We start from the raw sequence: 115,343 nt of genomic DNA on the forward strand, positions 1-115,343 counted from the left end.
GGGACTAAAAAAGATGACCCCGGTACAATACCGAGGTCATCTGTTAGTAGCATAGGCTCTTTTATTTAACTGTCCATATTATGGGTCATAGTTCATTATTGGACTTGACGCTTTTCTTATTTACCTTTGATTTCTAAGAGTTTTAGCCTTAAATCATTTTCCATATTCGCAAGTTCCTGTTCAGCCAAACGACGTTTGTGGCGCCCTTCTTCTTGAATGCGCATCGTCTCTTCAAGCGTGGTAATTAAGTTTTCCTGAGTCTTCTTAAGAGTCTCGATATCAACGAGTCCACGCTCATTTTCCTTAGCCGTCTCGATCGTATTGGTTTTTAGCATTTCTGCATTTTTTAATAACAGCTCATTTGTGGTTTGTGATACCTTTTTCTGCGCTTCTACAGCATGACGCTGACGAATGAGGGTGAGTGCAATCGCTACTTGATTTTTCCAAAGCGGAATCGCCGTCATGATGGATGATTGTATTTTTTCGACAAGCGCTTGGTTTGTATTTTGGATCAGTCGGATTTGCGGAGCGCTCTGAATCGTAATCTCACGGCTTAATTTCAAGTCATATAAACGTTTGTCCAATCGGTCTGCAAATTGAATCATATCGTTCACTTCTTGAACCTTCATTTGATCATTCGTTTCCGCTGCAACTCTCTTCATTTCTGGGATTGTTTTTTGATGTAGCTCTTCTAGCTTAATCTCTCCTGCAGCAATATAAACATTTAACGCATGGAAATATTCTTTATTTGTTTCATAAAGCTGTTCCAATAGTTTTATATCCGATAACAGCACGTTCTTGCTGCGGTCAAGTTTGACACTAATTCGGTCAATTTGTGCACCTGTCTTTTGATATTTGGATAGTACTTCTTGAAGCGAGTTCGATATTTTTCCAAACATACGTCCGAAAAAGGATGGCTTCCCATCCTTCAGTTCATCCGGATTAACCTCATCAAGTCGCTTCATTAAATCACTAATGATTTCTCCGACCTCTCCGATGTCCTTTTTCTGGACATGCTCAAGCATGGTATGGGAAAAGCTTAGGAGCTTCCCTTGCGCTTGGGTACCGTACGTAATCATCGCCTGGTGATTTCTCGGGTCAATTTGTTCAGCAAGCTGATAGGCTTTCGCCCGGTTCTCTTCAGGAATGACATCGATCAGCTTTGTAGGCTTGGCTTCCTGAAGCTGTGGTGCCGGCTCCGCTTGAGGTGTTAGCTCTTGATTTTCACCAAACGGATTGGCTAGGATATCATCTAATAAATTTCCAGTTTTCTTCAACTGTGGTGAGTTATTTTCGCTCATTTTAGCCTCCTGCTTTCGTCTATGGTTTTAGTATCATTTAGTTTTTTGATGGAATGTTTAGCAACATCAATTTCAAAATTCAAGGAATCTAAATCGTCTGAAACAACATGATAGAGATCCTCTTCCAAGGCCTTCGTTAAGTCTGTTAGTGTTTGTCGAGTCTCGTATAAAGAAACATCAATCTCATGACTTTTCTTAGGCTGCTGTGATAAAAAGCGATATTTCTCTGTTAACTCAACAACAGAATCTAAGTGAGAAAAATAAAATTTCTCAGCTTTATAAAAGCGCCTCGGTTCCGTTTGGGTCATGCTTTGAATTTTCCTAGTAATCCGAAGTACATCAAGTCTTTGCTTTATCGTAGGAAGATCCCGAATGGAAAATAATGATTTGTTTAGTTTGTTAATTTTTTGTTTCGCTTCATCTAGATTCTTCTTTATATAACGATATTCTTTTCTTGTCAGCTGATGTTTTTTCAAAAAGCGGGATGTCATGACCGCGGATGTAATCTTGTAAACGATGACCCCGCCTGCTAAAGAAATGGCGGACGATAGTAAAAACGTTAGGTCGAAAGCAAAGTAGCTTAAAAACCATACCGTGACAGCAGATGGAACAGTTACAACACTCTGAACTAGAAATGATAAAAATCGGTTCATCATAATCGACTCCTGACTAAAAATCCTTTATATTCATACGAATCAAACAACAAAAATGTTTCACAAATACAAAATACAAAAAAAGGAAAGATCCTTTCATTACTTCAACAATACACCATAAAACTCCTGCTTTCCATAGACCACAAACGTAAACAAGACTAAGACCTAAGACGTATTTTTGTGTGACAGGCACCACCCGTGGACAGTGTCCACCTCGAGAGGACAGTTATCCTTCCCATTCCTGTTGTATAGTGTTTTCTAGGCTTTAGTCCAAGAGGATTACCCAGATAGACATAGGATATGAAGGTATCACTTTAAAATATTTCAAATATATAGATGAGGAGCGCGATGAGAAGAATGTATCAACCATTTGGAATGCCCGTTGATTATCGATTTGGACATCAAGGAGGACAACATGGCGGCGGCCATCATGGCGGCGGTCATCACGGCGGTGGTCACCATGGCGGTGGTCATCATGGCGGTGGTCATCATGGCGGTGGTCATCATGGCGGTGGTCACCACGGCGGCGGTCACCACGGCGGCGGTCACCACGGCGGCGGTCACCACGGCGGCGGTCACCACGGCGGCGGTCACCACGGCGGCGGTCACCACGGCGGCGGATTTAATTTAGGGAATGTTGGAGCTGGACTGCTTGGACTTGGATTAGGATATTTAGGATCGAGTCTTGGTGGTGGATATGGCCCTGATTACGGCTACGGTGGTTATGGTCCAGGATATGGAGCTGGATATGAATATCCTGGTGGTTACTCTGGATATGGACCAGGTTATGGCATGTACGGATCTGGTTATGGCCCGGGAATGGGTGGTTACGGCGCTGGTTATGGCGGCGGATTCAGTCCAGGGTATTAATCTTTTATAATAATTAAAGCGTGAAGTTCTTGAGGAAAATTCAAGGACCTCACGCTTTTTTCTATTTTTTGAATTATTTTTACTGTTTTTTTTGTTTCAGACGGTGTAAAATGTTTCTCAAAGGAAACATTTCTGTATTCGCGCATATATAATATTATTCAAAACATTCAAACATAAAATAAAACATTAATAACTAAAGGGAGAAGAGACTATGACGGAGAATCTGCTATTAGCGTTTGGGCTGACATTATTTGCAGGCCTTGCAACAGGCATAGGAAGTGTGCTCGCATTTTTTACATCACATACCAATACAAAATTTCTATCTGTTACCCTCGGATTTTCGGCCGGCGTGATGATTTATGTTTCGATGGTAGAGATTTTTGTAAAAGCTAAAGTAGCACTTGTAGATTCCTTAGGTGTTGTCCCAGGGAACTGGTTAACGGTTGGAGGTTTTTTCGGAGGCATGCTACTCATAGCCGCAATCGACAAATTTATTCCAAAGCAATCAAACCCGCACGAAGTGAAAACAGTCGAGGATATGAATCAACCTAGTGTAATTGATGGTAAGAAGCCTGACCTTTTAAAAATGGGAACATTTACGGCACTTGCAATCGGTATTCACAATTTTCCAGAAGGAATCGCTACCTTCACTTCTGCTTTACAGGACCCTGCACTCGGTATCGCAATCGCTGTCGCGATAGCGATTCATAACATTCCAGAAGGAATTGCAGTTTCAGTACCCGTTTACTTTGCGACCGGTGATAAGAAAAAGGCGTTTAAACTATCATTCTTGTCTGGATTATCAGAACCAATTGGTGCACTAGTTGCCTACTTATTCTTAATGCCTTTTTTAAATGATATTATGTTCGGAATTATCTTTGCAGCGGTTGCAGGGATCATGGTGTTTATCTCCCTTGATGAATTATTACCTGCCGCAAAACGATATGACGAAACCCACCTATCAATCTACGGTCTTATCGCCGGTATGGCCGTCATGGCACTCAGCCTTTTACTTTTCATCTAATCACACATTTAAATGCAAGAATCGGGAGCCAGCAGAGATGCTGGCTTTTTGCTTTTTGGAATCCTCTAACTGTCCGCCTGAGGGGTGGATGTGTCCACCCTGGGTGGAAAGTGTCCACGAGTGGTGACAGGCACCATACATAATTTATTTTTAGGTACAAAGTTTCAACATTTGAGTAAGGGCATATATTAGATGGAAATTTCCAAAATTCATGGAAGCGGGTGAATTTATTGATGAAAAGGGCCCTATTTACGATACCGCTTTGTTTGATACTTATTGGGGTGATTGTTACTTCTTTTGTTCTAATGGGTATTAAACCGAGCTCTTCGAATATTTCACAAGCTCAAAAGCTTGCGGAATACACGAAGCCAGCGGTTGTTCGGATTCTTGGCTACTCTGTTGTTGGATGGCAGTTTAACAATCCAAATGACCCTGAAGTGGACGCAATTCTAAGTCAGTTAAACTACCAATCTGTTGTGGGTGGCTCTGGATCTGGGGCGATTATTAGTTCAGATGGTTACATTGTAACCAATGCCCATGTTGTAGAAGCGGCCCAGATGGAAGACGAGGATATTGCCAATGCTGCATTTGATCAGCTTGTTACAATTATCGCAGATTATTTTCAGGTAGATTATGATACAGCGTACGAATATATGCTGACTTATACTCAATACACCGGGATTCAAAAAGTAATCAAAGTTATCTTACCAGGCGGAGATATACTTGACGGGGAAGTGAAAAGTTATGGTGCACCTGTCAATGAAGGAAAAGATGTAGCGGTACTTAAGATTGAAGGGAAAAACCTTCCTACATTAAAGCTTGGAAATTCTGACAACATCCAAAACCAGGATAATATTTGGGTAAGCGGCTACCCAGCAGCTGCTGATTCTGATTTGTTATCACCTGATTCCTCTCTTGTATCTTCTATGAACGCCGGTCAAATTTCTGCTACGGATAAGAAAACGGAGCAAGGAAGCCCAGTTATACAAATTAATGCCGCAGCCACACATGGTAATAGCGGCGGACCTGTAATTAATGAAAAAGGAGAAATCATTGGATTACTGACCTTTAGAGGCGATACCGTAAATGGCCAGGAAGTTCAAGGTTTTAACTTCTCAGTTCCTGTGAATACCGTTAAGGAATTCACAAACCAAGCGGGAGCAAAGAATACTTCTAGCAGCACAGATAAACTTTACAAGGAAGGGCTTAAGCTTTATTGGGGCGGTTATTACAATAATGCTCTTGAAAAATTTGAAGCAGTTCAGAGGCTGTACCCAAATCATTCCGAAATCAAAAAGTTTATTACGAATTCCGAGCAAAGAGCTGGAGACAGTAAAACATTGTGGTCCGACTATAAAACCATATTCTACATTGTGGATGGAGTTGCAGCATTACTAATCATACTCCTTTTAATATTCACCTTTGTCAGAAAACGGAATCGGCCAGCACCTGTACCTGCAACCGTACCACAGGTGCCGCCAGTACCGCCAACTTTACCAGAAAACACAATCCCAGACTTAAACGGCGATGGAAAAATTGACGTCCAGGACATCATACTCGCACTCCAAGAACAGCAAAAGAAACAACAGAAAAAAGACGACGAATAAGTAGCGGCTACAGATTATGCAAAAATAGATGTATAAATGAAGGAAAATGAATAAATAGTGACAGGCACCCCCTCAAATTAGAACGTATAAAAAGCTATAGGAGATAATATCTATTTATAAATGTGATTTTTTGAGGGGGAATGTCTTCTGAGAGGAATATTACGGCTGGTTGGTTTCCTCATTTTCATTTTTGGGGTTTATCTGATTTTTGCTGAACAAGTATTTTTTGGGGTACTTTCTATTATATTAGCCTTTTTGATTTTCCCTAATCGAAGTAATAGCAGACGCCGCCACTATAGCTACGACAACGATTATAGCAACGATCATTCCTACAGCTCAGACAGTGATTCTGGTGGCGGAGACTCCGGCGGCGGCGGCGGAGATTAATAAAGAAACATCCTCATTCACGAGGATGTTTCTTTATTAACGTAATTAGATTTCACAAAGTATATGTGAATAATGAAGGAATCATATTATAATGGTAATAAATTCATTTTTCTGATTAAGTGCCAAGAACCCACAAAGGTTGTGTTACAAATGCTATGGTTGTATTTTATTATTTCCTATTTAATTGGAAGTATTATGTTTGGCTTTCTTATCACGAAGATACTCTATCGTAAAGATATTCGGATTCAAGGAAGCGGTAATGTCGGTGCAAGAAATGCAGGCCGCCTTCATGGCAAAACAGCCTTTGTACTCATTTTTCTCGGGGATGCACTAAAAGGTGTCCTAGTTATCTTAGTAGCACGCTACCTGCAATTCTCGGAATCTATTCAACTACTAGGGTTAGCATTAGCCATTTTCGGTCACATCAAACCCATCACTCTGAAATTTAAGGGCGGAAAAGGGATTTCAACCTTCATAGGCGGGATCATCACCTTTGAACCAATCCTTGTTCCTGTAATGATCCTAGGATTCGGGTTTCTCTACCCTTTTATAAAAAGCTTTACATTAGCAGGATTAGGGGCATTTCTTTTTATCCCAGTGGTACTCTTTTTAAAAAATAATGATTGGCTAAGTTGCATTATAGCATTAGGTATCATCGCAATGCTTTACGCAGCACATGCAGAAAATCTCAAGGAAAGGCTGAAACCTAATGAGTAAGCACGAGTTCTTTTTCAAAATTGCCACCACAGCTGATGAATTCGAACAAATTCATCGCTTAAACTATCAAACCTTTTCAGAGGAAATCCCGCAGCACGAAAAGAATGAGGAACAAAAATTAGTGGATCCTTTCCATGCTGAAAATACATATATCATTTGTGTAAAAGAAAATGAAGTGATTGGGATGACAGCAATTCGTGATAAAAGGCCATTTTCGCTTGATCGAAAAATCGGACCCGTTGAACTATCACTCTCTTTTCCAGTCAACTCACCATGTGAAGTTAGACTATTATCAGTCAAAAAAGAATATCGAAATGGCCGTGTCTTTTTAGGTCTCGCACAGTTTCTCATAAAATACTGCTTAAAAAAAGGTTACGATATTGCTTTCATTTCTGGAACCGTCCGCCAATTAAAGCTCTATGGTCAGTTAGGATTCCAGCCTTTTGCTCAATTAACCGGCACAGACGAAGCACTCTTTCAACCCATGTACTTGACGAAAAAGACCTTTGACGAGTCGATAGCTGGCAGAATCCTTCCACCAACGATTCCCTTTTTACCAGGACCTGTTCAAATATCTGAAAAAGTTATGAATGCCTTAAGCAAGACACCGATTTCTCACCGTTCCGATCAATATAAAGAAAAAATAGCTAAAGCAAAGGATATTCTCGCTAAATTAGTTAACAGCAAATATGTTCATATTTTACTAGGGTCTGGCACTCTTGCCAATGATGTGGTTGCCGGACAGCTTTCTTTAGAAACTGGCCGTGGGCTCATTTTAGCCAATGGAGAATTTGGCAGTCGTCTGGTGGAACAAGCGAATCGATTCGGGCTCCAATTTGATGTACTTGAAAAAGACTGGGGACAGGCATTCACCCGTGATGAAATTATTTCTAATATCTCAGAAACAACCGGTTGGATTTGGGCCGTTCACAGTGAAACTTCCTCTGGTATGCTCAATGATCTTGGTTTGTTGAAGGAAATATCGGAACAGTATCAACTTAAGCTTTGCCTTGACTGCATCAGCTCTTTAGGGGCAATCGAAGTAGATTTAGAAGGTGTGTTTTTAGCAGCGGGTGTAAGTGGAAAAGCCATTCGCGCTCTAACAGGGCTTTCTTTCGTTTTCCACCACCATGAGGTACAGCCGTCATTAACACTTCCGAAATATCTCGACCTAGGAACATACATGGCTAAGGACAGCATTCCTTTTTCCCAGTCTTCAAATCTTTTAGAGGCTCTTCTAACAGCATTAGAGGATATTAATAATGAAACCTTTGAAAAAGTAGTAGAAACACATTCTTTTTTAAAAAATCAGCTTAAACAATTTGGCTTTACTATCATCAGTGAACAGAACAGCTCACCAATCATACTCACAATTGAAATACCGAGTTCCATTTCTTCCGCTGTGATTGGAGATATCCTCTACAATCATGGCTACCAGATGCACTACGAAAGTGACTATCTACAGCGAAGAAATTGGATTCAAATTGCCTGCATCGACCACTACAAAAAAGCCGACCTTGAAAAAATGGCTAATCTCTTAAATAGAGTAATAACTTATGAACTATCTGCAATACAACAAGCATTAGTCAACGGTAAATAGGATAAAATTAAGTCACTGCCAGAAGAGCCTGAGCAGTGACTTTTTTGTTTGCCCACTGTCCGCCTGAGGTGGAAAGTGTCCACGGGTGGTGCCTGTCACCATCAAATGTGTCACCATCAAATGTCACCATCATACTGTCACCGCTACCGTATTTCACTGTTTTATCATCGAAGATTTACTGCCTCCCATATGCTTTGGTTCGTAATGGCGTTAACTCCCTCTAGGTCTGAGATGGTTCGAGCTAGTCGGATGATTTTTATTTGGGTACGGTTGCTCCAGTTTCTCTTAGCCGCAAGCTGATGGATTAATTTCTGCTGTTCTTGAGTTAATGGGCTTGTTTTTTGCAGAACATCATAGCTGACTCTACTATTGCATAGTTCTTCTCCATAACGCTCATATTGACGGTTCCTCGCATCTTCCACCCTCCTTTGAACTACTTTTGAAGATACCTCCCCTTTTGAGGTATCTCTATCAAAGTCAACAGGTTTTATCGTGAGACGAATATCAAATCGATCACGAAGCGGTCCAGAAATCTTATTTCGATAGTTTTGAACCTGCCTCGGCGTACAGGTGCAATAACGTGTATTCGAACCTGCATAGCCACACGGACATGGATTCATGGCAGCGAGTAAGATAAATGTTGCAGGGTAGGTAAGAATTGCGTGTGTACGGCTAATGGTAATTTTGCCACTCTCAAATGGCTGGCGAAGCATATCAAGAGTTTTTTTGGGAAATTCTGCAATTTCATCAAGGAATAATACACCTCGATGAGCTAATGAAATCTCTCCTGGCTTTGGATATGTCCCGCCGCCAATAATGGAGATTCCAGAAGCAGAATGATGAGGATTTCGAAATGGAGGGATATTGGCGTTAGGATAGTTCGTTCCACTTAATTGGTGCAGGGCAATTATTTCGAGTCGTGCTTCCTTTGATAATGGAGGCAGTATGGATGGAAAGCTCTCAGCAAGCATACTTTTTCCACAGCCAGGCGGCCCTGTCATCAGGACGTGATGTTCCCCAGCAGCAGCCACTTCTAATGCCCTTTTCGTGTCCTTATGACCAATGATTTGTTGAAAATCTATATAGGTACTAATATGTAAATCAATTTCTTCTGTTTTCGGGGTAAAAAGAGATCCCCCTCTACCCTCTAAATTATCAATCAAGTCTCTTAAACTAGAAATATTAATAATTTCAAGTCCATCGATATCGAGGACTGGCTGTTTTTCGTCATAAGGCATATAAAGCCTTTTTAAGCCCAGCCTTTTAGCAGATAAAACCGCTGGCAGCATACCTTCTACTGGCACTATTGCTCCATCCAGCGACAGTGCCCCAATAAATCCAGAGTTCTCAGGAATCGAGATGACCAGTTCATCCAGACTCAATAGCACACCAATAGCCATCGGCAGATCAAACATTGGACCACTTTTCTTCTGTTCGGAGGGTGAAAGGTTAATGATGATTTTTTGGCCATTTATGGTATACCCCAATGATCGCAGAGCAGCGCTAATCCGTTCCTTCGACTCCTTGACAGCAGCGTCAGGGAGACCCACAATTCGAATTGAATCATTCCCCACAAACGTTCTTACTTCCACGTTCAGACGATATCCTTCCATACCTTTCAAACCAATACTTGTTACTTTCGCACACATGGATTTTCCTCTTTTCTTGGAATCATTACAATTTTACTATTGTCGAGTAAGTATAAATCCACTTGTGGTGTTTTTATGTATTCTTCATAATGCTTGGAAGCGGGAGCAGAAAAATAGGAAAGCAGATGTTTGGAGTCCACGAGCTGGGTTACTTCACCATTAACATAAGCGTTGTAACTGCTCCAAGGGTAGTCCTCTAACTCATCAACAAGCGAAGCCTTCAATGGATTCAGGTGGATATACTTGGAGACATCAAATTCGTAATCAAGCGAATCTAGTAATTCGGCACCATAGCGTTTTTCAAATACATGACCGGTGAAATCATATTTTTTGTTAAAATACTTGGCGAATTTAGTGTTGAGATGACTCATGATAATAGTTGGTGAAGTGTCTGAAGTTTGAATTTGGAGATGAGTGTGATTGGTCATTAAACAGTAAGTGTGGAGCGTAAAAGGGAATCGAACCTTGGTTTCTCTTAAAAAGCTTAGATACTTCATGCGATCCTCATCATCATAAAAAAGAGTGGATTTGCGATTACCTCGACTAGTAATGTGATATTTAGCACCTGGAAACCAAGCACGGCGTTTTCGACCCATAGCGGTCACTCCTATTCAATTGGAATTTTTCAAATTAATAGATTGGATGAGAGGTTAAAGCTGAGGAAAAAGGACAGCAGAGATTCAAATAATAACATTCGACACCATTCCCCAAATTCCTTCCTCAAATCCAAACAAAAAAATAATACCAACTGTCCACCTCAGGTGGAAAGTGTCCACGAGTGGTGACAGGCACCAAGTACCCTGGCATGATTGCGGCATTTATGATATCCTTAAAGGACTCTAAATGCTCCCTAACAGACATATACCATTCTTTTTATAGTCCCTTCAACTTTCCCTGCACCCAAGACCTTAATACAATTTGCCAAAACAAAAACGGAGGTTTTAATTTGAAAAAATTATTAATTGTTTTATCTACCTGCATGTTGTTGCTGCTAGGCGGTTGTTCGTTTCTCAATGACGCACAGGACACGATAACTTATGTTAATGAAGCGACAGATTATTTAGCGGCTGCTACTGATTTTGCCAGTGACGCCCCAGCTCTTGCGCAGCAAGCGATTAGTGACCTCCAAGCAGCTGAGGATCTGCAAACCATGCTTCAACAAATGCAGGAAACCGCAGAGGCCTTTAATGAACTTCAAGCACCTGATATTGCAGCTGAGCTTCACCAGCAAATTATCGAACAAAACAGCGTGATTGTTAGTGAAATTGACACCTTCATGAATAATTTCCAAGATGGCCTGCTTGATCCGGCTATTCTTGAAAACACTGAGCTGTTTCAGACCGTTCAAGATATCACCAGCATTATTGACCAGATTCAACAGCTTGGTGGTCAATAGGTCTTCTCAAAACCTAGGAGGTAGAGCAATATGAAAAAATTGCTAATCTTTACCTTCATTCTATATTTCAGCGTCCTAACAGGCTGCAATGTTACTGGTGATACAGAAATTAATGGAACTGTTACTGTAAATGGTGAACCTGATATTAAAGGAACGGTTAACGAAATTCAAAGCAGCAGTATTTTAGTAGAGGATGGGAAAATAGGTTTAATCTGGCTCTCATTACCTGATGGAACCGATAGCCAAGAATTTGAAAAAGGTCAAACGGTAGCGGTTTGGACAGATGGAAAAATTCGAGAATCCTATCCAGCACAAGGAACTGCATTAAAAATTGAAGTCATCAAATAGAAAAACAGGCTGACGCATTCAGCCTGTTTTTTCTATTGATAGCGTAACGCCTCGTGCGGGCTCACGCTTTGTTGACAGGGAAAATTCCGATAAGTGTTGGTCTTATTTTTTAAGAGATTATTCTATTACGTTCATAGCTTCTTCCCATTCCATTCATAATTTGTTCATATTTATCACTTACCCTAGATTTTATAAGTGCTTCTACCCCCTTATCAACGAAATAAAGGAGGTATTTTGATGATAAAAATAATGAGCCTTAGCTTTGTGGGTATTATGTTGATAACAGGTGTTGTCTATTTTTCAAATGATAGAGTAACGATATCTCCGGAAAAAGGGGCTAATACAGCAGTAGTAGAAGAAAGGATTCTATCAGAACAAACCCAAGAGGATAATAAAATCGTAGAGGAAGTACTGCTGGACGTACCCTTGCTTAATCAAATGGACGCTCCTCAATTGTACAATGGCTGTGAAGTTACCAGTCTCGCGATGATCTTAAATTATAAAGGAATACCCGTGACAAAAAATCAACTAGCTCACGAGATTGTAAGAGTTCCATTGAATTATAATAGTGGAGAACGTGGAAATCCAAATACTGGTTTTGTTGGCAATATGGAAGTGGGACCAGGTTTAGGGGTATACCATCAACCAATTTTTGAATTAGCTCAAAAATACTTGAATGCTGCCGACCTAACGAACTCATCTTTCGATCAACTATTAAAAGAAGTAGCGAACGGAAACCCTGTTTGGGTTATCACAACCTCCTCCTTCGCACCTGTTTCTGAATTTGAAACATGGCAGACTCCAGAAGGAACCATGGACATCACGTATAAAATGCACAGCGTCGTGATTACCGGCTATGATTCTACGAATATTTACATTAACAATCCATATGGAACGAAAAATCAGAAAGTAGAACGGGAAACCTTTATCGAAGCATGGGAACAAATGGGGCAACAAGCGGTTGTTCTATATTAATAAAAATGGGTGCCTATTGTGGCACCCTATTTTTGTATTAAAGCTCTCCATTGTAAAATTGTAAGTACCGAGTTTCCAAGAGATAAAGGCGCTGAGCATGACGGCACCCATCATGAGAACGAAAAAAAGCCAATCAATACGCGACACCGTAATCTCACGGTAAAATATTCGATTTTTTTCTCCGGTGAAGCCTTTTGATTCCATCGCGAGTGCGGTTCGCTCTGCTTTACGAATCGCTCCGGCAAGGAGTGGAATGACGAATCGTTTCAACTGCTGTACTTTTTCCGGTATGGTTCGTGCCCGTGCTACACCCCTTACCCGGTGCGCATTTTGCAGGGTTTGAAACTCCGCCTTGATTAACGGCAGGAGACACCCTTAGCCTTAATGATGGTCTTTATGTGAATGATCCAGCTACCAATTATGTGAACTTAATTTCCTTTGAGTTTGCTGGTACGACTGGCCAGGCTATTTTGCAAGGAAAAGAGCGAACTTGGACGATTCTTTTGGCGGAAGCCCAGGAGGAGCAGCCACAAGATGGACAAACTGCTCAACCTAAGGAAAATCAAGAACAGCAAGATCAATCTGAAGCCAATCCGCAAGTAGAGAAATCTAATTCATCCTGGTTCTCCTTTTTCAAACTAGGAATGCTCCATATTTTGACGGGCTATGATCATCTATTATTTTTACTAGCCTTACTGCTTAGAAAACAGACGTTCAAGCAATACGCGGCTATCATTACGTCCTTTACGATTGCCCATAGCATTACAATCAGTCTTGCTGTTTTAGGTGTTATCACATTGCCTTCACGCTTCGTTGAGTCAGTTATTGCCTTTAGTATTGTGTATGTGGCGCTCGAAAATATTTTTAGAAAAGAAATCCGACACCGCTGGGGTCTTACCTTCTTATTTGGTTTAATCCATGGTCTTGGATTCGCAAATATCTTAAAGGAAATGAATATCCCAAGAGGCGATTTAGCAGTAGCGATTGTGAATTTTAACATCGGTATTGAAGTGGTTCAGTTAGCACTCGTGTTATTGGTACTTCCATTACTAACCTACATGTTCAAGCTCCAATCATCTAAGATAATTATTAGAATTGGATCCATCATAGTAGCAGCATTAGGAGCATTCTGGCTCATAGAAAGACTCTTCTTATAATCCAAGGACTAACGGCATTTCCCTTAATCAAGGAAAAGCCGTTAGTCCTTTTTTCTTAATATTTTTATACACTTGCTTCATCAAAGCTGTCATATCATAAAAAAAATTATACAATGATGTATAAATGGTGACAGGCACCAAAGGGTGCCGCCTAGGGGAAGGAGACTCAATATGGAGAAACAAGGGGTTTTTAAATCGGTCTGCCCGTTGGACTGTCCAGACCAATGTGGTTTGCTTTTGCATAAGGTGGATGGAAGAGTTGTGAAGGTGGAAGGTGATCCGGATCATCCGGTGACGAAGGGGAATATTTGTAATAAGGTCCGAAATATGACCGAAAGGATTTATGATGAAAACCGCTTGAAATATCCGATGAAGCGGATTGGGGCTAAAGGTGAAGGTAAATTTGAACGGATCAGTTGGGATGAAGCCATTGCTGCAATAACTTCCGAGTGGAAAATGCTTATCGAAACAGAGGGTCCAGAAAGTATTCTCCCTTATAGTTTTTATGGAAACATGGGACTGCTGAATGCGGAGGGTATGGACCGCCGTTTCTTTCACCGCTTGGGAGCGTCACAACTGGACCGGAGTATCTGCTCTTCTGCAGGCTCTGTTGGCTACCGATATACGATGGGTGGCAGCTATGGAATTGATCCAGAAGATACCATTCATTCCGAGCTCATTATTTTTTGGGGGATTAACGCGGCTAGTACCAATATGCACCAAGTTGCGCTCGCTCAGAAAGCCCGCAAACATAACGGGGCTAAAATTGTGGTTATTGATGTGCATAAAAATCAAACTGGCAGATTAGCAGATTGGTTCATTCCCATTTTACCAGGGACTGATACAGCTCTTGCACTTGGAATCATGCATATTTTATTTGCAGAAAATATGGTAGATTGCTCCTTCTTAGACCAATATACAGTTGGCCATGAGGAACTGCGCGAACACGTTGTGCAATATAATCCAGCTGCGGTTTCCGATATAACAGGGGTTCCTGTTGAAGATATTTATAAGCTTGCTAGAATGTATGGAAAAACCTCGCCTTCTTTTATTCGAATTGGCAACGGACCCCAGCACCATGACAATGGCGGAATGTTTGTCCGCACGGTTTCTTGTCTTCCGGCTCTAACGGGTCAATGGCTCCTTAAAGGCGGCGGTGCGATTAAAGGGAATTCAGGATATCTCTCGCTGAATACAACAAAATTGCAGCTTCCGAGGTTATTGAAGAATAAACAGACGAGGGTAATTAATATGAACTTGCTTGGAGAAGCCCTGCTATCTGTAGACCCTCCTGTAAAATCATTGTACGTATACAGCAGTAACCCTGCGGTAGTAGCTCCAGAGGGCAATAAAGTTAGAAAGGGTCTTGAACGTGAGGATTTATTCGTCGTCGTTCACGATTTATTTTTAACCGAGACCGCCAAATACGCTGACATTGTATTGCCTGCCACATCGTCTTTTGAGAATACAGATATTTACACGTCGTACTGGCACCATTTCATGCAAATTCAGCAGCCAGTACTAGAGGCTTATGAGGAGTCAAAATCAAATGTCGACGTTTTCCGTCTTCTGGCAAAAGGAATGGGATTTGAAGAAGCAGCATTTGAGGATACAGACGCAGAAATGATCAAGCAAGCACTTAATCAACCGGCCAATCCCTATTTGGATGGAATTGATTATGAAACTTTAATAGAAAAGCAGTATGTTAAAGCAAAGGTAAAACCATTGTTCCCAGGCAAGCTGCGAACACCAAGCAGGAAAATTGAGTTGTACTCCAAGCGGATGAAAGCAAATGGCTATCCTCCACTGCCAACCTATGTTCCTTTGATTAATGATGGAGAACATCCATTTCAATTTATTCCAGCACCCAATCATAATTTCTTGAACTCTACCTTTTCAAATAATCAAAAGCACATCAGCCTTGAAAAGGAACCTCGCTTGCATATGAATCGCAAGGATGCTGAGGCTTCCAGGATTGAGGATGGTGACCATGTCCGAGTCTGGAACAAGCGCGGAGAATGTCTGTTAAAAGCGAGTGTAGGTGAAAATGTCCTTCCAGGAGTAGTCGTTACCCAAGGTCTTTGGGCAGATCTAGAAGGCACAAAACAACTCGTCAACACCCTAACACCAGACCGAATCGCCGACATGGGCGGCGGTGCAACCTTCTTCTCTGGGAGAGTCAGCGTAGAAAAAGTATACAGTGATGTATAAATGGTGACAGGCACCGCCCTTTAGGCGGTGCCTGAACCTTATTTTCTCTGGACGGGTTAACATAGAGAAATATACAGTGATGCATAAATGGTGACAGGCACCTAAAGTGAGAGTTCGCCGATGTTTTGTAGTGTGGCTCCTGTTTTTTCTTTACCCTTTTCTACTTCTATTGTTCCTGTATTTAGTCGAATGATATTTTGAAGGACACCTTTTAGTTTCGCCTCACATACCACTACTTCACCTAAGATGTCTAATGTAGATACTTTGGAGCGTAGTACCTCTTCACTTACATCTCTATCAAGGACTAACTGGCCGTTGACAATGAAATTGGCTGGCTGGTCTAAGGCTTGGAATTGGTCGTTGGACCATACTTCTTCCCCTTCAATTAAGATAAAGTTATTTTCGTAGGACAATACTTCTGTTTCTATCAAGCTTAATCGTTCATAAACGAGATCTTCGACTTCCTCGTGGCAAATGATGACAGAAGTAGAATGGATTTTTTCAATTGCTTTCGTTAGCATTTCTCTTGAAACATCGCTCTCAATAATAACAGGTTTATTGGTATACCATTTTTTCTGTTGGAATCTGCGAACCGAACGGGCATTTAGGCGCAGCGGTTTACCCAAAACTTCAAAGCCTGTAGGAATTACTTCCACTTTACAGGTTGTTAAAGAAGCTGCTTTTTTATATAAATACGATTCTTGATTCTCATATAGCGAGATTTTCCCATTCACTTCCAACTTACTAATTTTTTGATTCAATTGGTCAAGATCAAGGTCCTCCGCAAATGCAAGAAGCCCATTCACCACTAAATATAAAGACTCTTCTATCGACTGTAAGAAGGAATTCGTTAGCGTAAATTTACCATTTTCAAACCGAGGTGGTGCGCCATGATAGGTTTCGACTTCTCCGGAGCCTTTGGATAGTATTTTGCCGGCAATTCCAGAGAGATGAGAAGGACTATACACCTTACCGTTTACCACCACATTTAATTTGCCCGCTTGTACTTGGTCTTCCTGAATATTTTTATCAATAATAACAATACCGTTTACAAGGAGAAAAACTGGCTCCACAATCGAAGAAAGATAGTTTTGATCCAGATGAAAAACTCCATTAAAAAGGCGGTAACCGGCTGGAATCTCCAAGCTCGACCCGATGTTGCCAATATTTAATTTTGTTAATAGGTGTGCATTTTCTTTTCCGTAGAGAACTAACCCGACATTTTCAATCCGTTCTACTCCTTTGATACTCTCTTCCGTAGCATTCACCAAATTTAATAATCCCACATTTGCAATTCGTTGACTCATTATTTTTCCTCCTCCACCATTTTTCTTAACTTTTTAATAGCGAGATGTAACTTGTAGCGCACGGTTGACGCAGGAATGCTTAGCTGGTCACCAATCTCCTGACTTGACAGCCCTATCCAATATCTTTTAAAAATTAAATCACTTAAATCCGGTGGCAAATGTCTAAGTAACTCTGTCATTTCTAAGCGGCTGACACCCGCCTGCTGTACAGGAAAATCAAAGTCATCTTCCCACTGTGTCAATCGGTGTTCTTTCCGTCGGTCATCAATCAACCTGTTTTTCATGACCCGAAAAAACCATGCTCGCTGCTTATATTCCGGCAGGCTACGCAGCTCTGGTTCACTTAGCGACTTGATCATTGCGTCCTGAACAAGGTCATTTGCCTCCTGCTCATGCCTTGCAATGGAACGGGCAAAACGGTAAAGATCATCTTTTAACTTTTCATATAAATCACTCACTTCGACTTCCACGTTGACCACTCTCTTTTATTCATTTTTTAGTGAAAATCTTGGTAAACCTTCAAGAATCCGCTTGTTTATGCCGCTTTCATGTAGATAACGATTGAGGAAAGAAAAGTGTTGGAGAATTTTTAAAAAAATTTAAAAAGTGGATTTTTCTATAGATTAATATAGAAGGAAGATTGTGCCAAGAAAAAAGACAGGTTCCATATTTATATATGGTTCCTGTCTTAATGAATCAGTTATCAGCTAAATCTAATGGTCTTAGCTTCGCTTCAATATCTGCCCTGCGGGGTTCCAGAAATGGCGGAAGGGCAAGCTTTTCCCCCAATGTTTCAATAGGTTCATCCACGTCGAACCCTGGGGTGTCGGTTGATAATTCAAAAAGGATATGATTCGGTTCTCTAAAATAAAGGGCTTTAAAGTAATACCGTTCAACTTTACCCGAATTCATTAAACCTGACTCGGTGATTCTCTGTGCCCAATAGTCATATTCTTCCTCATTGGGAATGCGAAAGGCAACATGATGAACACTTCCCCGGCCAGGTCGCACCCTCGGTAAATCTGGTCTAGTTTCAACGTGTACTTCAGCCCCTGACCCGCCTTCACCTGTTGAAAAAACGAGAATATCTGGGAAGTCCCCTTCGAGCGATGGATAAGTGCCAGCCTGTGTAAAGCCCATTACATCGGTTAAAACTTTAACCGTTTTCTCGGGAACACCAACGGTTAAGGTCACAGGACCCAAACCAATAATGGCATGCTCTACTGGGACATCACTTTTGTCCCAAGGAACACCAGCACGAACTCCTTCTTCCCCGTTATCTGCCACTAAAACTGAACGCGTGCCCTCGAAATCCTGAAATGCAAGGGTATCACGATTATTTCGCCTCTCAATCTGCCCGTGTTGAATCCCAAACTGATTAAAACGTTCTATCCAGTAGTGGAGCGCATTCGTGTCCTTCACACGGAGTGAGGTAGATGAAATACTGCCCACACCAGGGTAGGTATGTCCCAATCCTGGAATATCAAAGAACGTAATCTCTGTCCCTGGACTTCCCTTCGCATCACCATAAAATAAATGATAAGATTCAGTATTATCTTGGTTCACTGTTTTCTTGACCAATCTCAAGCCTAAAATCTTTGTATAAAATTGAAAGTTCCTCTCCGCCTTACCCGTTAAGATCGAAACATGATGTAAACCTAACAGCTTCATTTACTGGCCTCCTAAACGAACTTCATAATAGTATAATTATCTCGAATTCGAGATAATTATAACCAAAAAAGCACCCTCCGTCAACATCAGTCAATTAAACAGATAGCACGTTCAACGGAGGGAGCTAGTCACATTGTTTACTGGTTATAATCCCAAACGATTCTCCACTCGTCTTTTTCTTGAACCGCAAATACCTCTTGTGCAAGGTCAAAGTTGCCATATTTTCCTTTGTAGGTTTGGGTGACGAGGATTTTATAGACGTTTTTCATCCCTGGCCCTGTTTTGGACATTTTCCATTGGTCGATTTTTTCCGGTTCACTCATCGCAAAGTCAAACGTTTCGACCCCAAAGTGGTTCATGAACACGTGGGCCCTGTCTTGGATATAAAGCCCTTTGCCGAATCTTTCCTTCATCGTTGAATGAAAAAGCTCCCAGGACGAAGCAAACTCTCCCTCCTGTTCATACAAATAAAACTCCTCCACAACAGCCATAGCCTCTTTATCGGGTGAAAACCAAGAAACCCTAATTAACATAAAAACAGTAACGATACAGACCAGCAGCACCATTCCCATTACAAAACCTTTAATCGACGCGGATTTTCTAGACATGTACCTCTCCTTTAATACAGACTCCTATACTAAAGACTATGTCCAGCCTCGTCCAAATATTAATAAATAAAGTTCGGCCTGCTAAACTGTCCGCCTCAGGTGGAAAGTGTCCACGAGCGGTGCCTGTCACCATAGCACTGTCACTATAGCACTGTCACTATAGCATTTAACGAAATTTATCCTCGATGTATTCTAGTTCTTCCTGGGGAGTGAGGAGACGGGTGGCTTTGCCGATGTTTCCGTTTTGGTAGGACCAAATGCGGTTGTGAGCGCTTACGGCATTAGTGAAGTCTTTTCCGAGCCATGGTTCTAGGATTTCTAGGAGCATATCTTTCGTACTGCCATTTTTGAAGTCCTTATTTTTTATTACATTATATAATGTCTGGACTTTATCAGCGGTGATTTCGGAGGATCCCCATTTTTTGTCTGCCTCCACCTTTTGATGAGTCATATTGTGAACTTCTTGGATTAGTTCCCCATCGCTCATCGTTTCATATTCTTCCGTTACCTTGCTAGATATAGGGGTCTCAAAACTTTTATCGATTTTGGTTTGTGCCTCCTTTGCAGCAACGGGATCATTTTTCTTTACGTTCAAGTTCAACCCGCTATCTTCACTTAAATAAAAATACACTCCCACGATACAAGCTAGAATCCCAACGATAGGACCCCAAACTTTAAATTTCTTCATTGTGCTCTCCCCCTTAACTCTAATCTATCAATCTCGTTTTGGCAAAAGCCCAATTTCTATTAATTATACAAAATTATCCCAGATACTTGTACATTATTATTTAAACAAGGAGTTCACCAAAGAATGTATCCCACTCTAACATAGGGGGCAGCTTTTATTTTAACAAAAAATAAAAAACGCAAATTGACTGATAATTAGCCAAAAATGCAAAATCACCTTACTAATTTCTATTAATCGCACAAAACGTGATTGTTCTGACAATTTCCAAACAGTTAACTTATTAAGGCGATTCGATGCGCTTTACGTTTCCCTATATGGTAGAGGTACCCGGGAATAAAAGGTAAAGCGCGCTTTCTGAAAGGGACAATCCTTGGAAAGCTTTGAACAGTTAGCCATTCAATATGAACCAGTAATTCAGCGGATTATGTACTCACTTCACATTTATAAAAATAGGGAGGAATTTCGCCAGGACGGTCTTATTGCCTTGTGGGAGGCAAGCAAGCGATTCGACCCCTCAAAAGGGAACTTTCCCACCTACGCCTATCACTATATAAAAGGCTTTATGCTCATGGAATTAACGAAGGAAACCATAGAATCGGAGAAAAACGTTTATCCGAAGGATGAATTCTGGGAAAATGTAGTGGCCTCTTATACGGAGGAACCATTAGTGGAGGACATTCTCGTGCAGCATTGTCATACTCTAACGCCCAATCAAAGAAAATGGTTCTTACTGACAATACTGAAAGGCTTGAGTGTCAGTGAAATTGCCGAAAAGGAAAAGGTATCAGTATCTGCAGTGAAAAGTTGGCGGAAAGGAGCTCGCGACAAATTAAAATTATCTATGGGACGTAATCAGATCCCAATAGCCTAAGTAAAAAGGTGCCTGTTATTATAATGGATAGGCACCTTTAAATGAGGATAACGAGCCAGTAGCAATGGAGGAAGAATACCAAGGTATAGAAGCTTGTGGCAAAGACAGTGAGTCCCTTTGTAAGGGAGGATGTTGGTACTTTTTTAAAAAGAATAAACAAGTAAAGACACAGCGAAAATCCCATCTTGGTAATAAGAAATAAAGCCGGGTCTGCTTCATATATTCTCCTCATCAGCGGGTTCGATTCCTGTATCAATGAGTTTTCCAATCCAAAGTATGTAATGAAAGCATCAAATATATTTAAGAGAGATAAATAATGAAAAAGCAAGACCACAGTACCCTCACCTCCGAAGTTGTTCCTAATAACGAATTTCCTTTTTACTAGCAGGATATCCTTCTTAATAGAAAAATAATCGTTAGACAATTTTCCCTGTAATCTCCTTAATATCAACGTAACTCCCGTAAATAGCACTTTCTGGAGTACTGGAAATTGACGTTATGGGTCGAGTTCGAAAAAGAAAACTCGAAAGAAAGCGCCTGACGCCTTATCATGTTAAAATTAAGAAAGACAGAGGGTGAAGGAAACAGGTATCATGATTTTTATTTTTCAAGAAGGTAAAGTCAAAGAGCTTTGGTGTGAAAATAGTGATGCAGCTATTCTTTATGAATGAGGTGCCTTAACAAAGAACGCCCATACAATTTATTAAAAAGAATGGCTCAGAGTCTAAAACTCTGAGCCTTTTTTACGAGATTACGTATGAGAAACAATAAATTCAGCATTTCCATCAAGTTCAAACTCACCGAATCCGACTGGAAGGATAAAATGCGTTCCTTTTTTCAATGGATATCGTTCTCCTGCATGAAGCAGTGTCCCGTCTCCTTTAATGACACTTACGAGCAAGTAGTGTTTATGCGATGAGAATGTTGCTTTTCCATCAACTGCCCACTTATAGACAGAGAAAAATTCGGATTCCACAAAGGTCGTAATGGTAGCATGATCTCGCTCTTCGGCTTTTGGTGTGACTCCTGTTTCATGATGAGGAACGGTGGTGACATCAATCGCTTTTTCTAAATGAAGTTCACGTAAATTCCCTTCCGCATCCCTGCGGTCATAGTCATACACCCTGTAGGTTGTGTCAGAGCTTTGCTGAGTTTCTAATACCAGCGTTCCTTCGCACAAAGCATGAATGGTTCCACTCGGAACATAGAAAAAATCGCCTGGCTTAATTTTCACCCTGCGCAGCAGTTCATTCCATTTGCCTTCATTGATTTGTTGGATTAGTTCCTCTTTCGTTTTAGCGTTATGACCGAAAATCATATCCGCACCTTCTTTACAGTCAAGGATATACCAACATTCGGTTTTGCCTAACTCTCCATTTTCATGAACCTTTGCATATTCATCCTCGGGATGTACTTGAACAGATAAATCTGCATTTGCGTCAAGAATCTTTGTTAACAGCGGGAAAACCTCATCTTCCGGATTACCGAATAATTCAGGCTGCTTTTTCCAAAGCTCGTCCAAAGACATTCCTGCAAATAGGCCATTTTCGATGACCGATGGACCATTTGGATGAGCAGAAATAGCCCAGCATTCCCCTGTTTGGTCAGTTGGAATATCATAGCCAAATTGAGTTGCTAATGCAGTTCCACCCCAAATTCGTTCTTTAAAAACTGGTTTTAAAAATAATGGCTGTTGCAATTTTTTAACCTCCACTGAATTAGTGATTCTCTTGAAGTGCTTGTTTGGCTAGCATAAGTGATCCTGTAATCCCGGCATAGTCTCCTAAACCTGGGCTTACAATATAATCGGATAACTCCGGTAAATGAACATAGTCTGCTACAAATACTTTCAAATACTTATAAATAGTCGGAAATAATTGCTTTTGATTCATGACTCCGCCGCCAAGGATAATTTTTTTCGGAGAAAGAATCAACACATATTGCATGAGGGCTTGAGCAATATAGTAGCCTTGCAGCTCCCATACCTCCTGCCTGTCTATCAGGTCAATCCCTTTAGCACCCCAGCGTTCCTCAATTGCCGGACCTGCGGCTAGACCCTCAAGGCAATCTCCATGGTATGGACATTTCCCTTGATACTCATCCTTCGGGTGCCGTCTAACAAGAATGTGCCCCATTTCCGGATGAGTTAAACCTTGAAGGAGTTTGCCCTGGATAATAGCTCCTGCTCCTATTCCTGTTCCAATCGTTATGTATATGCAGCTGTCCAACCCCTTGGCTGCCCCAAGAGTAACCTCACCTAAAGCCGCCGCATTCACATCGGTATTGAAGCCAATTGGCAGACCGAATTCTTTTTCCAGCGTCTTTACAATCGGGTAATCACGCCATCCCAGTTTTGGTGTCGAGGTGATTGATCCATAACTAAGGCTTTCCCGGTTCACATCAATCGGTCCAAAAGATCCAACTCCAATGGCCTCAAGCGTGTAGCCCTTAAAAAATTCAATTACCTTGGTCATCGTTTCCTGAGGGACTGTCGTTGGTATCTGAATTCTCTCTATAATTTTGCCTGTTTCATCTCCAACAGCACAAACAAACTTCGTACCACCCGCTTCAATAGCTCCTAACATCTTTTATCCTCCAATCATTCTAAAATCTACATTTATCATCAAAACGCTTTAATCATTATACTATACGCGTGATTGATAAAATGTATATAAACTCGAAAAAAGGAAAACAATCAAATCGTTTCCCTTTTATATCTTTAAAATTACTAACAATAGAACTGTCCGCCTCAGGTGGACAGTGTCCACGAGCGGTGACAGGCACCGAATTTGGCACCGAATTTATATCGCTAGTAAGCTAGCGATGTTTCTAGTGGTGCTGACGATGTTTTGGTATGCATTTTCGAGTGCATTTTCGAGTGTGGTTATTCCAGGGACTATGCTGAATACGGTATTAATTCCATGTTGATAGACGGCTTCGTAGCCTGGTCCGAGTGTTCCGGTTAGTGCGATGACAGGTATGTTATGTTTACGTGCTACTGCAGCGACGCCGATAGGAGTTTTTCCGTAAATGGTTTGGCTATCGATTTTACCTTCTCCGGTTATGACGAGTGCAGCACCTTTAATATGATCTTCTAAGCCCGTTGCCTCCACTACGATTTGAATTCCCTTTCGCAGCTGACAAGGGAGAAAAGCGATTAGTCCTGCACCCAAACCTCCTGCTGCACCTGCACCGGGAATATCACTTACTGACTTACCTAACTCTTTTTCCATCACACTTGCAAAATGGCGTAGATTCTGATCAAGCACACTAACCATTTGGGCTGTTGCTCCCTTTTGTGGACCAAATACGGCAGATGCGCCTTCTTTCCCTAGTAACGGGTTCTCAACATCACAAGCCACTTCAAAACCTACATCCTTCAGCCTTACATCAAAACCTTCTAAATTGATAGAATGTAAATTTGCTAAAGCCCCTCCGCCAAAGCCAATTTCACACCCGCTTACGTCGAGTAATTTTCCACCTAATGCTTGGACCATCCCTGCCCCGCCATCATTTGTCGCACTTCCTCCAAGACCGAGAATAATTCTTTCAACCTTGTAATCAAGGGCGGCTAAAATTAATTCGCCAACACCGAATGTTGTAGTCTTTAAGGGATTCCGTTCTTCTGGTGATACTAATTCCAAACCTGCTGCTGCCGCCATTTCAATGACAGCAGTTTTTCCCTTATGAATTAACCCAAAGAACCCTTCTACTTTTTCACCGAGTGGTCCTGTTATTCTATGTGGAATGACATGTCCATCCAATGCATTGACTAAGGAATTTACAAGACCTTCCCCTCCATCAGCCATCGGTACCTTTACAAATTCAGCTTCTGGAAAAACTTCACGAAATCCTTGCTCAACAGCAACCGCGACCTCATAGGCAGATAAGCTCTCTTTAAATGAATCTGGCGCAATAACAACTTTCATAGCATTCATTCCTTTTTACTTTATTGAGTAAAATAGACCCATAAAATCTTCGAAATTTTCCTTCGTACAAAGCTCATCAACCATTTTTTTATTTTGAACGAGCTTCCATATATGATTAAATAGATGGCCAAACTCTTCCTTGTCCTTTTCATTCAGAGCCAATAAAAGTATCAGTTGGACAGTATGTTCTCCCCATTTAACTGGTTTCTTTAGTATTCCTATTGCGATACAGGAACCAAGAGCGTTCGGCTTTAATGGATGAGGAATGGCCACAAGGTTTCCGATTGAAGTAGGAGATATTTCCTCCCGTTCCAAAACCGAACGTTGAAAAGAATCGTCGACATACCCCTTAATATTAAGGACTGTACTTAATGATTTAATAATTTCATTTGGTTTTTTTTTATCAACGTCGGTAAAAAACAACTCATCACTAAATAAATTTTGAAGTTTCTTTAATGATTTACTATTATCTTCATTGAGAAACTTACTAGTTATATGCTCTCTTACCTTTTCAATGTCCTTTTCCGTTAATATTGCATTTATATGAAGGGATGGGATTGGGCTTTCCTGTCGAATTGGAATCGTACTTAAAATTAAATCAACCTCTTCCTTTTTGATATCCGCGATTGAGTAGGAAGGATATGTGCCGACTATGTCAATTCCCGAAAAAACACTTTCCACACTAGCAGCAAGAAGCTTAGCCGTACCTAAACCGGATGCGCAAACGATGGCTACCCGCTTCATCTGACGGCGCTTCTTATTCTTCATTCGCTCAACGGCTGCTTCTAAATGAATCGCAATATAGCCAATTTCATCCTCGTTTACGACAAGCTCACTGTTATTTTGAATGATTTCCGCTGCCACAATGCCAAGCTCAAATGAGAAGGGGTAATTCCTTTTAATTTCGGTTAACATCGGATTCCTCAGATTCATTCGATATTTTAAGCGGTTAATCGCCGAACGTAGATGCAGTCCCAATCCATATATAAGCTCACGATCCTCTCGCAAATCAATCCGGTATACCCGATTAATTTCTGAGAGGATATTAGCCACTAATTGGTAGTGACTTTCCCAAACCAACTCAACAAAGTCCGATTGGTGAAAATCCTTATCTTCAAAGTGTTTCGCACCAAGTAAATGAATCGTAATATATGCGACTTCCCCTAAAGGAATTTTTATTGCATATTTATCTTCAATTGACTTTACAATTTTAGCCGCAACCTCGTATTCTACCTGATTTTCCAATTGGTCGAGTTCAATGGAACCGGCTTCAACATTTTTCCCTTTTTTAATTCTCTGTATGGCAATAGCGATATGCATTACTAAGTTATTGAGTGGCAGTTCAGCCATACTAAAAGACAACTCTTCAATATATTCCTTTGTAATAGCCTTTATTTCATCAATATTCACATCTGCGATAATCTCATTTTCAAGCTCAGCTTGTTCATTTTTCCTATTCGCTAGACTTTCAGATAAACAAAAACGAATATTCATTTCGTTTCCTAACAGCTTGATTCCGTAATTTTGCTTTTTAAAAAGTTTCAAGTCATATTTTTCAAGAAGCTTTTCTACCTGCTTCAAATCGTTATCCACAGTAGATTTACTGACAAATAGTTCATTTGCCAGCTGTTCAGCAGCAATGAAATCATCCGCCATGATAATTCTTTTTAAAATATATAGTATTCTTTCCTCTGGCAGGACAGGTGTATTTCCATGTTCCTCCTCCTGCAGCATAAAGAGTTCTTCGATTAACTCTGTAACTTGCTGACCAAGAGCACTATCAATAAAATAGCCAACACCTCGACTAGCCTCAATCTGAACACCTATTTTTTTCAACTCGAGATTTAACGTTTTCACATCATTTCTTATCGTGCGGGAAGTGACACCGAGTACTTTAGCCAAGTATTCACTTGTCACAGGTTCCTTATGCGATAGCAATTCTATAATCAATTTCTTAAGACGGCTGTTTAAAACAAACATACCTACCTTCCCCCTAAAACGAATAAGAAATTAATATGATAACACTGAATTTATCTGCTTTCGGACTTCCTCAATTGCCTCAACAGCTTCTTTTAAACATTCATTTGAAAAAGAAGTAACAAGACTGATTGCTTCTCTTCGTCTACCCGCTTTATGAAGAATGGCTGCTTCTTCCTCTATGTCACGAATTAAAGTTAACCATTTTTGTTCTAAAGGACCAAATACTTTTCTAGCAATTTCCTTATTCTTATTATATAAAGTTCCATTTTCATTCCCTTTTAATTCATCTAGCAGATCACGGAATTTCCACCAATAGGAATCCTCCGTTGATTGATCTTGCGCTGATATTGTAGGATTGACACTCTTGACACGGACTGTTCCTGCATTTGAGAGCAATTCCGGAAAACTTTGTTCACACATAAAGATTGGCAGATAAATACCCGTACATGGAGTAGCTGGCGACCACCAAATTAACGGTAAATACCACTCATCCTTTGGGATCTCAAAGATCGTTGAAGAAGCCGTGATTCCCCACGTAAAATTAGCCGGTGATGAATGCATACAAATGGTTTGAAAATCTGGAAGTGCCGCATTGAAAAATGGACCTTCTAGGAAGGTATCTTCATAATGATCACGTAAAATCCGCTTAACCCAATTCACATCAACTTGTCCGCTTTTCTCTGTAAGCAATTGCTTTGTACGCTGAACACGAATATGGGAAACTTGCAGTGCATTCGTGAAATCAGTATACGCATAGGCAGCATCGAAATTCTCACCAAGTCCAATCCATCCAGCCTCTACTGCGTTTTCAATGAATCTCTCACTCGTTAAATCCCAATTCTGACGAATACTCATTTCGTTTGAAATCGAATGGAACTTTTCTTTAATTTTCATAGCTGCCCATTGGTGGTCAACTGTTTCTAAAACCCATGCTTCCTTGGAATCTGCGATAAGAAAAGAATTATTGTAAGGCTTCTCTTCTCCAACTACAGCCGTTCCCCATTGACCATATTCCTCGACTAACTGAGTGATCACCTCTAAAGCACCCTTCGCCGTTTTCCCTCTTTCAAGACCTAGGCGGACAAGCTCCATACCTAGAATCCCTTTTTGTTTCCCTGGGTCAGAAGCACTTTCTTTTAAATCCTTTGTAAAAATCGCTTCATTCCCAATTGCGACACCGTATTGATTCATGCCTTGCTCATAGCCCCAACACCAATAAGGGGAAGAACCGATCGTTAAAAAGGTTTCCTCGACTTGTGCAATTTCAACATATGCCAATGGTAACACGGCATTACTTTTATAGGATTTACGCTGATTATAGACAAGCGGCTGACTTTCATATGCAGGTCGATCACTGTTTTTTGCAACCAACATGCTAGCTGAACGTGTATAATCTGGCAGCACAACTAAGTTATCACACATTTTTATCCCTCCGGATTTAAAAAGAAAGAGATTCCCCCAAGAACTCTAGGGGGACCTCCTCACATTTCAAGATAATTGAAAACTAAAGATTTCGTTTGGCTTAATGTCTTTCAAGTTAATTTCATTGTTCTCAATTTGTATTCTCTTGTCAGTTTCAGGTAGCAGAGTTTCATTCAAATTAACAAGAATAATATTCTTGAAAAATGCTTGATTGACTTCGATTTTTGCTGAGGCAATAGGTTGATTGGTTGTATTGTAAAATCGAACTAATAAACTATCATTATTCTCAGACTTTTTAACAGCACTTAGTGCCAAACCAGTGTTATCAAGCAGTATGAACGTTGATTGGTCCCCTAATGATGCAGATTCTGACTTCTCATTAACCGGAACTGTCACAAATGGAGTAGTGAATTCATTGGCTTTACTTGCTACATTAGACTCGATTTCATTACCTGCATGGGCCACAATTGAATAGTTCATTTCATGTTTACCAAGTAATAGACTATCCGGTGTTTCCACATGTAATCCTGAACGTCTTCCAGGACGGTCCACTAAATCCTGCTTACCCATGTAATCGGTTCCCGCAAGAAGGGTTACTGCAATGGTTGGCTTTTCACCATGTAAAATCTCGTATTGAGGCAACCCTTTATTTAGAATTGCGATTCCTTTTTGATCATCCGAAACATCAACAAATTTCTGCTGTGGGTAAATCGGATAATATTTTTCTTCCCAGTTTTCCCGCTCCCAGTATTCAACCTGTTCTAAGTAGTTATCACGAAGAATGGTCCCAAATTGCTGATCAGCAATATGTGTCTTCGTTTTGAGACCTGTATCGAATAGAGCTCGGATACGATGGTTTTTCACGGTATTGTCAATGATGGTTTGAATATCAACACGATCTTCATAACGATTAACACTTACATACGTTTCAATGGTAGAAGCTTGCCTTTCTTCTGAACGTCCATTGACATCTGTATCAATCGGGAATTCTAAATGATACGTAATCTTAACAGTCGCATAAATAGGTCCGTTATGAATTACCTTTATTTCAGGTGCGGCTTCTTTGGTGGTAATCAGAACATCTTTACGTGGTGGTGAGAAATCATATTCATCACCTGCATTTCCTCCCTCTTCAAAAACATTTAACCCTTGAAAAATTGCACCCGATTTTTCTTTAATCGTGAGTGACCCATTTTTTTCAATGCTCACTTCCATAAACTCGTTGAAAAATGTGCCATTCTGGAATACATCCGCATACGTATTGGCAATTGGTGCCTTTTCTTTCACGTAGTAGGTACTAAAACCAAAGCCGTCTACTTCTGCAGCAAATTTAATTTTTGTCGTAAACACAAATTGATCTTCATTTTTTACACCAATTTCGATTTGTTTATCATTTAAATTCTCTTCTTTTGTTTCTAGAATCTGATAAGGAACTCCATTGCCTTTTGTGTCAACCAGAGTAAATTCTTTTGACGTTAAATGAAGGGTTGCCTCAGCAAGATTCTTTCTCTTTTTCCCAAGCGTATTGAAGACCACGAGCGGAATCCCTTCATCTCGGAAGTTAATTTTCCCCAATAAGTCTTCTGTAGCTGTTTTCTGAACCGCCTCACCAATCTGCTTGGCAAATTCATACCTCATATCCATTTCTTGATGGGTGGCATCGGTACAGACATTACAAATGGAATCATGGGCATGATTTTGCATCATGTACTTCCAGCCCTTGTTAATAATGTCATTATCATAATGGTCTCCAAGTAGAAATGATACAGAGTTTAACGGCTCAACATATTTTTCATATAAATTTTGAACCTCAAAATTTTTCTTTTTCAAGTCTAAACGTGTCGAGGCAATGCTGACATGGACGCGCATATTTTTACCCTTTCTAAATTCACCAGAAAGGCTGTCGAGATTTTCCGCTGCCCGTTCAACTTCTTCAAGATAATCCTGCAATTTGCTTAGTCTTACCTCGAAATCACTTCCATGTTCAGCATAATGACGATTTAGCTCAGCGATAATCTCAGGAAGATCTTTGTTAGCACTCCTTTGGTCGAATCCGCACATTAATAACATGTTTGAAGAAGTGACCATCTCTTTTAATTTGTCATGGTTCTCATCAATGATTTCTAAATTTTGTTTAAAATCGGTTGAAAGCATACGCCCATTTCCATAACCTAATGGCAGATGGGTTGCCAGTACCTTCGATCCGTCTGGTCCCACCCACCAGAAATCGATCTTTTCGGTTTCCTCATTGGTAATCCCACGCCAAAATAAAGCATAATTCATACCAAAACCGCTTAACACCTGTGGAATTTGTGCCGCTTGGCCAAAGGAATCAGGCAAATATCCAATTTGCATCGAAGGACCAAACTCATCACCAATTTGTTGACCAATTAACAAATTCCGTACAAGTGACTCTCCACTTGGGGTAAATTCATCAGGCTGGATGTACCAAGGTCCAATGACTAGACGTCCTTCTTTTACAAGCCTGCTAATTCGATCGCGATTTTTTGGTTTGATTTCCAAATAATCTTCTAAGACAATCGTTTGTCCATCTAATAAAAAGGAAGTATAGGCTGGGGTCGTTTCTAAAAGTTCAAGTAATTCGTCAATAAAGCGGATTAATTTCACACGGTATTGCTGATAGGTTTGGTGCCACTCTCGATCCCAATGTGTATGAGAGATAACATGAAATTTCATAGTAAAATCCTCCAGAACCAGTTTTTTGTTATTTATAAAGAGAATGAGGGTCCTGTAACAGTACCCTCATGGAAAATTAGTTTATAAGTTTATACAGCTTCTTGAGTGTAAGCTACTTCTTCTTCTTCGATATTCTTTTTTAAGAGTACTGTCATTAATGCCGTTACAACAATGCCCACTGCAAAGGCAATTAAGAACATTACTGGCTTAATGAAGAAAGGAATAATGAATACTCCACCACTAGGTACAGGAGCTTCGGCACCAAGTACAAGTGCTAATGCACCGCCTACTGCTGACCCAACAACAATAGATGGAATAACTTGTAGTGGAGCACCTACTGCAAAAGGAATCGCACCTTCGGTAATGCCTGTTGCGCCCATAATGGTTGTAGGAAGTGCACTCATTCTTTCTCCAACTGTAAATTTCTTAGGAGCAAGTCTTGTTGCAAGAGCTAGTCCGATTGGCGGTGTCATAATACCAATCCAACATGCCGCCATTGGAGCATAAATACCTTCATTTAACATCCCAACACAGAAAGCAAACGCAACCTTATTAATAGGACCGCCCATATCAACCGCCATCATAGCACCAATAATTAAGCCAAGGATTAATAAATTTCCACCGCTCATTGATGTTAACCATCCTTCTAAACCTTTAGAAGCAAGGGCAATTGGCTGACCTATGATATAAATCAATAAGGAAACAATACCAACACCTAATAGTGGAATGACAATAATTGGTTTTAGAGCTGCTAAATATGAGTGCATTGGAATTTTCTTCAATAAGTTAACAATATAACCAGCAAGGAAACCGGCCACAATCCCGCCTAAAAATCCGGCACCGATTTCATTTGCAATTAATCCGCCGACCATACCTGGAGCAATACCTGGTCGATCTGCGATTGAATAAGACATATACCCCGCCATTACCGGAACCATTAAGGAGAAAACTAGAACTCCTGTTTCAACCGCTTTTTTAGCAAAACCTGTTTCCTGTTCGCCGCCACCTAGTAAAAGACCAAGTGTTAAGAGTAATCCCCCGGCAACAACAAACGGTAACATATAGGAAACACCCGTCATTAAATGTGTTTTAGCTTCTTCAAGGATTTTTTTCATCGTTGATATCTCCTCTTTGATTATTTTACAAGCTCAAGTGCTTTATTGATTAAAGCTTGTGGATTCTTCACTGCTTCTGCAACAGGAACTTTAAGAGTTGGGATTTCACTAAAACGATCTGATTTTGCAATTGCTGTATCAACGGCTAAAATAAGAACCTGTGCACCTGCAACATCTTTGGCTGAAATAGAATTTTCAATTCCCATCGCGCCTTGTTTTTCTACTTTAATTTTGTGACCCATTTTTTTTGCTGTCATTTCTAAAGCCGCTGCGGCCATATTTGTATGTGCTACTCCTGCTGGGCATGCTGTAATTGCAATAATATTCATGATAAAGTCCACCTTTTTTTAGTTTGTTTTTTGAGTAATAACTCCATCTAATAAGTTCAAAATTTGTTCAGGTTGAGCAGCGTTCATGAGCTGATTGCGAAACTCATCGTCCATTAATTTTCCTGATAGAGCAGCTAGAATTTGCAAATGTGTGGTTCCACCTTCAGCCGCCGGAATGGCAAGCATGATGATGAAAGTAACAGGCTTATCATCTAATGAATTCCATTCTACGCCATTTGATGTTTTCCCAATAATGATACTCGCTGTTTCGACGGTATCGCTTTTACAGTGGGGAATCGCAAAGCCATTGCCAAAACCAGTTGAAAATTCTGATTCTCTTTCTAATACACCCTCAATAAACGCAGGCACAGATTTAATTCTTCCTTGTTGTCCGAGTAAAGAAGCTAATTGAGAAATCACTTCTAATTGGGTAGACGCTACCAAATTTAACTCAATCAAGTCTTCATTAATCAATGATTTGATTTCCAACACTTCACCTTCCATCTTGTTGTTTTATTAGTAATGGGATTCTTCCACTGGAAACCCTTACAGAAGATAACGTTATCCTTTACAACTTGAATTCTATATTCATTCTAGTGAAAATAAAAATTAATTCTTTTCCTTTTCCTTTAGGAAACGATTACAACTCCTATAGGGGATAGTCTTTACAAGCCTTCATGAGTTCCTTCTTTTATAGCAAAAAAGGAATTCCGATTTGGAATTCCCACGTTCTTATAATCTTTTTTACTCCCTATTACATTTTTTAGGATGGCTTCTTCGTGATCGTTAACTATTCTGGGGACAAACCACCCTGCATTTTGGAGAAATTCGCGCGTAATACATTCCGCCTCAGGTGGACTGTGTCCACGAGCGGTGACAGGCACCACTTAGAACAATTGTAATACTCTGCCGATTTGTTCTCCCGTTCTTTTTAGGTTTGTCCGGGTTGTCTCCGGATTCATAGCTTTTTCTAGGCTGATGGGTCCACCTACGATTGTGAAATAGGCGGTGATGCCCGATTCATGCAGGCTCGGATTTCCTTCTGTGATGTCACCAGCTAGGGCAATGACAGGGATTCTGTGCTGTTTAGCTAAGAGTGCGATTCCTGCTGGTGCTTTTCCCATCGAGGTTTGCCCATCCAGTTTTCCTTCCCCTGTGATCACGAGGTCCACGCCTTGAAGCTGCTCCTCGAAACGTGCAAGCTCAAGTATCAACTCAACACCTGATTCTAACTCTGCCTCCAAGAACCCAGCAAAAGCGCTCCCCAATCCACCGGCTGCTCCTGCCCCTGAAATCGACTGCAAGTCTGTACCTTGCTGTTCCAATACGACATTAGCAAAATTTCTGAGACCTTCATCTAGCTCTGTAACCATTTCAGGAGTAGCCCCTTTTTGTGGTCCATAAATATAGGCAGCCCCATTCAATCCATATAGCGGGTTATTAACATCACACGCAACACGGAATTTAGCAGCTTTTACCTTTTCCAGAACATGCGCGGGATCGATTCTTGAAATCTCCTTAAGAGCGGCTCCCCCATGTCCTACAAGCTCCCCTGCTTTCGTAAAAAACTGATATCCAAGGGCTTGAAGCATACCGACCCCAGCATCATTGGTCGCACTTCCCCCGAGTCCAATGATAAAATCACGGCAGCCCTTTTCAATTGCATCCAAAATTAACTGACCTACACCATAGGTGGTAGTGAGAAGTGGATTGCGCTCTTCTTTCGGTAATAATGGCAATCCGCAGGCTTCCGCAACCTCAATCACCGCGGTCATCTTATCCCCTAAAATACCGTACCTCGCCCTTACCGGCTGACCTAATGGACCGGTTACAACACTGTCCACAAACTGACCACCCGTTGCATAAACTAGCGCCTCCACTGTTCCTTCGCCCCCATCCGCGACAGGCAATGACTGAACAGAAAAATCTGGATTGGCCTTCAAAAGTCCTTCGGCAATTGCTTTATTTGCTTCTATTGATGATAGGCTTCCCTTTAAGGAATCCACCGCTACTAAAATTTTCATTGTTAATCCCTCCCGCACCCCTTAGTGAAATCACTTGATTGTTTGTTATAATAGTACGAAGGTAAATATCGGGGTGAAAAATATATGCAATTTGAAGAACGTGTACATAAGTTTGAATATAAATTAAATGATACGGATGACCAAATTATTGACTATATTCTCGAAAACAAGCATGAATTCGTGAATAAATCGATTCAAAGTATTGCCGCTGATCTGTATACTGTTCCCAACACAATAACAAGATTATCAAAAAAGCTGGGGTATGATGGTTTCTCACACCTCAAAAACAGTATTAAAGAAGAACTCGATTCAACTAAAGCTCCTAACGAAGATAGTTCCTATTATTTTATCCAAAAAACCTTTGAACTTATTGATATGGAAAGAATTGAAATGACTGCAAAAATGCTGCATGATTCAAAGCATGTCCTCTTCTTTGGTGTTGGCGACACCGCAGATTTCTGCGAAATGATGGTTCGAAATTTACGAGTTGCCGGGAAACACTCAGAACATCACATCCATCGCCATGAAATGCTCTATATGCTCGATCAAATGAATCAACATGACGTTTTGTTTTTAATCAGCTTATCAGGTGAAACTCCTCAGGTGCTTGAAATGGCTGAAAAAGCAAAACAAAGCGAAATTCCAATCATATCCTTAACGCATTTTACAAAGAATTCACTCCAAGAAGCTGCAGCTGTCAATCTATACTGCTTTGCACCCAAAAAAATTAAAAATGGATACAATATAACTGATCGAACACCAGTTATGATTGTCTTACAGACATTATCGCAAGTTTACTGGGACCACTTTTAAAAATGTGTACTTATACACATGAAACCGGTTAATTTTATAACTATTGTGTAAAAATAAGAAGAATCGTTCTTCTTGTTTTTTTTTTGTTACGATAAATCCGTGAAATGAAAACACTTTCAAATAGATGGAGGTAAACAAAATGCAACTACAAACACTTACCTCACCAAGCTTAGTCAGTACTGGAAATGTCTTTGAATCTAAACATGAGGCAATTCAGTATTTGATCAAACAGCTGGGTGAAGCTGGTAAAATACATTCTCAAGAAGAATTTTTAAAAGCTGTTTTAGATAGAGAAAAACTTTCTCCAACAGGTTTTGAAGGCGGTCTTGCCATCCCACATGGAAAATCCACAACGGTCAAGGAAGCATCATTTGCAATCGCAACCCTGAAAAAACCGTTAACGGACTGGGAAAGCATTGATCCAAATAATCAGGTACAATTGATTATCTTATTGGCGATTCCAGAAACGGAAGCAGGCTCTACCCATCTTCAATTACTTTCGGAATTTGTTACAAGATTATCAAACGAAGCGTATAAAAATAGACTTTTAAATGCAAAAACCAATACCGAATTATATGAATCATTAGATAAGGTAGAAGTAGAAAAAGAAACAAAAGCAGGGAACAAATTGAATAAAACCGTTATCGGTATTACCGCATGTCCTGCTGGCATCGCGCATACTTATATGGCGGCAGAGGCACTCGTAAAAGCAGGTAAAGAACTGGGAGTCGACGTATATGTTGAAAAGCAAGGGGCAAACGGCATCGAGGATCGCCATACAACGGACCTATTGAAAAAAGCCGACGCGGTTATTTTTGCCGTTGATGTTGCAGTCAAAAATGAAGAGCGTTTCGCACACCTGCCAAAGATAAAAACATCGGTGGCAGCTCCACTGCGTAATGCAACAAGTTTAATCCGTGAAGCATTAGATAAAGCGGAAAAGACACCGAAGAAAGAATATAATCCAGAGCAAGCTACTGCATCCGGAGCAGATGAAACAGGAGAAAAATCATTTAAAGCGGAAGTTAAAGACTCGATTTTAACAGGTATTTCTTATATTATCCCGGTCATCGTGGCCGGTGGTATGACCTTAGCAGCTGCCGTGCTAATTTCACAGGCGTTCGGCCTTCAAGAAGTATATGCAGAAGAAGGTTCATGGTTATGGTTATTAAGACAACTTGGCGGCGGACTTCTCGGCCAGCTGTTGGTCCCAATATTAGCAGCTTACATGGCATACTCCATCGCGGATAAACCGGCACTCGGACCTGGTTTCGCAGCCGGTGTGGCAGCAAACTTGATTGGCTCAGGTTTCCTTGGCGGTATGCTCGGCGGTTTCTTAGCCGGTTTCTTCTTAAAGTTTTTAAAGAAAAAGATCCAGCCAAAAGGAACATTTGCAGGATTCATTAGTTTCTGGGTATACCCAGTTGTTGGTACACTTGTCGTTGGTTCGATCATGTTATTCGTGGTTGGTGAACCACTTGCCTGGTTAAACCAAAGCTTAGTGGAATTTCTAGGCGGCTTATCAGGTAGAAATGCCATTCTTTTAGGAGCCATTATTGGTGCGATGGTTTCATTCGACTTGGGCGGTCCAGTTAACAAGGCCGCTTACACCTTCTGTATTGCGGCAATGGCAAGCGGAAACTTTATTCCTTACGCAACATTCGCTTCCGTTAAAATGGTTTCTGCTTTCGGTGTAACAGGTGCGACTATTATCGGTAAAAAGTACTTTACAAAACAAGAACAAGAAATCGGAAAACAAACATGGCTACTTGGTTTAGCAGGTATCACCGAGGGTGCTATTCCATTTATGATTAACGACCCATTACGGGTAATCCCTTCATTAATTGCAGGTTCTGCCGTAACAGGTGCAATTGTAGCTTATTTTAACCTCGGATTAAATGTTCCAGGTGCAGGGATTTTCTCCTTAGCACTATTACAAGGTCAGCCAATCCTGTTAGCAGCAAGCATCTGGCTAGGAGCCGCATTAATCGGGGCAGCCATTTCAATGTTTCTGTTAATCGCAACGAGAAAAAGTAAACTGAAAAAAGAAAAACAAGAAGGTACTATTACTAAAAAAGCAGCGTAATGTTTGGAAAATTTATGGTACCTAAGGTTGGACCTTAGGTACCTATCATATTTGGAGGACATCATGAAAAAAGTTCATATCGTACCCCATATGCATTGGGACAGAGAGTGGTATTTTTCAACCGAAGAATCTCGAATCTTGCTGGTTAATAATATGGAAGAAATCCTTGAAATGCTCGAGAACAACCCAGATTATCCTTATTATGTTTTAGACGGTCAAACGTCGATTCTTGAAGACTATTTCGCAGTAAAGCCGGAAAACAAAGAGCGAGTTCGTAAGCTCGTCCAAGCCGGAAAACTGATCATTGGTCCATGGTATACTCAAACCGATGAAATGGTCGTTGGCGGAGAATCCATCGTTCGTAATCTTCTTTATGGGTTAAAAGATACAGAAGAGTTCGGAGAGCCAATGATGATAGGGTACTTACCGGACTCCTTCGGTCAATCATCACAAATGCCGCAAATCCTGAATGGCTTCGACATTAAGTATTCGATTTTCTGGCGTGGTACTTCTGAACGTCACGGCACAAATAAAACTGAATTTTACTGGACAAGCGATGATGGCTCAAAGGTCCTCGTCCAATTGTTTCCACTTGGCTATGCGATTGGTAAGTATCTTCCTGAAGATGAAGAAAAACTCCAGGAACGCATCAACAAATACTTTACCGTTCTCGACCGTGGGGCTACCACAGAGAACATCATCCTGCCAAACGGTCACGATCAAATGCCAATTCAAAAGAACATTTTTACGATCATGGAAAAACTCCAAAAGCTATATCCAGACCGCGAATTTTTTCTGAGCAAATATGAGAATGTCTTTGCTGAACTGGAAAAGAATCAAGCCTTGCCTACCCTTCAAGGCGAATTTTTAGACGGAAAATACATGCGTGTTCACAGAAGTATCTACTCAACAAGAATGGATATTAAAGCAGCGAACACACGAATTGAAAATAAAATCACCAATGTATTGGAGCCATTAGCGGCAATTGCATATTCCTTAGGATTTGAATATCATCATGGTTTGATTGAGTTGATTTGGAAGGAAATCATGAAAAACCATGCCCATGACAGTATTGGCTGCTGCTGCTCCGATAAAGTTCATCGTGAAATCATGAACCGCTTCTTTCTTGCAGAAGAAAAAACTGATCAGCTTATTGAACACTATAAGCGTAAAATCACGGATTCAATTGACACTGAACGTACTGAGGATCGGTTAACTGCATTTAACCTCCTGCCATATGAACGTAAAGATGTGGTTACCACTACGGTAATTACAAAGTTGAATTCATTCACATTAGAGGATGCAGAAGGTAATCGTATTCCGTTTGAGGTACTGAACAAAGAAATCATGGATCCAGGCTTAATCGACCGTCAAATTGTTCACTACGGTAACTATGATCCATTTTTCCAATATACTGTTCAATTACAGGATTCAATACCAGCGATGGGGTATAAGACATACTTTGTTGTGGATGCAAAGAGCAATATGGGGAATACCCTTATTGAAAAGAATACAGTTGACACAGAATTTTATTCGGTTTCCGTCAATCCAAATGGAACGTTGAAAATTTGGGACAAGCAATTGAATAGGGAATTTGACCAAGTGCTGCGCTTAGAAAATGGCGGCGACGATGGTGACGAATATGACTTCTCACCATTAGCAGATGAAACACTTTTTTATAGTGATAATGTTGAAGCAGAAGTGAAGGTTGCGCAGAATGGATATGAAGCACGAATCGATATCCTTGTTAAGCTTGATGTACCTGGGGATCTTGAGAAGCGCAAAATCAATAAAGTTGACCGTTTTGTGGAGGTTCATTGGAAAGTAATGATTCCAAACCATCAGCCAATCATTAAGATTGAGGCAGAAATTGATAATCAAGCGAAGGACCATCGTCTTCGCACCCTGATTCCTACAGGAATCGCGTCTTCCTTCTCAGTATCAGACAATCAATTCGGCTTCATTAAGCGTGATGTTTATGATTCCGCAATGGATTACTGGAAAGAACAAGATTGGGATGAACGCCCAGATTCTATTTTTCCAATGCTTTCCTTTGCAGGATTATCAGATCATGAGCATGGAATGAGTGTATTAACCAACAGCACTCGTGAATTTGAAATTGTTGGGGAAAAATACGATACCATCGCAATCACCCTATTCCGAAGCGTTGGCGTACTAGGAAAAGAAGAAATGCTAAGAAGACCAGGTCGTCCATCTGGAATTAAACTGCCCACACCTGACTCACAAATGCTGGGATTAGTAAAACTCGACTTTGCGATTACAACACACAAAGGCTCTACAACAACTGCAAACATTGGCAGAATCGCAAAGGAATTTACAACACCAATTCAGACTTATAATAAAATACCGCATAATGCGATGAAGCTGAATCCATCTGGTATCAAAGCACCATTGAGCTTTAGTTTCTTACAAGAAACAAACAGCACTGCGGTACTGAGCACACTGAAAAAAGCAGAAAAAGAAGATCGTTTCGTCCTAAGATTCTTCAATCCTACAGAAACGGAAGGTCACGGCTCTTATACCGTAAACCTTTCAGTCGAACATGCATTTGAAGCAAACCTAAACGAAAAACCAATTGCACCACTTAACTTAGAAAATAATCACCTTATCTTGCCGTTAAAACCAAACCAAGTAAAGACAGTGTTATTCTAACAATCAGCGGTGCCTGTCACCACTAAAACACCAAATGTATACCTGAGGTGGACAGTGTCCACGAGTGGTGACAGGCACCAATAAAATGAATCACGTAAAAAGAGAAGTGCTTTTTGGCACTTCTCTTTTGTTATGCTGTGGACTTCTCACTTAGGACTGGCTTCTTACAGTTTCCACTCTGGAAAGTCTTTTATCTTTTGTTTTTCATACTCTGTCATTCTCGAGTACGAGTGTGACAGTTTTGAAAGGATGTACCCCTGAGGGCTAGCGGTTTCTTCGTGCTCGTTAACCTCTTGTAGTTTAATAGTGGTAAACATAATGGCTATTTGAGCTAAACTCTCGATTGTGTCCATCAATTCAGGGTTGTCATTGTAATTTTTCTTGGCAATGGCATAAACAGTATCCAGTCTGCTCCTTATGTGCTTTAGTGTTTCTGCGTCAAATTGGTCTTTTTTCATTACATTTCACCCCTTATTACTAAAGCATATGGAATTTCAAGGGATGTGGAACGTACTAAAATAAATAATTATTAACAAGAATAAACTAGTTTTAATAGAAAAAAGGCATTTTCCCTTTTGCAAATGAGAAAACGCCTTTTTCACTTTTGGTTATTTTAAAAAATATTGATAACAGACAACCGCCTCTACTTGTTTAAAGCCCTCTTGAATATACAGCGCCTGTGCCCGCTCATTCTCTCCGTTCACACTAAGGATGGTGCGTTTATATCCTTTTTCCTTGGCAAACCGTAATGAAGCTCTCAACAGGCTTCTACCTAATCCGCGGCCTTGATACTCAGGCAAAATGGCGACAGGTCCAATGTTCATAATAGGTGCCTCATCATATTCATCATCGGCTCCTCTAATCACTCCTACCGGTTTTTCCTGATCGAATAGGATCATCATGCCGCCTTCAAGATAATCATCATCGGTTAGCAGCTTTTTTACACCCTCAGTCGTAAGAGGTGTTTCACTGCCTTTTAGTGTTGAAAAAGCAGCATTTCGTACCGTTAACCAATTTTCTTCATCCTGGCCTGGACGGAAGGATCTAAGTTCGCAGCCTTCGGGTAGTTCGACTACTGGTACATCCAGGTCCTCTCTTACAAGCAGGAAAGCATATCTTTCCACAGAAAACTTCAATCCCTCAACCATCTCAATTAATTTTTTATTAACTACTGGGATAAACAGAAAAACTTTATCTAGGTCAGTCGTATGTTTTAAAACTGCCTCTAGCAGCTGCCGGTAGCATTGTATATCTTTAGTTTCGCAATGAAATATCCGAAACCGGGCCCTTTTTCCACGTTTATGATAATCATCCATGACCAGTGAAGCCACCCCGATTATTTCATCCTGATGATTTATCGCAAGATATGTAGGATTTTCATCATCTACCGTAAACTCCCTTAATTCAAAATCATACAAGTAGGAGTCATCAACCTCTGATCTATGCTTCTTACAATAAGCCACAAAATCACTAACTCTCTCTGTCTCTAACGCTGCAACCCTCATCTGCTCCCCTCCCTTGCACTTTTATTCATTGGTAATTAAGACGCAGGCTGAAATAACTCCAGAGTCTCCCCATCTGGGCCCTTAAAGAAAATATACTTGCTTCCATTTGCCAAAGTAGAAACTTCATCATTTGTGAAATGTACCTTCAAACCTCTAAGACGTTCAATTTCTTCCTCAATACGGTCCACCGTAAAGGCAATATGATGAACCTTCCCTTCATCAGGAAAACGATTATCCTTCCCACAAATAAGTTCAACAATAACCTGTCCACTTGCGCGGTCTCCTAAAAAAGCTAAATCCGTCGTTTCATTCGCTGCAAACCTATCCAGCAGATCCAAGCCTAATACATTCTCATAAAAACCAATCGAAACCTCCAAATCACTCACCATCACACCAACATGCTCCAACTTCTTAACTGCCATAATAAAACCTCCTTATTTTGGTGCCTGTCACCATTTATGCAAATTGTACCATTTATACATTCATTTATGTATGAAACTTCTTTCAATCGTTCAAACTGTGGTTGAAAAAGGGGGCCGCGAATATGCGAAGTTTGTTTATTTTTGTTTGGTGTGCAGTTATTTTGATCTTTACTTGTGTCTCCAGTTTTCAGGATTTACTCCAACTGGGTGTGCTGAGGTTTCGTTGGGACGCTCACCCAACATTTTCTGATTTCCTGTCACCACTCCCCTATCACCTAAGCAAGGGTTTTCTGTTGCAAAAACTCGGCCATATCATTGTGTTTCAAGTTCTTACACTTCTATTGTTAGTCAAATATAAATCTACATGTATGATTTTAATTGTAACTGCCGCCTTTGCCTCTTTAACAGAATTTCTTCAGTTATATTTCACTCGGGGAGGCAGGGCTTTTGATGTTGGATTTGATTTAATCGGTATCTTGCTGGCATTAGGAATGGCGGGTTTCTTCAAGGTAAATCCTTCCCAACATATAAATATAAAAAATTAAGGAATCTACTTTGTTTTTTTCTTGATTCCCCTCCATATATAGGTAAAAATAAATAGATTAGACATAATAGATGAGGTGTTGCTTAGTGGAGTGGAAAATTAACAAAGTTCAAAAAGACCAAGTCGACCGATTTGAAATTGTTCAGGAGGATGTAACCCTGCCAAACCAAACAGATATGCATTTCTCTTATGTGAACTTTTCAAAGGGTGTTTGTATTTTGCCGATAACGGAGGACGGGAAAGTCATTTGTATCAGGCAATATCGTCATGCAGTAAAGGAATGGCAATGGGAATTACCTGCAGGAGCCATTGACCCTGGCGACAAAGAACCGCTATCCGCCGCCAAAAGAGAACTTGAGGAAGAAACTGGCTTCCAGGCAAAGAACTGGATAGATCTTGGCAGTGTTTATCCCTCACCTGGGTCCACGAGTGAACAAATTTTCCTTTTTGCTGCAACCGACCTGATAAAAAAAGAGCAGCAGCTGGAAGCCACCGAACAAATAGACTTACATACAATTGAAATGAAGGAGTTAAAGCAGCTGATAAACAGCGGAGAATTCAAACATGGCGCCGGACTCGCTGCACTCCTTCGTTACCTCATAAAAAATGATTAATAAAAAAAGGGTTTTCAGCACAACACATGTGCTAAAACCCTTTTTTTGTGTTCCATCAAAACACAGTTGGTGACAGGCACCACCAAAAACCAAAACAACATCTACTCTATAACAGTCACGATCAAATTATGAATTAACCAAACGGCGTCAAACCATTTTACTGTATAAATGTTCTCGAAGTTTTTGACTTCTTCTCTTCCTTCACTTCCGTAGTGAATGGCATAGGTCTCTTGGACTGTGACTTCATAAGTATCTTCTGCCACCTTAACTGGTATTCCAATTTGGTAATTGATGATTTGCTCTGTAATTTGCCTGTCGTACATTTCTAAAACATAATCGATTTGCTCTGCATACAACTCACTTTCTGGATCGAGTAAATGCGAAATATAAACGAAAGCTCCATCATTTACGGCTTTTTCAAAGTTAACTAGGTACTCTTCCACTAGAAACATAACCGCTTTTTGATCAACCGGCTCCTCTAGACCACCTGTATCATTCCCTTGTGCGAATGGTCCTGTTGGTGCTCCCTCCCTGGGAACCTCAATCACAGGTATCTTTGTAGGGTCTTCGACAATAGGTGAATCGTTGGCATTATTTACCACAGGTGATGAAGGACCTGTTCCGCCGCCAGCCACAACCTCCTCCTTATCATCACCACACCCCGCTAAAAGTACAAGTATTAACAGTAGAAGAAGAAAAGATAGAGAGTAATTCTTCATGATATACACCCCATTATGATCAATAAACAGCCACTCACAGCAAAGTTACCCTTCTCCATCACTTATTCTATTCTGGGGACAAAACCAACTATTCTGCATTCCGAAACAAATACACGCCTAAAACTGTCCGCCTCAGGTGGACAGTGTCCACGGGTGGTGACAGGCACCAACAACTATCTACCATCAATCAACCACCAGAAAATATTTTATTTATTCTAACTATGATGTATTATAGTAATATTAAATTTTGAACGTTATGAGGAGGATTTAGGATGAGGTTGTCTGGTGAGGAGTTGGAGGTTCTTTCGATTCTGGAGGAGAATCATAGGATTCCTGTGGAAGATATTGCGTTGATGGTGAATTCGAGTGTGGAGGATGTTACGGCGATTATTAAGAAGTTGGAGGATGAGAAGATCATTGTAAGTTACCCAGCTTTGATTGATTGGAGCAAGGTAGTTGGCAAGGAAAATATCGTCGCGATGATTGATGTAAAGGTGACCCCGAAACGCGGAGTTGGCTTTGATGATGTAGCGGAAAGAATCTACCGTTTTCCTGAGGTTACGTCTCTTTATCTCATGTCTGGTGCATATGATTTATCCATCACGATTGAAGGGAAAACAATGAGTGAGATCGCTAGCTTTGTTTCAGAAAAGCTGTCGACAATTGATAATGTTATTTCCACAACCACTCATTTCATGTTAAAAAAATACAAGCATGATGGTGTCATCTTTGGTGAAAACAATGATCGTGATCGTCGGATGGTGGTTTCACCATGATGAAAGACCACCAACATTATTTATCTGAAATGGTGAAGGAACTTAAGCCATCTGGAATCAGGAAGTTTTTTGACCTTGCTGCCTCTATTAAGGGCGTCATTTCCCTAGGTGTCGGGGAACCAGATTTCATCACGCCGTGGAGCATTCGGGAAGCAGCGATTTTATCTTTAGAAGAGGGCTACACTTCTTACACTGCGAATCCAGGCTTACTTGAATTAAGACAGGAAATCTCAGGCTACTTAAACAAGCGGTTTGGCGTACAGTATAATCCTGTCGACCAAGTAATTGTAACGGCCGGTGCCAGCCAAGCGATTGACCTGACCTTCCGTGCGATCCTAAATCCTGGTGACGAAGTACTGATTATTGAACCGGCATTCGTTTCCTATGCCCCGTTAGTTACCTTGGCAGGAGGTGTGCCAATACCGGTTTCAACTCATCACAGTAATGGGTTCAAGCTGACACCGGAACAAATTGAAAATGCCATTACGAGTAAAACAAAAGCCATTTTACTATGTTCACCAAATAATCCGACCGGCACCTATTTAAACAAAGAGGAACTTACAAAAATTGCATCGGTGGTAGTAAAACACGACTTACTCGTCGTCTCCGATGAAATCTATGCGGAATTAACCTATGATGAGGAATATACAAGCTTCGCCTCCATCGAGGGCATGTACGACCGAACCATCTTAATTAACGGCTTCTCCAAAGGATTTGCGATGACAGGCTGGCGACTAGGTTTCTTAGCCGCTCCTAAGCCATTTACGGAGCAAATGGTAAAAATTCTACAATACACGACGATGTGTGCACCACATATGCTGCAGCACGGTGCGATTGAGGCTTTACGAAATACGTATCACGAAGTGGAAAGCATGAGAAGAAGTTACCGCAGAAGACGCAATTACATCGTTCAATCGTTAAACAATATCGGGTTGGACTGTCACACGCCAGGCGGAGCATTCTATGTCTTCCCTTCTATTAAAAGTACTGGCATGACCTCAGAACAATTTGCGGAAGAGCTTTTACTAGCAGAAAAAGTAGCCGTTGTTCCTGGCAGTGCGTTTGGCGAGAGCGGCGAGGGGTATATCAGATGCTCCTATGCCACTTCTATGGAACAACTCCAAGAAGCAATGCTGCGAATCAAACGGTTCAAGGACTCATTGGAATCGAAACAAAACCGTGTTCAAGAGCTGTCCACAAAAAATTAAATGCTGTTAAAAAACGTCAAACCCCAAGGGCTTGACGTTTTTTCCATTTGGAGAGTTTTGTTAGTAACACCACTGCCATATTTATGGTAAGATTTATATATTTCAAACAGTTATCTATCAAGAAAAGAGGAAAGAAATGAACCATCAAGATAATTCCAGATCTATAGTCTTACCGCTTACGATTTCAATTATAGCGATATCGTTCTCAGCCATTTTTGTAAAATGGTCTCACGCACCTGCTTCCGTTTTAAGTATGTATCGCATGATATTTGCAAGTCTATTAATGCTTCCGATCGTCTGGAAAAACCGCGAAGAATTTAAAAAAATAACAAGAAATGATTGGGTCTTTTTATTTTTTTCAGGTCTGTTTTTAGCACTGCATTTTGTCCTTTGGTTCGGTTCGTTAAAATTAACCACTGTCGCTAGCTCTACCATCATACTTGCCCTGCAGCCGATTGTGTCTTTGATTGGCGGTTACTTCTTTTTTAAGGAAAGAACAACAGGTTCCGCATTGATGACGATGGGAATTGCGATCATTGGTGCGATGATGATTGGCTGGGGCGACTTTGCTTTGAGTCAGGACGCCATTCTTGGCGATATCCTTTCCTTCTTAAGTGTCATTGCCGTCGTCGTTTACTTAATGATCGGTCAAAGTATCGTAAAAAAAGTTTCGCATTGGATTTATAGTTTTAGTGTGTTTTTCATTGCCGCCATCGTTCTATCAATCTATAACCTTAGTACAAGTGTTGCATTTAGTGGCTATCCAGCCAAGGAATGGGGAATTTTCCTTTTGCTTGCAACCGTTCCGACAATCAGTCACATCATCAATAACTGGCTCTTAAACTATGTTAATGCTACAACCATATCAATGAGCATTTTAGGTGAACCAGTGGGTGCGACGATTTTGGCAGTCATTTTATTAAATGAACACCTTGCCAGCTGGCAAATTGCCGGTGGACTGCTCGTGCTTCTTGGTGTGTTTTTCTTTTTAACACAACAGCAGAAAAGGATTCCTATTAAAGGAACCGTAAAGACCGGGACTTGAATAAACCTCCATCAGGGGGTTTTTCTACTGTTACAGGCTGTTGTCCATCGAAACTTTTGTTTTTCACTACCCCAACAATATAAATAAGCCTGTTGACCTAATTATCTATCAATTTTTTTGCCATTCGTGATATGATATTAGCAAATCTAGATATTTAGAGGAAAATGTATGAATAGAATAGGTCAAATTACCCTAATCTTAATTTCAGTGCTGTTTTCCAGCTTCCAAACCATTGTTGAGCATGAACGTTTTTTTACAGTAGACTTTTTTATTTTTACAGGGATTGCCTGGCTGGTTGGGTGGCAATATGACCGGGTACGTTTCTTTGGAAATAAAGCGCGTGATAGTGAAGAAAGCTATAGACAATTAATAGATTCATTGCCAAAATCAGTCATTATTCACCAAGATAATAAGGTCATCTATGTAAATAAGGAAGCCCTGACGATGATTGGTGCAAAGCAGAAGGAAGACGTAATTGGTACTTCTATTTATAATTATGTTCTTCCAGAATATAAGGAACGATTAATAGAACGCCTCAATCAAGTAAAAAAAGAAAAACAGCCATTAAATAATATTGAATACAAATTTATAAAATTGGATGGTTCGGTATTTGTATTTGAAGGCTCATCCATGTTCATTACATATGGCGGAAAAGAAGCAGTCTTGTCAATCGGAAATGATATCACAAAACGAAAAGAACAAACCGAACAACTCCTGCAAAAATCTGAAAAATTGGCGCTTCTTGGTCAAATGGCTGCAGGTATAGCCCATGAAATCCGGAATCCACTTACCTCTATAAAAGGCTTCATTCAATTATTCAAAAGCGAGACAAATCAGGGTGAATACTATGATATTGTGTTATCAGAGCTTGACCGAATCAATAACATCGTCGGAGAATTCCTTGTACTCGCAAAACCAACCGCTGCTGTATTTGCCGAAAAAGATGTTAAGGAATTAATTAAAGATGTTGTGACCTTAATTAATACGCAATCCATCTTAAACAATGTCCAAATCTTCGTAGAATTTGAATGCAATTTACCCAAGATAAGCTGTGAGGAAAACCAATTAAAGCAGGTTTTTTTAAATCTGCTAAAGAACGCCATAGAAGCCATGCCTAGCGGCGGGAATATAGATGTAAAGGTGAAGGCAAAGGGAGAAGGGAAAATTTCTATCCAAATTACCGACCAAGGAATTGGTATTCCAAAGGACCGAATTCCGACCCTCGGTGAACCCTTTTATACAACAAAGGAAAAGGGAACGGGTCTCGGTCTTATGACGTGTTATAAAATTATTGAAAGCCATAATGGTCAATTAACGATTGATAGTGAAGTAAATGAAGGAACGACAATCGAAATTATTCTCCCAACGATCACACAGCGAGTCTTCAGCCTTTCATAAGAAACCTTCTATTATGAGGGTTTCTTTATTTTATAGTAAAATAAATCACAAGGAGGCGAAGAGAGCTTTGGACAATAGAGAAATTATTTATTTAAGCAAGGGACTGCCTAAAAATATGGTCTATAAGGATGCGGCTTATGAGTCCGGAATCTGGAAAGAACGATGTGAAGAGCTGTTTGTGGGCTTTAATCAGATAAATGGCGATCAGGTGGCCAATCCTGAGTATCATGGTGGTTCAGAGCGAGTAGTCTGCGTATATCCCTTCGAACATTATGCACATTGGGAAAGTGTCTTTGGTAAAACGTTAACGCCCTCTGCATTCGGGGAAAATGTAACACCTATCGGCATGAAGGAAGATCAGGTTTGTATTGGAGATGTTTTTCAGATTGGAGAGGCTGTCCTGCAGGTATCTCAAGGCCGTTATCCCTGCTCCACCATCAATAAACGCAATAACAACAACCTTCTTTTAAAAAGAATTATTGAAACGGGATATACCGGATATTTTTTCAGAGTGTTGAAAGAAGGAAAAATAACAGCAGATTCTCAAATTAAAAAGCTGTCGGCACATCCTGAGCAGATCACCGTTTCCTCCATTCATCATCTCTATTTCAATGACCCATCACCATCTTTGGGAGTTATTGAAAAAATAGTGAGTATTGAAGAATTGGCACCTCAATGGAAAAAGTATCTCTTTGATTTAAAAGAGAAAATTGAGAAACTCCCGGGCTAAGCCCTGGGAGTTCGTTTAGGTAAACAGCCTTAAAAACTGTCCATAGCCTTCTTCTGCCAGTTTATCTTTAGGCACAAATCGGAGTGCGGCTGAGTTAATACAATACCTGGCGCGGTCAGGACCTGGACCATCATCAAACACATGCCCAAGATGGGAATCGGATGTTTTGCTGCGAACCTCAATCCGCCTCATTCCATGGGAGGTATCAAACCTTTCCTCCAATTCATATCGCCTTAACGGCTTCGTGAAACTTGGCCATCCGCAGCCGGCATCATATTGATCAAGTGAACTAAAAAGCGGCTCACCTGAAATGATATCTACATAAATTCCTTCTTCTTTGTTATTCCAATATTCATTTTTGAACGGCGGCTCTGTCGCATTTTTCCTAGTGACTTCATATTGAATCGGGGTTAATTCTTTTTTCAGATCCTCATCACTTTTCCGCTTTTTCCAGTTTTCACGAATGAATTTAGCCCGACCCGAACTTTCTCGATAGTGGTTATAGTGAAAAGGCATTTTTTTATAATAGTCCTGATGTTTCTCCTCTGCTCGAAAAAAGGGACCAGCGGGCAGGATTTTTGTTACAATCGGTTTTTGAAAACGTCCGCTCTGAGCCAGTTCCGCCTTTGAGTTTTCCGCCATTACCCTTTGTTCTTCAGTATGATAAAAAATCGCCGTCTGGTACGATAAACCGCGATCATTAAACTGGCCACCCTCATCGGTTGGGTCAATTTGCTGCCAGAATATCTCCAGCAATTTCTTATAGGGAAAGATGTCAGGGTCAAAAGTAATTTGAACACCTTCATAATGCCCCGTAGTATCCGAGCAAACTTCCTCATAAGTCGGGTTTTCCTTATGTCCGCCTGTATAACCTGAAATGACTTCCTTAATCCCAGGCTGTTCATCAAACGGTGATACCATGCACCAAAAACAACCACCCGCAAACGTTGCCATTTCCATCATTGTGCCAACTCCTTTACCTCTAGTTTCTGCCAAACGGGAGTATTTCCTGCTATCAGCAAGTATTTCCTGCTATCCGTAAGTATTTTTCCGCTATCCGCAAGTATTTTCTGCTATCCGCAAGAATTAATTCTTAGCCATTTAAGAAATTTTTAATCTTTCGTTTAGAAAAAATTTAGTTTTATAAAGTACTCTTTTAGTAACGATTACACGCCATTAGGAGGCTAGATTATGAAGCAATTATGGATTGTTTTTGCCCTCTCATTCCTATTATTAGCCGGATGTTCATCCAATACTGCTACTGCAAAGAGACCTGCAGACGGAGAAGGTTTATATAAATTTGGGTGCTTATCCTGCCATGGTGAAAACTTAGAAGGACTAGCAGGTCCGCCAATGACCGACATGAAGGCAAAGTATTCTGAAGAAGAAATGCTGAAATTACTGAACAATGGTGTCGGCATGATGCCAGGCGGACTATTATCAGAAGAAGAGTCAAAGACCGTCACAAAGTGGCTTTTAGATAAATAAAAGGTTAGGGAGTCCTAACCTTTTATTCAACTCATTTCATGCTTTTAGTTAATTCACTAAATGTTTCGGTGTTTCTCCCTGAAGACCTTGCAGTAAATTTTCTGCAGCGAGTAATGCCATTTTTAGTCTCGTGTTCACACTCGCACTGCCGATGTGCGGCAGGGCGACAACATTTGGAAGGCTGAGCAGAGAGTGGTTTGTCCTCACGGGCTCTTCTTCAAATACATCAATGCCGGCGCCCCAAATATCCCCATTTTTTAAGGCATGATAAAGGGCTTCTTCGTCGACGATTCCGCCGCGGGCGGTATTAACCAAGACAGCAGTCTGTTTCATGAGTGAAAACTCTGCAGCACCAATGTAATTCTTAGTCTCCGGAGTAAACGGCATCAACACACATATAAAGTCCGATTCACGTAATAATCTTTCTTTTTCCGCGTACTCAATACCAAGTACTTCCTCGACTTCAACCTTTCGGGAACGGTTATGATAGTAAACTTTCATATCAAAGCCTTTCGCTCTCCTAGCGAGCGCCTCGCCAATCCTGCCTAATCCAAATATCCCCAAGGTAGCGCCATATATATCCTGCCCGGTTAATTGCATCGGCGACCATGTTTTCCAATTTCCCGCACGTAAATAATCTGATGCTTCTATGAATCTCCTAGCCGTGGCCATTAACAGGGCAAAGGTTAAATCCGCAGTCGTCTCCGTTAATACTCCTGGTGTATTGGTTACCATAATCCCTTTTTCTGTCGCTGCAGCCACGTCGATATTGTTATAGCCAACGGCCATATTACTAACAATTTTCAATTTTGTTCCCAAATCTAAAAGGGTTTTGTCGATGCTCTCCGTTAATAAAGAGTAAAGGCCCTCCACATTCCGAATCTCTTTTTCGAGGATTTCTCTAGGTACCGGTTCCTCTTCTTTGTCCCACATTTTCACCTCACAAACCTCTGCTAACCTTGAAACAATAGGCTCCGGCAACTTACGCGTTATGTAGATTTTTGGTTTCACTAGCTATTCACTCCCTATAAATTCATATAAATGCAAAAAAAACTCGTAATTCAAGATAAATCACCGCATCTGCTGACATTTTTCGACAACCTTTCACTCTCCCAAACGGTAAAATTGTCTTACTTTTATTCAAGTAAAATGGAAATAAATCTGCTTTCTCATAGGAGTGTCATGGATGGATTGGTTGGTTAGAAAAAAGCTATATATTTACTATACACTTTTTCATACTCTCGGTTATTATATCTGGCTTTACTTTTTGCAAAATAACGACGCAGTCTACACAACTGGGGAATATCTATTTTTACTAGCTGCCCCACTTACTTCATCTATTATTCTATTTTTCTTTCCGATTACCACCTTAAAAATTCCTAAGCCATTTAACCAAGATATTATGGGCAGTCAAAAAGACAAAGCATTAGTAGAAACGATGATTTATTTAGGTCACAGCCTTGGGTTGTCCGTTATTGCTGAGGGAATTGAGAGTAAAGAGCAGCTGCTCTTTCTGAAACAACACCACTGTGATATCGTTCAGGGTGACTTGTACAGTAAACCATTAACAGTTATGCAAGTAAGCGCCCTGATTGAAAATAGGACGCCTGCATAACTGGTGACAGGCACCATCCGTGGACACTGTCCACCCCAGGTGGACAGTGTCTGTTTCGATCAATTTGTATAAACCTTTCTTTTTAACAAACACTATTTGTTATCGTATGTTAAAAGGAGACTATACTGTGATGTCATATGAAATAACCAGCATGATTATCGATGATGATTTTGATAGTGAGGAATATGTAACAGCAGAGTTTACACACAATCAAACGAATTACAGCATTACGTTTAAAAAAGCAGACTTGGAAATCATTAATTCTTGGATTTATAAAGAAGGCACATCCCTGCCGGCTAATTTATCGGATACACTCATTGAATCGATTAGAGAAGAGGTTAAAAAGAGAATTTAGCTCAGAGCCGGTTGGAAACTCCAATCAGTTTTTTTTAATGGATTTGTAATCTCCTCTGATATATATTAATCATGTATATCAAATAATGGAGGAAAAGAAACTGAATAAAGTACTAAAAAGATTGCTCATATTTCTACTTTTACTGTCTTTATTTATTTTTCTAAACAATAGTTCTATATTTGCGAAGGATCGTGAAGGTGACCCGCTGCTTCTCGCACACCGCGGGCTGGGACAAACTTTCAGTATGGAAGGAATCCAGGGCGATACCTGTACGGCGGAACGCATTTTTGAACCTGAACATCCTTACTTGGAAAACACAATCCCTTCTATGGAGGCAGCCTTTGAAAACGGGGCGGATGTCGTGGAATTGGACATTAAGCCGACAAAAGATGGTCAATTTGCTGTTTTTCATGACTGGACGCTGGAATGCCGGACAAATGCCGAAGGCACGACGAAGGAATTTACGATGGCAGAATTAAAGCAGTTAGATATCGGCTATGGCTACACGGCGGATAAGGGAAAAACCTACCCTTTCCGTGGGAAAGGTGTTGGCCTCATGCCTTCTCTCGATGAAGTGTTAAGCCATTTTCCAAAGGAATCTTTTTTAATTCATATCAAAAGTGATGATCCCGAAGAAGGGCTCCAACTTGCAGATGTGCTCTCAAAGCTGCCTCAAAAACGTTTAAGTCAAATAACTGTGTATGGCGGCGACCAGCCCATTGCGACCATAAAAGAAGAAATCCCTAATCTCCGCGTCATGTCTAAAGCGACGTTGAAAAGCTGTCTTCTTCCTTATATTGCAGTCGGCTGGACAGGATTTATTCCTTCAGCGTGTGAAAAAACACAATTGCATATACCAGAGAAAATTTCTCCTTGGTTATGGGGATGGTCGGAAAAGTTCTTAAACCGGATGGACAGTGTCGATACACGGGTGATAGTGGTTGCAGGTGATGGCGGCTGGTCGGAGGGCTTTGATACTCCGGAGGATTTACAAAGACTTCCTGCTAATTATACCGGCGGAATCTGGACAAATCGGATTGATCAAATTGCCCCGCATATAAAATAAAGGTGGACATCAGTCCACCTTCATTTATATCATTTGCTTGATTAATTCCTTATTACGCTCTTTAAACGCCTCATTATGGGAAGAAACCATCGCCACTTTTGCGGCGTCAGGCTGAACAAACTGCTTGGCTTTGTTTACGGCATTGGCTGCATCCTGAAAGGCGCCGGCAATCAAATTGATTTTCCCTTCATACATAAGGATATCTCCAGCTGCATAAAGACCCTCAATAGAGGATTCGCTTGTTGCGTTTCCGGCAATATAATAATTATCTACTCTATCAATTGACAATGTACTATTTTCCAATAAGGTAGCGTCCTGTTCATACCCATGACTAATCACCACTTCATCGACTGCCAAATAAGATACCTCACCTGTTTCCTCGTTCGTTAATTCCACGGTGGCTATTTCATCACGGTCGCCATTGGCAATTAATTTGGTAATCGAAGATTGAAAGAAACATTCTACAGAGCTTTCAAGTAGCTTTGTTGCTTGTGCTTCTTGTCCATGCCCCCCTAATTCCTCTTTTCGATAGGTTAAATAGACCTTTTTCGCAATTGATTCTAACTCATTTGCCCAGTCTACGGCAGAATTTCCACCACCGGAAATGATGACCGTTTTGTCTTTGAACTGTTTAAAGGATTTAACAGTGTAATGTAAATTAGACACTTCAAATCTCTCGGCACCTTCAATCTCCAGCTTTTGCGGATTTAAAATGCCGCTGCCTATGGCAACAATCACTGTTTTTGAAAAATGCTTTTGTCCAGAAGATCCTGTTAAAACAAAGATTCCTTCTTCATTACGCGCAATCGACTCTACTTTTTCATTTAAAACAACGGTTGGACTAAAGGTTAACGCCTGTTCAACAAGCTGTTCCATTAATTTTGCTCCCGTAATTGGTGTTAAACCGCCAACATCCCAGATCATTTTTTCTGGGTAGACGTGAATCTTTCCGCCTAATTCCGGTTGGTATTCAATGACCTTTGTTTTCATTTCTCGGAGTCCACTATAAAAGGTGGAATAAAGCCCCGCAGGTCCACCGCCAATAACCGTCACATCAAACAATTCTTGTTGTTCCATTTCCGTTCACTCCCTAACCAACTGTAATTGATTATCATTATCAATAAGATTAATGGATTTCTCTTCGATTTACAATAGATATTTTTGAAAATTCTGCTGCTCCAAAATTGTCGATTTTTTGACAGGAAAAAATGATACAACTAACCTTTATTTAATAAGGAATTGAGACTTTTATTATTAAACACTATTAAACGCTTAAAAACTTTTCACAAAATTGTAATTGACAATCATTATCAATCACCATTATAGTTAGGTCATAACGATACTGATAATCATTATCAATTATTCCCAGAAATAAAAGGAGGATTACAATGGTTCGCCTTTCTACTGATGACCTAAGCATTGGCTATGGTGAACGCTTAATTGTCAAAAGTCTAAGTATTGAAATTCCAGATAGACAGATCACAACCATCATCGGACCGAATGGCTGTGGAAAATCGACATTATTGAAAGCAATTACACGTATTATCTCGCACCAATCTGGGTCCATCCTTTTGGACGGAAAAGATATTTCGAAAGTAAACACCAAGATACTTGCGAAGCAAATGGCAATCCTTCCACAAACACCAGAAAGTGCAAGCGGACTAACCGTTGGAGAACTTGTATCTTATGGCCGCTTCCCTTATCAAAAAGGCTTTGGCCGCCTGACAAAAAAGGATTATGAAGTGATTGACTGGGCCCTTGAAGTAACAGGAACCATTGATTATAAATTCCGGCCTGTCGACGCCCTATCAGGCGGGCAGCGACAGCGAGTATGGATTGCGATGGCACTGGCACAAGAAACGGAAATTATTTTCCTAGATGAACCAACTACCTACCTGGATATGGCCCATCAATTAGAGGTTTTGGAGCTACTGCAAAAATTAAATCACGAGCAAGAGCGGACAATTGTAATGGTCCTTCATGATTTAAACCAAGCGGCTCGCTTTGCCGATCATATCATCGCCTTAAAAGACGGTGAAATCGTAAAAGCTGGAAGTTGTGAAGAAGTTATCAGCCAAAAAGTGCTGAGGAAGGTATTCAATATTGACGCTGTCATCGGACACGATCCTCGAACAAAAAAACCAATGTGCGTAACGTACAATTTACTAAAAGGAGAAACAAAACATGAAAAAACTACTACTGCCATTTATTCTGCTCGTAGCGTTAATTATTAGTGCCTGCGGTACAGAAACCTCAACAGAAAAGGAAAGCGCAGCACCAGCTGAAAAGAAATCAGAAACTATTACCTACCAATCAGAAAATGGACCAGTTGAAGTACCTGCAGACCCACAGCGTGTCATTATGCTTTCTGGCTTCACTGGAAACGTCCTTGAATTAGGCGTGAATGTTGTCGGAGCTGATACTTGGTCAAAGAATAACCCAACGTTTGAAAAAGAAATGAAAGATGTCACAGAAGTTTCTGATGAAGACTTAGAAAAAATTATTGAATTAGATCCAGATTTAATCATTGGACTTTCAAATATTAAAAACGTAGATAAGTTAAGTGAAATTGCCCCTACCGTTACATATACTTGGGGAAAAGTGGACTATCTAACACAGCACATAGAAATTGGTAAACTATTAAATAAAGAAAAAGAAGCTCAAGAATGGGTGGACAACTTCAAGAAAGAAGCTGAAAGTGCAGGCGAAGAAATCCGTGCCAAAATTGGTGAGGACGCAACCGTATCCGTTATCGAAAGCTACGGCAAGGATCTTTATGTATATGGAAGCAACTGGGCACGTGGAACAGAAATCCTTTATCAAGCTATGAAACTAAAAATGCCTGATAAAGTGAAGGAAGTTGCGGAATCATCAGGCTACTTTACTTTATCTGCTGAGGTAATACCTGAGTATGCAGGAGATTATGTGATCTTGAGTAAATACTCTGATGCTGATACTTCCTTCCAAGAAACAGAAACGTACAAAAACATTCCGGCAGTAAAAAACAATCGCGTCTTTGAAATGAATGGTGAAGGTGCTTCCTTCAGTGATCCAGTCACTCTTGAAAAGCAGTTAGAATTCATTAAGAAATCATTTTTAGGTAATTAATATTAGAAGAGGAATTCTTTCACAGGATTCCTCTTACCCCTATTCTATGAAAGAAAAGATGAGAGAGTTATGACTATAGACAACCGACGTTCCATTCCTTTTGGCTATAAATTGATAATCGGACTACTTGTATTTGCCGCGATGTTTGTCCTTTCCATGATTTTCGGAGCAGCAGATATTTCTCTTCGCGATGTATGGCAGGCACTATTTTCTAATACGAAGGGTGAAAAAATATCCATCATTCGTGAAATCCGTCTACCGCGTGAAATCGCTGCCATCGTAGTTGGGGCTGCCCTTTCCGTTGCGGGAGCGATTATGCAGGGAATCACTAGGAATCCACTAGCTGATCCAGGGTTACTTGGTTTAACAGCGGGGGCAAATGCCGCACTAGCATTCATTATCGCATTTATTCCTTCAGCTAATTATTTCAGTATTACCATTGCCTGCTTTATTGGAGCAGCGGCAGGAACAACCATGGTATTCGGCATCGGTGCGATGAGAAAAGGCGGCTTTTCACCACTAAGAATTGTATTAGCCGGAGCAGCCGTTTCTGCTTTCCTTTATGCAATTGCAGAAGGAATTGGTATTTATTTTAAAATATCAAAAAATGTCTCGATGTGGACAGCTGGAGGTATGGTTGGCACTACATGGGGACAACTTCAGATTATTGTTCCCTTCATCCTAGTTGGGTTACTAGTTTCTTTCTTTTTATCAAGGCAGCTTACGATTCTTAGTTTAAATGAAGAAGTGGCAGTTGGATTAGGTCAAAAAACAACACAAATAAAGGTGATTCTCTTTATCGCAATCATTTTATTAGCTGGGGCTTCTATTGCCCTTATCGGAAACATGGCATTCATAGGATTAATGGTTCCTCATGTTGTTCGAGCAATGGTCGGGACCGATTATCGTTTTATCCTCCCAATGACGGCTATTTCTGGAGCCACCTTTATGCTTTTTGCCGATACACTTGGCCGGACCATAAATGCTCCCTTTGAAACACCTGTGGCGGCGATTGTTGCAACCTTGGGTTTACCTTTCTTTCTTGTGATTGTCCGTAAAGGAGGTAAGGCATTCTCATGATTCATCCCTCGTTACTTAGAAAACAACGAATCATTTTATTTAGTTTATTTGCATTAATTATCATTACGCTTGTGATTGGGATGGGGTTAGGTTATGCCTCTCTTTCATACGACAGGCTGATTCCTACCCTTCTTGGTCAAGGTACATTCAAAGAGGAATTTGTGTTATTTTCGGTTCGATTACCACGAATCATCATTACCCTATTGGCTGGTATGGCACTAGCTTTATCAGGGGCTATATTGCAAGGAATTACCCGTAATGATCTTGCTGACCCTGGTATTATTGGAATTAACTCTGGTGCGGGTGTTGCTGTCACCGTTTTCTTTCTGTTTTTTCCAATCGATTCAGGTTCGTTTGTCTACATGCTTCCACTTGTTGCTTTTGTCGGAGCATTGCTGACTGCCGTGCTACTTTATCTATTCGCATATAGTAAAACAGAAGGAATGCAGCCAGTACGGTTGGTGTTAATCGGGGTTGGTTTTTCGATGGCACTTTCCGGAGCGATGATTGTCCTAATTTCTTCTGCTGAACGGACAAAGGTCGACTTTATTGCTAAATGGTTAGCAGGGAATATTTGGGGAACAGATTGGCCATTTATTTGGGCACTCCTCCCTTGGCTCGTTGTCCTTCTTCCTTTTACCTTGTACAAAGCGAATCGGTTAAACCTGCTTAGTCTCAGTGAACCAGTTGCAATCGGAGTCGGAATTTCGATTGAAAAAGAGCGGATTGTTCTACTTATTACTGCTGTTGCCCTTGCTGCCTCTGCGGTTTCGGTTACGGGAGGAATTACCTTTATCGGCTTAATGGCGCCACATATGGCAAAAGCGTTAGTAGGACCGCGAAATCAATTATTTATTCCGATCGCGATTCTGATTGGCGGCTGGCTGCTAGTATTTGCAGACACTGTAGGACGGAATATCATGGAATCTGCAGGAATCCCTGCCGGTATTATGGTTGCATTAATTGGAGCTCCCTACTTTGTCTATCTTTTATTGAAAAAGTAGAAAAGCTTCAGCGCCTTGCTCAGGCGCTGAAGCTAGACAATAAGGCGCAATCCTTGAAAAAGGATGCGCCCTTTTTATTTTAAATGTTCATTTAGTACGTTTTCTTCTAAGACATCCATACTTCCATACACTTTGGCTATATGTTTTTCGCCCCATGCACACAGTGAATCTAAGATACCTTGTAAGCTCCAGCCATACTCACTTAACTCATACTCCACTTTCGGCGGAACTTGATTATAAACAATACGGTTAATGACCCCATCTTCCTCTAATTCACGCAATTGCTGCGTTAACATTTTCTGCGTTATATCAGGCATCAAGCGTTTCAATTCACTTGTTCGTTTCTTGCCATGGGTTAAATGGCAGAGAATCACACACTTCCACTTGCCTCCGATTACTTCCAGCGTCGCTTCTACAGATATATTATATTTCTTTTGTTGTTTCATAGGTAAATTCCCTCCTCATTCATAGGCACTTTTAAGTACCTATATTACTTGAAAGTATCTATATCACTTTAAAGTGCGTACTTCACTAATGTTTTACTATATCCCATAATAACATTTATCGATTGTGCCGTAACAAGCAAATCGTTCAAAAATTTTCATAAGGAGGAGACAACATATGTCTTTCAATCATAAACAAAGTTTGTTTGCACTGCTGGCATTAGCCATTAGTGCCTTTGCAATTGGGACCACTGAATTTATCAGTGTCGGGCTTTTACCGTTAATTGCAAATGATTTAGAAATACCCGTTACAACTGCCGGGTTAACGGTTTCCCTATATGCACTTGGTGTTACCTTCGGGGCACCCATTCTGACATCTCTTACTTCTAGTATGTCACGTAAATCCTTATTACTTTGGATCATGGTCATTTTTATAATCGGGAATGGTCTGGCGGCAAGCGCAACAAGCATCGGCGTACTTCTGGCGGCCCGTGTTATAGCTGCTCTCTCACATGGTATTTTCATGTCAATCGGCTCTACTATCGCAGCTGATTTAGTACCAGAAAATAAGAGAGCCAGCGCAATCTCCATTATGTTTACCGGACTAACCGTTGCCACGGTAACCGGTGTTCCGTTCGGTACGTTTATAGGTCAACAATTTGGCTGGAGAATGGCGTTTATTCTGATTATTGTTGTCGGGGTAATCGCACTACTAGCAAATAGTATCCTAGTTCCATCCTCTTTACGAAAAGGGACCGTTTCATCTTTTCGCGATCAGGTAAAGTTAGTGACAAATGGTCGCTTACTTCTAGTATTTATCATTACAGCCTTAGGGTATGGAGGAACATTTGTTGTTTTTACTTATCTTTCTCCCATTCTACTGGACATCACAGGATTTAAAGAAGGAACAGTAGCTGCCATTCTACTTGGCTATGGGATTGCGATCGCGATCGGAAATATGATTGGTGGAAAGGTGTCCAACCAGAATCCGATTAAGGCCCTATTTTATATGTTTATTGTCCAAGCAGTTGTCCTATTTATTTTAATGTTTACAGCACCATTTAAAATAGCAGGATTAATCACGATTTTCTTTATGGGGCTTCTTGCTTTTATGAACGTACCTGGTTTACAAGTGTACGTGGTCATGCTGGCAGAGCGGTATGTGCCAACCGCTGTAGACGTAGCCTCTGCCCTTAATATTGCTGCGTTTAATGCAGGCATTGCGATTGGTTCCTACTTAGGCGGAATCATAACCGATTCAATTGGACTCATCCACACCACTTGGATAGGAGCACTAATGGTTCTTGGCGCTGTCTTCCTTACTGGCTGGAGCCGTAAGCTTGAAGAAAAAGACAAAAACGTTACAGATAACCAGTGTTTATTTTCAAATCAAAAATTGGAGGTTCAGTAAAATGACGAACAACTTACAAGCAACAACTACTTTATCTAATGGTGTAAAAATGCCTTGGTTCGGTCTTGGGGTATTTAAGGTAGAAGAAGGTCCTGAATTAGTTCATGCAGTAAAATTTGCGATTAAACAAGGTTACCGCAGTATTGATACAGCCGCTATTTACGGAAATGAAGAAGGCGTTGGGCAAGCCATTCGCGAAGCAATCAATGAATATGGCATTACAAGAGAAGAATTATTTATTACCTCAAAGGTTTGGAATTCTGATTTAGGTTATGACTCAACCTTAGCAGCATACGAAACTAGCTTAAAAAAACTAGGTCTCGATTATCTTGATCTATATCTTATTCATTGGCCTGTAGAGGATAAATTTATAGAAGCATGGCGTGCCTTAGAGACCCTCTATAAAGAAGGAAGAGTTAAAGCGATTGGTGTGAGTAACTTCCAAGTCCACCACCTTGAAAAAATAATGCAAGTTGCAGTAGTGAAACCAATGGTCAATCAAGTTGAATACCATCCATTGTTAACTCAGGCAGAAGTCAAAGCCTTTTGTGATAGCAATAACATTCAATTTGAAGCCTGGTCACCTTTAATGCAGGGTCAATTATTTGATAATCCCCTATTAAAGGAACTAGCCGATAAATATAACAAAACCGTCGCTAAAATCCTTTTACGCTGGGATTTACAAAACGGCGTTGTCACCATACCTAAATCAACAAAAGAACTCAGAATAATAGAGAACTCCAACCTATTTGATTTTGAACTGACGACAGAAGATATGAACCGAATAAGTAGTCTAAATGAAAATCATCGAGTCGGTCCAGACCCTGACAAAATTGACTTTTAAAAATAAATTGAAGGCGCTCCTTAAGCAGGGAGCGCCTATTTTTCTATATTTTCTTCACATACTCAGACTTTAAACTCATGGCACCAAATCCATCGATTTTACAGTCGATATTGTGGTCGCCATCCACTAAACGAATATTTTTCACCTTCGTACCTTGTTTTAATGTTGATGAACTTCCTTTTACTTTAAGATCCTTGATGACCGTTACCGTGTCACCATCACTTAAAACATTTCCATTTGCATCTTTAATAACTCTTTCTTCTTCCGTCGATTCAGTATCTAAACTCCACTCATGACCGCACTCAGGACAGATCAATAGACTTCCATCTTCATATGTATATTCTGAATTACATTTTGGGCAATTTGGCAAAGTAGACATAGATTATTTCCTCCCTTCATTCACACTCTTTGTATATTGTGGCATAGCCTTTTCAAACAGACAAGCACCTCCTAACAATGAGAAATACAGATTCTGTAATATATATTTTTCATCCCCTGATTGTTACCCAAATCCGCAAAACTCCATTTGTTCGGGCACAATCATGTTTTCATCCAAGACCATCCTCATCTTCCTAACCCTTTTTGGACTTCATGAACCCTCCATAACAACCAATTTCACTTTCCCACGCTAAGTTTGGGATCCTTGGTTCTTTTCTAATGAATCCAATCTCTTGACAGCAAGGTAAATCTGTATTATATTTATCTCGAATTAAAAATATATTATTTGATTATATTTTAATTCAAAACAAACGTGACCAAAAAACCTAAATAGATAAAAAATAACAGCAAGGGGTGGACATCATGGGTTTTTTAAACAAATTATTTGGTACAACAACAAAGGAGGAAGAAACAATGACAAATCCAAAATTAAAAATCGGTATTATTTTAGGAAGTACACGTCAAGGACGTGTTAGCCCGCAGGTAGGAGAATGGGTAAAAGGAATGGCTGAAAAGCGTGGAGATGCAGACTATGAAATCGTGGATATCGCAGATTACAACCTGCCGTTCTTAGGAACTACTGATGGAACTGAACCAGGAATCGCTGCTTGGAATGAAAAACTTGCGAGCTTAGATGGATTCGTATTCGTTGTTCAAGAATACAACCACAGCATCACTGGCGCATTAAAAAATGCCATTGATTTCGCACGTGAAGCTTGGTACAACAAAGCGGCTGGTATCGTAAGCTACGGTTCAACAGGCGGAGCACGTGCTGCAGAACATTTACGTGGAATCCTTGGCGAAGTAAAAGTGGCTGACGTTCGTACACATCCAACATTGTCTTTATTCACAGACTTCGAAAACGGCTCTGTATTCAAGCCACAAGATCTACACCAAACAAACATGACGGCAATGCTTGATGAAGTAATCGCTTGGAGCGGAGCTTTAAAAACATTAAGATAATTTCATTAATATGGCACTTACAATGCGCTACAGTCTTTATTGACTGTGGCGCATTTCGTGTTTTTACCAATTTGTCCAAGCCTTCCCTTTCAAAAAGCATACCTTATTTTTAGAGGATTAGAAATTTAGATATTTTTTTTGAAAGGAGAATGAACAATTGCAAAAAGTTATCCATCTGAATCTAAGAGTCGACCCGACCCAATATATTCCCCAGATTCGGGAAGTTCCTGGCTATGATTATATACATTTGGTCCGGCAGCCTAAGTATATGGTGAATCTTCCGCTTCTGAATGACAAGGTTCACTACCTAAGTGAAATCTTTTCACCAAAAGAATATATAGAAAAAAATAAAGTTTCCCTCCTGCATGCACACCATGCTCAATTAGGTTTATTACTTCTTCCATTTAAAGAAGAAACCTCCCTCCCGCTCGTAACAAGTATCAGGGGCAGGGATGCAACACTTGCCAATCAGCCTGTGGGTTATTTAGATGGCATGAAAATGCTATTTGAACAAGGAGAGCGTTTTCTCCCAGTGTGTCAATATTTAGCTCATCGAATTAATCTATGGGGATGTCCTGTTGATAAAATCAGAGTTCTATATGGAGGAGTTGACCTTAACCTTTTCCCTTATAAAGGACCAAATATACTTGGATCACAGAACATCTTTTCTATTGGGAGACTAGTAGAAAAGAAAGGACACCATGTCTTAATGCAGGCGTTTAAAAAGATTAAATCAAAATTTCCAAAGGCTACTCTTACCATTATTGGCGGCGGTGAGTTGGAAGGCTATATTAAATCCTTAGCCTCACAGCTGAATTTAGGTACATCCTTCCGTCTCTTAAATCGTGTGCCAAAAAGCCAAGTTCCAGAATTAATGGGACAAGCGAACATATTTTGTGCACCAAGTATAACAGCGTCCAATGGAGATGTAGAAGGAATACCAAATACAATCAAAGAGGCAATGGCAACTGGCATACCTGTTCTCGCCACGAACCATGCTGGTATCCCAGAAATCATCACCAATAATCAAGATGGTATTTTAGTACGAGAAAACGATGTTGACCATCTTGCCGAAGCATTAGAATTTATGTTACTGAATAGACACCTGTGGGAAGGCTATGCGATTGCTGCTCGCCAGAACGTAGAACAAAACTTTGACCAAAATAAGCAGCTTCTCTTGCAAGCCAACTATTACGATGAATTGTTAGGGGGATCATAATGGTAGATTTCAGATTAATTAAAGTAACCAAAGGACCAAAAACACTATTAATTGACAACCCCACAAACTACCCACTAATCGGAATGGGTGCTCAAGGAGCCGTATTTAAATTATCGGAGGAGCGCTGTGTAAAAATTTATTCTAATACCCTGCAGGCCCAAATGGAATTAGAAGCACTCAAAGCAGGACAACACTTAGCGTTCTTTCCACGATTATATGGATATGGTGAAAACTATATCGTCATGGAATACTTTAATGCTCCCACATTAAAGGAATATCTCCGGAATTGCACCTATATCCCGGAATCGATTACTAGAAAACTTCTATATATCCTAGGTGAAATGAGAAAGGCACAGTTCACAATGGTTGACGCTCCGTTACGGCATATTTTCGTCCTTGAAAATGAAGAACTTAAGGTCATTGACCATGTAAATGCCTTCAAGCGCATACATCCGGTACCACTTAAATTATTGAGAGATTTAAACATGATGTTACTAAAAGAATCCTTCTTAACTCAAGTAAGAAAATTAGAACCTGACACCTATCAAACATGGCAGAGATATTTTGATGAAAACAAAATAGATTACCGGAACATTCCCGTCTTTTCTGGAGGAAATGGTGAAGGAGTAAAAGTGGATAGCGCTATCTCACAAACATTAATCGGTGCAGGACACCAAGGTGCGGTCTTTCGTATTGCTGAGGATCAATGCGTAAAAATCTATGGAAAACCAGAACATTGCGAAATGGAAAAAACCATTTTATTGGCTAATCAAGACCTCTCCTTTATACCACAAGTTTATGAAAGCGGAGATAACTACGTTGTCATGGAATATTTAGTAGGACCAGACTTAAACACCTTTCTAAAAAAACAAACCACCCTTCCACCCATCGTGACAAAACTCTTATTAGACATACTAACCTCCCAGAAACAAGCAGGCTTTAAACAAATTGATGCCCCATTACGACATGTTTTTGTTACCAAAACAGGCTTTAAAATGGTCGACCATGTATATTCTTTCTCCCGTCTGCAAGAACGGCCATTAGAACTTTTCCAAAACCTTCATGAAAGAGGGTTCCTGGCAGCATTTCTTGAGCAGGTAAAGCTTCTTGATCCTGCCACACATGCAGAATGGACAAAAACGCCAATTCCACTCACTGAAGAGGAAGTACAAATGGAAATTAAGGACATTCCTACTGTTCTGCCAGTAATCAAAAATAAAAGCAGTAAAAAAGGGAATAAAAAGGGCAAGGGTCATGATAAGGACGTTGACGGTAAAAAGGGCAAGGACCATGAAAAGGGCCGTGACCATAAAAAGGGTAAGGATCATGATAGGAACCGTGACCATAAAAAAGGACATGATCGTGATACGGACCACAGTCAAAAAAGAGAGCATGGCGGTAAGAGAGATAACAAGGATAAAAAGAAGGGAAATGATCGTAAAAAAGGATCGGATAAAAAATGAACATTTTAGTAACAGGTGCGGCAGGTTTTATTGGGTTCCATCTTTCTAAACGTTTGTTAGCTGAAAATTACCATGTAATCGGTGTGGACAACCTTAATGACTATTACGATATTCAATTAAAAAATAAACGGCTAAAGCAATTAGAGACTAACGATAAGTTTACCTTTTATAAAGTAGATTTAGCTGATGCAGAAGGTTTAACTAAAATTTTTGAGAGTCATTCCATCCCCATTGTGATTAATTTAGCTGCGCAGGCTGGGGTCCGTTATAGTCTCACCCATCCACACTCCTATGTTCATTCCAACCTAGTAGGATTTGTAAATATTTTAGAGGCATGTAGGCATTATCAAGTGGAGCACTTACTTTACGCGTCGTCTAGTTCAGTATATGGAGCAAATTCCAAAACCCCTTTCTCTACCCAAGACACTGTTGACCATCCGGTAAGTATCTATGCGGCTACGAAAAAAGCGAATGAATTAATGGCACACACTTACAGTCATTTATTTAATATCCCAACGACTGGTCTTCGTTTCTTTACTGTGTATGGACCATGGGGCAGACCAGATATGGCCTATTATTCTTTTACAAAGGATATAATCGAAGGGAATCCGATAAAAGTATACAATAATGGCGACATGCGCAGGGATTTCACCTATATTGATGATATTGTCGAAGGAATCGTCAAATTACTAGACCAACCGCCTGAGCCAGATCCAAACAGAGACCTCGACCCAAGCACAAGTCATGCCCCCTACAAAATCTATAATATCGGCAACAATAGCCCCGTTAGATTAATGGATTTCATTCATACGTTAGAAAATCTAATCGGTAAAAAAGCCAAAATGGAATTCCTCCCGATGCAGCCTGGAGATGTGAAAGAGACCTATGCGGATATTACCGACCTGCAGAAGGCTGCTGGTTTCTCCCCCGCTACTCCATTAGAAATAGGGTTAGGCTTTTTCGTAGAATGGTATAAAAAATATCATTAATATGCTGCCCGAATCCCCTCATTAAATAGAGGGGATTCACTTTTTATAACAAAATCGTACTATATGACTAGTAAAAGGACAGGAACCATTGAAATCCATTCAGTATACTAAGCTTAGAAAGTTAATCATTTTACAAGAGAGCAGGTTGGTTGTATGTCCATTGGAAAAGTGATTTATTATCACCGAAGAAAGCAAAATAAGACGCAAGAACAGCTTTGCCAGGGCATTTGCTCGGTTACCCACTTAAGTAAAATTGAAAACAATGTAAAAGAAGCCAATCCAAAAACACTCCAGCTTCTGTGTGACAGATTGCAAATTTCCATTGAGGAAGAAAACAAAAAGAGCGAGCTAGTAAGACATAAACTGGATATGTTTTACGAGACAATGGAGCGGCTGCACCATGAAAAAGCAGCAATATTATATAAAGAATTGCAGGAATACAAGGAATATGTGCGCTGTACGGACATGATTTATCTCTATGAATTATATATGCTGCGGTACTATCTGCTATTGCACGATTTTTCTACATTTGAGGAGTCCTTAACAGGCATTCATAAATATATCTCAAAATTTTCTCCTTTTGAGGCATATGTCTGGGATCTGCTTCAAGCCATCTATTATGGGAAAAAGGAACAATTTCCCCAGGCCCTCCTCTTCCTATCCCGTGTGGAAAACAAAGCAGAAGAATATCGGGCAAAAATTTCAGAGTACTATTATTTTCGATCAGCCGTGCACGGGCATTTATGCCACTATTCTTTATCCATTCATTATGCGTATAAAGCATTGCATGTTTTTCATCAGACAAACAATTTATTAAGAATGGTCCATGTCAAAATGATTCTAGCTATTAATTTCATTCATATTGGTGAATTTGATAAAGGGAAAGAGATACTTGTACATATTTTAAGTGATGCAGAGATACTTCAGGATACGGAAACGAAGGCCCTTTCTTTACATAACCTCGGTTTTTTATATTACAAACAAGGGAAAATAGAAGAATCGCTGGATTTTTATTCACAGGCTCTTCAGCACAAAGAAAAGAATTCAGCTTCTTATTATATAACGATTTCCTATCTGGCCGAGGCACTTATTTCTTTTTCGCAAAATGAGAAGGCTGCCGAGCTGTTATCAGAAGTATTGGATTCCTTTCAAGATCAAAAATCTCCGAGATATATTGAATTGAAGATCCTTTATTTAGAAGCAGCTGGTACAAAAAAAAACCTGATTCACTATTTGATAAAGCATGGACTACCTATTATTGAACAGCATATGAACATCGATAGAGGAATCAAATATCTTCAGATGGTTGCTGCCTATTATGAAGAAAAACTGGACTACGCAACAGCAAATCACTATCTCCATATTTCCAATCAACACCTGAAGAACCTGCTTACCAACATTGGGTCACCCGTAGACCTTAAGAAAGCAGTGGTCCGGGAAAAACAATAATGACTATTCTGCAAATTATAAGGGATAATTGCATTCAGCAATTGTCCTTTTTTGTCGATTATATAAAATTGTCCCAAGTTAATAGAAAGGGAACACCATCATTTTTTAATAGTAAGCCTCCATTTTTCATAAGAGCTCCTCTAGCGGAGCTCTTATTTAACAAAAATTGTCCCAATTAACAGACTATTTAAATCCATCTATAGTTAAAAGTAGGTTACAAGAATAACTTTTTACTAGAAAAGGAGAATGTGAAGAATGGGCAAGCAAAAGTATAAAAAGTATTTTGCCATGATGATGACCACGGCTCTTCTTGCGGTCCCGGCTCTGCAAGCATTTGCAGATGATTCGACCAAAGCTGGGGATGGGAAAATCACAGCCAAAGCTCTCGAAGGCATTAACGCAAAAGCAAGTACAGGAAAGCATGTAATTACCCTCATTACTGGTGATGTGGTAACGGTGACAGAGCTTGCAGATGGACAAAGTGTGATTAACGTGGAACCTGCCGCTGCTGGCGGTGGTGCAAGAATTCTGACAGTAGATAAAGATACATATGTCATACCTGACCAAGCAATGCCTTATTTAGCTTCTGGTTTCTTAGATCAGGATTTATTTAATGTTACTGCACTCATTAAAGATGGTTATGATGACGCCTCACAAAAGACGTTACCAGTTATCGTGCAATATGCAGAATCAAAATCTCGTTCTGGAACGTTACCAACACCAAAAGGTTCTAAAAAGACCCATGTACTTGAAAGCATTAATGGTTTAGCACTTTCGACCGAGAAAAAGGACACAAAAAAGTTTTGGCAGGACATTACGCAGAAGCAGCAGACTACAAAAACCTCAAAAGCCATGCTGGCTCCTGGAATTGAAAAAATCTGGCTGGACGGCCGGGTGGAAGCAACGCTTGAACAAAGTGTCCCACAGGTTGGGGCTCCCACTGCTTGGGATTCCGGTTACGACGGTAGTGGCGTAAAAGTAGCAGTGCTTGATACAGGAATCGATGCAGAACATCCGGACATCGCTAGTCAACTGGTTGATGCAAAGAGCTTTGTTCCAAATGAAGATGTACGTGACTATCATGCGCACGGTACTCATGTAGCTTCAACAGTACTTGGAACAGGTGCTGCCTCAGAAGGAAAGAATAAAGGGGTCGCTCCAGGTGCAGACCTGCTCGTTGGAAAAGTCCTCAGCAATGAAGGATTTGGCCAAGATTCCTGGATTATCGATGGGATGGAATGGGCGGCTCAAAATGCCAAGATTGTTAATATGAGCATAGGCAGCAACGAGCCTAGCGATGGAACCGACCCAATGGCTCAAGCCGTAAATAACTTAACTGCTGAAACAGATGCACTGTTTGTCATTGCTGCCGGTAATACAGGTATGGAAGGAATAAATTCACCTGGTTCAGCAGCTTCTGCTTTAACAGTTGGCGCAGTGGACAAATCTGATCATCTTGCCTGGTTCTCATCAAAAGGGCCACAGAATGGAATATCGGGATTAAAGCCTGACCTCACGGCACCTGGTGTAGGAATTCTTGCTGCTCGCTCTCAATTTAGTAATGGCAGCGGTTCTTATATGACGATGGATGGTACCTCAATGGCTACGCCTCACGTTACTGGAGCTGCGGCTATTCTAGCGCAACGTCATCCTGATTGGACGGGAGCACATCTGAAAGAGGCACTCATGAGTACAACCAAGAAGCTAGACCATATTAAGCCCTTTGAAGGCGGAACTGGGCGTCTTGACGTTGCCGCTGCCACATTGGGTACTGTCCGTGCAACAGGGTCGCTAGACTTCGGATTCTATGACTGGCCACATGAAGGTGACGTTATGGTCGAAAAAAACATAACGTACACAAACGACGGCGATCAGGCTGTTACACTAGACCTTTCGACCGCAATAACACATAGCAATGGTGCAGAAGTACCTTCTGGCTTGCTTACGCTTTCAACAGACAAAGTAACGATTGAGGCTAAGAGCAGTGCGGAAGTAAAAGTAACGCTTGACCCACATCTTGGCACTCTTGGCGCCCGCTATCAAGGACTGATTTCAGCTAATCTTAATGGACAGACAGTTGCTCATACTTCTTTAGGCATGATAAAGGAAGAAGAGAAATATTCTCTTACCCTAAATGCAACAGATCGCGACGGAACACCTGCGGAAGCTTACTTTTACCTTCTTGGACCCAATGGCGTTCCAGAATTTATGACCGTTAACGGGACAAGGGAACTGAGATTGCTGCCAGGTACCTATTCCATTATGGGTTGGATAGAGGTCGATAAAGATACAGATCACCGGGGTATCGCACTCGTCGGTAATCCTGAGATTAACTTGAATGGTTCACAGACTGTTGAACTAGACGCTCGTAAGGCAGAAGCAATTGAAGTAAACGTTCCAAATAAAACGGAAACGACTTATCGAAAATTGGAATATTACCGCAACACGGGAGAATCAACCATAAATGATATTTACATCATGCCTGTATGGGTGGATACCATGTATGCACAGCCTACAAAAGAAGTAGAAAAGGGAGAATTCACTTTGGCCACTCGCTGGCGCCTGGCTGAACCGATGTTGTCAATCAACTTCCAAGGTAAAGAGCTTGATGATATCCCCCAGCCTGGAAGCAAGCTTTTAAAAGGTACACACAACTTAGAGACTGTGTATGTAGGAAAAGGGGCTCCAGAGGATTATAATGGCCTGAATGTAAAGGACAAGGCCGTAGTCGTTCTTCGCAGTGATGAAGTATCAGGCCCAGAACGTGCTGCAGCTGCATTAGCAGCAGGAGCAAAGCTGTTGGTTACCGTAAATGATGGACCTCAGGAGCTAAGTGAATGGGTTGGAATTGAAAATGAAGATTTTTCACTTTCTGATACACCTCTAGCTGTTGCTGGTATTAGCGGTACGGATGGCCAAAAGCTTGTGGAGGCAGCAAAAGCCGGTAAAGTAACACTAAATGTTAAAGGTAAACCAGACTCTGAATTCGTTTATGACCTTGTTGATATGCATCATGATGCTGTTCCGAGCGATTTAACGTATTCACCAAAAACCAAAGATCTCGTTAAAATCGATAGCGAATATAAATCAGACCGTCCAGCGCCAGGAGCGGAGTTCCGTTACGATATCCTGACCCACAGTCACCATGGAGTTGGTTTCCTGCAGCAGCTATCACTCCCTTCTGTTCGAACTGAATGGGTATCCGCTCAAGAAGGCACATCCTGGTACCATCAGGCTAGTGTCCAAGACGCACAATGGGAAGTACGTCAGCCAAAAGTGACTTACACTCCTAGTCAGAAACTAGAGGAAGAATGGTTTTCACCTGTTGTTCGACCACGCCTGGGTGAAGGATTCTGGACACCTTACCGTGACAGAAATTTCTTTGTGCTCAATATTCCGGCATGGGCAGATTCAGGGATTGGACACACTGGAGCAGACATGAATTATCCTGGAGAGCAAACAATAGAGTTTTATCGTGGAGATACGCTCGTGAAAAAAGCAAATGGACAGGCAATCTATTCATTTGTAGAACAACCAGAGGAAAACACGAAGTATAAAATCGTAAGTAATGCTTCTCGTAATCCAGAACGCTGGAATACATCTGCTCGCACCCATACCGAGTGGACATTCTGGTCTAAAAAGGAAGAAGAATCTCGCACAGCCCTGCCACTTCTTTCACTTGATTATAAAACTGATACTGACATCAACGGTAACGCTATTGCAGGCAAATCAACGAAGCTGGGGTTATCCGCAGTTCAAATTGGTGGTGCACTAGGAAACGGAGTTGTGGAAGGGGCTTCCCTTGAAGTTTCGTTTGACGAGGGCAAGACATGGAACAAGGTTGAACTTGCTGTTGAAGGTAACGGCTGGACGGCAAATATTAAACATCCAAACAAAGCCGGAAGTAATGTCTCACTACGTGCAAGCGCTTGGGATGATGCAGGCAACGCAATTACTCAAGAGGTAATAAAAGCTTATGGTCTGAGATAATGTACCAATCAGAGATTGAAAAAGTGCGAAATCAGGAAAACAAAGTTCCTTAACCGGGATTTTAACAAAGCTCAAAATAAAGAAATGTCCCCATATATCTTGTTGGGGACATTTTTGTTTCTTTACGGGGGGATATACACTTCGTGCTCTAATGAAAGACAAATCTTTTGCTTCCTTTATGAGATTTGTCCTTCATCCCCCTTATAAAAGACAAATCTCTTACTTCCTTTACACGTAATGTCCTTCCTCTCCATTATGAAGGACCTTTAAAGATTGCTATCCTTAAAAGCCAATCTTTAGCAGTAAAACCCTCACTCCATTAATTTGTTACATAGAAATGTAAAAAATATGAAAGGATAGTATTATACGGCTTTTTATATCGTTAGGAGGTTGAACCTGTGCAGAGGAAAGCGATCTTTAGGATTTTGCTGATTATGATTTTTCTAACTGTAACATCTTTAGCCCATAGCGATCAAAGTAAGGATATTCAAGCATTTTCGAACCAGGTACTTCAACAAGGATCTTCTGGGGAAGATGTGATTGAGCTACAATCGCGCCTTTCGTATAATGGCTTTTATAAAGGTAAGATTGACGGTGTGTTTGGCTGGAATACATATTGGGCAGTTCGTAATTTTCAAGATAAGTTTGGACTTCCTGTAGATGGGATGGTAGGGGCACAGACGAAGGCCATGCTTGTAAAAGCAACAAAATATGAAAAGCAAGGCAATTCAGGTGGTACTAGCGCCAATGTTCCTAACGGATATAGTCAAAACGATATCCAGTTGATGGCGAACGCCGTGTACGGGGAATCACGTGGCGAACCCTATATAGGTCAAGTTGCTGTTGCCGCTGTTATTATAAACCGAGTCCAAAGCGCTTCATTTCCAAACACCGTTGCCGGCGTTATCTATGAACCAGGAGCCTTTACTGCTGTTGCCGATGGGCAAATTAATTTAACACCAAATGAAACGGCAAAAAAAGCTGTATTGGATGCAGTTAATGGCTGGGATCCAACTGGGAATGCGATTTATTATTTTAATCCCGATACTGCAACAAGCAGCTGGATATGGAGCCGCCCACAAATCAAGAAAATTGGTAAACATATATTTTGTAAATAAAAAGAGGCTGACTCATTTAACTTTTGAGTCAGCCTTTCTGTGTGATGAGCTTCATTAGAAAACAATTGTTTTGTTTTGATGGACAATAATCCGGTCTTCAATATGCCATTTTACTGCTCTAGCTAAAACACTTCTTTCCACTCTACGACCAATTTTCTTCAAGTTATCGACATCGTCACGGTGATCAACACGAGCAATATCCTGTTCAATAATCGGCCCCTCATCGAGGTCGTTGGTTACATAATGGGAAGTCGCTCCAATTAACTTTACACCGCGGGCATGGGCACGCTCATATGGTCTTGCCCCAATAAACGCCGGTAAAAAGGAATGATGAATATTAATGATTTTCTTTGGATTGGCTGCGACAAATTTAGGAGTCAGGATTTGCATATAGCGTGCTAATATTACTAAATCAATCTCATACTCTTTTAACAGTTCAAGCTGCTGGGCTTCCACCTGTTCACGAATATCCTTATTCGCAGGAATATAATAAAACGGGATATTTAACCCCTCCACCGCATCTCTTGCTTCCTCATGGTTACTGATGACAAGCGCAATATCCGCCATTAAATCCCCGCTTTGCCATTCCCATAGCAATTCGAGCAAGCAGTGAAGCTCCTTCGACACAAAGATTGCCGCTTTCTTGACATGATAGACATGTGTTAATTTCCAATCCATCGAAAACTTCTCAGCAATCGCAGCGAACTGCCCTTCCATATCCTTCGCCTTTTCCTTTAGACCCGGGCATTCAAATTCAATTCGGATAAAAAATACGCCGCCTTCCGGATTGGTAGAATATTGACTAGATTCGATGATATTGGCTTGATACGAAAATAAAAACTGCGAGATGGCTGAAACAATCCCTGGCTGATCCGGACAGCTGACAAGCAAACGTCCACGATTACGGTTCTCCTGTTGGAATTTTTCTAGTTGATCCTTTATATATGAATTCATCGTCATAACTCCTCTATTATTATTAGAAAAGATTATACAGCAGACAGCCTTTAGAAGCGAAGCTTTTATTGAAAATTCTAATTTTATTATGCGAACAAATAATGGTAAAATTTTTTAAAAGGAGGTTGTCTCGTTATGAAAATCGCATTTATTTCTGACATACACGGGAATGCCATCGCGCTTGATGCAGTTCTTGCGGATATAGAGAAACAAGGGATTGATAAAATGTATGTATTAGGTGATATATGTTACCGTGGACCTGAGCCTAAACGTTCTCTTGACCTAGTCCGATCTTTACATACAGAAGTGATAAAAGGAAATGCCGATGAATGGGTGGTACGCGGTGTTCGTGAAGGTGAAGTGGCGGATAAGGTCTTAGAGTTAATGAACCTTGAACGCCAATGGATTGTGGAGCAGCTAGAACCATCAGATATTGAATATTTAGACAGCCTGCCTGTTCAGTTAAATTTCACGATCGAAGATGTTCAACTATCAGCGTTTCACGCTACGCCAACGAGTTTATTTGATATCGTACTTCCGAACGCTGAAGACAACCAAATCGAAGCGAGTATAATGCAGGCACAGGATGCGCAGGTTTTTGTTTATGCACATATCCACAAGCCTTATATTAGATACCTAAATGGCAAGGTCATTATGAACATTGGCAGCGTGGGTTTACCGTTCGATGGCCTGGCAAAAGCATCCTATGGACTGGTTGAGGTCGAGGATGGACATATAAAAACTTCCATTAGAAGAGTAAGCTATGATCTCGAAAGTGTCGTGGCACTCTATCATGAAGTCAATTACCCAAATGCAGAAATGATGAGTAAGGTTATTCGGAATGCAAAAATTTAAAGACAAAATCGCTGTTCACTTTATGGCAGCGGTTTTGGTTTGACTATAGAATAAAGGAGTTTTAATTATGCAGTTAGTTGTAAGGAGTATGACGGAGGAGTTTGCAAAACAGATCCTAACGTGGAAATACGAAGCACCCTATGATTTTTATAACAATGAAGAAACCTCTGAATCTCTTAATGAATTACTAGAAAACCCCTATTATGCCGTTTTGAATCAAGACCATGAACTCGTCGGTTTCTTTTGTATTGGAAGCGCAGCCCAAGTCCCATACGGTATTACAGTTGGCGCCTACCATGAGGATATGAAGGATATCGTTATTGGCATGAATCCTGCCATTACTGGTCAGGGGTTTGGAACACCATTCTTCACGTTTATCCTTTCGTATATTCAAGAAACCTATCAGCTGGATTCACTCCGAATAACAGTAGCAAAGTTTAATGAAAGAGCCATTCATCTTTATACGAAACTTGGATTTGATAAAAAAGTTGAGTTTAGTAGAAAAACAACTGAATTTATTACGATGGTTAAGAATTATTAATAGGTGAGGACCGAAGACACTACTTTCTCCGGCCTTATTTAAATTTTCCCTGTAAGACCTTCTGTTCAGTCGTAAAGAATAAATCTACCATTTCAACACTAGCTGGCCTGCTAAAATAGTAGCCCTGCATATTATGGCAGCCAATACTGCATAAGAATTGATATTGTTCTAACTCCTCCACTCCCTCTGCAACTACATTCATCCCCAAGTTCCTGCCCATTGCCACTAATGTTCGACAAACAGACCGCTGATTTTTATTCTCTAAACCTTCAATGAAGGATTTATCTATTTTTATCGTATTAAATGGATATTGTACAAGGTAGCTAATGGACGAATACCCAATCCCAAAATCATCGAGAATGATATCGACTCCATTATCCTGTAATTCTTTTATCGTGTTCAACGTTTGCTGGACATTGGTCATCGCCGTTCTTTCTGTGATTTCAATTTTTAATAGATTAGCTGATAACTGATAGCGTTCTAGTGTGTCTTTGACAGTCTCAAGGAAAGATTCCAAATGAATTTGTCTAGCTGGTACATTAATAGATACATAGAATGGCGGCAGGTTCATATCCGCCCAAGTTTTACGCTGTCTGCAGGCAGTTTCCAATACCCAATTGCTTAATTTTATAATTAAATCTGACTCTTCGGCAATTTGGATAAATTCTCCGGGGGGTATCGACCCTAAAACGGGGTGCTCCCAACGAAGAAGTGCTTCTACCCCAATTACTTGTTTTCCGTACACATCAACGATCGGCTGATACACCAGATATAATTCATTCTTTTCAATGGCTTTATGAAGGTATTGCTCTAAGAGCAGCTTTCGTGATAGACTTTTCGCCATTCCTAATTCATAGGACTGAATTCCTACTCCGCTTTCCTTTGCTAGATACATCGCTTGGTCTGCCTTCTGAATTAATCCTTCTGCCTCGTACCCATGATCAGGAAAAATACTCATCCCAATACTGGCACTGAGTACATATTCATGACCTAGGAGTACGATTGGTTCTGCAATAATCCCATTAATTCTGGCTGCTGCTTCATGAAGGTCCTCTTTTGTGTTCACGTTATTTAGCAAGATGACAAACTCGTCCCCGCCTTGACGCGAGATCGTATCATCACTTCCCAAACTGCCCTTCAACCGGTTGGCAATGACCTGTAAAACCTTATCCCCCATTTTATGACCAAGAGAATCATTGATATATTTAAATCGATCGAGATCCAAAAATATAACCCCGACCTTCTTTTTCTTTTCCTTTGCTTCATTTAACGTTTTATGAAGCTCATGATCCAATTTCCTTCGGTTCGGCAGACCTGTCAAAAAATCATGAAAAGCTAAAAACGTTAATTTTTCCTCAGCCTTTTTCCTTTTCGTAAAATCGACAACGATTCGATCAACCCTCTTAATACCAGTAAAGATAGTATCCCAGTTCCAAGTGCTGGAATGTGAAAAATTATTTTCATTTAATACACTGGTAATATAGCCGCAAATACCAAGAATTACACCATCTACGATCACCGGAATGGAAAGGGTCGTTACATCTATCACATGACCGTTTCGATTTCTAATCCTTGTTTGAAGACTCTTCTTTTCACCTTTGAGTACATGATTAATATGCTCAATCGTCTTATCAATCTCCTCTTCTTCTATAAACGAGACAAAATTCCGTTGATAATTACGATGTCTTTCATAACCGGTTAATTCTTGAACAGCTTCATTCGAAAAAACAATACTGCCCTCCAAATCCATCACATAAAAAGGATATAGCACACTAGAAAGTAAGGGTTTACAATCCTCTACAAAAGAACTTATATCTGACTTTTTGATCTCATACCTCAAGAGAAATCTCCTTTCCACGAATCTTGAGAATCAAATACTGTTTATAGTGACCTTATACCAAACGTGCGGAAATAGCTGTGATTAATATCAACAAACCCAGACATTTTTTTCACCTTTTCCTGCTAATCAAACGTTTGATTAAAAGTGCCTCAATCCCTTATAAAAAATGGGCCAATGTTAATTTCCCAGAAAATATCCTGTCGAAGAAAATCTTGTTATTTTTAAAGAATAATGTCGAGAACAAAACCAGTTAGGATGACAAGCTTTTCGTTTTTTTCCAATCTTTTTTTGTTAAACTTAATTATCGAAATGTATTTTAGGCCTTTGTCTCTATTTTCCAAGTTACGCACTGTGAATTAAATCATTTGAACCATTGTGAATGTAAGCGTTTTACATTATAATGAATCAAACAATCGGAAAACTAAAAAGAATCTACCACTAATATGGGGAGTGGATTTTATGGACGAGCAGGGTAATTTCGCATATGGGCTAGTATGGGGGACTTCATTAAGTGTACCTTTATGGATTGCGTTTTTCGGTTGGATAAAATTAATCATTCGATTTATATTCTAATTTCTATAAAAAATACCCTTGTCCGAAGTCACGGACAAGGGTTTCTTACTTTAATACTGTTGATTGTTATGCCATTTCCAGGCATCGGCAATAATCTGTTCCAAATTCCGTTCGGCTTTCCAGCCTAATTCATTGTAAATCTTTTTTGATGAAGCGACGAGCCTAGCCGGATCCCCTGCGCGACGGTCAGCCATTTCAACATTTGCTTTAACCCCAGTAACTCTCTCACACGTCTCAATGACCTCTTTTACCGAATAACCGAGACCATTTCCTAAATTGTAGACCTCAGCACTTTTCTTCTCACTTAATAAAGCCTCTAGTGCAAGGATATGTGCGCTCGCCAAATCAGTCACATGGATGTAATCACGAATACATGTACCGTCAGCGGTATCATAATCAGAGCCGAAAACAGCAACCTTTTCGCGCTGCCCTAATAGCTGCTGAAGAATAATGGGAATTAAATGTGTTTCTGGGTCATGGCTTTCACCAATCTTAGACGATTCATGTGCCCCAGCGGCATTAAAATAACGAAGAACGACATAGTTTAACCCATAGGCTTTGGAAAAATCAGCAAGCATTTGTTCAATCATCAATTTAGAATGCCCATAAGGATTGATTGGTGATGTGACTGTTTGTTCATCAATGATCTCAACATTTGGGATCCCGTATGTAGCCGCAGTTGAAGAAAAAATAAAGTTCTTAATATTCTTTTTCAACATTACTTTTAAAAGCGTTAACGTAGCTGCTACATTATTTTCATAATACTTCAGCGGATCAACCACAGACTCTCCTACTAGACTAAAAGCCGCAAAATGCATAACAGCCTTAATGGGATAACTGGAGAAAATCATTTGTAAGTCTTCTTCATTTCCGAGGTCACCCTGTACAAAAATGGCTCTTGTATCAACTGCCTCACGATGACCTGTAGACAGGTTGTCCAATACGATTACCTCTTCTTTTTCCACTAATTCCTTAACAAGATGACTGCCGATATAACCAGCACCGCCAACGACGAGAATCATAATCATTTCCCCTTATACAAAAAATTTTCTTATACGTTTCATTTTATCACAAAATCATTGTAACAAATTCACCCCTACTTCCGTCCAAATCCTGAATGATGTAAATATTGGAAATAAACCAGGTTGAAAGGAATGAAAATTTAGAATATAATTTCTTTTACGTGACACTACTTCTATTATACGAATGTAACAATTAGAGGAAGAAAATGGGGTGAGGGCATTTGAAGATTGTTAGATTAATTACATACTATCTACTTGGAATCGTATCCATATTTTGTGTGAGTATTTTTCCACAATATTTTTCCACGAGGGGGACTCCAGATTCAACGGGCTATTTTGAACAATTAATCACGTTTGGCAAAGACCTGTTTAATTCTGAATCATGGATTTATAAATTCGAAAGATCGCAGGCTGGCGGTGCCCCGATGATGGAGATAATGGGGCCGGCATTCATCTATTCCATGCAAATCCTGTTAGGTCCTCTTTTTGCAGGCTTCAGTATCGCGCTTCTTCTTGCATTAGGTTCCGCCTTTTTGCCTAAGGTCGTGCTTAGTCCAATTAAGAGATTACTTGATGTGTTGGAGTCTGTTCCAGACTTGATACTGGCAACGTTATTACAAGTATTATCCATTGTGATCTTTAAGTCGTTTGGAGTTGATTTATTTCGGGTCGCCAGTTTTACTGAAAAGGCTTATTTTGCTCCAATTGTCACGTTGGCGATCTTACCGCTAGTGTCCATGTTCAAGATCCTGCTCCTTATGATTGAGGAAGAGTTTTTGAAGGTATACGTCACCTTTGTAAAAAGTAAAGGAATAGCAAAATTCAATATCTTAATCAGACATATATTAAAAAATATCATGCCCCTTTCGTTTCATCATATAAAGATTATTATTTGGGGAACACTCTCTAGCCAATTTATTATTGAACGGGTCTTTAACGTACACGGACTAACATTCTACTTACTTGATAACTTCCAACCTATAACCATCTTTGTTACACTTGGTCTCATCTTTACACCTTTTTACTTTTTATTCCAGTTGGTCGATTTATGGCTTAAAGGATATCAGCCGCTTTCTTACGAAACGAGACGGATTTCCTGGCGGCACAAGTGGCGCATTGTAAACATGGTGGAGGGGACAAAGCGTTTTTTTGAAAACATCCTTTATTCTGTTAAATCTATTAACCTAAGAAAACTATCTCCATTCAGGCCGTTTATTTATGCACTCTTAACGTTTGGCAGGCATATGAAAAATTGGAAGTTCGCACTTGGAGCCTTATTTTTCATTGTCACCATCAGTTACAGCATTATTTATTCAGTCACAACTGATAACCATGTCGACCAAGTAAGGCTTTATTACTCAGAAGATGGTGTGAAGCTGCTCAGTGCGATGCCGCATGCGCCAACAAAGCCCTTTTTCTTTGGCTCAGACAAATTAGGGTTTAGCCTATTTGATCAATTAGTAATAGGCGCAAAGTATACGTTGATCTTTGCTTTGTTAATCGCCTTATTGCGTGTCATTGGCGGGCTTTTGTTTGGGGTATTTTATGCTTTTTACTTAGGACCCCGCACCCAGCAATGGCTTGCAAATTTAATAGACTCCATTCACTTCCTGCCTTTAAGCTTGGTTACCTATATCTTGCTCGCACCTATCTTAATGCCGGCGTTTACCGGTTTTGGCTATGAATTTACTTACACCTTTACTGAACGTATATTACTAGAAATGTTTATTTTAACCATCCTGGTTGTTCCATTAACAACGGTTTTATTAGGAAAAGAGATAAGGCGAGTTCTTGACTATGAATTTATTGCCAGTGCGCGAGTTTTAGGGGGCAGCAGATTTCATCTCTTCTGGCGGCACATTTTCCCGCATATTGGTCCTCGTTTAACGATTTTATTGGGTACTCAATTTATTCAAGTCTTATTAATCTTTATTCATTTAGGGATATTTAAATTTTTCTTTGGCGGTACAAAACTTAGCTACGATCCGATGGGGGCAGATCCGCCAATGTCAATGACTAATGAATGGTCAGGATTAATTGGTGAATTAGGAAGAACGACCATCGCTTCAGGACGCTACTGGTATTTGTGGATTCTAGCTGCATTCATGCTGGCGATTTTTGCGATGCAGCTGATTATTCAAGGTGTGAAAGAAGTTCAGCAAATAAAAGTCGGAGTGTTATATAAACTTCCAAAAGCTAAGAAGATAAAGGCTAACAACACAAATGAAGTTCTTTCCTATCAAATGACAAAGGATAGTTTTAAGGTGATTGGAAATGAGGTAATTGGTACTCTTGAACCTGATGTAAGTAAAAAGATAGACAGAAAAATAAAACCTAAGTTTAAACGAGGGTTTGAACGCGGAATGTAAGACTAAAAAGCTGAAGTGCCTTGGGGCACAAAGGATAACCCCGTACACACTTAGTACTGTACGGGGTTTATTTTTGCAAGAATGGCATTGTACGTCTCAATGGCAAAATCCTTGTAAGGCAAAAATGGGATGTTCTCGAAATTCTTCACTGCTAATTCGGCGGATTGAAGCGCATTTTCCTTTCGCCAAGCTCACAATAGCATAGAGCTTTGTATGAATATCGAACATAAAAAAGTGACAAATCAAACGGATGGTGAGTAGTGGCCGGCGTCTCAACTTTTTTAAATTCATGAATCGCTTCGGTAAATTCTCCAAGACCATATAAAGCTTTTCCTTTTTCCATTCTATAAAGTGACTCTACCACTTCTTCTTCTTGCGGATCCGCTAAGTAATGATCAATGATTTCGATTGCCTTGGCGTACTCTTTGTTCTCAGCAATGAGAGCCATGGCAATGAGCAGATCATGAACGAGGATAGATAAAATATCCTCGGCAAAATCACCGTACTGTTTTAACTTGCGTAAATAAAGCTCTCTCTTTTCTTTGTCACTGAACATCATGGCCTGGCCGGCACCGATTCTGTATAAATCATCCGCACGATAAAAGATTCGGTGCTTTTTTGAAAAAATTAAAGCATTTTCCATTACATGAGTGGCCGCAGCAAAATTACCGACCGCAAAATGAAGAATCGCTTCAGTATAGTCCAAGTCGACCTGTGTCATAGGGTCAATATAGACATGATTGGATTCAATTTCTTAACGTTCTCTCATGGGGATGATCATGGGAGGTGCCACCTTACCTTTACTTTTCTCCATGTCTTATAATGTAATGTTTGGCTACTACATCATGCTTGAACTTGGTTTAGGCGCATGTTTTGTATTCGTCAACACACCAACCCAAGTGATGATGCAAAAACAAATTGCTGACGAATTTAAGGGGCGTGTTTTTTCTCTCGTCGAAACTAGTTGCCATGGCTTTATCTCCATTAGGAATGGTGCTGTATGGTTTTCTGTACGACGTCTTCCCTGCTGAATGGGGTCTGCTGCTGTCATCTGGATTATTCCTGGGTGTAGTCCTTGCTCTCTTAAGACCAACCGTCATACGAAGGGTTCATCCGGAGCTTGCAGCGGAAAAAACATTGAAGGAAAGAGCGGAAGCATTTTGATGAGGTTTAAATGTTCGTTACAGATGAGGTTGGGCTCAGTTGATTCCAACCTCATCTTTATTTACCTATTTTTATCATTCTCCTAACCATCCTTAAATGAGCAACCAAGATGAGAAAAACGAAGGGATAGAGGCAGATAGAATACCAGAGCTTCCAGCCTGTATAGTTGAAAAAATGAGTCCTTTCAACAATAAATTCGATAATGGAGGATCCTGCTGTCCATGCAAGGATATAAAAGAGTTTCTGTTGATTTGTCCCTTTAAAGGGATAATAGTTTAAGAACAAAATACTGACCGGAATAAAATAAAGGAATTCAGCAACAAACCCCAGCCATTGAAATCCTTCACCAAAGTATCCGTACAAATGGTATTTAAAGACGAGAACCAAATCTACATTAATACCAAAAACCAACGCAAAAAGACTCGTTGTATACAATTCAATTTTACTCAATCTCTTTGGAACTAGGAATGCAATGATAACAAGAATAAAAAAGAATATAAATACCAGCTTCCACATAGATGGATTGTCTCCTTCAAAAGCAACTAATTAAAAGTTATACTTTCCAAATCCTTACATATATAGTCACATATTAATCACCACCTAAATAACGTGTCAAAAGAACTACTCCTTCCGTCTACAGGAAAGGATTAAATTTCCAAAAGAATGGTTATTTGGAACTAATTTATTATTCTGGTAAATAAATAACTCCCTTTATGAATACTAATGAATTAACCCCCAAGAAAGGAGTGAGTATGCAATGAGTGTATTAGACCGCAGTCCTTTTTTATACTTCTTATGTATCCTTGCTGGTTTTGCCTTATTAAGAGTACCGCTAACTGGATTTTTTGCACCGCTTAGTCCGTTAGTTCTCCTAATTGGTGTCTTAACTGTCCTTTTATTCTCACTTGTGTTAATCATCCAAGGGGTACTTAGTTTGGTGAAAAGAAGATAGTCGTTAAAAGATCAAGGAAGAGAGCGAAAATACTCGCTCTCTTTTCTCTTTTTTTGTTTTACCGGAGGCCTGCGGTAATTTTTTTTTTTTTTTTGGAAATGCCTATCTGTAAGCATTGAAAGCGATTTAAGTCTAAACGATTAATCATTATTTTAAAAAGGGGATTTGACTTTTGACTATTCCTACAGTAGATTAATTAACAAGTTCAAAAAATGAATAAAGTAAAAATACTTCTTATCAAGAGAGGTTGAGGGACTGGCCCTATGACACCTCGGCAGCGGAATCTATGATTCTGTGCCAAATCCAGCAAGTGCGACTTGATAGATAAGAAGAGGCCCAATGATTTTTTTCAATTTGCCCTCTTCTTTTTCAAGAAGAGGTTTTTTATTTTTAATTGAATAATATTTCTTATCCAGAGAGGTTGAGGGACTGGCCCTATGACACCTCGGCAGCGGAATCTATTCGGAGACTGTGCCAAATCCAGCAAGCGCAAAATGCTTGGGAGATAAGAAGAGCTTACTGCTTTGCTTTGCATCGGCATGCCCTCTTCTTGTTTCCAAGAAGAGGGTTTTTTATTTTACCAAAAACGGGACACTTCCCAAAAAAGGAGTTACATACCATGATCGAATTTCAGAAACTTAAAAAGGTTTATGAAAGTGGCGGACAGCAGGTTGCTGCATTGAATGGAATTGATTTGAAGATTAATAAGGGAGAGATTTTCGGAGTGATCGGGTTTAGCGGTGCCGGTAAAAGTTCACTTATCCGCTGTGTAAACTTACTAGAGCGTCCAACCTCTGGAAAGGTAATCGTCGATGGTCATGACCTCACATCTATGTCTGTCAGAGAAGTCCGTGAGATTAAGAAAAATATTGGAATGGTTTTTCAGCACTTTAATCTATTAAACTCAAAAACAGTGTTTTCCAACGTGGCAATGCCCCTGACACTTGCCAAAGTTCCCAAGGATGCGATTAAAAAGCGCGTTCAGGAATTACTAGAATTTGTCGGGTTAGCAGACAAAGCGGACTATTATCCTGACCAGCTTTCAGGCGGACAAAAGCAGCGAATTGGCATTGCAAGAGCCTTGGCAACACAGCCATCCATTCTACTTTGCGATGAGGCCACATCTGCACTCGATCCACAGACAACCAGCTCCATTTTACAGCTGTTGAAAAAAATCAATAAGGAATACAACATAACCATTCTAATCATTACCCATGAAATGGCGGTCATCAGAGAAATATGCGACCGAGTGGCGGTGATTGAAGCGGGTAAAATTATCGAAGAAGGCACGGTGTTTAACGTCTTTTCATCTCCTAAAACGGAGACGGCAAAGAACTTTGTAAGCTCCGTCATGAACGACCATATCCCTGATTCTATAAAAGATATCATTCAAAAACATGACGGAATGCAAAAGGTTTTCCGAATCAATTTTGTAGGCAGCTCAGCCGGGCAGCCTCTGCTCTCCGAACTTGCCAAGCAGTTTGATATTCATATTAATGTATTGTTCGGAACCATTACTGAGCTTCAAGGCACACCGTTTGGAAACTTAATTGTTGAGTTCCAAGGCTCTGACAAAGAAGTCATCCGTGCATTAACCTATATTAACCAGAAGAAAATCAGCATAAAGGAAGTGACAGCACATGCTAGTTAACTCAGAGCAAATTATTTCTGCTTTAATTGAAACGGTCCAAATGGTCGCTTTCTCACTCTTGTTCTCAACCATCCTTGGACTGCCGCTGGGAATCTTGCTCGTCGTAACACGGAAAGGCCATCTGCTTCAGAATCTGCCGTTTTTTAATGTATTGAATGGAATTATTAATATTTTTCGATCCGTTCCGTTCATTATTTTATTGGTTGCCATGATCCCCGTGACAAGGTTGATTGTTGGAACTTCAATTGGAACAGCAGCAGCAGTTGTTCCTCTCGTGTTCTATGCAGGACCCTATATTGCTAGATTGATAGAGAATTCCTTACTAGAGGTTGATCCTGGTGTCATTGAAGCAGCAGAGGCAATGGGCGCAACCCCATGGCAAATTATTAGTAAATTTCTAATTCCAGAAGCACTCAGCTCACTAGTTCTTGCCCTTACCATTGCGACCATCGGTCTTGTTGGGGCGTCGGCAATGGCTGGCGCAGTCGGCGGCGGTGGAATTGGGGATTTGGCCATTACATATGGCTACCAGCGTTTTGATACTGTCACGATGATGATTACAGTGGGAATTCTGATTGTGATCGTACAAGGTCTACAGTCATTTGGAAATATAGCAGCAAAAAAAATCAGACGAAGATAACCTAGGAGGAAAACGACTATGAAAAAACTTTTACTATCCATCATTATTATTACATTAGCGATTATTGGCGCTGGCTGCGCTGAAAAAACATCAGAGGTTAAAGAATCAACTACCGTTAAGCTTGGTGTTAGCGGAACCGATACACGTATTTGGGATTTTGTAGCGAAAAAAGCAGAAAAAGAGGGAATCAATATCGAAATCGTTTCATTCTCCGATTACGTTGCTCCCAACACAGCTCTTGCAGAAGGAGAAATAGATGTTAATGCATTCCAAACCGTTGCCTATTTTGATGTATTTATTAAAGAACACAAATTAGACCTAGTGCCAATCGCGACTACCGTCCTTGCCCCAATGGGAATATACTCTGAAAAATACAAAGATGTCAAAGACATTCCGGATGGTGCAAAAATTGCCGTTCCGAACGATGCATCCAATCAAGGCCGTGCATTATTACTTCTTCAAGAAGCTGGACTCATTGAATTACCAGAAGATTTCGACCCAAATGGTAATCTTACGCAAATTAAAAATAACCCTAAAAACATTGAATTTGTCGCAGTTGTACCAGCGCAAACACCAAGAGCATTGCCAGACGTTGCCGCTTCTGTGATCAATAACGGGATTGCTGGTGATGCAGGTCTTAGCCCATTAGAAGATGCGATTTTCCATGAAAGTGAAACTGCTACCCCTTACCTTAATATTATTGCTGTCCAAGCAAAAGACAAAGACAACAAAACATATAAGAGATTAGCAGAACTTTACCAATCTGAAGATACAGCAAAATTTATTGAAAAAGAGTACAAGGGCAACATGATCCCAACATTCGTGCCACTTAGCAACATTGGATGGTAAAAAGAAAGCGGAAGCGCCTTGATAAGGGAAAAATGCAGTTCAATTTTTCCTGGGGCGACAGGCATAAGACGAGCCGGCGAGAAGGTTGTTCTTTAACCTTCTTGACGGATTGGCTTAGACCTGAGAACCCCTAGGCGCTGGAGCTGGACCATACGGTACCATTTAGAGAAGCAGCAGCCTCCCCTAAAGGAGACCAAGCTCTGATCACTGGTGCTAAAGCTCTTGCACTAACCGCTTTAAAACTGATTACAGACGCTGATACATTATCTCAAATCAAAGCAGAATTCAAAGAAAGAAAAGCGGCAGAATCAAAATAATAAGACGCCAGTGACATAAGTTTGTCGCTGGGCGCTTGTGTTTATATTTTATTTCATTTTATCTTTTGAGGACTTGCAGCGCTTTCTCTTACAATTAATTTTGTATTAATCGTTATTTTTTTACTAACTTCCCTTTTCGAGGACAGTCTTTCTATCAGTAAATCAACAGCCGTTTCACCCATAATTTCGGTATAGAGTTTAACCGTTGTTAAAGGTGGAACCATATATTTCGCTGTGGCTACATCGTTAAAACCAACAATGCTTAATTCATCGGGAATTTTAACCCCTAGTTCATATGCCGCTTTATAGCACCCGACTGCAATCGTATCATTCGCCACAAATACGGCTGTTGGTTTAGGTTCAGATGTTAGCATTTCTCTTAAATTGGAATATCCGTCCTTTGGATCATATCCACCGATTCTAACTAATTCCTCTTTGAAAATATTTTTTTCCTTTAAATAATTTTCAAAAACATCCTGCCTTAAATCTTTAAATCGATTCCCATACATATCGGTTTCTACTCCGCCGATAAAGCCAATATTCTCATGACCAAGTTCAGTTAAATAGTTAAGAGCATTTCTGGTCGCAGAGTTGAAATCGATCACAACGGAATCAAAATAATATTCGTCTGGATTGGAATCAACAAAGACACAAGGTTTATTAAAACCTTTAATTTTTTCAATATCCTTGCTTTTGAAGGTTCCTAGGCATAAGATTCCATCAATTTTATTGAGATTCGCCTCATTGCCTTCCTTGTCAATTCTGAAAAAATCAATGCTTCTACTTTTTAACTTTTTTTCCAAAGCAACCCTTATCGACAAGTAATAAGTATCTACTAATTCTTCCTCGAGTGAGAAGGAATCGTATAACCCTATTTTCCATTTGCTCTTTTGCTTCTTCTTCGGAACCACCACATAGGCTAATTCCTCAGCTGCTTCAAAAACCCTTTTTCTCGTTTCTGGAGAGACATTTAATGTTTCATCATAATTTAACACTCTTGAAACAGTAGTGATTGAAACATTAGCTAAATTGGCTATATCTTTTATTGTGGCCATTATTTCTCCCTACCTGCTTGTTTTTTTATCTCGCTACGATTCAATTACGTATTTCCTTTAATCTATTCTTTTTTAAAAAAGGTAATTTGGTCTCTGAAATGATGATGGCACATAGAATAAGGATCGCACCAAGCACCATTTTTATCGTCATTGCTTCATCCAATATGGCAACGGAAAAAACCATTCCCCAAAAAGATTCTGTTGAAAGAATAATTGCAGCCTTTGTTTCTGTTATCATTTTTTGAGCAACAGTTTGCAATAGATAAGCAATCGTTGTTGAGAAGATACCTAGATAGAGAAGGGAGAACAAACCTTCCGTTTCCATAACAACAGATGTTTCTCCTTTGAAAACAACCACAATACTCCCTATTATTGCCGCTGTCACCATTTGAATGAGTGTTAAGGAAACAGGGTCTGAATCTTTAACATATTTTGCAGTATAAAATATATGGAAGGCAAATCCAAACGCACAGCCCAGTGTCAGCAAGTCTCCGATATTAATGTCAGCAGAGAGTTTAAGAGATAAGATGCCGACCCCAATCATAGCTAAGATTGCACCAACTAATTCATAAATATCAATTTTTCGTTTATACATGACAAATGCAATAAAAGGAACGATCACAACATTCACTGCCGTTAAAAAGGCATTTTTTGAAGGTGTTGTAAATTGAAGGCCCACTGTTTGCAGGGCAAAGGCCAAATATAAAAAGATCCCCAATACAGCCCCTTTTATAATAGTACTTTTATTAATATTTTTCAGCCTTTTATGGAAAATTATGCTTAAAATGATTGTCCCTATAATAAATCTTCCCGCCAGAATCTGATAGGGAGTAAAGTGCTCCAACGCGATTGCACTGGCAACAAATCCGCTTCCCCATATAATGGCTGTAATCGTAAGAGCGATTTCTCCCATATACTTTTGCATTTAATCACCCCTAAGATTATCTTCTAATAGCAGCAGAAATACACTTGATGTCCATGTGAAGGATGTATCTACTAACCCTTTACCAGTTAACGGATCAAAATTTTCCGCCATCCCTCCTGTAAGCGTAAGGTCTAAAAACTTATCTCTTAGACGATTCCCTGCCTCTTTATAGCCATTATTCTTTAATGCATGGATAAACAGGTACGTCACAGGCGCCCAGATTGGACCGAGCCAATATCCATTTTCCCGATAATAGTTACTCTTTACACACTCAGTAGCCAGACCAAAATTTGTTTCAAAGTTGGCTTCAAGATCCGACACGAGGTGGTCCATGATGCCTTTATCCAAGCGATAGCCAATGATTACTGGAAGTCTTAAAATTAAGCTGCTTCTAATCTTAATTTTCTCACCATTCTTGCCCACTCGCCCATAAAAGCCCTCACCATCATACAGTCTCTCAATTAATAGGTTAAACAAAGAGTCTGCCTGATTCTTAAATCTCTCAGCTTCCTCTTTTTCTCCCAACATTTCAGCAAAGGAGGAGAGAATATCAAACGAACGTATTATGAAACTTGCAAGGTCTGGTGCCTCCACTGGCATCCCCACATGAAAAAGAGAAGCATTATCCCAGCCAGAATCATTCCCGTGTTTATAGTGTGGCAGCCTATCCTGATAAGTACGATATTCTTCATAATAGGTCATGACTTTCTTAGTAGACTCATATACACGTCTCAAACGCTGTTCGTCTTTAAAGTAGTCATTTCTCTCCATCAGCTGTTCATAGACGTAAGCAAATATCGGAGGCTTTATACAATTGTATGAAATGAATTTGTCATTCACAAAATCGGGATAGGCACCAGATTCATCTTGGGTGTCCATAAAAATCTTTAATTGTGCATATGCGAGTTCCGGGTACTGTTCACCTAAATTTAATGCGTTAAAGCAATTATCCCATGACCAAATATTATACATCCACAACTTCGACATATACATCGCATAATCTTTTAGGACTCCATCTGGATGGACGACGCTCGACCATGTAATATAGGAAGCCCTCTCCAAGGAAGGCAGATATACCGCTTGTTCATATCCCTTTTTCATGGAATCAAACCATTCTTTGTATGCCACCTCTACTTGTTCTTTCCCTTGGCTAAATGAAAGGTATTCCTTTTTTTGATAAACGGTTCGATAGCTTTCAATCACGAAATGCCCATTTTTTAAACGCATATCAATATAATCGTTTCCGATAATATTCCATGGCGCATTAACAGACAATTCACCATTCAAGTTCATAATCATTAATTTTAATTCCTTAGGATAGATATGGTATTCGTACATTCCATCTTCTAATTCCATTAAAGAATCATATTTTCCTTTTGTTGCTCGCAGCCTTAGTTCAACATCCTGTACTTTAATATGGAGTTCATCTTCTTCAGGAATAATGATTTCCGCAACACACTCCGGTTGGTCCTTTAAATAGAAGGATACGGAAATCTCTGAAGCACGTATGATGTAATCCATTTCCACTCCATCTTTTACAATATCCACTTGAAAAAGCTTCGATGGTGCGTCATCGCCGCCATGAACGTCTCTTATAAATACAGCCTCATTATCCTTTTCTTGTGAGATACAAAAATAGGATCCATATCTTGAAAAGGGTATTTCTTTAATGTCTAATTTCATCCTATTTCTCCTCTAAATTTGATCAACTATAGCTATAACATTTCAAATAAGCAGGGTTGCCCCTGCTTTTAATACTTTATCTAGCTCTAAAGTATTTACTTTCTTCTACTATATCGTCTTTATGAACATTCCTAATTTCTAGACCGATTTCAAAGTCTTCTATTCCCACTCGATAGTTTGGAAGTTGTTCCTCACCACAACTATTACTCCCAAGACCGCTTTGTCTATAATCGATGGTTAACACATTGAATGGCGACTTTTTAATTTTACCTCGGTGTGTTGCTTCTTCTAAAGCGCTAGTTTCATAGTCATGGATGGTGAAATCCCTGATTTCTTTAAAGTTAAAGAGGATGGACTGATTCCCCTTTGTTACCGCTAAGAAAGAAGTATCACATCTTGAACCATTTTCCTGTGGATATACATAATCCGTATGCATTTCCTCAACACTTTTATGGTAAAGGCCAATACTTTGGCTTCTTTTACTATCTTGGTAACTTTCCGAATCGCCTCTGCCATACCATGTTACATCATTATACTCTTTGTTTAGATGCATCGTAATTCCGATTCTAGGAAGTAAGTCAGGAATCTCTTTACCTCTAATAATTTTAGAGCCTTTTAGTTGAAGGTTTAACACACCCTCTTGGGTGATCCGATAATGATAAGTCAAATGAAAGCCCCATGCTTGATTGACACTCGATAGATATTTATTGATTTCTATATCTGCATAACCTTCATTTATTTGATAGTCAAAGGAAACCAATTGTTCCTTTGCATTTTTTAGAAAGTATTTATTAATCCAAGCATCCTTCTTATACATATCATTGTCAATAACCGCTCGCCAGAGTGTCAGTTCAGGACCTTTTTCGATTATTTCTTCCCCATTTAATTTATGGGACACGAGTACTCCATGAATCTTTGAAAAAACCGTTTTAAAATGTTCACTCTCTAGCAGCAGCTGACCAAAATTTTCCTTAGTGGAAATCGTTGTTCCACCCTCATGTTTAGTTACGACCATTTTTTTCACCTTTGTCGATTCTAGTAAAAAACTTTCACTGGTAATTGGATGACCTTCACTTGCATAAAGAGTACTCCTGGGTTCTGAATAACTTAATTTAATGCGTACATCATCGTGATTCAAGGCTTCTGTAAGATTAATAGGCAGTGTTAATACCACTTCGTCCTGAGCATTAATAGATGGAAGATTAATATTCTTTTCTTCTATTAAATTATCGAAGGATTCTACCTTAATGTTCAAATGAATTCCTTCTAAGTTTCTAAAGTCATATCTATTTTTCAACTTAATCTTGAGCTGATTAAGGTCTACTGCTTCCGATACAATTGGTTCGATCACCTTTTTGTATTCAACCAGTCCAGGTGATGGCGTCCGGTCAGGGAATACGAGTCCATCGATGCAGAAGTTCCCATTTGTAGGAAAATCCCCGTAATTTCCACCGTATAGATAAAAAACATTTCCATCCTCATCCACACTTTCGATACCATGGTCATACCATTCCCAGACGAATCCACCCTGTAATCGTGGATACTTTCTCATTACTTCTTGATATTCTGTCAGCCCGCCAGGTCCATTTCCCATTGCATGCCCATATTCACATAAGATATGCGGCTTTTTGCCTTCAGAATCCTGGCCAATTTCTACAAGTGCTTTTAATCTAGTGTACATGGTAGTATACATGTCACTATAGGCAGCATGTCGATCTCCTTCATAATGTACTAATCTAGTAGAATCGATTTCTTTTATGGCTTGATACATCGCTGTGAAGTTTCTGCCTTGACCAGATTCATTGCCTAAGGACCAAATGATGACACTTGGATGATTTCGGTCCCTTTTCACCATTCTAATGGCACGGTCTACGTACTGCTTTCCCCATAACTCATTGTCACTAATCCAATTATAATTACCAGTGTTTTCAAAGCCATGGCACTCAAGATCTGTTTCATCAATCACATAGAGTCCGTATTCATCACAAAGGTCATAAAAAACATCATTATTTGGATAATGGGCCGTTCTTACAGCATTTATATTATGCTGCTTCATTAAGATGACATCCTGCAGCATATCCTCGTAGGTTACCGTTCTGCCCATTCTCGGATTAAAATCATGTCGATTTACACCATTAAAGAAAATTCTTTTTCCGTTCACTCTCATTTCATTTTCAATAATATCGATTGATCTTACGCCAAATCGCAACGGAACAATTTCTTTTTCTCCACTGGCTAATTCATACTCCAAAATAGCCATATAGAGATTTGGTTCCTCTGCATTCCATAATAATGGGTCCACCATTTCCCTTGACACTTGGAATTCACCATTAACCACATTTACAGGGAAGGAATCTACCTCATTTCCCCCTTGAAAAAGCTTTACATATACTGCCTTAGTTTCGCTCGTTAAAAACTTCCCGGTTAATTTTAATGTAAAATCTTTAAAATCTTCGTCCGGCAACGTTTCAATGAAAACATCTTCAAGCGTATCTCTGTTTATTCTATACAGTTCCACACTTCTAAAGATTCCTGAAAGCCACCACATATCCTGGTCTTCTAAATAGGTTCCATCTGAAAACTGGTAAACTCTAACTGTAAATCTATTTTTTCCATTTTTGACGTACTCAGTAAGATCAAACTCTGATGGCATTCTTGAGCCTTTACTGTAGCCTGCATGATGACCATTCACATAAAGATCAAAAGCTGAATCCACACCGTTAAATTTAACAATGATTTTTTCTTCTTCATTTATATCTTCCAAATAAACTTCTTTGAAATAGATTCCTGTTGGATTATCCTGAGGTACAAAAGGCGGATTTATAGGAAAAGGATATAATACATCTGTATAATGCATATTTCCATAACCCTTTAATTGCCAGCACGACGGCACAGTTATATCATCTAAATCTTCAATTTCGAATTCTTCTGTTTCAAAATTCACTGGTGAAAATTCAGGTGCCTCCAAAAATAGAAACTTCCACTCACCATCAAGTGACGTATATCCCTTACTATTTTCTTTTTTATATTGTAATGCCTCATCAATTGCACGGTATCTGTAAAAATCAGAATGTGCCGGAAGCCTGTTTAGTGCCGTAAGATGGATATTTTCCCATCTCTTCATTTCACGTTGCATGTTTTCTTCCTCCGAACTTTATTACTTGATTGAGCCGCTAATTCCTTCCACAATATATTTCTGTGCAAAGGCAAAAACGATGACTGGCGGAATGATCATAACCAAAGTCATTGCCATAATAGGAATAATTTGAAGCTCATGTACACCTTGGAATGAAGCTAAACCAAGTGCCATTGTATATTTAGATTGATCATTCAAATAAATAAGTGGTCCTAAGTAGTCATTCCAAACCAAAATGATATTTAATACAGCAATCAATGTTAATGGAGCCTTCATGATAGGTAAGAAAATTTTATAAAAGATTTGGAACTCATTTGCTCCATCAATTCTCGCTGCATTTTCTAAATCCTTAGGAATATTCATTAAAAACTGCCTTAGCAAAAAGATATTATAAGCTGAGCCGAAGAAGGCTGGGACGATCAGTGGTTTTAATGTATTGATCCAGCCAAACATGTTAAATTCCATATAAAGCGGAATCATCGTAACATCCCATGGAATCATCATTGTTGATAGAAGCAGGATAAAGAGAATATTCTTATATTTAAAATCATACCTTGCAAAACCATATGCAACTAAAGAACAGGAGATAAGTTGACCGATTGTTGTCAATACAGTAACAATCATCGAGTTCTTAAAATACGTTCCAAACGGCTGGCTATTCCAAGCATCTATAAAATTACTAAATAGTGGTATATCAGGTACGAATTTTGGTGGAAAGCTAAATACTTCTGTTTCTGATTTAATCGCTGTGATGAATGCCCAAATAAAAGGAAACAGAAAATAAAGAGAAAAGAGGACAAGAATGCTGTAAACAATGATTTTATGTTTTCGCGTTATCTTCATTTTCTTTTACCTCTCTTTTTTTCCTTTTTCACTTCAGCCTCGTAAAATACCCACGCAGAGGATGACTTAAAGATTAACATCGTCAATAGTAGAATGATGATAAACATAAACCAAGCATTAGCACTTGCATAACCAAGTTCATGGTGCTTAAATGCATTGTTATAGACAAATAGTCCATAGAAATAAGTCGATTTTAATGGTCCTCCCCCTGTTAAAAGCAACACTAACGTTAATTGCTGCAATGCTGCTATAACAGAAGTGATGACATTAAATAGGATCGTTGGTGTAATTGTAGGAATCGTAATACTAACAAACTGCCTGATAGGACCAGCCCCATCTATGGACGCAGCTTCATACATTTCATGTGGAATCCCTTTAATATCCGTATAGAAGACCAACATCATCGTTCCGACTCCCCAAGCACTTGCAATCACAATCGTTATGATTGCCCACTTAGGATCAATCAGCCAGTTTGGTCCTTCAATTCCAAGCAAAGATAATATATAATTTAAAACTCCATACTCAGAGTTAAACATCCAACCCCATATAATGGACACAGCTACACCGGATACAACGGCCGGAAGATAGAAGATGGTCCTGAAAATCTTTATTCCCTTGATTGGCTGCGTGATAAGCAGGGCAAGCACCAAAGCAACAAAGAGGTTTAATGGAACAAAGATTAATGCGAATTTCAAGGTGATGACGAGTGAATCATAAAACTGTGGATCAGCCGTAAACATCGTCTTAAAGTTATCAAATCCAATAAACTTCGCTTCGCCAGCAATTGGCCAATCAAACAAACTCATCACTAATGAAAAAACTAAAGGTCCTAATGTAAAAACAATAAAACCGATGATCCACGGTAAAATAAATAAAAATGGAACTCTTTTACGGACTAATGTGAATTTTTTTTGTTTGTTCTTTTTAGTAAACATATATTTCCCTCTTAATTGGTGTGACCTTTTTGAATCCGATAGTAAAAAACTTTTTTAAAAATGAGAATATATCATGCAGCCATGATATATTCTCATTCAGATCAATTAACAATCTTACTTGGCTACACTATCTAATGCCTCTTTAGGTTCGACACGTGTACTTGGATTAAAGATTTGTTCAAATACTAAACTTAAATCCTCAGACAACTTACTCCAGTCTTCCGTTACAAAAGAGGTTGGTGTAAATCCTTCACTTTGTTCCAACATCGAATAAAAGACTTTCTTAATTGGATCTTCTTGTAGCTTTTCTGATTCGACTACACTTTTTAAAACTGGAAGTTCGAAGGATAGTCTTTCTTTGTTTGCCTGTTCCCCAGTCCAAAACTCCATAAATTTAAATGCAGCTTCTTTATGCTTAGAATCCTTTGACATAGCAATACCAGAGGAACTTACAATACTCGCACTTGGGTTATCTCCAAATGAAGGGATTTCAACAACACCATAGTTGATTCCAGCTTCTTTAAATGCGGAAAGGTACCAGGCTCCGTTAATAAACATCCCAACTCTGCCTGTTTTCATTTCGGTATCACCCCAGCCTTCCGTGGTAATAGCGCTACCGTCTTCCAACATATTTTGGAACATTGTAAACGTTTCAATTGATTTTTTAGAATTCAAGTTTCCATCTAATTTACCTTTGCTATCTACATAAGAAGCACCATTACCCCATAAATACATTTCAAAATCATATGGGTCAGGCTGACCTGGGAAAGCAAAACCAGTAATTTTCTTTTCTTTATCTGTTAGCTTCTTAGCTGCTTCCTGTAGGTCTTCCCATGTCCAACCAGCTTTTGGATATTCAAGTCCTGCTGCATCAAATAAATCTTTATTGTAGTAAACAACATGTGTCGTATAACCTACTGGAAGACCGTAAATGTCCTCTCCAACAGAGTTATAGTTCCATAATGCTTCATAGAAATTACTCTTGTATTCTTCCCCTCTATCTTTTATATAAGAATCAAGCGGCTCTAAAGCATCTTTATATTGAGGGTAATTCCACATATACATGATATCTGGAGCATCCTTGGCCCCAATACCAGCAGTTATTTTCGTGTCATAATCGCCACCGTACGCTTCCAAAACTACTTCAATATCACTATTTTCAGCATTGAATTGATCAATTAACCCTTGTTGCAGCTCGACATCATCACCTACATCCCATGTCGCAAACCTTAACTTGACTTTCCCATCCTCCGCTTTCTCTCCGTTTGTATCGGATGAACTGCAAGCAGATAACAGCATTGTGGCTACAATAGTAAAAAGGAAAAACAATTTCATTTTCTTTGGTACGTTCATTCTATCCCTCCTAGTAGTTTATAGGATTATTATAATAACAGTTTTACTAAAAGTAAATGCTTTCATTATAAATTTTACTAAAAATATTTTTATATATTTATAATTATCAAACTTTTTAAAATGGTAGAATTACACTCTATTTTAGTGGTAAACACTATGAATAAACCACAGTACTCCTAGCAATTCTCTAGGGTATATGGGGTGAATCCTTCAATGATTTACTTAGTAACGTAGTAAACATGGTTAAGAGACATTAAAAGATTTTAGTAAAATTAAATAGTATCGAAACAACCTTGCAGAGAAATATCCAGTAGGTGACTATATATCTCTTTCTAAAACTTGTTAAAAGCATAAAAATTGCAGTCCACTGAAATACTTTCGTTTGGCATTTTTACTACATGATTGCAAAATAAAAAATGCGATTTCAGTTTAGAACTGAAAATCGCCTTTCTTTTATAATCTTTTGCTTTGTAGTTATGGACGATCCACTTTAAAACATCTTTAAGACTTCTCTTAAGGCAAACGAGTGATATGCCTCCTTCTTCGTGATGATGCCAAGTCTCCAGTGCAATGTTGGCTCTGCTATTGGAACGATTTGAACATTTGGGTTATTTTGTTTATGGTAAATAGACTTTGGCAGCAACGTTACGCCAAACTCAGAAGAAACAAGTTCAAGTATTAAATCCCACTGTGAACTCTGATAGGAGACTTCAGGTATAAAACCTGCCTCTATACAAACCGTTTTAATATAGTCATGCAGCGTAAACTCTTCTGAAAAAAGAATAAACTTCTCTTCCTTTAACTCGCTGATATCAACGGTGCTTCTTATTGCCAGCGGGTGCTTTTTATGTACATAAAGAACAAACTCATCTGTAATAAATGGCTGCACATTAAACTTTGATGTGTCAGCTGGAAGCACGATAATGCCGAGGTCGACCTGTCCGTTTTCAACAAGCTGACCGATTAATTTTGCACCGCGTTCCACTAAATGCAGGGAAACATTAGGGTACTTTTCCTGAATTCGCCTCGCTATATTAGGGAAAAACAATCTACCAATTAGCGGTGGAATTCCTATTTTGATTTCACCTGATACAACGTTCTTTAAATCGTCAAGCAGGTTAGTGATTTCAGACAAGGACTCCAATGCTTTTTGCGCCTGCTCATAAACAATCTGTCCGGCGTCGGTCAACCGTAAATGTCGGGTTGAGCGGTCGAACAATTCTACGTTCAATTCTTCTTCTAGCTTTTTAACAGCCTTACTGAAAGAAGGCTGTGAAAGATAGGAATGAGCGGCCGCTTTTGTAAAACTTTGATGAATCACCACTTCAATAAAGGATTTTAAATCACGAAGTTCCAAGTTAGCCCCTCCATTTATTCCTGATATTCATACTATTTATTCTTTTTATGTATTTTACTTATAAATAGACAGCATGTAAACTACTAGGTAATAGAATATTCAGACTAAGGAGGGTCAATTGATGAAAAATAATAAATTATTTACTTCATTTTCGGAAGCGGTTTCAGACATTCAAGATGGTGCTGTTTTAATTGTTGGCGGCTTTGGTTTATGCGGCATCCCGGAGTATGCGATTCAAGCGTTGAAGGAAAAAGGTACAAAAAATTTAACGGTGGTCAGTAACAACTGCGGAGTTGATGACTGGGGGTTAGGGCTTCTCCTAGCAAACAAGCAAATTAAGAAAATGGTATCCTCGTACGTTGGAGAAAACAAAATTTTTGAACAGCAATTTTTAAGTGGTGAACTCGAAGTGGAATTGACGCCACAAGGCACCTTAGCTGAGCGTATACGAGCTGGCGGTGCAGGTATCCCAGGATTTTATACAGCGACTGGTATTGGAACCCCGATAGCAGAGGGTAAAGAAGTGAAGGAGTTTGATGGAAGAACCTATCTGCTTGAACGGGGAATTGTAGGGGATTTCGCTCTTGTGAAAGCATGGAAAGCGGATACACTTGGCAACCTGGTTTACCGTAAAACATCACGCAATTTCAATCCACTCGCTGCGATGGCAGGTAAAATCACGATTGCTGAAGTCGAAGAAATTGTTGAAGCGGGAGAGCTAAACCCAGATGAAATTCACACACCAGGCATCTACGTGCAGCGTATTTTAGTTGGCGCCAACTATCAAAAACGGATTGAGCGACGGACAGTTGTTCACGCATAACTCAGGTAAAAAGGAGCGGAAGAAGATGAGAGACACTCGTTTAACGATTGTGAAAAGAGCGGTGCAGGAAATTAAAGATGGAATGAATGTTAACCTTGGAATCGGAATGCCGACACTTGTTGCCAATGAGATTCCTCAGGATTTCAACGTATTATTACAGTCAGAAAACGGACTGCTTGGTATTGGTCCTTACCCGATAGATGGCCAGGAAGATCCTGATTTGATTAATGCTGGAAAAGAAACGATTACAACCGTTCCCGGATCCTCTTTTTTTGACAGTGCTGAATCCTTTGCGATGATTCGTGGCGGTCATATCGATTTAGCTATTCTTGGCGGCATGGAGGTATCCGAAAAGGGCGACCTTGCTAATTGGATGATTCCAGGAAAGATGGTCAAAGGAATGGGCGGGGCTATGGACCTTGTCAATGGAGCCAAACGGGTCGTCGTGATTATGGAGCACGTCAACAAACACGGTGAATCTAAAATAAAGAGAGAATGCTCACTCCCACTTACTGGAAAACAAGTAGTACATCGCCTCATTACCGATCTTGCCGTCTTTGATTTTACACCAAATGGTATGGTCCTGATTGAGACTGCTAGTGGAGTCACCGTTGAAGAAGTAAAACTAAAAACGGAAGCCACATTCACAGTGTCTCCGCTACTTTTGGAAGTGCGTTAAATTAACCAAAACCGGATTATTCCTCCCTCGCTATACTTAAAGATTGAATGGCCGAAGGTGAAAACCCCAGCCATTTTATCACATAAAAGTTTTAATAAAACCAAGCTATTCAGTAGGAAAAAGGAAGGGGCCTCCCTTCCTTTTTCTATGTGACTGGGCATAACGGCGTCCTTATTTTAATTGAATTTGTTCCTGATTCGTTAGAAATGTCTCAAGAATCAATTCTTCCTTTCTTCCCCCAACTTTTTCTTTTAAAGCTCGATAAACAAATGCACTAGTATAATTTTATCAAAATACCGAATTATCAAAATGCAAATATGTTAATTCACTCGAGGATGTTTTATGGATTAATTTTAGAAATTATGGAAAAACTATATCACATTTTTATGGTTCATTGACGGGGTTAATCGCTCCGAATATTGTAGGAGAAGACAAGTGTGTTTTTATTTATGTTTATTTTTGAAAGTGCTTTCATCTATATGAAACAGGTAAAGGGAGCCTGCTTGGTCCAAGCTTCAGATAAAAATTGTAATAAGGGAGAGATGAAAAAGTGAATCGTTTGAAAAAGAAACATTCGTGGATGGCTGTCTTTTTTGGCTTATGTTTACTGCTGTTATTGCCGAATGCAAGCTATGCAAAACAACCAGAATCATCGTATTGGTTTCCCGACCAATTATTGAATTGGTCGCCAGAGAATGACCCGGATGCGGAATTCAACCGCAGTCAAATTCCATTAGCGAAGCGGGAAGTGTTATATGGAGTGAATGACCATGCCCAATCGAAAGCCAAACTAGTGGCGTTGTCTGCACTTAACTCAAACACAAGCGGTGTACCTTCCCAAGGCGGGAAAGAATTTTTTGCGAATACGTTCAGTTATTGGCAATATGTCGATTTAATGGTGTATTGGGCGGGATCATCCGGGGAAGGCATAATCGTCCCTCCAAGTGCAGATGTGATCGACGCTTCTCACAAAAATGGAGTTCCGATTTTAGGAAATGTGTTCTTTCCTCCAACGGTATACGGCGGAAAGTATGAGTGGGTCGACCAAATGCTGAGCCAGAGAGAGGATGGTTCCTTCCCTGCAGCCGACAAGCTGCTTGAAGTGGCCAGCTACTATGGATTTGACGGCTGGTTTATTAACCAGGAAACAGAAGGCGGAGACCCTGAAGCCGCTCAAAAAGCAAAAGAATTTCTCGTTTATCTGCAGAAGCAGAAGCCGGAAGATATGCAGATCATGTGGTACGATTCGATGACGGAGGATGGGAAGATCAGCTGGCAAAATCATTTAACGGATAAAAACGACAGCTTTTTGCAAGACGGTGAAACACGTGTTTCTGATAGCATGTTTTTAAACTTCTGGTGGCGTGACCAAGAGTCTTCCTTTAACAAAGCTCAGGACCTTGGAAGAAATCCCTATGATTTATATACGGGCATTGATGTCGAAGCAAAAGGAACCAGCACGTCTATTCCTTGGCAGGGTATATTCCCTGAGGGCAAAGCACCTTTTACTTCTTTAGGTATTTACCGACCTGACTGGGCCTTTAAAACAGCTGCGACAATGGAAGAGTTTTATCAGAAGGAAAATGAATTTTGGATTGGGAACTCCGGAAATCCATCCAATACAATGGATAATGGTGCTTGGAAAGGAATGGCCCATTATTTTAACGCCAAAACAGCGATTCACGAATTACCGTTTGTTACTCATTTTAATACCGGAAGCGGCAAGTTTTTCTCCGTCGATGGAAAAGTCGTAAATAAACAATCTTGGAATAATCGCAGTCTTCAAGATATCCTTCCAACCTGGCGCTGGCTTAAGGAAGGCGGACAAAATGTCAATGTTGAGTTTGATTGGGAAACGGCATACTACGGAGGAAGCTCTTTAAAGCTTTCGGGCGCCATTGATCCAAAAAATCCTACTCATCTTAAGCTTTATAAAACCAATCTTCCAATCCAAAAAGATACTGAAATCTCGATGACATACAAAACAGCAGCGAATAATCCGAACCTGAAGCTTGGAGTCAGCTTTATTGATAATCCAGATCAATTTATCTTTTTTAATGTAAAAAAACATAGTAAAAATCAATGGATGACAGAAACCTTTAAACTGAAAAAATACAGTGGTAAAAAAATTGCAGCGATTTCGCTGTTGGCTGAAAGCGACACGGAAATAAAAGATTATGAAATGAATATTGGAGAAATCAAGGTTTTCAACAAAAAAACGAAACAGATTGGAAATTCTCCGAAGCAAGGAAAGGTAAGTGACATTACCTTTTATAAAGGGATTTATGCCGATGTCTCACTTGCCTGGGATCCTTCTGTATCGGATGATGTAAGCCACTATGAGATTTATCGTCGATTACCGAACAATGAAAAAGAGTTTGTTGGTGCTACACCAAATCATGTTTATTTCTTATCTGCCATGAAGCGAATTGAAAAGGAAAGCCAAACCGTATTAGAAATTGTCACTGTAAACAAGGAGTATACTCGCAGCGAACCTGTTGAGGTGACATTTGAATGGCCGCCATATCCAAAACCTGAAGCAGATTTCCGTGCTGATAAAACGATCGCGGCTCCAGGGGAACCAGTGCAGTTTTCCAATGCCTCCTCAGAGGTAACCGAAGAATTCGAATGGCATTTTGAGGGTGGAACTCCAGCGGTTAGCAATGAGGAAAACCCGGTTGTCACCTATGCAGAGGAAGGTGTTTATTCCGTTAGCTTGATTGCGAAAAATAGCGAAGGTGAAAGTGTCCTTACAAGAGAAGCATGGATTACTATTTCCGAATCCGCTAATGAGATAAAAAATGTTGCGTTGAATAAGACAGCTATCGCGAGCGGACAATGTGCTCCTTCTGAAGGACCAAGCTTTGCTGTTGATGGAAAGGTAACAGATAACAGTAAGTGGTGTGCATTAGGACAGGCTCCTCATTGGTTAAAGCTTGACCTCGGTGTTCAATACGCCATTTCTAAGTTTATGGTTCGTCATGCCCAAGCAGGCGGTGAACCGCAAGCCTTTAATACGCAGGGCTTTAGAATCGAAGTAAGTTTGGATGGAGAAAACTGGACAGAAGCGGTTCGGATAACAGATAATACTGAGGGTGTTTCCGAGCATAGTATTTCTTTAACTAATGCCCGATTTGTCCGCTTATGGATTGATAAGCCGACCCAAGGCAGCGACCAGGCCGCAAGAATTTTTGAATTTGAAGTTTACGGATATCCAAATCCATAAGTTATGGAAGCGGGGTGCTCGAATTGAGCACCCCGCTTTTACTTTAAAGGAAGCTATGTAAAATTTCATTATAATTAGACCTGTAGAAACTTCACCTTCATTTCATAGAAGCCTAGCTCCAACTGTTTAAAGTTTGTGTTTTGGATATATTCAAATGCCGTATCGAATTTTTAATTGAGGCCATTGTAAAAATTGACATGACGAATATGATTAACTATCATGATGATCGCTCCTTTTTGGTCGTGGATTTCCCGATAGTGTGAAGGAATTACCCTAATATAGGCTGATCAACAAACCTTATACTTCCTTTATGGTTATGTAATTCCAAAACTACAATTTTGTTTTCTCCCATTTGCAAAAATGGAGCTGGGACATAGAGCGTTTGTTGTGGTCCGATTTCCCAGTATCGACCAAGATTATGTCCATTCACAAAGACAACTCCTTTCGTCCACTCGGACATATCGATGAACGTATCTGCTACTTCCTCAATATTCAAGGTCCCACGGTGAAGATAAGGATGATTTTCTTTAGCGTCATCACTGTTGAACTTTAAGGAACTCAAATCCTTTAACGGTAAAGGATACACGGTCCAGCCAAATAAGAATTGGTTGCCTGCTCTTACACCTTCAGTAATCCCTTTAAAATCCTTAAGGAACGGACCATAATTCACACGTCCCATATTTTCAACTACAATCTGCAGTTTTGTTTCTTCCACGGTGATATCAACTTCAATACTTGAGCGGCCACCAATTCGCTCGACTAGACCTGCATATTCACCATTCAAATAAATTTGACCGCGGTCATGAACATCTTGAACCGTGATCGTCTGCTTGCCGTAAGCTCCTTTTATCACTGTTTCATAGACAATAAATCCATAAGCCTGGCCATACGCCTCCATCGTTAATGGAGTTTGGCTCTGCACTGGACTTGAAAGTTGATTCAATGAATTTAGCAAGGCAGCACGCTCCGTGAAATACACCTCACCGTATCGTTTTTTTGGCGTGATTGGTGGCAAATTCAATTCAGGCAAATCAACATATTTTTCAAATGTCTTTCTCACCGCAAAGAATTTTTCTGTTACATCCCCGGATTCTGTCAATAAGCCATCATAATCGTAGCTAGTAATCGTTGGCTGATAACCTTCCTCATTATGGTTTGCTCCATTATAGAAACCAAAATTAGTCCCTCCGTGTGCCATATAAAAATTGACGGAGCCTTTTTGCTGCAAAATACTCTCCAATGTTTCTATTACACTTTCTGAGGGTCGAGTATGGTGCCCTTCGCCCCAATGATCGAACCAACCGTGCCAAAACTCCATACACATCAGCGGAGCATTCGGCTGAAATTGCTTTAATTGTTCAAATGCGCATTCCGCACGCGAACCAAAATTGACTGTTTCCAATACGCCATCAATCATCCCGCCATTCAGCATACTAGCCGCTGGACCATCGGAGGTAAAAAGCAGCTCCTGCCCGATTCGTTTTTGGACACTGTCCCGCATATAGTGCAAATACTTTTGGTCATTTCCATAACTGCCGTACTCATTCTCAACCTGGATTGCAATAATTGGACCACCATGGGAACGCAGCAATGGCTCCAATCGTTCAAAAAGGACATCGAAAAACGCATCTACTTTATCCAAATACGGTTGATTGTAGCAGCGTATTTGAATATTGGGCACTGTTAATAACCAATACGGAAAACCACCAAACTCCCACTCAGCACAAATATAAGGACCTGGGCGAACAATGACATGGAGACCAACTTTTTCGGCGGTTTTGATGTAACGCTCAATATTAGCAATGCCCTCAAAAACAAATCGCCCTTCCTCAGGCTCATGTAAATTCCATGCTACATAGGTTTCTACTGTATTAAACCCACATTCTTTTAATTTAATTAAACGATCTTCCCAATATTCTGGCACAGTCCGAAAATAATGAACCGCCCCGCTTAATAAAAGGATTTCACTGCCATCTAATAAAAATGATTTTCGATTAAATGTTAATGCAGGCATACTACACCTTCTTCCTTGAGCTTAGGTCAGTATTAAAGATTTTTTCTTTAATCTTGTTATTAATCTGTTCCCTTTTTAACAGATACCACTCTTGGTCTTGAGGATATTGATCAAAAGTGAGTTCATGATCCAATCCTTCTTCTAAAAGTGCTAAAACATGTTCTCTACCAACCAAGCTTTCCAGCAATTGCAGCGCTCTTAAATCTTGGAGGGCTTCATTTAAAACCTCAAGCCTTATGGATTCAATTGGACCATCCTCACCGGGATAAACGAGGAAAGCATCTCCTGAAGGGAATGCATAATTGGCATCGGTATTTTTAAATGGATCAATCGGCTTTTTTGAGTATTGTGAATACCAAAAATTGTATCCCCAATGAAGAAAGCCTACAACCTTGTATTTATACAATTGCATTCCGAGGACCCGGTTTCGGAATGACGGCATATTGAAAAAACGATTTGAAACCTTTTTATATTGGGCACAACAATAATAGGTCCACAGATTTTCTACACCATTTTCCAAAAAGGCATTGATATGATCATTAGATGGAATCGGAGTTTTGACGAGTCCTTTATCATAAAAGGCATAGTCTGAAAGTGCGTCAATCACCGGAAAATCTTTTACGTAGTTTTGGAGGATATCACTGGCTTTATGGTACGATTCAATATGATCAAAATGCGGCTCATCCGACACATGGAAAAACACATGATTTTCTAAACCGTTCTTTTTAATGAAATCAATTAAACTAGGAAAAAATTGATGTAGAAAATCACGATACTCAAAGCCGGCAGCATCCGTATTCCAGCCGAAAAATTGTTTTAGCTCTTCATTTTCATAGCCCATTATTTTTGGTGCATGCTTTGCTCCCCACTGGGTAAAAAAGTGGGAAAACTCATAATACTTGATTCCTCTATTTCTACATAAATCAATCCATCTTTTTAGCTTTTCATATCGGAAATAATACACCTTACCTGACTTTTCTACATCAACAAGCTGTACTGTCAGACGTTCTCCACCAGCCTCAGTATCTAAAGGTGGTGTAAATAGAGGTGTTAAAATCATATTCATTCCATGTTTTGCCGCTGTTTGAACAAATTGCTCAATTCGTCTCCAATGCTCTTTACTGAAGATTTCTACTTTATAATGTGTTGCCAAGCAATCAGTATGAAACCATTCTGTATGAATTAATGTTTGTTCAGGAAGTTCTGACCCAATTACCTCTAATTCAAAAACTTCGTTACCTAGACATTCGCCGTTGGCTTTTTCAAAATTTACTTCAATGAAGTGTCTGCCTGGATTAATGCCGCCTTGAAGATCAACTGTAATCCAAATAGCGCGCCACTGGTCTGGAAAGGCGGTCAACCTATTTTTGGCCTTGATTGGATAAAGCGGATCGGGGAATAATCCGGGTGCGGATGTAAGGATGATTTCATCATGATCGTGATAACAAGGTAATTCCGATGGAACCAGCCCTACGGATCGGATTGATATCTTTTCTTTCAAGTCGGAGTGGACTCCCACCACAATATCCTTCACTAACATAGTAGATTTATAGGCGATCTGGAAGGAGTAGGTTTCATTCAAAAGTGCCGAACCCTTCTTAACCGCCCCGTCTTTCAATTCGTGATTCGCAAAAACCTTGGTTAAAGAACTTACACATCTGGTTATAAATTTTAGTTCCATTAATACTCCCCCCACTCTTCCTATAACCTGAATATGGTATTAGTCGTTTTCAATGCCCGCCCTGCCAGGATCCTCCTTTATCCACAAAACAGTAACGATAATTATTGCAATGCATGATTGGAAAGCCCTGACTTGTAAATCAGGGCTTTTTATAGAAAAGGAGCATACGCTATAATCGTTTTGGAGGAATTTCATAATCTTGCCGCGGGATAAAATGACATTATTTCAGTACAAACCCTGCAGTAATTGGCAAATGATCAGAAACATTAGTGTTTATAACTTCCCCTGTACAAATTTTGACATCTTCAGAAGTGAAAATATAATCGATACGACTATCTGGTTTATTTGCTGGAAAGGTAAAATCATTATTTTGACCCAGTTCGGCAAATACATCTTTATATTGTGCAGTCATCTTTAGTATCTCTGCACTTTCAGGAGTAGCATTGAAGTCTCCTACTATGATACTAGTTCCTTCTTTTTGGTTTGCAATATCATGTATCTCTTTGATCTGTAGATCCCTCTGTTCTGCTCTTTGATCGTCAAGATGTGTGTTGTAAAATTGAACATAATTTCCTTTCACATTAATCACCGTTTCCAAAAGACCACGCTGCTCTGTGGGGTTTACTGGATATGTAATAGTTGTGAGTAGATGATTTTTAGCAGAAAGGATAGGGTACTTGCTTAAAACGGCGGTTCCGTATTGACGACGCCCCTCTCCTTCTTGTAAAGGATCATAGTCAAGATTTGCACCATATGCATAATGCATTCCTAAGTATTTTGACAACCATTTCGCTTGATCTTCGAAGCTACTACGCTCGGAAAAATGATTATCTACCTCTTGTAAACCAATGATATCAGCACCCGACATGTTAATTATTACTGAAATTCTTTTCAAATCCAAAATGGCATCTGTTTCTGCATGATGAATATTAAAAGTCATAACTTTAATATTAGTCTCTTTACCTCTAATGTATCTCTTTTTCACTAATCTCTCTTCCTTATTGGAAATTCGGCTTCTCATCAAAAATAATATTGTCTTCCGTCGATAATGGTATATTTCAGAAAAGATTCATATCTATTTTGGTACTAGTCCCTAATCATACTCAAACGGCATCCCAAATTCGTCGGACATTATCGAAACTTATTTTTGCTGCCTTTTCACAATCTTCCATTCCTTCAAACTCGATGGAAATATAACTATCATAGCCTGAATGTTTAATAACCTTTAAGACCTCAGGTAAATTGATATCCCCATGCCCGGTTATGGCCCCTCTTAAATAATTTCCGGAACTTGTTGGGAACCAGCCTTCTCCAAGACCGAGAGATGATGTTCTGCGGTAAAAATCTTTCACATGTACCATTGAGGCATACGAAATATTTTTCTTTACAGCTGAAATAGGATCCTCATCCACACATAGGAAATTTCCTGTATCTAAGGTGGTTTTAAAATTTTCCTTATCAACTTTGTTAATCAAGCGCTGAACTCGGTCGCTGGCCTGCACATAGTAGCCATGATTCTCAACACTTGTCACAATATCAAACTGGGCAGCATAATCGGCAATCGTACGGCAGGCTTCAGCCATTCTCGGTAGATCCTGTTCAAAATCCCGGATAGATATTTTATCTGGCGCCTTCCAGGCAACATCATGCCTCATTAGCTTTACACCGAGACGGTGAGCGATTGCAACTTCCATTTTTACTCGCTCAATTTCATTTTCATAATCCGTTAAAAAATTTGCACCAATCGCGTAACTGGAAATCGCGATACCCGCTTCCTCTGCTTTTTGCCGAATGGCATCGGCGAGCGATACATCCTCGACTAGATTAAACCCAATCGGAACAATTTCAACATGCTCCCCGCCCTGATCGGCAACCCATTGAATAACATCTAAAATGGTCATTTTTTTCGAATTGATTGCCCCTTGCAAGCTGTACGAACTAAACCCAAGTTTCATTTATTGTTAACCTCCTAATATCGATTCTTCTTATTTCCGTCAAGTCAAAATTCCACTTTTGACAAGATGGGTGTTTAATCATCAAATTGCACCAAGCATTTTGTACTGTGCTTTTATTAATCCATAGTAAACACCTTGCTTTTCCATGAGGGTGTCATGATTTCCCTGCTCAAGAATATTGCCATGGTCAAGGACAATAATCTTGTCAGCTTCTCTAATCGTCGAGAGCCGGTGGGCAATCATGATCGCTGTTCTTCCTTTTAACAGTGTTTTTAACGCTTGTTGAATTTTCATTTCTGTCTCAGTGTCAATACTTGCAGTTGCTTCATCAAGAATGAGAATTTTTGGGTCAGCAAGGAGCGCTCTGGCGAAAGAAAGAAGCTGGCGTTCACCTACGGACAACACATTCCCACGTTCTTCAACCTCTGTATGATACCCGTTTGAAAGTTGAGTAATGAAGAAGTCAGCCCCTACCACTTTTGCAGCTGCAATAACTTCATCATCACTCGCATCCGGATTACCAAAACGGATGTTTTCCATGATGGTACCTGAAAAAATAAACGTCTCTTGGAGCACGACACTAATTTGCGAACGGAGACCTGCGATCGACAGTTCTTGAATGGGATGTCCATCTATTTTGACAACTCCCTTTGTCGCATCATAAAAGCGGCTTACCAAATTCGCAATAGTCGTCTTCCCAGAGCCGGTGTGTCCGACAAGTGCAACCGTTTCACCCGCTTGAATGGAAAATGAAACCTCGTTTAGCGCTTTCCTTGTGGCATCATAGAAAAACTCCACATCCTCAAAATCAATTTGCCCTTTAATGGAAGGGAGATCCAATGGTTTGGCTGCTTCCTTCACTAGCGGTCTTTCATCTAAAAACTCAAAAACCCGCTCTGAAGACGCCATCCCGATTAAAAGTTGGTTATACAGCTGCCCAAGCCTTGATATCGGCTCCCAGAACATTCCTAAATAAAAGGCAAATGAAACGAATTCGCCAATGGTACATTCCCCATTCGCAACCAGCACAGCGCCATACCAGATTAAAATAACGGTTCCCACAGCATTTGTCATTTCAATAAATGGACCAAACATCGCATTTTTCCGAACCGCATGCTTCCATGTCTGGAGGTTATCATGGTTAAGCGCCTTAAAAAATTGCGTATTTTCGTTTTCCTGTGTAAATGTCTGGGTGACACGAATTCCTTGAATACTCTCATTTAAGTGTGAGTTAATCTTTGACTGAATGGAACGTACCTGCTGCCATGATAGCCGGATTTTTTTCCGCAGGCTTGTTGAGATAAAAAACATAATTGGCAAGATTACCATAATTGCAATCGTTAACTTAGCGTTTAACGAAAACAATATAAAAATCGTCGCAAACAACAGGAGAAAATCCGTTAATAGATTAATAACCCCGCTAGTAAACAGCTCCTGGAGGGAGTTAATGTCATTCATAATCCTTACTAGGATTGACCCAGCCGAGCGCTGATCAAAGAATCGATGGGATAGGGACTGTACATGGGTAAATAAATGCTTGCGCAAATCATAAATCACATTTTGCCCCAGCTTATTCATCCAGCGGATCCTTAAGGCATTGACGACATATGACAATATATATAAACCGGAAATGATAAATACAAGCTGGATTAACATTGTTATATCTTTTTCAATAATGGCCTTATCAAGGGTATATACCCCAATTAAAATCGGAATGATTAACCGCACTGCCGTTGAAATCATCACCGTAAGAAACGAGAGCGGCAGTAAATTTTTTGCATATGGTTTTATATATTGTAATAAACGCCACATTTGTTTCCAGTTAAACGGTTTATCAATGATTTGATCGTGTGAATAATGAAACCGCTCTAATATCAGCTGTTTTCTTCGAGTTTCTTCCATGCTTCCACCTACCTTACTGCCTTTTGCATAATCGTCTCGTGATCCTGGTATTGAATGTTATAAATTCTTCGATACGCTCCATTACCGGCTAAAAGCTCATCATGTGTTCCGCGTTCTATAATACTTCCATTATCTAAAACTAGAATTTCATCTGCATGCTGGAGCGAGGAAATTCGGTGGGCAATAATAAAGGTTGTTCTCCCCTTCATGACTTCTTGAAGAGCTTTTTGAATTTGAAATTCCGTCTCCATATCTACAGCACTTGTTGCATCGTCTAAAATGAGAATGGCCGGATTGGTACAGATGGCACGGGCAATGGCAATCCTCTGCTTTTGTCCACCGGAAAGACCCATTCCCCTTTCCCCCAGCATCGTATTATATCCATCAGGCAGCTCCATGATAAACTCATGGGCATCCGCACGTTTTGCTGCGTCGATGATTTCATCCATCGTCGCCTCCGGTCTTCCGTAGGAAATATTGGCTTTAATTGTTGAAGAGAACAGGAAGGTTTCCTGTAATACAACCCCTATCTGTGTACGAAGTGTTTTTAGACTATATTCCGTAATCAAACGGTCATCAATCAGAATATCTCCTGCTGTTGGTTCGTAAAAGCGGGACAAAAGCTGAATCACACTGGTTTTTCCTGAACCGGTAGCGCCGATAAGACCAATGGTTGAACCGGGAGGCGCATCAAAGCTAATTTGATTTAGGGCAGTTGTTTCTTCTGTTTGATAACGGAATGTAACATGACGAAAGACAACATGCCCTTCAATTTTTTCACTTTGTCTTATATTTTCTTCATCAAAAATGGTTTCTTTCGCTTCTAAAACTTCCAGGAGACGCTCGCCGGATGCCTTCGCCTGGGAGAACATATTAATGGTGAAACCAAGGTGCATGATGGGCCATAAAATATACCAAATCAAACTGTAAAACGCGACAAGCTCACCTGGTTTTAAAATGCCATTGATGACTTGGTATCCACCAAATGCCAATAAAGCAACAACAGATATATTCCCAATCAGCTCCATCAGCGGGAAATATTTCGACCAAATCGAAGCAGTAAAAAGCTGTTTTGTCCGATAGTCCTGGTTGGACTTATTAAACCGCTCAATTTCCACCTTTTCTTTCGATAGTGCCTTAACGGTATGGATTCCGCTGATATTTTCTTGGACCTTTGTATTTAATTGGCCGAACGATTCGCGAATCCCACGAAATGCGGGATGTACGCTTTTATCAAATTTGTACACGACCACGCTGATAAACGGAAGTGCTGCAATCGTTACAAAGGTAAGTGAAACAGAATAATAAAACATCACACATAAACTAGCGCCGACTACAATAATAAAGCGGAGAACCTCCGAAAACCCGAATGACACGAAAAAGCGAAAGCCTTCGACATCAGCAGTTAAACGTGACATTAAATCCCCTGTCTTTGCGTTATCATAATAACTGAACGACAGCCGCTGCAGTTTTTCATATAGGGCGTTACGCAGACTGTACACCGATTTAATGCCGAACATATCTGCTAAATAATGCTGAATAAAGGTCGACAATCCTTTTACCGCCATTACCGTGATGAATCCTAAGGAAATCCACGGTACCCAGTCATACTGCCCGCCAAGGACAACTTCATCAATTGTGATCTGCAATATAACCGGATAGACAACGGTTATCCCCGCCACAATTATCAAAAACAGCATTGACCAAATGAAGTCCCGTCTATAAGGTAGATAGAAGGACTTTAATTTTTTAAAAACTGACATGTCTTCCTCCTTTGGAAAAATTTATCACACCTTAAATCATATAGATAATCTTCTAAAAATATTTCGTAAATCTAAAATTTAGGATAGTAAAATTAATTTAAGACTATAAAAAACGTAAAGACACTCTTTACGTTTTTTATAGTTATTGCCAATCAGGTCTGTCAGGTACATTTTTTACTTTACGATTCTTTTCTTCCATTAAAGTACAACCATCAATCAAAAACTATTTCTTGCTTTTTCGCTGCCGATTCATAAATAGCGGTTAAAATCTTCATCATTTCAACACCATCATCAATGCCGCCGATTGGCTGCTCGCCTGTTAGACAGCAGTTAACAAAGTGATTAATTTCATTTTGGAAGCCATCCGAGAAATTAAATCCCGGATGATCGATTTGCGGCGTGCTGTTAAGGATAGTATTATTTTCCTCGTGAACAAGCACTAAGGCTGGATCAATTTCTGCTCCGCCTTTATCACCAAAGATGACGGCACTGCTTTGATCTTGTTTTGCATGCAATGTAAAGCTTACATCGACCATTAAAGAGGCACCATTCTGAAAACGAATTAAGGCATTAGCCAAATCCTCAACATTGTTTTCCGGAGAGTAGTCGGCCGCTTTATAAAATGACAGAGTTTGAATATTGGTGCGATTTCCTAGTTTGCTATATGTATTAGCACTTACTGTCTTAACCTTTGGTCGTCCCATTAAGTACCATAATAAATCGAGCACGTGAACGCCGATATCAATTAACGGACCGCCGCCGGAACGAGACTTATCGGAGAACCAGCCTCCCGGATTCCCCAATCTTCTTAAGTTGGAGGCTTTCGCATAATAAATTTCACCTAATGATCCTTTTTCGATAAACTCTTTTAAAATAGCAATACTTGAAGCATGACGGCGGACATAGCCAATCATAAATTGTTTATCTGTCCGCTCGGTTGCGGCTTTAATCTCCAGCGCTTCTTCATAGTTCATGCATAATGGTTTTTCACATAATACATGCTTTCCAGAATCTAGAGCTGCAATGGAAATCTCCTTATGTGTATTATTCCAGGTAACCACGCTGATGGCATCCAATTCAGGGTTTTTCACCATTTCACGATAATCCGTATAGACATTGGCAATCTTATATTTTTCAGCCTTCGCTACAGCCCGTTCTTCGACTAAATCACAAACAGCTGTTAATTCTACATTTGGATTATTTTTATATGCCTCAAAATGCGCCTCTGATAAGGAACCGGCTCCAATAACTCCAATCTTCAACCTTTTCATTTTTATCAACCTCTCATTCATTTATTATTTTTGTTATACCTATCATTAAGTAAGGTGTTAATGTTATATAGTTTCGAGTTTACTTTTCATCTATAAATACATAACTATCAATCTAGTCTATTTACCCACAAAATAGAACGACATGTCCTTAATGACAGGAACTCCATCACTTTCCGTAATTTCAAGGATCACCCCTCGTACCTTCACTGCTGGAAAGCGGATAATTGCCTTATGGCCAATATTTTTACCTTCATAAATGGTTAAAAGCTGATGGGATTTGGCCGTGATGATGCTGATTTTAAATTGTAAGACGTTTTCACCATTACCCAAATCTTCCCTGATGACTACATGATCAAGTACTTGAGGCACTTCAGGCTTGTAAATCCACTTTTTATCCTCATTCTTACATTGATTAAAGGTACCAATTGGATGATCAAAGCGGCGGCGGATTTCCAACCCCATTGCAAGCACCTGCTCCGTATCCTTCCGCGGCAGAACACCTTCTCGATTCGGCCCAATATTCAGGAGTAAATTGACACCGCGGCCAACAGAATGATAATAAAGTCCCATTAATTCTTGCATACTTTTTATTGTGTGTTCATCATTATCGCTATAAAACCAATTGGTTCGCATTTGCACGTCTGCTTCTGCCGGCAGCCAGCGCGGTTCCTCCAATTGATTTTTCTGCTCTGTTAGGATTGAGAATTCCGTTGCAGCCACGACATTCCAGCTTGGCACAGGTGCAACACCATCCTCATTGCCAACCCAGCAAAAGTCAGGATCACCCATGTTTAAGAGGATATTTGGCTGCAATCGCCGGACTTCCCCGATAATGCGCGGCCAGTCGTATTCATGTCCCTCAGAACCGCAGCCATCCAACCAAAGAATATCGATTTCCCCATAATTGCTTAACAGTTCGGTGATTTGATTTACAAAGTAATCATCGTACGCCTTTGCGTCTTTAGTGTAAAAATCCACGGATCCGTCATATGGAGAATAGTATAAGCCTGGTTTGATTCCATACTTACGGCAGGCATCGACAAATTCCCGAATGACGTCGCCTTTGCCGTCCTTCCATTGCGATTGAGCAACGGAAAAACTTGTATAGGTTGATGGCCAGTTAGAAAAGCCATCATGATGTTTCGCCGTGAGCACCGCATATTTCATTCCGGCTTCTTTGGCGGTTCTAATCCATTGTTCACAATCTAAATTCGCAGGACTAAATTTGGAAGGTGACATCGGTCTTTCATCAAAATCAACGTATCCCTCATAAAATGTCCTCAAGCCAAAATGCAAAAATAACCCGAATTCCCAGTCTTGATAAGCAAGCTGCTTCTGAGTCGGTAGAACCTTATGTTTTGTTGTCATCGCACTGCCTCCTATGTTTAGATAGATAGCACTAACTTCAACTCAATGTTAGCCTGAAACAATGATTAAATTTGCATATGGACAGGCATCACCTGTTTTTACCGCTCCTTTTGCATGGTTTGTCAGCTCTTTCATTTCATGATGGCTAATTTTCTCAAAAAGAATATGCGGGTAACGGTTCTTTAATTCTTCTAATCTATTAGGACTAATTTCTTCCATCTCTTCCGTAACTATAATTCGATCAATCGATATTTCCTCTACTAATGGTTCAAGTACCTGTAGGACTGTCGGTTGGTTATTTGTATATCCGAGATTTATTCTTGCAACATGATTGGGGATGGGGTAACCTTTATCCGCTATGACGAGATAATCGGTATGACCAAGACTTGCAGCCAAATGTGCAAGTTCTGGATGAAGGATGCCCTTTTTCTTCATTTTTATCGTCCTGCCTTTACAATTATGATGTGTTTCAAGATTCTTCATACCCAAAATTTTGTTTATAAACTTCTTCCTTTTGTTCCTGTGTAAGACGGTC

The 115,343-nt window shown here is 40.0% G+C and carries 102 protein-coding genes, 2 pseudogenes and 2 riboswitches (1 of these 106 running past the window's edge); of the genes and pseudogenes, 50 read left to right on the forward strand and 54 right to left on the reverse strand.

Translation table 11 applies throughout. The features are described from left to right. Positions 1-116: 116 nt before the first annotated feature. Positions 117-1,301 (reverse strand): toxic anion resistance protein, encoded by a 1,185-nt coding sequence (locus ACIQAA_RS07460; protein ID WP_402617123.1) that lies wholly within the window; start codon positions 1,299-1,301, stop codon positions 117-119. Next, a complete protein-coding gene (locus ACIQAA_RS07465) occupies positions 1,298-1,954 on the reverse strand; it encodes a 5-bromo-4-chloroindolyl phosphate hydrolysis family protein (RefSeq protein WP_402617126.1) in 657 nt (218 codons plus the stop codon). The genes ACIQAA_RS07460 and ACIQAA_RS07465 overlap by 4 nt, the downstream gene beginning before the upstream one ends. 348 nt (positions 1,955-2,302) lie before the next feature. Between ACIQAA_RS07465 and ACIQAA_RS07470 the strand changes: the two genes are divergently transcribed. The 5 genes from ACIQAA_RS07470 (at position 2,303) to ACIQAA_RS07490 (ending at position 8,159) form a co-directional block, all read left to right on the forward strand. Next, entirely contained in the window at positions 2,303-2,824 is a 522-nt protein-coding gene (locus tag ACIQAA_RS07470) for a hypothetical protein (protein ID WP_402617128.1), read from the forward strand. Between the two features lie 211 nt (positions 2,825-3,035). Next, positions 3,036-3,848, forward strand: a complete 813-nt coding sequence (gene zupT / locus ACIQAA_RS07475) for a zinc transporter ZupT (protein WP_402617131.1) — start codon at positions 3,036-3,038, stop codon at positions 3,846-3,848. Positions 3,849-4,081: 233 nt separating this feature from the next. Beyond that, entirely contained in the window at positions 4,082-5,455 is a 1,374-nt protein-coding gene (locus tag ACIQAA_RS07480) for a S1C family serine protease (protein ID WP_402617134.1), read from the forward strand. 537 nt (positions 5,456-5,992) lie between these two features. Further along, complete coding sequence (locus ACIQAA_RS07485; RefSeq protein ID WP_402617136.1) at positions 5,993-6,559, forward strand: glycerol-3-phosphate acyltransferase; 567 nt, start codon at positions 5,993-5,995, stop codon at positions 6,557-6,559. Next, positions 6,552-8,159 (forward strand): aminotransferase class V-fold PLP-dependent enzyme, encoded by a 1,608-nt coding sequence (locus tag ACIQAA_RS07490; RefSeq protein WP_402617139.1) that lies wholly within the window; start codon positions 6,552-6,554, stop codon positions 8,157-8,159. The genes ACIQAA_RS07485 and ACIQAA_RS07490 overlap by 8 nt, the downstream gene beginning before the upstream one ends. A gap of 7 nt (positions 8,160-8,166) precedes the next feature. Here the strand turns inward: ACIQAA_RS07490 and ACIQAA_RS07495 are convergent, their stop codons facing one another. The 3 genes from ACIQAA_RS07495 to ACIQAA_RS07505 are packed head-to-tail and all read right to left on the reverse strand — an operon-like array spanning position 8,167 to position 10,404. Continuing rightward, positions 8,167-8,316: a hypothetical protein gene (locus ACIQAA_RS07495; RefSeq protein WP_402617142.1), complete on the reverse strand. Its 150-nt coding sequence runs from the start codon at positions 8,314-8,316 to the stop codon at positions 8,167-8,169. A 7-nt stretch (positions 8,317-8,323) separates the two neighbouring features. After that, the gene (locus ACIQAA_RS07500) at positions 8,324-9,808 is read right to left on the reverse strand and encodes a YifB family Mg chelatase-like AAA ATPase (RefSeq protein WP_402617144.1); all 1,485 of its coding nucleotides are present in this window, start codon (positions 9,806-9,808) and stop codon (positions 8,324-8,326) included. After that, on the reverse strand, positions 9,793-10,404 hold the full coding sequence (locus ACIQAA_RS07505; RefSeq protein WP_402617147.1) for a transposase: 612 nt from the start codon (positions 10,402-10,404) through the stop codon (positions 9,793-9,795). Before ACIQAA_RS07505 ends, ACIQAA_RS07500 begins: the two co-directional genes overlap by 16 nt. Positions 10,405-10,754: 350 nt before the next feature. Here ACIQAA_RS07505 and ACIQAA_RS07510 point away from each other — a divergent pair, with 350 nt between their 5' ends. From ACIQAA_RS07510 to ACIQAA_RS07520, 3 genes are all read left to right on the forward strand, one after another. Further along, complete coding sequence (locus ACIQAA_RS07510) at positions 10,755-11,204, forward strand: DUF6376 family protein (RefSeq protein WP_402617150.1); 450 nt, start codon at positions 10,755-10,757, stop codon at positions 11,202-11,204. 30 nt (positions 11,205-11,234) lie between these two features. Beyond that, complete coding sequence (locus ACIQAA_RS07515) at positions 11,235-11,552, forward strand: DUF3221 domain-containing protein (RefSeq protein ID WP_402617153.1); 318 nt, start codon at positions 11,235-11,237, stop codon at positions 11,550-11,552. A 237-nt stretch (positions 11,553-11,789) separates the two neighbouring features. Next, positions 11,790-12,527: a C39 family peptidase gene (locus ACIQAA_RS07520; protein WP_402617155.1), complete on the forward strand. Its 738-nt coding sequence runs from the start codon at positions 11,790-11,792 to the stop codon at positions 12,525-12,527. A 37-nt stretch (positions 12,528-12,564) separates the two neighbouring features. Here the strand turns inward: ACIQAA_RS07520 and ACIQAA_RS07525 are convergent. Beyond that, positions 12,565-12,893, reverse strand: a pseudogene (locus tag ACIQAA_RS07525) (energy-coupling factor transporter transmembrane component T); the annotation flags it as partial. Between the two features lie 32 nt (positions 12,894-12,925). Here ACIQAA_RS07525 and ACIQAA_RS07530 point away from each other — a divergent pair. Together ACIQAA_RS07530 and ACIQAA_RS07535 are read left to right on the forward strand one after the other, a co-directional pair. After that, entirely contained in the window at positions 12,926-13,684 is a 759-nt protein-coding gene (locus ACIQAA_RS07530) for a HupE/UreJ family protein (protein WP_402617158.1), read from the forward strand. A 171-nt stretch (positions 13,685-13,855) separates the two neighbouring features. Then, positions 13,856-15,895: a molybdopterin-containing oxidoreductase family protein gene (locus ACIQAA_RS07535; RefSeq protein ID WP_402617161.1), complete on the forward strand. Its 2,040-nt coding sequence runs from the start codon at positions 13,856-13,858 to the stop codon at positions 15,893-15,895. A gap of 101 nt (positions 15,896-15,996) precedes the next feature. Here the strand turns inward: ACIQAA_RS07535 and ACIQAA_RS07540 are convergent, their stop codons facing one another. The 5 genes from ACIQAA_RS07540 to ACIQAA_RS07560 all read right to left on the reverse strand — a co-directional run bounded on the left by ACIQAA_RS07540 (position 15,997) and on the right by ACIQAA_RS07560 (position 20,169). Then, complete coding sequence (locus tag ACIQAA_RS07540) at positions 15,997-17,202, reverse strand: hypothetical protein (RefSeq protein WP_402617164.1); 1,206 nt, start codon at positions 17,200-17,202, stop codon at positions 15,997-15,999. Then, positions 17,202-17,672: an RNA polymerase sigma factor gene (locus tag ACIQAA_RS07545; protein WP_402617166.1), complete on the reverse strand. Its 471-nt coding sequence runs from the start codon at positions 17,670-17,672 to the stop codon at positions 17,202-17,204. Before ACIQAA_RS07545 ends, ACIQAA_RS07540 begins: the two co-directional genes overlap by 1 nt. Before the next feature lie 226 nt (positions 17,673-17,898). Next, a complete protein-coding gene (locus ACIQAA_RS07550) occupies positions 17,899-18,873 on the reverse strand; it encodes a ring-cleaving dioxygenase (RefSeq protein ID WP_402617169.1) in 975 nt (324 codons plus the stop codon). A 137-nt stretch (positions 18,874-19,010) separates the two neighbouring features. Continuing rightward, on the reverse strand, positions 19,011-19,481 hold the full coding sequence (locus tag ACIQAA_RS07555) for a hypothetical protein (RefSeq protein ID WP_402617172.1): 471 nt from the start codon (positions 19,479-19,481) through the stop codon (positions 19,011-19,013). 166 nt (positions 19,482-19,647) lie between these two features. After that, positions 19,648-20,169 carry a DUF6241 domain-containing protein gene (locus ACIQAA_RS07560; protein ID WP_402617174.1) on the reverse strand — a complete coding sequence of 174 codons (522 nt, stop codon included), beginning with the start codon at positions 20,167-20,169 and terminating at the stop codon, positions 19,648-19,650. Between the two features lie 370 nt (positions 20,170-20,539). On the opposite strand from ACIQAA_RS07560, the gene ACIQAA_RS07565 reads away from it, so the two are divergent. After that, positions 20,540-21,040 carry a sigma-70 family RNA polymerase sigma factor gene (locus ACIQAA_RS07565; protein ID WP_402617177.1) on the forward strand — a complete coding sequence of 167 codons (501 nt, stop codon included), beginning with the start codon at positions 20,540-20,542 and terminating at the stop codon, positions 21,038-21,040. Between the two features lie 37 nt (positions 21,041-21,077). Here the strand turns inward: ACIQAA_RS07565 and ACIQAA_RS07570 are convergent, their stop codons facing one another. From ACIQAA_RS07570 to ACIQAA_RS07620, 11 genes are all read right to left on the reverse strand, one after another. Beyond that, positions 21,078-21,512, reverse strand: coding sequence for a DUF5658 family protein (locus tag ACIQAA_RS07570; protein WP_402617179.1), 435 nt, complete (start codon positions 21,510-21,512; stop codon positions 21,078-21,080). Positions 21,513-21,791: 279 nt separating this feature from the next. Continuing rightward, positions 21,792-22,739 carry a mannose-6-phosphate isomerase, class I gene (gene manA / locus ACIQAA_RS07575; RefSeq protein WP_402617182.1) on the reverse strand — a complete coding sequence of 316 codons (948 nt, stop codon included), beginning with the start codon at positions 22,737-22,739 and terminating at the stop codon, positions 21,792-21,794. Positions 22,740-22,758: 19 nt separating this feature from the next. Continuing rightward, positions 22,759-23,625, reverse strand: a complete 867-nt coding sequence (locus ACIQAA_RS07580; protein WP_402617185.1) for an ROK family protein — start codon at positions 23,623-23,625, stop codon at positions 22,759-22,761. Between the two features lie 216 nt (positions 23,626-23,841). Next, the gene (locus tag ACIQAA_RS07585) at positions 23,842-24,969 is read right to left on the reverse strand and encodes a glycerate kinase (RefSeq protein ID WP_402617187.1); all 1,128 of its coding nucleotides are present in this window, start codon (positions 24,967-24,969) and stop codon (positions 23,842-23,844) included. Between the two features lie 15 nt (positions 24,970-24,984). Further along, positions 24,985-26,949, reverse strand: coding sequence for a BglG family transcription antiterminator (locus ACIQAA_RS07590; protein ID WP_402617190.1), 1,965 nt, complete (start codon positions 26,947-26,949; stop codon positions 24,985-24,987). Between the two features lie 30 nt (positions 26,950-26,979). Continuing rightward, positions 26,980-28,371, reverse strand: coding sequence for a C69 family dipeptidase (locus ACIQAA_RS07595; protein WP_402617193.1), 1,392 nt, complete (start codon positions 28,369-28,371; stop codon positions 26,980-26,982). Positions 28,372-28,437: 66 nt separating this feature from the next. Then, the gene (locus ACIQAA_RS07600) at positions 28,438-31,068 is read right to left on the reverse strand and encodes a glycoside hydrolase family 38 N-terminal domain-containing protein (protein WP_402617195.1); all 2,631 of its coding nucleotides are present in this window, start codon (positions 31,066-31,068) and stop codon (positions 28,438-28,440) included. An 89-nt stretch (positions 31,069-31,157) separates the two neighbouring features. Continuing rightward, a complete protein-coding gene (locus ACIQAA_RS07605; protein WP_402617198.1) occupies positions 31,158-32,183 on the reverse strand; it encodes a PTS fructose transporter subunit IIC in 1,026 nt (341 codons plus the stop codon). A 20-nt stretch (positions 32,184-32,203) separates the two neighbouring features. After that, positions 32,204-32,512 carry a PTS fructose transporter subunit IIB gene (locus tag ACIQAA_RS07610; RefSeq protein ID WP_402617201.1) on the reverse strand — a complete coding sequence of 103 codons (309 nt, stop codon included), beginning with the start codon at positions 32,510-32,512 and terminating at the stop codon, positions 32,204-32,206. 18 nt (positions 32,513-32,530) lie between these two features. Next, positions 32,531-33,001, reverse strand: a complete 471-nt coding sequence (locus tag ACIQAA_RS07615) for a PTS sugar transporter subunit IIA (protein ID WP_402617203.1) — start codon at positions 32,999-33,001, stop codon at positions 32,531-32,533. Positions 33,002-33,399: 398 nt separating this feature from the next. Continuing rightward, positions 33,400-34,536, reverse strand: coding sequence for a glycerate kinase family protein (locus ACIQAA_RS07620; protein ID WP_402617205.1), 1,137 nt, complete (start codon positions 34,534-34,536; stop codon positions 33,400-33,402). Positions 34,537-34,620: 84 nt separating this feature from the next. On the opposite strand from ACIQAA_RS07620, the gene ACIQAA_RS07625 reads away from it, so the two are divergent. The 3 genes from ACIQAA_RS07625 to mngB all read left to right on the forward strand — a co-directional run bounded on the left by ACIQAA_RS07625 (position 34,621) and on the right by mngB (position 40,108). Further along, a complete protein-coding gene (locus tag ACIQAA_RS07625) occupies positions 34,621-35,349 on the forward strand; it encodes a MurR/RpiR family transcriptional regulator (protein ID WP_402617207.1) in 729 nt (242 codons plus the stop codon). A 139-nt stretch (positions 35,350-35,488) separates the two neighbouring features. Then, positions 35,489-37,435 (forward strand): PTS 2-O-a-mannosyl-D-glycerate transporter subunit IIABC, encoded by a 1,947-nt coding sequence (gene mngA / locus ACIQAA_RS07630; protein ID WP_402617209.1) that lies wholly within the window; start codon positions 35,489-35,491, stop codon positions 37,433-37,435. Positions 37,436-37,498: 63 nt separating this feature from the next. Then, positions 37,499-40,108, forward strand: coding sequence for a mannosylglycerate hydrolase (gene mngB, locus ACIQAA_RS07635; RefSeq protein ID WP_402617211.1), 2,610 nt, complete (start codon positions 37,499-37,501; stop codon positions 40,106-40,108). A 164-nt stretch (positions 40,109-40,272) separates the two neighbouring features. Here the strand turns inward: mngB and ACIQAA_RS07640 are convergent, their stop codons facing one another. The 3 genes from ACIQAA_RS07640 to ACIQAA_RS07650 form a co-directional block, all read right to left on the reverse strand. Next, positions 40,273-40,566, reverse strand: coding sequence for a hypothetical protein (locus tag ACIQAA_RS07640; protein WP_402617214.1), 294 nt, complete (start codon positions 40,564-40,566; stop codon positions 40,273-40,275). Positions 40,567-40,716: 150 nt separating this feature from the next. Then, positions 40,717-41,613, reverse strand: a complete 897-nt coding sequence (locus ACIQAA_RS07645) for a GNAT family N-acetyltransferase (protein WP_402617217.1) — start codon at positions 41,611-41,613, stop codon at positions 40,717-40,719. Between the two features lie 35 nt (positions 41,614-41,648). Next, entirely contained in the window at positions 41,649-42,035 is a 387-nt protein-coding gene (locus ACIQAA_RS07650; protein WP_402617220.1) for a VOC family protein, read from the reverse strand. 122 nt (positions 42,036-42,157) lie between these two features. On the opposite strand from ACIQAA_RS07650, the gene ACIQAA_RS07655 reads away from it, so the two are divergent. Next, a complete protein-coding gene (locus tag ACIQAA_RS07655) occupies positions 42,158-42,580 on the forward strand; it encodes a VanZ family protein (RefSeq protein ID WP_402617223.1) in 423 nt (140 codons plus the stop codon). A gap of 85 nt (positions 42,581-42,665) precedes the next feature. Beyond that, positions 42,666-43,193: an NUDIX hydrolase gene (locus ACIQAA_RS07660; protein ID WP_402617226.1), complete on the forward strand. Its 528-nt coding sequence runs from the start codon at positions 42,666-42,668 to the stop codon at positions 43,191-43,193. Between the two features lie 101 nt (positions 43,194-43,294). Here ACIQAA_RS07660 and ACIQAA_RS07665 read toward each other — a convergent pair whose 3' ends face one another. Then, a complete protein-coding gene (locus ACIQAA_RS07665; protein WP_402617229.1) occupies positions 43,295-43,912 on the reverse strand; it encodes a TcaA NTF2-like domain-containing protein in 618 nt (205 codons plus the stop codon). Between the two features lie 272 nt (positions 43,913-44,184). Between ACIQAA_RS07665 and ACIQAA_RS07670 the strand changes: the two genes are divergently transcribed. From ACIQAA_RS07670 to ACIQAA_RS07690, 5 genes are all read left to right on the forward strand, one after another. Further along, positions 44,185-44,688: an Lrp/AsnC family transcriptional regulator gene (locus tag ACIQAA_RS07670; protein ID WP_402617232.1), complete on the forward strand. Its 504-nt coding sequence runs from the start codon at positions 44,185-44,187 to the stop codon at positions 44,686-44,688. Further along, the gene (locus tag ACIQAA_RS07675) at positions 44,685-45,896 is read left to right on the forward strand and encodes an aminotransferase (RefSeq protein WP_402617234.1); all 1,212 of its coding nucleotides are present in this window, start codon (positions 44,685-44,687) and stop codon (positions 45,894-45,896) included. Before ACIQAA_RS07670 ends, ACIQAA_RS07675 begins: the two co-directional genes overlap by 4 nt. A gap of 136 nt (positions 45,897-46,032) precedes the next feature. Continuing rightward, positions 46,033-46,941, forward strand: a complete 909-nt coding sequence (locus ACIQAA_RS07680; RefSeq protein ID WP_402617237.1) for a DMT family transporter — start codon at positions 46,033-46,035, stop codon at positions 46,939-46,941. A gap of 168 nt (positions 46,942-47,109) precedes the next feature. Beyond that, the gene (locus ACIQAA_RS07685) at positions 47,110-48,339 is read left to right on the forward strand and encodes an ATP-binding protein (RefSeq protein ID WP_402617240.1); all 1,230 of its coding nucleotides are present in this window, start codon (positions 47,110-47,112) and stop codon (positions 48,337-48,339) included. A 67-nt stretch (positions 48,340-48,406) separates the two neighbouring features. After that, a complete protein-coding gene (locus ACIQAA_RS07690) occupies positions 48,407-49,069 on the forward strand; it encodes an MOSC domain-containing protein (RefSeq protein WP_402617243.1) in 663 nt (220 codons plus the stop codon). Between the two features lie 15 nt (positions 49,070-49,084). On the opposite strand, the gene msrA is transcribed toward ACIQAA_RS07690, so the two are convergent. Next, complete coding sequence (msrA, locus tag ACIQAA_RS07695) at positions 49,085-50,032, reverse strand: peptide-methionine (S)-S-oxide reductase MsrA (RefSeq protein WP_402617246.1); 948 nt, start codon at positions 50,030-50,032, stop codon at positions 49,085-49,087. A gap of 228 nt (positions 50,033-50,260) precedes the next feature. Between msrA and ACIQAA_RS07700 the strand changes: the two genes are divergently transcribed. Then, a complete protein-coding gene (locus tag ACIQAA_RS07700) occupies positions 50,261-50,557 on the forward strand; it encodes a c-type cytochrome (protein ID WP_402617248.1) in 297 nt (98 codons plus the stop codon). 48 nt (positions 50,558-50,605) lie between these two features. Here the strand turns inward: ACIQAA_RS07700 and ACIQAA_RS07705 are convergent, their stop codons facing one another. Beyond that, complete coding sequence (locus tag ACIQAA_RS07705; protein WP_402617251.1) at positions 50,606-51,568, reverse strand: 2-hydroxyacid dehydrogenase; 963 nt, start codon at positions 51,566-51,568, stop codon at positions 50,606-50,608. Positions 51,569-51,743: 175 nt separating this feature from the next. On the opposite strand from ACIQAA_RS07705, the gene ACIQAA_RS07710 reads away from it, so the two are divergent. The 3 genes from ACIQAA_RS07710 (at position 51,744) to ACIQAA_RS07720 (ending at position 53,593) form a co-directional block, all read left to right on the forward strand. Continuing rightward, on the forward strand, positions 51,744-52,172 hold the full coding sequence (locus tag ACIQAA_RS07710) for an EAL domain-containing protein (protein ID WP_402617254.1): 429 nt from the start codon (positions 51,744-51,746) through the stop codon (positions 52,170-52,172). Between the two features lie 130 nt (positions 52,173-52,302). After that, positions 52,303-52,527 carry a hypothetical protein gene (locus ACIQAA_RS07715; RefSeq protein ID WP_402617257.1) on the forward strand — a complete coding sequence of 75 codons (225 nt, stop codon included), beginning with the start codon at positions 52,303-52,305 and terminating at the stop codon, positions 52,525-52,527. An 85-nt stretch (positions 52,528-52,612) separates the two neighbouring features. Beyond that, positions 52,613-53,593 carry a glycerophosphodiester phosphodiesterase family protein gene (locus ACIQAA_RS07720; protein WP_402617260.1) on the forward strand — a complete coding sequence of 327 codons (981 nt, stop codon included), beginning with the start codon at positions 52,613-52,615 and terminating at the stop codon, positions 53,591-53,593. Positions 53,594-53,617: 24 nt separating this feature from the next. Here the strand turns inward: ACIQAA_RS07720 and ACIQAA_RS07725 are convergent, their stop codons facing one another. Then, positions 53,618-54,670: an NAD(P)/FAD-dependent oxidoreductase gene (locus tag ACIQAA_RS07725; RefSeq protein ID WP_402617263.1), complete on the reverse strand. Its 1,053-nt coding sequence runs from the start codon at positions 54,668-54,670 to the stop codon at positions 53,618-53,620. 311 nt (positions 54,671-54,981) lie between these two features. Here ACIQAA_RS07725 and ACIQAA_RS07730 point away from each other — a divergent pair, with 311 nt between their 5' ends. The 4 genes from ACIQAA_RS07730 to ACIQAA_RS07745 all read left to right on the forward strand — a co-directional run bounded on the left by ACIQAA_RS07730 (position 54,982) and on the right by ACIQAA_RS07745 (position 58,785). Beyond that, entirely contained in the window at positions 54,982-55,827 is an 846-nt protein-coding gene (locus ACIQAA_RS07730) for an ABC transporter ATP-binding protein (protein WP_402617266.1), read from the forward strand. Then, positions 55,778-56,701 carry an iron-hydroxamate ABC transporter substrate-binding protein gene (locus ACIQAA_RS07735; protein WP_402617269.1) on the forward strand — a complete coding sequence of 308 codons (924 nt, stop codon included), beginning with the start codon at positions 55,778-55,780 and terminating at the stop codon, positions 56,699-56,701. The genes ACIQAA_RS07730 and ACIQAA_RS07735 overlap by 50 nt, the downstream gene beginning before the upstream one ends. Positions 56,702-56,770: 69 nt before the next feature. Beyond that, entirely contained in the window at positions 56,771-57,781 is a 1,011-nt protein-coding gene (locus ACIQAA_RS07740) for a FecCD family ABC transporter permease (RefSeq protein WP_402617272.1), read from the forward strand. Then, positions 57,778-58,785 carry a FecCD family ABC transporter permease gene (locus tag ACIQAA_RS07745; RefSeq protein ID WP_402617275.1) on the forward strand — a complete coding sequence of 336 codons (1,008 nt, stop codon included), beginning with the start codon at positions 57,778-57,780 and terminating at the stop codon, positions 58,783-58,785. Before ACIQAA_RS07740 ends, ACIQAA_RS07745 begins: the two co-directional genes overlap by 4 nt. Before the next feature lie 74 nt (positions 58,786-58,859). Here the strand turns inward: ACIQAA_RS07745 and ACIQAA_RS07750 are convergent, their stop codons facing one another. After that, complete coding sequence (locus ACIQAA_RS07750) at positions 58,860-59,231, reverse strand: winged helix-turn-helix transcriptional regulator (protein ID WP_402617277.1); 372 nt, start codon at positions 59,229-59,231, stop codon at positions 58,860-58,862. 175 nt (positions 59,232-59,406) lie between these two features. Here ACIQAA_RS07750 and ACIQAA_RS07755 point away from each other — a divergent pair, with 175 nt between their 5' ends. Both ACIQAA_RS07755 and ACIQAA_RS07760 read left to right on the forward strand, forming a co-directional pair. Further along, on the forward strand, positions 59,407-60,639 hold the full coding sequence (locus ACIQAA_RS07755; RefSeq protein WP_402617280.1) for an MFS transporter: 1,233 nt from the start codon (positions 59,407-59,409) through the stop codon (positions 60,637-60,639). A 1-nt stretch (position 60,640) separates the two neighbouring features. Further along, on the forward strand, positions 60,641-61,483 hold the full coding sequence (locus ACIQAA_RS07760; protein WP_402617283.1) for an aldo/keto reductase: 843 nt from the start codon (positions 60,641-60,643) through the stop codon (positions 61,481-61,483). Positions 61,484-61,526: 43 nt separating this feature from the next. Here the strand turns inward: ACIQAA_RS07760 and ACIQAA_RS07765 are convergent, their stop codons facing one another. Then, positions 61,527-61,862 (reverse strand): zinc ribbon domain-containing protein YjdM, encoded by a 336-nt coding sequence (locus ACIQAA_RS07765; RefSeq protein ID WP_402617286.1) that lies wholly within the window; start codon positions 61,860-61,862, stop codon positions 61,527-61,529. Positions 61,863-62,284: 422 nt separating this feature from the next. On the opposite strand from ACIQAA_RS07765, the gene ACIQAA_RS07770 reads away from it, so the two are divergent. The 7 genes from ACIQAA_RS07770 to sleB all read left to right on the forward strand — a co-directional run bounded on the left by ACIQAA_RS07770 (position 62,285) and on the right by sleB (position 73,112). Next, the gene (locus ACIQAA_RS07770; RefSeq protein ID WP_402617289.1) at positions 62,285-62,884 is read left to right on the forward strand and encodes an NADPH-dependent FMN reductase; all 600 of its coding nucleotides are present in this window, start codon (positions 62,285-62,287) and stop codon (positions 62,882-62,884) included. 157 nt (positions 62,885-63,041) lie between these two features. Beyond that, entirely contained in the window at positions 63,042-64,103 is a 1,062-nt protein-coding gene (locus ACIQAA_RS07775; protein WP_402617291.1) for a glycosyltransferase, read from the forward strand. Next, positions 64,103-65,566 carry a hypothetical protein gene (locus ACIQAA_RS07780; RefSeq protein WP_402617293.1) on the forward strand — a complete coding sequence of 488 codons (1,464 nt, stop codon included), beginning with the start codon at positions 64,103-64,105 and terminating at the stop codon, positions 65,564-65,566. Before ACIQAA_RS07775 ends, ACIQAA_RS07780 begins: the two co-directional genes overlap by 1 nt. Beyond that, positions 65,563-66,555, forward strand: a complete 993-nt coding sequence (locus ACIQAA_RS07785) for an NAD-dependent epimerase (protein WP_402617295.1) — start codon at positions 65,563-65,565, stop codon at positions 66,553-66,555. The genes ACIQAA_RS07780 and ACIQAA_RS07785 overlap by 4 nt, the downstream gene beginning before the upstream one ends. A 153-nt stretch (positions 66,556-66,708) precedes the next feature. Then, positions 66,709-68,004, forward strand: a complete 1,296-nt coding sequence (locus ACIQAA_RS07790; RefSeq protein WP_402617297.1) for a helix-turn-helix domain-containing protein — start codon at positions 66,709-66,711, stop codon at positions 68,002-68,004. 255 nt (positions 68,005-68,259) lie between these two features. After that, on the forward strand, positions 68,260-71,994 hold the full coding sequence (locus ACIQAA_RS07795; RefSeq protein ID WP_402617300.1) for a S8 family serine peptidase: 3,735 nt from the start codon (positions 68,260-68,262) through the stop codon (positions 71,992-71,994). Between the two features lie 398 nt (positions 71,995-72,392). Then, the gene (gene sleB / locus ACIQAA_RS07800; RefSeq protein WP_402617303.1) at positions 72,393-73,112 is read left to right on the forward strand and encodes a spore cortex-lytic enzyme; all 720 of its coding nucleotides are present in this window, start codon (positions 72,393-72,395) and stop codon (positions 73,110-73,112) included. Between the two features lie 54 nt (positions 73,113-73,166). Here the strand turns inward: sleB and purU are convergent, their stop codons facing one another. Next, entirely contained in the window at positions 73,167-74,066 is a 900-nt protein-coding gene (gene purU / locus ACIQAA_RS07805) for a formyltetrahydrofolate deformylase (protein WP_402617306.1), read from the reverse strand. A 135-nt stretch (positions 74,067-74,201) separates the two neighbouring features. On the opposite strand from purU, the gene ACIQAA_RS07810 reads away from it, so the two are divergent. Together ACIQAA_RS07810 and ACIQAA_RS07815 are read left to right on the forward strand one after the other, a co-directional pair. Next, the gene (locus ACIQAA_RS07810) at positions 74,202-74,921 is read left to right on the forward strand and encodes a metallophosphoesterase family protein (RefSeq protein WP_402617309.1); all 720 of its coding nucleotides are present in this window, start codon (positions 74,202-74,204) and stop codon (positions 74,919-74,921) included. 67 nt (positions 74,922-74,988) lie between these two features. Then, the gene (locus tag ACIQAA_RS07815) at positions 74,989-75,462 is read left to right on the forward strand and encodes a GNAT family N-acetyltransferase (protein WP_402617312.1); all 474 of its coding nucleotides are present in this window, start codon (positions 74,989-74,991) and stop codon (positions 75,460-75,462) included. Positions 75,463-75,496: 34 nt separating this feature from the next. Here ACIQAA_RS07815 and ACIQAA_RS07820 read toward each other — a convergent pair whose 3' ends face one another. After that, positions 75,497-77,302: a sensor domain-containing protein gene (locus tag ACIQAA_RS07820; protein ID WP_402617314.1), complete on the reverse strand. Its 1,806-nt coding sequence runs from the start codon at positions 77,300-77,302 to the stop codon at positions 75,497-75,499. A gap of 623 nt (positions 77,303-77,925) precedes the next feature. After that, positions 77,926-78,897 carry a UDP-glucose 4-epimerase GalE gene (gene galE / locus ACIQAA_RS07825; RefSeq protein WP_402617317.1) on the reverse strand — a complete coding sequence of 324 codons (972 nt, stop codon included), beginning with the start codon at positions 78,895-78,897 and terminating at the stop codon, positions 77,926-77,928. 221 nt (positions 78,898-79,118) lie between these two features. On the opposite strand from galE, the gene ACIQAA_RS07830 reads away from it, so the two are divergent. After that, positions 79,119-81,266 carry an ABC transporter permease subunit gene (locus ACIQAA_RS07830; protein WP_402617320.1) on the forward strand — a complete coding sequence of 716 codons (2,148 nt, stop codon included), beginning with the start codon at positions 79,119-79,121 and terminating at the stop codon, positions 81,264-81,266. A 151-nt stretch (positions 81,267-81,417) separates the two neighbouring features. On the opposite strand, the gene ACIQAA_RS07835 is transcribed toward ACIQAA_RS07830, so the two are convergent. Next, a complete protein-coding gene (locus ACIQAA_RS07835; protein WP_402617323.1) occupies positions 81,418-81,972 on the reverse strand; it encodes a hypothetical protein in 555 nt (184 codons plus the stop codon). 212 nt (positions 81,973-82,184) lie between these two features. Between ACIQAA_RS07835 and ACIQAA_RS07840 the strand changes: the two genes are divergently transcribed. Continuing rightward, positions 82,185-82,430, forward strand: coding sequence for a hypothetical protein (locus tag ACIQAA_RS07840; RefSeq protein ID WP_402617325.1), 246 nt, complete (start codon positions 82,185-82,187; stop codon positions 82,428-82,430). A 57-nt stretch (positions 82,431-82,487) separates the two neighbouring features. Here the strand turns inward: ACIQAA_RS07840 and ACIQAA_RS07845 are convergent, their stop codons facing one another. Continuing rightward, complete coding sequence (locus tag ACIQAA_RS07845; protein ID WP_402617327.1) at positions 82,488-82,946, reverse strand: CBO0543 family protein; 459 nt, start codon at positions 82,944-82,946, stop codon at positions 82,488-82,490. A 241-nt stretch (positions 82,947-83,187) separates the two neighbouring features. Here ACIQAA_RS07845 and ACIQAA_RS07850 point away from each other — a divergent pair, with 241 nt between their 5' ends. The 5 genes and pseudogenes from ACIQAA_RS07850 to ACIQAA_RS07870 form a co-directional block, all read left to right on the forward strand. Then, entirely contained in the window at positions 83,188-83,382 is a 195-nt protein-coding gene (locus tag ACIQAA_RS07850; protein ID WP_402617329.1) for a hypothetical protein, read from the forward strand. Between the two features lie 231 nt (positions 83,383-83,613). Beyond that, a riboswitch (SAM riboswitch) is annotated at positions 83,614-83,713 on the forward strand. A 74-nt stretch (positions 83,714-83,787) separates the two neighbouring features. Next, a riboswitch (SAM riboswitch) is annotated at positions 83,788-83,894 on the forward strand. 107 nt (positions 83,895-84,001) lie between these two features. Beyond that, on the forward strand, positions 84,002-85,033 hold the full coding sequence (locus ACIQAA_RS07855) for a methionine ABC transporter ATP-binding protein (protein WP_402617332.1): 1,032 nt from the start codon (positions 84,002-84,004) through the stop codon (positions 85,031-85,033). Beyond that, positions 85,023-85,673 (forward strand): methionine ABC transporter permease, encoded by a 651-nt coding sequence (locus tag ACIQAA_RS07860; protein ID WP_402617335.1) that lies wholly within the window; start codon positions 85,023-85,025, stop codon positions 85,671-85,673. The genes ACIQAA_RS07855 and ACIQAA_RS07860 overlap by 11 nt, the downstream gene beginning before the upstream one ends. Positions 85,674-85,691: 18 nt before the next feature. Further along, positions 85,692-86,522: a MetQ/NlpA family ABC transporter substrate-binding protein gene (locus tag ACIQAA_RS07865; RefSeq protein ID WP_402617338.1), complete on the forward strand. Its 831-nt coding sequence runs from the start codon at positions 85,692-85,694 to the stop codon at positions 86,520-86,522. Between the two features lie 149 nt (positions 86,523-86,671). Beyond that, positions 86,672-86,839 (forward strand): annotated as a pseudogene (locus ACIQAA_RS07870) (amidohydrolase); the annotation flags it as partial. A 53-nt stretch (positions 86,840-86,892) separates the two neighbouring features. Here the strand turns inward: ACIQAA_RS07870 and ACIQAA_RS07875 are convergent. The 8 genes from ACIQAA_RS07875 to ACIQAA_RS07910 form a co-directional block, all read right to left on the reverse strand. After that, on the reverse strand, positions 86,893-87,894 hold the full coding sequence (locus tag ACIQAA_RS07875; protein ID WP_402617341.1) for a LacI family DNA-binding transcriptional regulator: 1,002 nt from the start codon (positions 87,892-87,894) through the stop codon (positions 86,893-86,895). A gap of 40 nt (positions 87,895-87,934) precedes the next feature. Next, positions 87,935-88,819, reverse strand: a complete 885-nt coding sequence (locus tag ACIQAA_RS07880) for a DMT family transporter (RefSeq protein ID WP_402617344.1) — start codon at positions 88,817-88,819, stop codon at positions 87,935-87,937. After that, on the reverse strand, positions 88,820-90,502 hold the full coding sequence (locus ACIQAA_RS07885; RefSeq protein WP_402617347.1) for an amylo-alpha-1,6-glucosidase: 1,683 nt from the start codon (positions 90,500-90,502) through the stop codon (positions 88,820-88,822). Between the two features lie 76 nt (positions 90,503-90,578). Next, on the reverse strand, positions 90,579-93,638 hold the full coding sequence (locus ACIQAA_RS07890; protein ID WP_402617350.1) for a glycoside hydrolase family 2 TIM barrel-domain containing protein: 3,060 nt from the start codon (positions 93,636-93,638) through the stop codon (positions 90,579-90,581). Between the two features lie 21 nt (positions 93,639-93,659). Beyond that, positions 93,660-94,481 (reverse strand): carbohydrate ABC transporter permease, encoded by an 822-nt coding sequence (locus tag ACIQAA_RS07895; protein WP_402617353.1) that lies wholly within the window; start codon positions 94,479-94,481, stop codon positions 93,660-93,662. After that, a complete protein-coding gene (locus ACIQAA_RS07900; RefSeq protein ID WP_402617355.1) occupies positions 94,478-95,416 on the reverse strand; it encodes a carbohydrate ABC transporter permease in 939 nt (312 codons plus the stop codon). The genes ACIQAA_RS07895 and ACIQAA_RS07900 overlap by 4 nt, the downstream gene beginning before the upstream one ends. A 114-nt stretch (positions 95,417-95,530) precedes the next feature. Beyond that, positions 95,531-96,769 carry an ABC transporter substrate-binding protein gene (locus ACIQAA_RS07905; RefSeq protein ID WP_402617358.1) on the reverse strand — a complete coding sequence of 413 codons (1,239 nt, stop codon included), beginning with the start codon at positions 96,767-96,769 and terminating at the stop codon, positions 95,531-95,533. Positions 96,770-97,259: 490 nt separating this feature from the next. Beyond that, positions 97,260-98,126, reverse strand: a complete 867-nt coding sequence (locus tag ACIQAA_RS07910) for a LysR family transcriptional regulator (RefSeq protein ID WP_402617361.1) — start codon at positions 98,124-98,126, stop codon at positions 97,260-97,262. A 121-nt stretch (positions 98,127-98,247) separates the two neighbouring features. Between ACIQAA_RS07910 and ACIQAA_RS07915 the strand changes: the two genes are divergently transcribed. The 3 genes from ACIQAA_RS07915 to ACIQAA_RS07925 all read left to right on the forward strand — a co-directional run bounded on the left by ACIQAA_RS07915 (position 98,248) and on the right by ACIQAA_RS07925 (position 102,854). Next, positions 98,248-98,949, forward strand: coding sequence for a CoA transferase subunit A (locus ACIQAA_RS07915; RefSeq protein WP_402617364.1), 702 nt, complete (start codon positions 98,248-98,250; stop codon positions 98,947-98,949). 25 nt (positions 98,950-98,974) lie between these two features. Next, positions 98,975-99,628, forward strand: a complete 654-nt coding sequence (locus ACIQAA_RS07920) for a CoA transferase subunit B (protein ID WP_402617367.1) — start codon at positions 98,975-98,977, stop codon at positions 99,626-99,628. Between the two features lie 550 nt (positions 99,629-100,178). Further along, entirely contained in the window at positions 100,179-102,854 is a 2,676-nt protein-coding gene (locus tag ACIQAA_RS07925; RefSeq protein WP_402617370.1) for an endo-beta-N-acetylglucosaminidase, read from the forward strand. A gap of 268 nt (positions 102,855-103,122) precedes the next feature. On the opposite strand, the gene ACIQAA_RS07930 is transcribed toward ACIQAA_RS07925, so the two are convergent. The 10 genes from ACIQAA_RS07930 to ACIQAA_RS07975 all read right to left on the reverse strand — a co-directional run. Continuing rightward, complete coding sequence (locus ACIQAA_RS07930; protein ID WP_402617373.1) at positions 103,123-104,868, reverse strand: glycoside hydrolase family 35 protein; 1,746 nt, start codon at positions 104,866-104,868, stop codon at positions 103,123-103,125. Position 104,869: 1 nt separating this feature from the next. Then, complete coding sequence (locus ACIQAA_RS07935; RefSeq protein ID WP_402617376.1) at positions 104,870-106,549, reverse strand: DUF4091 domain-containing protein; 1,680 nt, start codon at positions 106,547-106,549, stop codon at positions 104,870-104,872. 220 nt (positions 106,550-106,769) lie between these two features. Continuing rightward, positions 106,770-107,534 (reverse strand): endonuclease/exonuclease/phosphatase family protein, encoded by a 765-nt coding sequence (locus tag ACIQAA_RS07940; protein ID WP_402617379.1) that lies wholly within the window; start codon positions 107,532-107,534, stop codon positions 106,770-106,772. A gap of 118 nt (positions 107,535-107,652) precedes the next feature. Further along, entirely contained in the window at positions 107,653-108,504 is an 852-nt protein-coding gene (locus ACIQAA_RS07945) for a sugar phosphate isomerase/epimerase family protein (protein WP_402617382.1), read from the reverse strand. 81 nt (positions 108,505-108,585) lie between these two features. Continuing rightward, the gene (locus tag ACIQAA_RS07950) at positions 108,586-110,406 is read right to left on the reverse strand and encodes an ABC transporter ATP-binding protein (RefSeq protein WP_402617385.1); all 1,821 of its coding nucleotides are present in this window, start codon (positions 110,404-110,406) and stop codon (positions 108,586-108,588) included. Between the two features lie 8 nt (positions 110,407-110,414). Further along, positions 110,415-112,169 carry an ABC transporter ATP-binding protein gene (locus ACIQAA_RS07955; RefSeq protein ID WP_402617388.1) on the reverse strand — a complete coding sequence of 585 codons (1,755 nt, stop codon included), beginning with the start codon at positions 112,167-112,169 and terminating at the stop codon, positions 110,415-110,417. Between the two features lie 212 nt (positions 112,170-112,381). Next, on the reverse strand, positions 112,382-113,440 hold the full coding sequence (locus tag ACIQAA_RS07960) for a Gfo/Idh/MocA family protein (protein WP_402617390.1): 1,059 nt from the start codon (positions 113,438-113,440) through the stop codon (positions 112,382-112,384). A gap of 117 nt (positions 113,441-113,557) precedes the next feature. Continuing rightward, positions 113,558-114,808 (reverse strand): alpha-L-fucosidase, encoded by a 1,251-nt coding sequence (locus ACIQAA_RS07965; protein ID WP_402617393.1) that lies wholly within the window; start codon positions 114,806-114,808, stop codon positions 113,558-113,560. A gap of 48 nt (positions 114,809-114,856) precedes the next feature. Beyond that, a complete protein-coding gene (gene rbsD / locus ACIQAA_RS07970) occupies positions 114,857-115,243 on the reverse strand; it encodes a D-ribose pyranase (RefSeq protein WP_402617396.1) in 387 nt (128 codons plus the stop codon). A 34-nt stretch (positions 115,244-115,277) separates the two neighbouring features. Next, positions 115,278-115,343, reverse strand: the 3' portion of a protein-coding gene (locus ACIQAA_RS07975; protein WP_402617399.1) for a hypothetical protein. Its footprint extends 138 nt past the window's final position; only the last 66 of its 204 coding nucleotides appear in the window; the start codon falls outside the window, past its right edge — the gene reads right to left on this strand; its stop codon occupies positions 115,278-115,280.

Source organism: Neobacillus sp. NPDC093182, assembly GCF_044754045.1.

Bases quoted from the DNA above. Each gene is read 5' to 3' on its own strand.
- ACIQAA_RS07460 (WP_402617123.1), bottom strand. From the start codon at position 1,301: ATGAGCGAAAATAACTCACCACAGTTGAAGAAAACTGGAAATTTATTA.
- ACIQAA_RS07465 (WP_402617126.1), bottom strand. From the start codon at position 1,954: ATGAACCGATTTTTATCATTTCTAGTTCAGAGTGTTGTAACTGTTCCA.
- ACIQAA_RS07470 (WP_402617128.1), top strand. From the start codon at position 2,303: ATGAGAAGAATGTATCAACCATTTGGAATGCCCGTTGATTATCGATTT.
- zupT (WP_402617131.1), top strand. From the start codon at position 3,036: ATGACGGAGAATCTGCTATTAGCGTTTGGGCTGACATTATTTGCAGGC.
- ACIQAA_RS07480 (WP_402617134.1), top strand. From the start codon at position 4,082: ATGAAAAGGGCCCTATTTACGATACCGCTTTGTTTGATACTTATTGGG.
- ACIQAA_RS07485 (WP_402617136.1), top strand. From the start codon at position 5,993: ATGCTATGGTTGTATTTTATTATTTCCTATTTAATTGGAAGTATTATG.
- ACIQAA_RS07490 (WP_402617139.1), top strand. From the start codon at position 6,552: ATGAGTAAGCACGAGTTCTTTTTCAAAATTGCCACCACAGCTGATGAA.
- ACIQAA_RS07500 (WP_402617144.1), bottom strand. From the start codon at position 9,808: ATGTGTGCGAAAGTAACAAGTATTGGTTTGAAAGGTATGGAAGGATAT.
- ACIQAA_RS07505 (WP_402617147.1), bottom strand. From the start codon at position 10,404: ATGGGTCGAAAACGCCGTGCTTGGTTTCCAGGTGCTAAATATCACATT.
- ACIQAA_RS07515 (WP_402617153.1), top strand. From the start codon at position 11,235: ATGAAAAAATTGCTAATCTTTACCTTCATTCTATATTTCAGCGTCCTA.
- ACIQAA_RS07520 (WP_402617155.1), top strand. From the start codon at position 11,790: ATGATAAAAATAATGAGCCTTAGCTTTGTGGGTATTATGTTGATAACA.
- ACIQAA_RS07535 (WP_402617161.1), top strand. From the start codon at position 13,856: ATGGAGAAACAAGGGGTTTTTAAATCGGTCTGCCCGTTGGACTGTCCA.
- ACIQAA_RS07540 (WP_402617164.1), bottom strand. From the start codon at position 17,202: ATGAGTCAACGAATTGCAAATGTGGGATTATTAAATTTGGTGAATGCT.
- ACIQAA_RS07550 (WP_402617169.1), bottom strand. From the start codon at position 18,873: ATGAAGCTGTTAGGTTTACATCATGTTTCGATCTTAACGGGTAAGGCG.
- ACIQAA_RS07555 (WP_402617172.1), bottom strand. From the start codon at position 19,481: ATGTCTAGAAAATCCGCGTCGATTAAAGGTTTTGTAATGGGAATGGTG.
- ACIQAA_RS07560 (WP_402617174.1), bottom strand. From the start codon at position 20,169: ATGAAGAAATTTAAAGTTTGGGGTCCTATCGTTGGGATTCTAGCTTGT.
- ACIQAA_RS07580 (WP_402617185.1), bottom strand. From the start codon at position 23,625: ATGTTAGGAGCTATTGAAGCGGGTGGTACGAAGTTTGTTTGTGCTGTT.
- ACIQAA_RS07585 (WP_402617187.1), bottom strand. From the start codon at position 24,969: ATGAAAGTTGTTATTGCGCCAGATTCATTTAAAGAGAGCTTATCTGCC.
- ACIQAA_RS07590 (WP_402617190.1), bottom strand. From the start codon at position 26,949: ATGTTTGTTTTAAACAGCCGTCTTAAGAAATTGATTATAGAATTGCTA.
- ACIQAA_RS07595 (WP_402617193.1), bottom strand. From the start codon at position 28,371: ATGTGTGATAACTTAGTTGTGCTGCCAGATTATACACGTTCAGCTAGC.
- ACIQAA_RS07600 (WP_402617195.1), bottom strand. From the start codon at position 31,068: ATGAAATTTCATGTTATCTCTCATACACATTGGGATCGAGAGTGGCAC.
- ACIQAA_RS07605 (WP_402617198.1), bottom strand. From the start codon at position 32,183: ATGAAAAAAATCCTTGAAGAAGCTAAAACACATTTAATGACGGGTGTT.
- ACIQAA_RS07610 (WP_402617201.1), bottom strand. From the start codon at position 32,512: ATGAATATTATTGCAATTACAGCATGCCCAGCAGGAGTAGCACATACA.
- ACIQAA_RS07620 (WP_402617205.1), bottom strand. From the start codon at position 34,536: ATGAAAATTTTAGTAGCGGTGGATTCCTTAAAGGGAAGCCTATCATCA.
- ACIQAA_RS07625 (WP_402617207.1), top strand. From the start codon at position 34,621: ATGCAATTTGAAGAACGTGTACATAAGTTTGAATATAAATTAAATGAT.
- mngA (WP_402617209.1), top strand. From the start codon at position 35,489: ATGCAACTACAAACACTTACCTCACCAAGCTTAGTCAGTACTGGAAAT.
- mngB (WP_402617211.1), top strand. From the start codon at position 37,499: ATGAAAAAAGTTCATATCGTACCCCATATGCATTGGGACAGAGAGTGG.
- ACIQAA_RS07640 (WP_402617214.1), bottom strand. From the start codon at position 40,566: ATGAAAAAAGACCAATTTGACGCAGAAACACTAAAGCACATAAGGAGC.
- ACIQAA_RS07645 (WP_402617217.1), bottom strand. From the start codon at position 41,613: ATGAGGGTTGCAGCGTTAGAGACAGAGAGAGTTAGTGATTTTGTGGCT.
- ACIQAA_RS07650 (WP_402617220.1), bottom strand. From the start codon at position 42,035: ATGGCAGTTAAGAAGTTGGAGCATGTTGGTGTGATGGTGAGTGATTTG.
- ACIQAA_RS07655 (WP_402617223.1), top strand. From the start codon at position 42,158: ATGCGAAGTTTGTTTATTTTTGTTTGGTGTGCAGTTATTTTGATCTTT.
- ACIQAA_RS07665 (WP_402617229.1), bottom strand. From the start codon at position 43,912: ATGAAGAATTACTCTCTATCTTTTCTTCTTCTACTGTTAATACTTGTA.
- ACIQAA_RS07670 (WP_402617232.1), top strand. From the start codon at position 44,185: ATGAGGTTGTCTGGTGAGGAGTTGGAGGTTCTTTCGATTCTGGAGGAG.
- ACIQAA_RS07675 (WP_402617234.1), top strand. From the start codon at position 44,685: ATGATGAAAGACCACCAACATTATTTATCTGAAATGGTGAAGGAACTT.
- ACIQAA_RS07680 (WP_402617237.1), top strand. From the start codon at position 46,033: ATGAACCATCAAGATAATTCCAGATCTATAGTCTTACCGCTTACGATT.
- ACIQAA_RS07685 (WP_402617240.1), top strand. From the start codon at position 47,110: ATGAATAGAATAGGTCAAATTACCCTAATCTTAATTTCAGTGCTGTTT.
- msrA (WP_402617246.1), bottom strand. From the start codon at position 50,032: ATGATGGAAATGGCAACGTTTGCGGGTGGTTGTTTTTGGTGCATGGTA.
- ACIQAA_RS07700 (WP_402617248.1), top strand. From the start codon at position 50,261: ATGAAGCAATTATGGATTGTTTTTGCCCTCTCATTCCTATTATTAGCC.
- ACIQAA_RS07710 (WP_402617254.1), top strand. From the start codon at position 51,744: ATGGATTGGTTGGTTAGAAAAAAGCTATATATTTACTATACACTTTTT.
- ACIQAA_RS07715 (WP_402617257.1), top strand. From the start codon at position 52,303: ATGTCATATGAAATAACCAGCATGATTATCGATGATGATTTTGATAGT.
- ACIQAA_RS07720 (WP_402617260.1), top strand. From the start codon at position 52,613: ATGGAGGAAAAGAAACTGAATAAAGTACTAAAAAGATTGCTCATATTT.
- ACIQAA_RS07725 (WP_402617263.1), bottom strand. From the start codon at position 54,670: ATGGAACAACAAGAATTGTTTGATGTGACGGTTATTGGCGGTGGACCT.
- ACIQAA_RS07730 (WP_402617266.1), top strand. From the start codon at position 54,982: ATGGTTCGCCTTTCTACTGATGACCTAAGCATTGGCTATGGTGAACGC.
- ACIQAA_RS07735 (WP_402617269.1), top strand. From the start codon at position 55,778: ATGAAAAAACTACTACTGCCATTTATTCTGCTCGTAGCGTTAATTATT.
- ACIQAA_RS07740 (WP_402617272.1), top strand. From the start codon at position 56,771: ATGACTATAGACAACCGACGTTCCATTCCTTTTGGCTATAAATTGATA.
- ACIQAA_RS07745 (WP_402617275.1), top strand. From the start codon at position 57,778: ATGATTCATCCCTCGTTACTTAGAAAACAACGAATCATTTTATTTAGT.
- ACIQAA_RS07750 (WP_402617277.1), bottom strand. From the start codon at position 59,231: ATGAAACAACAAAAGAAATATAATATATCTGTAGAAGCGACGCTGGAA.
- ACIQAA_RS07755 (WP_402617280.1), top strand. From the start codon at position 59,407: ATGTCTTTCAATCATAAACAAAGTTTGTTTGCACTGCTGGCATTAGCC.
- ACIQAA_RS07760 (WP_402617283.1), top strand. From the start codon at position 60,641: ATGACGAACAACTTACAAGCAACAACTACTTTATCTAATGGTGTAAAA.
- ACIQAA_RS07765 (WP_402617286.1), bottom strand. From the start codon at position 61,862: ATGTCTACTTTGCCAAATTGCCCAAAATGTAATTCAGAATATACATAT.
- ACIQAA_RS07770 (WP_402617289.1), top strand. From the start codon at position 62,285: ATGGGTTTTTTAAACAAATTATTTGGTACAACAACAAAGGAGGAAGAA.
- ACIQAA_RS07780 (WP_402617293.1), top strand. From the start codon at position 64,103: ATGGTAGATTTCAGATTAATTAAAGTAACCAAAGGACCAAAAACACTA.
- ACIQAA_RS07785 (WP_402617295.1), top strand. From the start codon at position 65,563: ATGAACATTTTAGTAACAGGTGCGGCAGGTTTTATTGGGTTCCATCTT.
- ACIQAA_RS07790 (WP_402617297.1), top strand. From the start codon at position 66,709: ATGTCCATTGGAAAAGTGATTTATTATCACCGAAGAAAGCAAAATAAG.
- ACIQAA_RS07795 (WP_402617300.1), top strand. From the start codon at position 68,260: ATGGGCAAGCAAAAGTATAAAAAGTATTTTGCCATGATGATGACCACG.
- purU (WP_402617306.1), bottom strand. From the start codon at position 74,066: ATGAATTCATATATAAAGGATCAACTAGAAAAATTCCAACAGGAGAAC.
- ACIQAA_RS07810 (WP_402617309.1), top strand. From the start codon at position 74,202: ATGAAAATCGCATTTATTTCTGACATACACGGGAATGCCATCGCGCTT.
- ACIQAA_RS07815 (WP_402617312.1), top strand. From the start codon at position 74,989: ATGCAGTTAGTTGTAAGGAGTATGACGGAGGAGTTTGCAAAACAGATC.
- galE (WP_402617317.1), bottom strand. From the start codon at position 78,897: ATGATTCTCGTCGTTGGCGGTGCTGGTTATATCGGCAGTCATCTTGTT.
- ACIQAA_RS07845 (WP_402617327.1), bottom strand. From the start codon at position 82,946: ATGTGGAAGCTGGTATTTATATTCTTTTTTATTCTTGTTATCATTGCA.
- ACIQAA_RS07850 (WP_402617329.1), top strand. From the start codon at position 83,188: ATGAGTGTATTAGACCGCAGTCCTTTTTTATACTTCTTATGTATCCTT.
- ACIQAA_RS07855 (WP_402617332.1), top strand. From the start codon at position 84,002: ATGATCGAATTTCAGAAACTTAAAAAGGTTTATGAAAGTGGCGGACAG.
- ACIQAA_RS07860 (WP_402617335.1), top strand. From the start codon at position 85,023: ATGCTAGTTAACTCAGAGCAAATTATTTCTGCTTTAATTGAAACGGTC.
- ACIQAA_RS07865 (WP_402617338.1), top strand. From the start codon at position 85,692: ATGAAAAAACTTTTACTATCCATCATTATTATTACATTAGCGATTATT.
- ACIQAA_RS07875 (WP_402617341.1), bottom strand. From the start codon at position 87,894: ATGGCCACAATAAAAGATATAGCCAATTTAGCTAATGTTTCAATCACT.
- ACIQAA_RS07880 (WP_402617344.1), bottom strand. From the start codon at position 88,819: ATGCAAAAGTATATGGGAGAAATCGCTCTTACGATTACAGCCATTATA.
- ACIQAA_RS07885 (WP_402617347.1), bottom strand. From the start codon at position 90,502: ATGAAATTAGACATTAAAGAAATACCCTTTTCAAGATATGGATCCTAT.
- ACIQAA_RS07890 (WP_402617350.1), bottom strand. From the start codon at position 93,638: ATGCAACGTGAAATGAAGAGATGGGAAAATATCCATCTTACGGCACTA.
- ACIQAA_RS07895 (WP_402617353.1), bottom strand. From the start codon at position 94,481: ATGAAGATAACGCGAAAACATAAAATCATTGTTTACAGCATTCTTGTC.
- ACIQAA_RS07900 (WP_402617355.1), bottom strand. From the start codon at position 95,416: ATGTTTACTAAAAAGAACAAACAAAAAAAATTCACATTAGTCCGTAAA.
- ACIQAA_RS07905 (WP_402617358.1), bottom strand. From the start codon at position 96,769: ATGAACGTACCAAAGAAAATGAAATTGTTTTTCCTTTTTACTATTGTA.
- ACIQAA_RS07915 (WP_402617364.1), top strand. From the start codon at position 98,248: ATGAAAAATAATAAATTATTTACTTCATTTTCGGAAGCGGTTTCAGAC.
- ACIQAA_RS07920 (WP_402617367.1), top strand. From the start codon at position 98,975: ATGAGAGACACTCGTTTAACGATTGTGAAAAGAGCGGTGCAGGAAATT.
- ACIQAA_RS07930 (WP_402617373.1), bottom strand. From the start codon at position 104,868: ATGCCTGCATTAACATTTAATCGAAAATCATTTTTATTAGATGGCAGT.
- ACIQAA_RS07935 (WP_402617376.1), bottom strand. From the start codon at position 106,549: ATGGAACTAAAATTTATAACCAGATGTGTAAGTTCTTTAACCAAGGTT.
- ACIQAA_RS07945 (WP_402617382.1), bottom strand. From the start codon at position 108,504: ATGAAACTTGGGTTTAGTTCGTACAGCTTGCAAGGGGCAATCAATTCG.
- ACIQAA_RS07950 (WP_402617385.1), bottom strand. From the start codon at position 110,406: ATGGAAGAAACTCGAAGAAAACAGCTGATATTAGAGCGGTTTCATTAT.
- ACIQAA_RS07955 (WP_402617388.1), bottom strand. From the start codon at position 112,169: ATGTCAGTTTTTAAAAAATTAAAGTCCTTCTATCTACCTTATAGACGG.
- ACIQAA_RS07960 (WP_402617390.1), bottom strand. From the start codon at position 113,440: ATGAAAAGGTTGAAGATTGGAGTTATTGGAGCCGGTTCCTTATCAGAG.
- ACIQAA_RS07965 (WP_402617393.1), bottom strand. From the start codon at position 114,808: ATGACAACAAAACATAAGGTTCTACCGACTCAGAAGCAGCTTGCTTAT.
- rbsD (WP_402617396.1), bottom strand. From the start codon at position 115,243: ATGAAGAAAAAGGGCATCCTTCATCCAGAACTTGCACATTTGGCTGCA.